81 protein-coding genes, 3 tRNA genes, 1 other RNA gene and 1 pseudogene (1 of these 86 cut by a window edge) are annotated in these 90963 nt (G+C 69.8%); 32 read left to right on the top strand and 54 right to left on the bottom strand.

Annotated features, from left to right (window positions below; genetic code table 11):
• Positions 1–556, top strand: a 556-nt coding sequence (locus KBO27_RS26765) for a hypothetical protein (RefSeq protein ID WP_210972606.1), incomplete at its 5' end; no start/stop codon positions are given.
• Here the strand turns inward: KBO27_RS26765 and KBO27_RS26760 are convergent.
• Positions 452–1057: a hypothetical protein gene (locus tag KBO27_RS26760; RefSeq protein WP_210972605.1), complete on the bottom strand. Its 606-nt coding sequence runs from the start codon at positions 1055–1057 to the stop codon at positions 452–454. The two genes, KBO27_RS26765 and KBO27_RS26760, sit on opposite strands and share 105 nt — an antisense overlap.
• 896 nt (positions 1058–1953) lie before the next feature.
• Here KBO27_RS26760 and KBO27_RS26755 point away from each other — a divergent pair.
• From KBO27_RS26755 to KBO27_RS26745, 3 genes are all read left to right on the top strand, one after another.
• Entirely contained in the window at positions 1954–3003 is a 1050-nt protein-coding gene (locus KBO27_RS26755; RefSeq protein ID WP_210972604.1) for a hypothetical protein, read from the top strand.
• Positions 3004–3335: 332 nt separating this feature from the next.
• Entirely contained in the window at positions 3336–8438 is a 5103-nt protein-coding gene (gene mobF / locus KBO27_RS26750; RefSeq protein WP_210972603.1) for a MobF family relaxase, read from the top strand.
• 267 nt (positions 8439–8705) lie between these two features.
• Positions 8706–9140, top strand: a complete 435-nt coding sequence (locus KBO27_RS26745; RefSeq protein ID WP_307870633.1) for a TSCPD domain-containing protein — start codon at positions 8706–8708, stop codon at positions 9138–9140.
• A 273-nt stretch (positions 9141–9413) separates the two neighbouring features.
• Here KBO27_RS26745 and KBO27_RS26740 read toward each other — a convergent pair whose 3' ends face one another.
• Complete coding sequence (locus KBO27_RS26740; protein WP_210972602.1) at positions 9414–11375, bottom strand: heavy metal translocating P-type ATPase; 1962 nt, start codon at positions 11373–11375, stop codon at positions 9414–9416.
• Complete coding sequence (locus KBO27_RS26735) at positions 11372–11770, bottom strand: ArsR/SmtB family transcription factor (protein ID WP_210972601.1); 399 nt, start codon at positions 11768–11770, stop codon at positions 11372–11374. The genes KBO27_RS26740 and KBO27_RS26735 overlap by 4 nt, the downstream gene beginning before the upstream one ends.
• Before the next feature lie 55 nt (positions 11771–11825).
• Here KBO27_RS26735 and KBO27_RS26730 point away from each other — a divergent pair, with 55 nt between their 5' ends.
• Both KBO27_RS26730 and KBO27_RS26725 read left to right on the top strand, forming a co-directional pair.
• On the top strand, positions 11826–12440 hold the full coding sequence (locus KBO27_RS26730; RefSeq protein ID WP_210972600.1) for a class I SAM-dependent methyltransferase: 615 nt from the start codon (positions 11826–11828) through the stop codon (positions 12438–12440).
• Between the two features lie 112 nt (positions 12441–12552).
• Positions 12553–13155 carry a cadmium resistance transporter gene (locus tag KBO27_RS26725; protein ID WP_210972599.1) on the top strand — a complete coding sequence of 201 codons (603 nt, stop codon included), beginning with the start codon at positions 12553–12555 and terminating at the stop codon, positions 13153–13155.
• Between the two features lie 53 nt (positions 13156–13208).
• On the opposite strand, the gene KBO27_RS26720 is transcribed toward KBO27_RS26725, so the two are convergent.
• From KBO27_RS26720 to KBO27_RS26705, 4 genes and pseudogenes are all read right to left on the bottom strand, one after another.
• A complete protein-coding gene (locus tag KBO27_RS26720) occupies positions 13209–15416 on the bottom strand; it encodes a hypothetical protein (RefSeq protein WP_210972598.1) in 2208 nt (735 codons plus the stop codon).
• Complete coding sequence (locus KBO27_RS26715) at positions 15416–15733, bottom strand: helix-turn-helix domain-containing protein (RefSeq protein WP_307870632.1); 318 nt, start codon at positions 15731–15733, stop codon at positions 15416–15418. The genes KBO27_RS26720 and KBO27_RS26715 overlap by 1 nt, the downstream gene beginning before the upstream one ends.
• On the bottom strand, positions 15730–16839 hold the full coding sequence (locus KBO27_RS26710; RefSeq protein WP_210972597.1) for a tyrosine-type recombinase/integrase: 1110 nt from the start codon (positions 16837–16839) through the stop codon (positions 15730–15732). Before KBO27_RS26710 ends, KBO27_RS26715 begins: the two co-directional genes overlap by 4 nt.
• A gap of 160 nt (positions 16840–16999) precedes the next feature.
• Positions 17000–17704 (bottom strand): annotated as a pseudogene (locus KBO27_RS26705) (ATP-dependent DNA ligase); the annotation flags it as partial.
• A 55-nt stretch (positions 17705–17759) separates the two neighbouring features.
• Here KBO27_RS26705 and KBO27_RS26700 point away from each other — a divergent pair.
• Genes KBO27_RS26700 through KBO27_RS26685 form a run of 4 tightly spaced genes read left to right on the top strand, consistent with a single transcriptional unit; the run spans position 17760 to position 23246 of the window.
• A complete protein-coding gene (locus tag KBO27_RS26700) occupies positions 17760–19247 on the top strand; it encodes a tyrosine-type recombinase/integrase (protein WP_210972595.1) in 1488 nt (495 codons plus the stop codon).
• Positions 19244–21052 (top strand): hypothetical protein, encoded by a 1809-nt coding sequence (locus tag KBO27_RS26695; RefSeq protein ID WP_210972594.1) that lies wholly within the window; start codon positions 19244–19246, stop codon positions 21050–21052. Before KBO27_RS26700 ends, KBO27_RS26695 begins: the two co-directional genes overlap by 4 nt.
• The gene (locus KBO27_RS26690; protein WP_210972593.1) at positions 21049–22857 is read left to right on the top strand and encodes a site-specific integrase; all 1809 of its coding nucleotides are present in this window, start codon (positions 21049–21051) and stop codon (positions 22855–22857) included. Before KBO27_RS26695 ends, KBO27_RS26690 begins: the two co-directional genes overlap by 4 nt.
• Positions 22854–23246, top strand: a complete 393-nt coding sequence (locus KBO27_RS26685) for a hypothetical protein (protein ID WP_210972592.1) — start codon at positions 22854–22856, stop codon at positions 23244–23246. The genes KBO27_RS26690 and KBO27_RS26685 overlap by 4 nt, the downstream gene beginning before the upstream one ends.
• Here the strand turns inward: KBO27_RS26685 and ku are convergent.
• The gene (gene ku, locus KBO27_RS26680; RefSeq protein WP_210972591.1) at positions 23243–23995 is read right to left on the bottom strand and encodes a non-homologous end joining protein Ku; all 753 of its coding nucleotides are present in this window, start codon (positions 23993–23995) and stop codon (positions 23243–23245) included. The genes KBO27_RS26685 and ku overlap by 4 nt on opposite strands.
• Positions 23996–24517: 522 nt before the next feature.
• On the opposite strand from ku, the gene KBO27_RS26675 reads away from it, so the two are divergent.
• Together KBO27_RS26675 and KBO27_RS26670 are read left to right on the top strand one after the other, a co-directional pair.
• Positions 24518–24829, top strand: coding sequence for a hypothetical protein (locus tag KBO27_RS26675; protein WP_210972590.1), 312 nt, complete (start codon positions 24518–24520; stop codon positions 24827–24829).
• 136 nt (positions 24830–24965) lie between these two features.
• Positions 24966–25250, top strand: coding sequence for a hypothetical protein (locus KBO27_RS26670; protein ID WP_210972589.1), 285 nt, complete (start codon positions 24966–24968; stop codon positions 25248–25250).
• On the opposite strand, the gene KBO27_RS26665 is transcribed toward KBO27_RS26670, so the two are convergent.
• The 14 genes from KBO27_RS26665 to KBO27_RS26600 all read right to left on the bottom strand — a co-directional run bounded on the left by KBO27_RS26665 (position 25251) and on the right by KBO27_RS26600 (position 39114).
• On the bottom strand, positions 25251–25556 hold the full coding sequence (locus tag KBO27_RS26665; protein ID WP_210972588.1) for a hypothetical protein: 306 nt from the start codon (positions 25554–25556) through the stop codon (positions 25251–25253). It lies immediately after the preceding gene.
• Between the two features lie 879 nt (positions 25557–26435).
• Positions 26436–26684: a hypothetical protein gene (locus tag KBO27_RS26660; RefSeq protein WP_210972587.1), complete on the bottom strand. Its 249-nt coding sequence runs from the start codon at positions 26682–26684 to the stop codon at positions 26436–26438.
• A 66-nt stretch (positions 26685–26750) separates the two neighbouring features.
• A complete protein-coding gene (locus KBO27_RS26655; protein ID WP_210972586.1) occupies positions 26751–27122 on the bottom strand; it encodes a WhiB family transcriptional regulator in 372 nt (123 codons plus the stop codon).
• Positions 27119–27820: a GGDEF domain-containing protein gene (locus KBO27_RS26650; protein WP_210972585.1), complete on the bottom strand. Its 702-nt coding sequence runs from the start codon at positions 27818–27820 to the stop codon at positions 27119–27121. The genes KBO27_RS26655 and KBO27_RS26650 overlap by 4 nt, the downstream gene beginning before the upstream one ends.
• Before the next feature lie 47 nt (positions 27821–27867).
• Entirely contained in the window at positions 27868–28329 is a 462-nt protein-coding gene (locus KBO27_RS26645) for a thioesterase, FlK family (protein WP_210972584.1), read from the bottom strand.
• Positions 28330–28543: 214 nt separating this feature from the next.
• Entirely contained in the window at positions 28544–29197 is a 654-nt protein-coding gene (locus tag KBO27_RS26640; RefSeq protein WP_210972583.1) for a hypothetical protein, read from the bottom strand.
• Positions 29194–31077: a type IV secretory system conjugative DNA transfer family protein gene (locus KBO27_RS26635; protein ID WP_210972582.1), complete on the bottom strand. Its 1884-nt coding sequence runs from the start codon at positions 31075–31077 to the stop codon at positions 29194–29196. The genes KBO27_RS26640 and KBO27_RS26635 overlap by 4 nt, the downstream gene beginning before the upstream one ends.
• On the bottom strand, positions 31074–32204 hold the full coding sequence (locus tag KBO27_RS26630; protein ID WP_246538067.1) for a C40 family peptidase: 1131 nt from the start codon (positions 32202–32204) through the stop codon (positions 31074–31076). The genes KBO27_RS26635 and KBO27_RS26630 overlap by 4 nt, the downstream gene beginning before the upstream one ends.
• A gap of 6 nt (positions 32205–32210) precedes the next feature.
• Entirely contained in the window at positions 32211–33704 is a 1494-nt protein-coding gene (locus KBO27_RS26625) for a putative type IV secretion/conjugal transfer ATPase (RefSeq protein ID WP_246538066.1), read from the bottom strand.
• Between the two features lie 8 nt (positions 33705–33712).
• Positions 33713–35224 carry an SCO6880 family protein gene (locus KBO27_RS26620; RefSeq protein WP_210972581.1) on the bottom strand — a complete coding sequence of 504 codons (1512 nt, stop codon included), beginning with the start codon at positions 35222–35224 and terminating at the stop codon, positions 33713–33715.
• Positions 35221–36699, bottom strand: coding sequence for a hypothetical protein (locus tag KBO27_RS34425; RefSeq protein ID WP_281420875.1), 1479 nt, complete (start codon positions 36697–36699; stop codon positions 35221–35223). Before KBO27_RS34425 ends, KBO27_RS26620 begins: the two co-directional genes overlap by 4 nt.
• Position 36700: 1 nt before the next feature.
• Positions 36701–37522 (bottom strand): hypothetical protein, encoded by an 822-nt coding sequence (locus tag KBO27_RS26610; RefSeq protein WP_210972580.1) that lies wholly within the window; start codon positions 37520–37522, stop codon positions 36701–36703.
• 3 nt (positions 37523–37525) lie between these two features.
• Positions 37526–37828 (bottom strand): hypothetical protein, encoded by a 303-nt coding sequence (locus KBO27_RS26605; protein ID WP_210972632.1) that lies wholly within the window; start codon positions 37826–37828, stop codon positions 37526–37528.
• On the bottom strand, positions 37822–39114 hold the full coding sequence (locus tag KBO27_RS26600) for a CpaE/TadZ family protein (protein WP_210972579.1): 1293 nt from the start codon (positions 39112–39114) through the stop codon (positions 37822–37824). The genes KBO27_RS26605 and KBO27_RS26600 overlap by 7 nt, the downstream gene beginning before the upstream one ends.
• 684 nt (positions 39115–39798) lie before the next feature.
• Here KBO27_RS26600 and KBO27_RS33975 point away from each other — a divergent pair.
• From KBO27_RS33975 to KBO27_RS26580, 4 genes are all read left to right on the top strand, one after another.
• Positions 39799–40197, top strand: a complete 399-nt coding sequence (locus tag KBO27_RS33975; protein WP_307870631.1) for a helix-turn-helix domain-containing protein — start codon at positions 39799–39801, stop codon at positions 40195–40197.
• Between the two features lie 200 nt (positions 40198–40397).
• A complete protein-coding gene (locus KBO27_RS26590) occupies positions 40398–41138 on the top strand; it encodes an alpha/beta fold hydrolase (RefSeq protein ID WP_246538065.1) in 741 nt (246 codons plus the stop codon).
• A complete protein-coding gene (locus KBO27_RS26585; protein ID WP_210972577.1) occupies positions 41135–41677 on the top strand; it encodes a hypothetical protein in 543 nt (180 codons plus the stop codon). Before KBO27_RS26590 ends, KBO27_RS26585 begins: the two co-directional genes overlap by 4 nt.
• Positions 41677–42849 carry an MAB_1171c family putative transporter gene (locus KBO27_RS26580; protein WP_210972576.1) on the top strand — a complete coding sequence of 391 codons (1173 nt, stop codon included), beginning with the start codon at positions 41677–41679 and terminating at the stop codon, positions 42847–42849. The genes KBO27_RS26585 and KBO27_RS26580 overlap by 1 nt, the downstream gene beginning before the upstream one ends.
• A 50-nt stretch (positions 42850–42899) precedes the next feature.
• On the opposite strand, the gene KBO27_RS26575 is transcribed toward KBO27_RS26580, so the two are convergent.
• The gene (locus KBO27_RS26575; RefSeq protein ID WP_210972575.1) at positions 42900–44099 is read right to left on the bottom strand and encodes a DUF1173 family protein; all 1200 of its coding nucleotides are present in this window, start codon (positions 44097–44099) and stop codon (positions 42900–42902) included.
• Positions 44100–44404: 305 nt separating this feature from the next.
• On the opposite strand from KBO27_RS26575, the gene mihF reads away from it, so the two are divergent.
• Positions 44405–44716: an integration host factor, actinobacterial type gene (mihF, locus tag KBO27_RS26570; RefSeq protein WP_210972574.1), complete on the top strand. Its 312-nt coding sequence runs from the start codon at positions 44405–44407 to the stop codon at positions 44714–44716.
• A 119-nt stretch (positions 44717–44835) separates the two neighbouring features.
• Complete coding sequence (locus KBO27_RS26565) at positions 44836–45213, top strand: hypothetical protein (RefSeq protein ID WP_210972573.1); 378 nt, start codon at positions 44836–44838, stop codon at positions 45211–45213.
• Positions 45214–45223: 10 nt separating this feature from the next.
• On the opposite strand, the gene KBO27_RS26560 is transcribed toward KBO27_RS26565, so the two are convergent.
• Both KBO27_RS26560 and KBO27_RS26555 read right to left on the bottom strand, forming a co-directional pair.
• Positions 45224–45442 carry a P-loop NTPase family protein gene (locus tag KBO27_RS26560; RefSeq protein ID WP_210972572.1) on the bottom strand — a complete coding sequence of 73 codons (219 nt, stop codon included), beginning with the start codon at positions 45440–45442 and terminating at the stop codon, positions 45224–45226.
• Positions 45443–45738: 296 nt separating this feature from the next.
• On the bottom strand, positions 45739–45978 hold the full coding sequence (locus KBO27_RS26555; RefSeq protein WP_210972571.1) for a hypothetical protein: 240 nt from the start codon (positions 45976–45978) through the stop codon (positions 45739–45741).
• 455 nt (positions 45979–46433) lie between these two features.
• Here KBO27_RS26555 and KBO27_RS26550 point away from each other — a divergent pair, with 455 nt between their 5' ends.
• Positions 46434–47372: a tyrosine-type recombinase/integrase gene (locus tag KBO27_RS26550; RefSeq protein WP_210972570.1), complete on the top strand. Its 939-nt coding sequence runs from the start codon at positions 46434–46436 to the stop codon at positions 47370–47372.
• A 348-nt stretch (positions 47373–47720) separates the two neighbouring features.
• On the opposite strand, the gene KBO27_RS26545 is transcribed toward KBO27_RS26550, so the two are convergent.
• The 6 genes from KBO27_RS26545 to KBO27_RS26520 all read right to left on the bottom strand — a co-directional run bounded on the left by KBO27_RS26545 (position 47721) and on the right by KBO27_RS26520 (position 53138).
• Entirely contained in the window at positions 47721–48677 is a 957-nt protein-coding gene (locus tag KBO27_RS26545; protein ID WP_210972569.1) for a tyrosine-type recombinase/integrase, read from the bottom strand.
• A 115-nt stretch (positions 48678–48792) separates the two neighbouring features.
• Positions 48793–48865 (bottom strand) — tRNA-Ala (locus tag KBO27_RS26540).
• Positions 48866–49072: 207 nt separating this feature from the next.
• Positions 49073–50416: an NAD(P)/FAD-dependent oxidoreductase gene (locus KBO27_RS26535; RefSeq protein ID WP_210972568.1), complete on the bottom strand. Its 1344-nt coding sequence runs from the start codon at positions 50414–50416 to the stop codon at positions 49073–49075.
• Entirely contained in the window at positions 50409–50645 is a 237-nt protein-coding gene (locus KBO27_RS26530; protein WP_210972567.1) for a DUF6158 family protein, read from the bottom strand. Before KBO27_RS26530 ends, KBO27_RS26535 begins: the two co-directional genes overlap by 8 nt.
• Before the next feature lie 82 nt (positions 50646–50727).
• Positions 50728–51978: an MFS transporter gene (locus KBO27_RS26525; RefSeq protein ID WP_307870630.1), complete on the bottom strand. Its 1251-nt coding sequence runs from the start codon at positions 51976–51978 to the stop codon at positions 50728–50730.
• Between the two features lie 338 nt (positions 51979–52316).
• Positions 52317–53138, bottom strand: a complete 822-nt coding sequence (locus KBO27_RS26520) for a GNAT family N-acetyltransferase (protein WP_210972566.1) — start codon at positions 53136–53138, stop codon at positions 52317–52319.
• Between the two features lie 77 nt (positions 53139–53215).
• On the opposite strand from KBO27_RS26520, the gene KBO27_RS26515 reads away from it, so the two are divergent.
• From KBO27_RS26515 to KBO27_RS26510, 3 genes are all read left to right on the top strand, one after another.
• Positions 53216–54874: a DUF885 domain-containing protein gene (locus KBO27_RS26515; RefSeq protein ID WP_307870629.1), complete on the top strand. Its 1659-nt coding sequence runs from the start codon at positions 53216–53218 to the stop codon at positions 54872–54874.
• A 106-nt stretch (positions 54875–54980) separates the two neighbouring features.
• Complete coding sequence (locus KBO27_RS34420; RefSeq protein ID WP_281420874.1) at positions 54981–55112, top strand: hypothetical protein; 132 nt, start codon at positions 54981–54983, stop codon at positions 55110–55112.
• A 6-nt stretch (positions 55113–55118) separates the two neighbouring features.
• Positions 55119–56885 (top strand): UvrD-helicase domain-containing protein, encoded by a 1767-nt coding sequence (locus KBO27_RS26510; RefSeq protein WP_246538064.1) that lies wholly within the window; start codon positions 55119–55121, stop codon positions 56883–56885.
• A 7-nt stretch (positions 56886–56892) separates the two neighbouring features.
• On the opposite strand, the gene KBO27_RS26505 is transcribed toward KBO27_RS26510, so the two are convergent.
• Positions 56893–57249 carry a YybH family protein gene (locus KBO27_RS26505; protein ID WP_210972564.1) on the bottom strand — a complete coding sequence of 119 codons (357 nt, stop codon included), beginning with the start codon at positions 57247–57249 and terminating at the stop codon, positions 56893–56895.
• 91 nt (positions 57250–57340) lie between these two features.
• Between KBO27_RS26505 and KBO27_RS26500 the strand changes: the two genes are divergently transcribed.
• On the top strand, positions 57341–58228 hold the full coding sequence (locus KBO27_RS26500) for a LysR family transcriptional regulator (protein ID WP_210972563.1): 888 nt from the start codon (positions 57341–57343) through the stop codon (positions 58226–58228).
• A 117-nt stretch (positions 58229–58345) separates the two neighbouring features.
• Here KBO27_RS26500 and KBO27_RS34705 read toward each other — a convergent pair whose 3' ends face one another.
• From KBO27_RS34705 to KBO27_RS26480, 4 genes are all read right to left on the bottom strand, one after another.
• A complete protein-coding gene (locus KBO27_RS34705; protein WP_210972562.1) occupies positions 58346–59905 on the bottom strand; it encodes a substrate-binding domain-containing protein in 1560 nt (519 codons plus the stop codon).
• Between the two features lie 98 nt (positions 59906–60003).
• Positions 60004–62103, bottom strand: a complete 2100-nt coding sequence (locus KBO27_RS26490; protein WP_210972561.1) for an AfsR/SARP family transcriptional regulator — start codon at positions 62101–62103, stop codon at positions 60004–60006.
• A gap of 144 nt (positions 62104–62247) precedes the next feature.
• Positions 62248–62664: a YkvA family protein gene (locus KBO27_RS26485; RefSeq protein WP_210972560.1), complete on the bottom strand. Its 417-nt coding sequence runs from the start codon at positions 62662–62664 to the stop codon at positions 62248–62250.
• A 60-nt stretch (positions 62665–62724) separates the two neighbouring features.
• On the bottom strand, positions 62725–63276 hold the full coding sequence (locus KBO27_RS26480) for a Chromate resistance protein ChrB (protein WP_132672961.1): 552 nt from the start codon (positions 63274–63276) through the stop codon (positions 62725–62727).
• A 149-nt stretch (positions 63277–63425) separates the two neighbouring features.
• Here KBO27_RS26480 and KBO27_RS26475 point away from each other — a divergent pair, with 149 nt between their 5' ends.
• The 3 genes from KBO27_RS26475 (at position 63426) to KBO27_RS26465 (ending at position 65820) form a co-directional block, all read left to right on the top strand.
• Positions 63426–64481 carry a sodium:calcium antiporter gene (locus KBO27_RS26475; protein WP_210972559.1) on the top strand — a complete coding sequence of 352 codons (1056 nt, stop codon included), beginning with the start codon at positions 63426–63428 and terminating at the stop codon, positions 64479–64481.
• 132 nt (positions 64482–64613) lie between these two features.
• Entirely contained in the window at positions 64614–65126 is a 513-nt protein-coding gene (locus KBO27_RS26470) for a hypothetical protein (protein WP_210972558.1), read from the top strand.
• Positions 65127–65250: 124 nt separating this feature from the next.
• Positions 65251–65820 carry a hypothetical protein gene (locus KBO27_RS26465; RefSeq protein ID WP_210972557.1) on the top strand — a complete coding sequence of 190 codons (570 nt, stop codon included), beginning with the start codon at positions 65251–65253 and terminating at the stop codon, positions 65818–65820.
• Positions 65821–65877: 57 nt separating this feature from the next.
• Here the strand turns inward: KBO27_RS26465 and KBO27_RS26460 are convergent, their stop codons facing one another.
• Positions 65878–68868 carry a glycine--tRNA ligase gene (locus KBO27_RS26460; RefSeq protein ID WP_372448882.1) on the bottom strand — a complete coding sequence of 997 codons (2991 nt, stop codon included), beginning with the start codon at positions 68866–68868 and terminating at the stop codon, positions 65878–65880.
• A gap of 307 nt (positions 68869–69175) precedes the next feature.
• Positions 69176–69688, bottom strand: coding sequence for a GNAT family N-acetyltransferase (locus KBO27_RS26455; RefSeq protein ID WP_210972556.1), 513 nt, complete (start codon positions 69686–69688; stop codon positions 69176–69178).
• A 176-nt stretch (positions 69689–69864) separates the two neighbouring features.
• On the opposite strand from KBO27_RS26455, the gene KBO27_RS26450 reads away from it, so the two are divergent.
• The 3 genes from KBO27_RS26450 to KBO27_RS26440 are packed head-to-tail and all read left to right on the top strand — an operon-like array spanning position 69865 to position 73668.
• The gene (locus KBO27_RS26450; protein ID WP_210972555.1) at positions 69865–70683 is read left to right on the top strand and encodes an ABC transporter ATP-binding protein; all 819 of its coding nucleotides are present in this window, start codon (positions 69865–69867) and stop codon (positions 70681–70683) included.
• Between the two features lie 16 nt (positions 70684–70699).
• Positions 70700–71668: an ABC transporter substrate-binding protein gene (locus tag KBO27_RS26445; protein ID WP_210972554.1), complete on the top strand. Its 969-nt coding sequence runs from the start codon at positions 70700–70702 to the stop codon at positions 71666–71668.
• Entirely contained in the window at positions 71665–73668 is a 2004-nt protein-coding gene (locus tag KBO27_RS26440; RefSeq protein WP_210972553.1) for an iron ABC transporter permease, read from the top strand. Before KBO27_RS26445 ends, KBO27_RS26440 begins: the two co-directional genes overlap by 4 nt.
• Positions 73669–73671: 3 nt before the next feature.
• Here KBO27_RS26440 and KBO27_RS33965 read toward each other — a convergent pair whose 3' ends face one another.
• The 5 genes from KBO27_RS33965 to KBO27_RS26415 form a co-directional block, all read right to left on the bottom strand.
• The gene (locus KBO27_RS33965) at positions 73672–74439 is read right to left on the bottom strand and encodes a hypothetical protein (protein ID WP_246538063.1); all 768 of its coding nucleotides are present in this window, start codon (positions 74437–74439) and stop codon (positions 73672–73674) included.
• Positions 74436–74876: a DUF6114 domain-containing protein gene (locus tag KBO27_RS26430; protein WP_210972552.1), complete on the bottom strand. Its 441-nt coding sequence runs from the start codon at positions 74874–74876 to the stop codon at positions 74436–74438. Before KBO27_RS26430 ends, KBO27_RS33965 begins: the two co-directional genes overlap by 4 nt.
• A gap of 14 nt (positions 74877–74890) precedes the next feature.
• Complete coding sequence (locus tag KBO27_RS26425; protein WP_307870628.1) at positions 74891–75490, bottom strand: DUF6230 family protein; 600 nt, start codon at positions 75488–75490, stop codon at positions 74891–74893.
• A 292-nt stretch (positions 75491–75782) separates the two neighbouring features.
• Entirely contained in the window at positions 75783–76352 is a 570-nt protein-coding gene (locus KBO27_RS26420; RefSeq protein ID WP_246538062.1) for a DUF7144 family membrane protein, read from the bottom strand.
• 121 nt (positions 76353–76473) lie between these two features.
• Positions 76474–77535: an AI-2E family transporter gene (locus KBO27_RS26415; protein ID WP_210972550.1), complete on the bottom strand. Its 1062-nt coding sequence runs from the start codon at positions 77533–77535 to the stop codon at positions 76474–76476.
• Positions 77536–77752: 217 nt separating this feature from the next.
• Here KBO27_RS26415 and KBO27_RS26410 point away from each other — a divergent pair, with 217 nt between their 5' ends.
• Entirely contained in the window at positions 77753–79654 is a 1902-nt protein-coding gene (locus tag KBO27_RS26410) for an alkyl/aryl-sulfatase (protein WP_210972549.1), read from the top strand.
• A gap of 317 nt (positions 79655–79971) precedes the next feature.
• Here the strand turns inward: KBO27_RS26410 and ssrA are convergent.
• The 7 genes from ssrA to KBO27_RS26375 all read right to left on the bottom strand — a co-directional run bounded on the left by ssrA (position 79972) and on the right by KBO27_RS26375 (position 85392).
• Positions 79972–80341: a transfer-messenger RNA gene (ssrA, locus tag KBO27_RS26405) on the bottom strand.
• A gap of 85 nt (positions 80342–80426) precedes the next feature.
• Positions 80427–81329 carry an amidohydrolase family protein gene (locus KBO27_RS26400; protein ID WP_210972548.1) on the bottom strand — a complete coding sequence of 301 codons (903 nt, stop codon included), beginning with the start codon at positions 81327–81329 and terminating at the stop codon, positions 80427–80429.
• Position 81330: 1 nt separating this feature from the next.
• Positions 81331–81807, bottom strand: coding sequence for an SsrA-binding protein SmpB (smpB, locus tag KBO27_RS26395; protein WP_132672953.1), 477 nt, complete (start codon positions 81805–81807; stop codon positions 81331–81333).
• A 78-nt stretch (positions 81808–81885) separates the two neighbouring features.
• On the bottom strand, positions 81886–82788 hold the full coding sequence (gene ftsX / locus KBO27_RS26390; RefSeq protein ID WP_132681663.1) for a permease-like cell division protein FtsX: 903 nt from the start codon (positions 82786–82788) through the stop codon (positions 81886–81888).
• Positions 82789–82862: 74 nt separating this feature from the next.
• Positions 82863–83552, bottom strand: coding sequence for a cell division ATP-binding protein FtsE (ftsE, locus tag KBO27_RS26385; RefSeq protein WP_132625127.1), 690 nt, complete (start codon positions 83550–83552; stop codon positions 82863–82865).
• A 102-nt stretch (positions 83553–83654) separates the two neighbouring features.
• Positions 83655–84761 (bottom strand): peptide chain release factor 2, encoded by a 1107-nt coding sequence (prfB, locus tag KBO27_RS26380; RefSeq protein ID WP_210972547.1) that lies wholly within the window; start codon positions 84759–84761, stop codon positions 83655–83657.
• Between the two features lie 133 nt (positions 84762–84894).
• Positions 84895–85392, bottom strand: a complete 498-nt coding sequence (locus KBO27_RS26375; protein WP_132672950.1) for a PadR family transcriptional regulator — start codon at positions 85390–85392, stop codon at positions 84895–84897.
• 357 nt (positions 85393–85749) lie between these two features.
• On the opposite strand from KBO27_RS26375, the gene KBO27_RS26370 reads away from it, so the two are divergent.
• Positions 85750–85974: a hypothetical protein gene (locus KBO27_RS26370; RefSeq protein ID WP_210972546.1), complete on the top strand. Its 225-nt coding sequence runs from the start codon at positions 85750–85752 to the stop codon at positions 85972–85974.
• A 48-nt stretch (positions 85975–86022) separates the two neighbouring features.
• Here KBO27_RS26370 and KBO27_RS26365 read toward each other — a convergent pair.
• From KBO27_RS26365 to KBO27_RS26355, 3 genes are all read right to left on the bottom strand, one after another.
• Positions 86023–86096 (bottom strand) — tRNA-Met (locus KBO27_RS26365).
• A gap of 250 nt (positions 86097–86346) precedes the next feature.
• A tRNA-Met gene (locus KBO27_RS26360) sits at positions 86347–86420 on the bottom strand.
• 182 nt (positions 86421–86602) lie between these two features.
• Positions 86603–89485, bottom strand: coding sequence for a UPF0182 family protein (locus KBO27_RS26355; protein WP_210972623.1), 2883 nt, complete (start codon positions 89483–89485; stop codon positions 86603–86605).
• Positions 89486–89695: 210 nt separating this feature from the next.
• On the opposite strand from KBO27_RS26355, the gene KBO27_RS26350 reads away from it, so the two are divergent.
• Positions 89696–90211 (top strand): PPA1309 family protein, encoded by a 516-nt coding sequence (locus KBO27_RS26350; RefSeq protein ID WP_132625137.1) that lies wholly within the window; start codon positions 89696–89698, stop codon positions 90209–90211.
• 75 nt (positions 90212–90286) lie between these two features.
• Here the strand turns inward: KBO27_RS26350 and KBO27_RS26345 are convergent, their stop codons facing one another.
• Positions 90287–90963 carry the 3' portion of a YlbL family protein gene (locus tag KBO27_RS26345; RefSeq protein ID WP_307870627.1) on the bottom strand. It continues 358 nt past the right edge of the window, so 677 of the gene's 1035 nt are visible here — the last part of the coding sequence; its start codon lies beyond the right edge, outside the window; it ends in the stop codon at positions 90287–90289.

Here is a 90963-nt window from a genome sequence, read left to right as displayed (position 1 = left end):
CGCCCACCCGGACCGGAAACCGGCGGCGCCGCTGACCGACGCGCTGGTCGTCGACCCGATTGCCCACGCCGCCGAGATCGAGCGGTTCTACCGCCGGGTGGTGTTCGGACCCGACGAGCACTGCGCGATCTGGACCGGCGCGATCTCCGACGACGGGTACGGAACCTTCTCGGCCACGCGCGGCGGTCGGGAGCGGACGGTCAAGGTCCACCGGTTCGCCGTCGCCTACCAGCTGGGCATTCCCGTCCAGTTCGGGCAGGTGATCGAGCACGCCGTCTGCGACAACCCGATCTGCGTGCGCGCCCATCCCGACCCGGTGATCGGGCACCTCTGGCCGTCGACCCAGGCCGACAACCTGCGCCGCATGGCCGCCAAGGGCCGAGGCGGCGGGCGGCCACGCTGGTGGATCCGCCGGTGGTCCGGCCTGCTGCGCCACGAGCGCGCCGAGCACTCACGCGTTCTGGCGGCCGCCGTCCGCGACCGCGGCTGGGACGAAACCCGAGTCCGGGCGGTGCTGCTGACCATCGACCCCGCGCAGCTGTCGCTGTTCCCCTGACACCGCTCCGGTGGTCTCCTCGCCCGCCGCTGCCCCCGTCGGCCTGTGCCCGGACGATTTCGCCGGGACCGTATCCCGTTCCTGCGCCGGGCCACTGCCCGCCTCGGCGGCCGTGCGGCCCGCCGTGATCAGCCGTCTTGCTTCCTTTTCACTGCGCAGCTCAAGCAGCTCGCCCACCTGCTCGACCGTGCGGCCCGCCTCGTGGATCGCCAACGCCGCCTGCGCCTGCCGGGTGTGCTCACCGGTGACCCGCTCCCGCGATTCGGCACACAGCGCGTCGATCTTGCGCTGGAGGGCGGCCACCTTCGCCTCGCAGGCGGCATCTTCAGCGGCGATGGCCTCTCCGGCCTCGATGAACTCGCGCAACGCATCCTCAACGCGCTGCTCCCGCCATCTCTGCTCGGCGAGCTGATCGGCGTTGCGCTGCCGGGCCCGCTCCAGACGCTGGCTGATCCTGGTCGACCGGCGCGGCCGCCGGCCCCGGGTAGATGACTCGGCCATGTCCGCTCCCTCCCCTGACGGTTGTGCCGTACGAGCTCGACGCTAAGACGGCCCGAACCCGCAGCGTCCCGACGCGCCGGGAACCCGCGGCTTCGGAGGGGAAGGAAGAAGGCAGATGAAGAGGGCGCGCCCGGCCGAAGCCGGGCGCGCCCGCCGTGCCGTGCGCGGAAGCCCCGAAGGGCTTACCACCGCGAGGTGGCTCGGCCAAGACCGCGCCGACACACTCGCCTGGCGTGCGCAGGGCCCGCTGAGGCCCGTGTCGCCAAGCACCGATCAGTGTAGCCGCCACCCGTGACGCATGGTGCCAACAAGCGGCAGGCCGACCCTGCCCGGCGCCTTGCCCGGCCGGTCGCCTGCCCATATCCGGTGTCCCGCTCGCCACGGTCACACGAGCCTGCCGCAGTGCCGGGCGAGCGAGGCAGGGATTGTTCTCCGCTGCGCTCCGAACAATGAAGACATTCCCCTTCTTTCCCCCGGCCCTTCGCGGCCGGATTGTCTCGACGTGTGGGACTGCCGCGTCAAGGCCACCCCAAAATTCCCGAAATTCTTCTCCGCAAGCTCCGAACAATTTCGGGAATTTGCGGGGCCCCGACCTTGACCCGACAGCCCCACACGGGAGGGATTGGCCTATGTCGAAGGGGCGGGGAAAGAAAGGGAATGCGCGACTAATGAACGGGCCCATTTAGCGAGGACAACCCGCCTTTTTCGTTCAAACGCGCAGGCCAGAGGGTGGTTCACTTGATCCGGCGAATTGCAGAAAATAGAAATAAAAGCCCTGATTGAACTTGCCGCGAGTCGGCAATTCGGGATAGAATAAGAGTCGTAAGCCGCCGGGAAGGCCAAGCCTGGCGATTGCGCAAAAACCGCTGACTTTGGGGTTCTCTATGTCGCATTCTGTGACGATTTCTGACTCGGTTCTGTCTGTCGCCGCACTGCTGCGCACCGGCGACCTCCGCGCCGCCCGCGCTCAGTGGCGCGAGACGCTGACCAGCGCGGACGCCCGCGAAATCTCCGCGCTGGCCGAGTGCGGCCGGATCCTTGCCGAGCACCCGCGTACCGGGGTGAAGCGGCTCCGCGAGTACTGGAAGCGCGCCGACGAGCGCGACCGCGCCGTTATCGCGGCGTGCGCACCGCGCCCCGGAGAACAGCGCGAGCGGCCCGAGCCGCAGGCCGACCGCGCCTCGCGCTGGGACCGGCAAGCGATCGAGAACGCCCGCCGCCGCGCCGGGGGCGCGGTCCGCACCGAGGTGCGGCCGGAACTCCGCCGCGCCCAGCGCAAGGCCCGCGCCGAGGCCCGCGCGGTCACCGAGTACGCCGCCACCCGTGCGGGAGTCGACGACGCCCCGCAGCGCGGCGAACGGCCCGATGGCTACGCCGTCGATTACGAGCGCATGGCCATCAACCCGGTGGCGCGCGACCGCGAGCGGCCCGACCCCCGCACCACCGCCGTTCGCGACGGCGGCCGCCCGTGCGTGGCCCTGGGCTGCAACATCGAACCCAGCCGCGCCGACCGCGCCCACCGCGACGGGTTGTGCCAGGAGTGCCGCGAGCTGGGCCGCCCCGGCATCCAGGTGCCGGACAACGCCACCCGCGCCCAGGCGATCGAGGCCCTGTGCGCCTACATCCACCAGCACTACCCCCGCGCGCTGAAACACCTCCGCACCGAGTGGAGCCGCTACAGCCACCAGACCGATCGCGACACCGTCGCCGCCTGGGCGGCCGCGAACGCCAGCGAGCCCGCCGAGCAGCCCGCCGCGCCGGAGCTGGCCGCCTGCCAGACCTGCGGCGAGGACCGCAGCCCGCGCGACGTCCGCCACCTGCCAGCCGACGACGGGCAGTGCGCCGGGTGCCGCGCGCTGGAGTCCGCGCCCGCGCTGTCAGTCGTGCCCAGCGCCGCCGACGACGCGCCCGCCGCCGCAGCCGAACCCGCCGCGCTGGCCGCCTAGCGGCCACCCGCCCCCGAAGACCCCCGGTCATGCGACCGGGGGTCTTTTTCGTGCGCGCTTCCCACGGTTCCCGCCTGGTCGCCGCCCACATCCCGCCGCGCGCCCGGCCCGCTTCCGCGCCGTAACCCCCCGGTCGCCTTTCGGCCGGCATCTCACCCGCCGACCGTGCCGCCGGTCCCCCCTGGTCTGCCCCCTCACCGACACACAGGACGTCTTGCATTCTGCATGCTCCCCGGTTCTGTATCGATTGAGTCTGCGACGGGCAGCCGCCCTGGCCTGCTTAGCGTGAGTACGTCGGCCTGACTGAAATCGCTGATGACAGAGGTGCTGGGGTGATCGGTGTTCGCAAGCTTTCACCCGGCGGGTACGAGTACCTGACCGGGTCGGTGGCGTGCGGCGACCGGGAGCTCGAACCCGGCGAATCCCTGTCCGACTACTACACCGCGCACGGCTACCCACCCGGGCAGTGGTTCGGGCGCGGCGCGGCCGCGCTCGGCGTGGACGGTGAGGTCACCGCGGCGCAGATGAATGCGCTGTTCGGCGAGGGCCGGCACCCGGAGGCCGACCGCATCGAAGCCGAGATGATCGCTGATGGCGCGTCGCAAGCCGAGGCCCTGGCCGCGACCAAGCTCGGCTACCGGTTCCGGCAGCACAGCGGCGCCGACGAACTCCGCAGCAAGGTCATCGACGCCTACAAGACCTACAACCTCGAAAACGATCGGCCGATCGGCGCGCCGATCGATGAGGCCACTCGCGCGAGCATCCGGCGGGACGTGCAGGTGCAGGCGTACGCCGACGAGCACGAGGGCCAGCACCCCAGCGACGCCGAGCTCAAGCGGTGGCTGGCCGAACAGAAGCGGGAACTGAAATCCGCCACGTCGGGCTACGAGCTCGTCTTCGCGCCGCCGAAGTCGGTTTCGGTGGCGTGGGCGCTGTCCGATGACGCCACCCGCGAGCGGATCGTCGAGCTGCACCGCCAGGCCGTGCGCGACACCTTGCAGTACTTCGAGAACAACGCCGCCTACACCCGCAAGGGAGACGGCGGCTACGCCCAGGTCGACGTCAAAGGCATCACCGCCGCGCTGTTCGAGCACTGGGACTCGCGTGCGGGTGATCCTCACTTGCACACCCATGTGCCCATCAGTGCCAAGGTTCAGGGGGCCGACGGGCGTTGGACGAGCCTGGACGGGCGCACTGTGCTGGCTGCGGCGGTGACCACCAGCGAGTACTACGACAGCCGCCTGCGGGACCTGTTCCGCGAGGCCGGTGCGAGCTGGAGTGAACGTGCCAAAGGCGGGTTCGATCTCAAGCGGGTGGGCTGGGAACTCGACGGGGTCTCCGACGCGCTGCTGGAAGGGTTTTCACAACGCTCGTCGCAGGTGGAGGCCGACCGCGCCCGCCGCATCGTCGACTTCCGGCGCGAGCACGACCGCGAACCGAGCCCGAGCGAACTGCGTGAGATCAGCCGCTGCGCCAAGTACGACACCCGCGACCCCAAACAGGAACCACGTTCGCTGGCGCAGCATCTGCGCCGGTGGCGTGATCAGGCGATCGAGACGGTCGGGCCGAACGAGCTCGCCACGCTCGGCACCCGGCTGTTTTCCGGCCATGGTGAGGCGGTCGCCGACGTCGACGTCGACGAGCTCGCCGCGGGCACTCTGGCGACGGTCTCGGATCACTTCAGCCACTTCAACAAGTGGAACCTCGCAGCCGAAGCACACCGCCAGACTGCTCATCTGAGGGTGCCGGAGGGCACCCGTGACCAGGTGATCGACCAGGTCGTCGATGCGGTTCTCCGCGATGCCGACACCGTTTCGCTCCACGCCCCGCCTGCGGTCGAAGAGCCCTCCGCGTTGCGGCGCTCCGACGGCGAATCGGTGTTCGTTGAGCACAACGCCCAGCGGTTCACCACCCACCGCACACTGCGCGAAGAGGCAGCTCTGGCCGCGTGGGGACGGCGCCACGACGGGGTGCGCATCAGCGAGGCCACGGTCCGGCGAGCCGTCGGCGGCGCGAAACTCAACGCGGGTCAGACGCGTGCGGTGGCCGGGTTCGCGACGTCCGGGCGGCGGGTGCAGCTGCTCTATGCACCAGCCGGGGCAGGCAAGACCACCGCGATGCGAGTCTTCGCCGATGCCTGGCGTGCTGAAGCCGGCGAGGTCTATGCGTTCGGACCGAGCGCTCGTGCCGCCCAGGAACTCGGAGCCTCGATCGACGCGCGGCCGCACACGTTGCACCAGGTCACCACGGCAATGCAGATGGGCAGCGCCGAGCGCGCGTTCCCGTTCACGCGCGGGGATGTGCTCATCATCGACGAAGCCGCGATGGCCGGAACGCACACGCTGCACGATGTCGTGCGCTACGCCCTGAATCGGGGTGCGGACGTGCGGCTGGTCGGTGACGACAAGCAGCTCGCTTCAGTGGAGGCCGGCGGGGCGGTGCGCTGGTTCGAGCACAACAACGGTGCGCTGCGGTTGCGGGAGGTCGTGCGGTTCGCCGACCAGGACCAGGCCGCGGCCTCGCTCAAGCTGCACAGGGGCGATGCGAGCGGCCTGGACTACTACTTCGAGCAGGGCTGGGTCCACGAAGGTTCCCGGGAGACGATGCGCGAGGCCGCGCACCACGCCTGGCGTTCTGACCTCGACGCCGGACGGCCGTCCCTGCTGATCGTGCCCGCCAACGACGACGTCGTCGCCCTCAACCACCAGGCCCGCCAGCTGCGGCTGGACCGCGGGGACGTCGACGACGGACGCGCCGTGCGGCTGCACGACGGCACCGCAGCCAGCAAGGGCGATCTCGTCGTCACCCGCCGCAACGACCGGCTGAAAACGCTGTTCGGAGGCCGGGACTTCGTGAAGAACGGCGACACCTGGGAGGTCCAGAACGTCCGCGCCAGCGGCGCAATCAAGCTGCGCCACCAGGTCAGCGGCGGCAGCATCATCCTGCCGCCCAACTACGTCGCCGAGCACGTCGAGCTGGCCTACGCCGCGACCGTGAACCGCTCGCAGGGCATGTCGGTCAAGGGCGGCTCGTCGCACAGCCTCGTGCCCCAAGGGCTGTCCCGTGAACAGCTCTACACCCAGATGACCCGAGCCGAGTACGACAACCAGGTCTACGTCGAGACCGTCCAGCACACGATCGACAGCCACCAGGAAACCCCGCTGGAGCGCACCGGGCGGGGCGTCCTGGAAGCCGCACTTGAGCGGTCCTCGGCCGAGACCTCGGCGACCGAGGAACTGCGCGCGTCCCTGGACAAGGCCGAGTCGCTGCACACCCTGGTCGGCCACCACGACTTCGTCGCGCACCTCGGCTCGCAGGAGCGCATCGAGGCGGTGCTGACCGAGCACGTGCCCCACCTGCTGGAGCAGCCCGCCACCGGGGCGCTGCGCCAGACCGTGCGCAACGCCGAAGACCTCGGCTGGCAGGCCGAGCACCTGGTACCCGCCGCCCTGGCCCAGGGAGCGCTGGCCGACGCCGACGATCCCGCTGCGGTGCTGCAATGGCGCATCGAGCAGCAGTTGCTTCACGAACAACCACCACCGCGCACCGCCGCGCCCACGATGAACCAGATCAACCACTGGCGCGGGATCGTCGAACGCCACGACGCCACCGCCGACGTCGAAGAACCGGCCTGGACGCAGGTCTGGAAGTTGGCGGCCGCCGCCAGCGCTGAGGGCCTGGACGCCGATGCCGCGGTCACCACCGCCGCCACCCGGCTCGCCGACCGGCCCGCAGCCGATCCGATGGACGCCCACCGCTACACCGCCGACGCGGTCTCGGACGCGCTGTCCGAGCAGCGCGAAGCCGGTGCTGGCTGGTCGCCCGCACTGCCGTGGATGGCCCGCCCCGACCACACCAGCCTCAGCGACGAGCTGCGCGACTACCTCCAGCGCCTCAACAGCGCCATCCACGATCGCCACACCGAACTACGCGCCCAGATCACCGCCGAACAGCCACATTGGACTGCCGGATTGGGGCCACGCCCCGAGGATCCCGCACTGGCCGAACGCTGGGACACCGTGGCCGGTCTGGCCGCCGCCTACCGCGACACCTACGGCGTCACCAGCGACGACCCGGCTCACCCGCTGGGTGAACAGCCCGACAGCCAGGGCCTGCGTGCCCGCGCCTGGCACGACCTCATCGACCAGTGGGGACCTCCCACCGAGACCGCCAGCACCGACCAGACCACGGGCACGAGCCATGACGAGGTGGAGCGGCTACGCGACGGCATCGACGTCGACGACCTGCTGGACACCTTCACCGACACCATCAGCGAGCGGACCGAGGAACCGCTGTCGGTGCTGGCCGAGCGCCACCACAACACCAGCCGCGAACTGCTCAACCACGTCGCGCACCAGGCCCTGGCCGAGCACGCCCCCCACGCGCTCGGCCAACCCGCCGAGCCCAAGCTGCTGGACACGCTGCGCCGCGCTGAAACGCTGGGCTGGCAGTCCGACCGGCTCGTCGCGCGCGCCGCCGCCAGCAGCGGCCGCGAGCACAGCGCCGACCCGGCCGCGGTGCTGCGGTGGCGCATCGAGTCCCACATCGCCGACCGCGAGCCACCCGCCCGCTTCGCCGACCCCAGTGCAGAGCAGATCGACCGGTGGCACACGATCACCACCGCAGTCGTGCCGGACGAAGACGTCACCGACGACTGGCGACTGGTGTGGCGGCACGCCGCCGCCGGCGCCGCCGAGGGCCTGGACGCCGACGCGGCGGTCGCCGACGCCGCACGGCAGCTCGCCGAGTGGCCCGCCGACCCGACAGAAGCCCACCGCTACGCCGCCCAGATCGTCGTCGACCACCTCACCGACCAACGCGACCAGGGCGCCGGCGAGCAGCCCGTGCTGCCCTGGCTGACCGCCCCGCACCGCACGGTGCGAGACGCCGCTCCCGAGCTCGCCGACCACCTCGACCAGATCACCACCGCCGTGGCGACCCGGGTCGACGAGCTACGCGACCACGTCGCCTACGACCGCCCGGACTGGGCCGCGCGGCTCGGCACGCGGCCGCAGGAGGAGACCGCCGCCGAGCGCTGGGACGACGTCGCCGGGCTCGCGGCCGCCTACCGCGAGACCTTCAACATCCGCACGAACGACCCGGACGTGCCGCTGGGGCCCGAACCCGGCGGCCAGACCGCCAAGGCCGATGCCTGGCGGACGATCACCGACAAGTGGAGGCACACGATGACCAGCCCAAACGAGAACTTCCAGCGCGACGACACCACCGAACGAATCGAAGCACTGCGCGACGAGGTCCTGGAAACCCGCGAGGACTCCCGCGACGACTACGTCGAGCGCTGGCTCGACTCCCGCGACGAGGACGAGGCCCGCCGCGAGAACGAGGGCTCCTACGAGCGCTACGGCTATGACGACGACGAAGAGCTCGACCAGGGCTCCGGGTTCCACTCCGGCATGGGCGGCATGGGCTTCTGACCCCGTATCAGCCTGAAAACCAGAGAACCCCTGAAACCCAGGTGTTTCCGGGGTTCCTCTCTTGACTGGGGCGTGGATTGATACGGCTGGACGGCTATTCGGCGGCCAGTGCGGGCCGACTGCCGTCGGATCGGTTGGTGACTCCGGCTTCTGACCGAACGGGTGACGCGCCGCTGTCCGAAATTGTCGGTACCCGTCGATACGATCACCACATCTAGTGGTCCATCACCGGTTTTGCATCTATCGATTGTGCTTGAGGAGCTTGTTGTGGTCGTCGCCGAGCCCGCCCGCCCGATGAGCGTCACCCCCGCTGTCGTCCGGCAGCATCTCCCCCGGACGCGGCCGGGCATGACCACGGACGTCTCGATCGGCGGTACGGACTTCACGGTGTTCGTCTCCGCCGATACCGATGGCCGGCCTGTAGATGTCCACATCGCGCACTCCAAGCACGGGAGCTTCGGACGAGGGATGTTGGAGGCGTTTGGTGAGTTGCTCACCGAGGCGCTGCATTACGGGATGCCGCTCGAGGAAATCGTGGCCCGGTTTGTGAACACCCGGTTCGAGCCCCAGGGATGGACCGACGACAGCGACATCCCGTTCGTGACCAGACCGATCGACTATCTGGCGAGGTTCCTGGCCCTGGAGTTCCTGCCCCGTCACCGGTGTGCGGCGCTCGGCGTGATCGCCACCGACGCGGCATGAGCACTACATCGAGTCCTCGATGGGTGCCCAGGTTCACCGAGCACACCACCGGCTCCCCCGCTACGCAGTCGACCGAGAACGGATTACGGCCAGGTATCACGGGGATCTGGGAGGTCTCCGGGGGTGAGATCGTCACGGATAGCTGGCGTAGTGCACGTATTCCGAACCTGCCGTATTCGCCACAGCTTTTAGGACCGGTCGGTCGTGGCAGTATCGCTACCCGGTGAGGGCCAGCCGAGGCGGCTGGCCCTCACCGGGTAGTGGCTGGGGCTGTCACGCTTGTGCCTCGACGGCGTGGCGTTCAGTGCCCAGCGTTTGCTGGAGGGCTGCGAGCGGGCGGGTGCGGCCCGCGCGGACGCCATTAGCGATGACGACGACCTCGGCGAGCTCGTGCACGGCCACCACCGCGGCCAGGCCGAGGATGCCGAACAGGGCCAGCGGCATTAGCACGATGATCAGCCCGAGGGACAGGGCGACGTTTTGCAGCATGACCCGCCGCGCTTGTCGAGCGTGGTCCAGTGCTTGGGGCAGGTGCCGGAGGTCTTCGCCCATGAGCGCGACGTCGGCGGTTTCGATGGCCACGTCGGTGCCCATCGCGCCCATCGCGATGCCGAGGTCGGCGGTGGCCAGGGCTGGGGCGTCGTTGACGCCGTCGCCGACCATCGCCGTGGGGCGCTGCCCGCGCAGTGCCTCGATGCGGCGGGCCTTGTCCTCGGGCCGCAGTTCGGCGTGCACGTCGTTGATGCCGGCCTCGGCTGCAAGGGCGGCGGCTGTGGCGTGGTTGTCACCGGTGAGCATCGCGACCTCATAGCCACCGTTGCGGAGGCGGTCGACGACTTCACGGGCCTCCGGCCGCAGCTCGTCGCGCACGGCGATGGCACCGATGAGGGTGCCGTCGTGCTCGACCAGGACCGCGGTGGCGCCGGCCTGCTGCATCCGAGCCACCTCGTCGACCAAGGGCCCGGCGTCCAGCCAGCCGGGGCGGCCTAGCCGGGCGGTGGCTCCGTTGAAAGTGCCGGCCAGCCCGGCGCCGGTGACCGCCTCGACCTCCGTGGCGGGGGTGACGCCATCGACGGCGGCCAGGATCGCCCTGGCGAGGGGGTGTTCGCTACGTGCTTCCAACGCGGCAGCCGTAGCGAGGACCTGCTCGCGGGTGGCAGCGCCTGTGGTGGCGACGTCGATCACGGCCGGCTGGTTGCGGGTGAGGGTGCCGGTCTTGTCCAGTGCGATACCGCGGATCCTGCCGAGACCTTCCAGCGCGGCACCGCCCTTGACCAGCACTCCGAGCTTGCTTGCGGCACCTACTGCCGCGACAACCGTGACCGGTACCGAGATCGCAAGTGCACATGGCGACGCAGCCACCAGCACCACCAAGGCTCGCTCTATCCAGGTAACCGGGTCGCCGAACAGACTGCCGACCACGGCGATCAGCGCGGCGGCGGCCATGATGCCGGGGACAAGAGGTTTGGCGATGCGGTCGGCAAGGCGCTGGCTTGCGCCCTTGCGGGACTGCTCGGCCTCCACGATGGCCACGATCCGGGCCAGCGAGTTGTCCTCGGCGGCGTTGGTGACCTCGACTTCCAGGACCCCGGTGCCGTTGATCGACCCGGCGAACACCTCATCACCAGGGCCCGCCTCCACCGGCACCGATTCGCCGGTGATCGCCGAGGTGTCCAGGGCCGTGCGGCCGGCGCGGATGATGCCGTCGGTGGCGATCCGCTCACCGGGCTTGACGAGCATCGTGTCGCCGACGCGCAGCTCGGCAGGAGCGACGACAGCTTCGACACCGTCGCGCAGCACTGTGGCCTGTTCGGGCACCAAGTCCAGCAGCGCACGCAGCCCGCGGCGGGTGCGGGCCAACGAGTACTCCTCCAGCCCTTCGCTGATGGAGAACAGGAACGCCAACATGGCGGCTTCGCCGACCTCGCCGAGGATCACCGCACCCACTGCGGCGATCGTCATCAGCGTGCCGACCCCGATCTTGCCCTTGACCAGCCGCTTCAGAGTGGAGGGCACGAAGGTGTAAGCGCCGGCGGCCAGCGCCAGCCACTCCAGCACCGTCACCGCGATCTCCGGCGCGCCCACCCATGCGGAGATCCACGCCGCCGCCAGTAGCACTCCCGATACGGCGGCGGCCTGCAGTTCGAAGATCTGCCACAGGCGTTCCGGTTCGCCTTCGGCGGCTTCCTCGCCAGTGCGGGGCTCGTCGCCGCCGCAACCGCAGGCGTCACTCATCGCCCGACCTCCTCGGTCTCCTCGACGGCGGCCTGTGTACCGGCGCCGTAGGTGGGGCACAACGCCACCGCGCTACCGGTAGCCGCCAACAGGGTCTCCGCCGACGCCAGCAGGTCCATCAGCTCCGGACGTGCCAGGGCGTAGAACATCTGCCGGCCCTGCGGACGGCCCACCACCAGGCCGCAGTCACGCAGACAGGCCACGTGCGCCGACACCGTCGACTGCGCCAACCCCAACTCGCGGACCAGGTCCGCCACTCGGACCTCTCCACCGGCCAACCGCTGCACGATCGCCAACCTGGTCGGATCCGAGAGGCTGTGGAACAACGCCACCGCCGGAGCAACATCCGCCCCGGTGCTCGACGCGGGACATGCCCCTGTGCTATTCATCGCCATAGAACGATAATAACCAGATTCCGACGATGAATCGAGAGTGACGGCAACCATGTTGATGAACCGGATCGAATCCATGCTGGTCAACTCCCCGCCCCGGCGGTGGCTGCAGCGCTACGAGGCCCGGGAGCTCATCAACCTCGGCGGACGTGTCCCCGGCGGCCTGGTGGCCGAACTCGGCTGCGGCCCCGGCTACGGCACCCGGCTCATCCTCGACCGTTTCGGCGCCGCCCACGTCGACGCCGTCGACCTCGACCCAGCGATGATTGCCCGAGCGCGCAAGCGCCTGGCCCGTCACACCGGCCGCGTACACCTCGCCCAAGGCAGCGCTACCGACCTCCGCACCGGCTTCGCGCCCTTCGGCAGCGGCCAAGATGCCAGCTACGACGCGGTGTTCGACTTCGCGATCATCCACCACATCCCCAACTGGCGAGACGCCCTCGCCGAAGTCGCCCGCGTGCTCAAACCCGGCGGACGGTTCTACTTCGACGAGGTCACCGCCACCGCACTCGCCCGCCCCACCTACCAGCGACTGTTCGACCACCCCACCGACAACCGCTTCACCGCCGGAGAATTCCTCGCCGAACTTCCCCGCCACGGCCTCACAGCCTCCGAGAGCTGGCGCACCCACATCGGCGGCGACTACCTCCTCGGCGTGGCCACCCGCACCTGAACCCGCTCGGCGGCGGGCATCTGGCGTTGCTCGCGAGTTCCGGCAGCAGCTGGAACAAGCGCTGAGTCTCGTAGTCTCGCCGGGACACCCGCATCGGAGGAGAGCGCCACTCGTGAACCTGGGAACCATCGGGCAGGCAGCTGGGTTGTTCGCCGTCACCAATATCGACGACATCGTCATCCTGGCGCTGTTCTTCGCCCAGGGCGCCGGGCACCGAGGCTCTGGGCGTCGCATCGTGCTGGGCCAGTACCTGGGCTTTGCTGCGATCCTCGTTGTGGCCGTGGCTGCCGCGTTCGGCGCTACCTTCCTGCCGAAGTCCGCCATTCCCTATCTCGGTTTGCTGCCGCTGGCGCTGGGGCTCAAGGCCGCGTGGCAGGCGTGGAAGAACCACCGCAACGGCGGCGACGATGACGAGACACCGGTGAGGGAGGGCGGGCCGGGCCCGCTGGCGGTTGCTGCGGTCACCCTCGCTAACGGCGGTGACAACATCGGCGTCTATGTGCCGGTCTTCGCTACCGCTGGCATCGGCGGGATGAGCGTGTACGTCGTGGTGTTTCTCGGGCTGGTGGCAGTGTGGTGCGTCGCGGGCCGGTTCTTCGCCACGCGTCCGGTCGTTGCCAAAACGCTTGCCCGCTGGGGCCACATCGTGCTGCCCGTGGTCCTGATCGCCATCGGTCTGCTCATCCTCATCGAGGGCGGAGCCTTCGGCCTGTGACCCGACGGCACCGGCCCCAGAACCTCGCGACCCAAAGCCAGTGGCGGTGCGCCTCAACTTCGCCGCTGGTGGGCTTGATCGTGCGCTCGGGCTTGCAGGAAGGCGTGCCAGTCCCGTTTGGTTCGGCGCACCCACTGGACCGCCGCGGTTTCGCTGAGCCCGAGCAGGGTGGACAGCACTGCTGCTGGGAGGTCGCTGGCCAGGCTGAGCAGGGCTGAGTTGCGGCTGATCCTGGTGGGGATGTCGTGGGCGGTGAGCTTGGAGACCAAGCTGGCCGCTGCCAGTGGCCGACCTGCTTGTTGCCCCGGGAACAGCCAGTTCGCGGGTGTGCCCGACCGCCCGACCAGGGACGTGGTGGTGGCCGTCCCGACGTGCTGGGCAAGCAGAGAGCCGAGCACTGGTGGCAGGACGAGGCAGTGGCCGTTGAGCCGCAGTTGTGGCTCGCTGCCGAGATCGAGGTCGTCGGTGGTCAGTTCGACGATCCGGGCCACATGGAGCCCGAAGACGACCACGAGCGCGCCGGCGACCCGGACGTCGAGCGGAACGTCCTGGTCGTGCAGGCAACGCTGCAGGAGTCGCCCGTAGTCATCTTCGGTGAGGAAGTCCTGCGGATCACTGCTGCGGTGGCGGGGCAGATCGAGCTCGCCGACGAGTCGTCGTCTCCGGGCCCAACGCAGGAAGTGGCGGGACTGTAGGCGGTTCCCGCCTGCGGACAGCCATTCGTCGACGTCGGCCTGGGTGAGTTGGGCCAGGCTGGTGTTTCGCTCTTCTGCCCAGGTCAGCAGGCTGATGGCCACGTTGATCAGCATGCGGGCACGGGCACCGCTGTGTTCGGTGAATCGCTTGTGTTCCGCGCGGTGGCGGGCGCTGCGCAGGGCTGACCAGTGAGCGTAGGGAGCGATGATGCGGCGGTGATGCTCGGGAAGTGCTCGTACGGTGCGCTCGGCCCAGGCGTCGGCTGCGGCCAGGGCCTCGTTGCGTTTCGCCAAGATGCCCAGATGGACGAGCATGGCGCGCAGCGCGATGACTGCTGGCCCTGGTGGCAGGGCATCGAGGGCGGCATGGCTGATGTCGTCGCGGCCGATCATGCCGCGCAGGATCTCGGCGCCGCTGTTGTCGCGGCGCAGCCATTCCAGGACCGATCGGGCGCGTTCGGCCCGCGCCAGCGAGTCAAGCAGCGGCTGCAGTGCCGCGGGGACGTCGCCGTTCTCGTCGACGAACTTGCACCGAAGCCGCTCGGCGGCCACGCAACGCACGCATCGCCCCTGGTGAAACAGTTCCTCGGCGCCGGATCCGCAGGTGCGGCAGGCGTAGTCGACGTCCGCGCCTGAGCACGGCCCGCACGCGTCGCGCCCGGCGGGATCGTGCCCGATGAGGGGCCGGATGTGCCCGCAGCTCGGGCACAGCTTCGGGTTGGCTCGGCTGGTGCGGTAGCAGTCCCGGCAGACACCACCGATGGGCCAGTAAGCCGCGACAGGGCGCGGTCGATCACAGCGAGCGCACGGCGAGGTGGGAACGTCCACGCACGAACGGCACACCGGCGCATCCGTGGCGGCCCTGCGGCACGGCCGCCGTCGGCCGCAGCGCGAGCACTGCGCGATGGTGTGGTTGCAGCGCTTACACAGTTCCCGGTCACCGTCGGGGTCGCGCTTGTTGATGATCCGGACCTCGCCGCACTGGCCGCAGCGACGCCGAGGACGCGTGGTCGACTCGTAGCAGCGAGGGCACAGCGGTCCGTCCGGACCGCGTGCGGCGGCGATGTCGACCTGGCCGCAACCGCTACAGCGGTACTGAGGGTTCGCGTGGCAGCTGGAGCACAGTGCGGAGCCGTCGGGCTGCCGCTTTTGCGGCCGCCGACGTTTCCCGCACCGTGCACACGGCTCATGTCGCGAGGGATCGCGGACCCAGCAGGTATCGCAGATCCGTCCGCCGGTTCCCTGCAGCGGCAACGGCTTGTCCGTGCGACCGCACCCTGCGCAGGGCACCAGCACGACGGCAAACCCGCGTGCGGCCAGGTGCTGCACCAGCCTCACCAGCACGGTCGGGCACTCCGGCGAGCCAGCGACCAGCGCGTCGGGGTTGGTCTGCAAGTGCGCGTCGAGGTTGCGCAGCCCGGTGTAGCCGTCGGCGTTGACCGCGATGAGGATCTCGCGCGCCTGGTCCCGGTCAACGCCGGGGAGGTGGGCTACCAGGTGGTCAAGCACCCGGGCACGCGCGGCGAGGGTGGCCGCGACCCGTTCGCGGGTCGTGGTTTTCGCCATCAGTCCGGCCGCCGGATCGTGCTGCGCCGCACCGGCGGCGCGGCCGTACGCCCTTGCTCGGCGGTCTTGCGGCGTTCCTCGTTGACGACCTGGACCTCGATGAGGTCGTTGGGCTGGCAGCCGAGGATGTCGCACAAGGCGGCCAGCACGTCCATCGACAGTCGCTGCGGCGGTTGGGCCACCAGGCGGTAGACCTGCTCGCGGGACAGGTGGATTCCCCGCTCGGCCAGCAACGGCACGAGGTCGGAGGTCTGAAACATCCCCTGCTCGGCCATCCGTAGCCGCAGGTGCCAGTCGATGCCCATCTTCTTGATCACGGGGTGCTCTCCCACAGGTCGCTGGTGCGTGACCGCAGCGCGCTGGTCAGCAGCCGGTTGCGGTATTCGTCGGAAACCCCGGAGTACAGGGCGGTTGTCGAGGCGTAGGAATGGCCTACCTGGTCCTGGACGAATTTCTCCGGGTAACCGAACTCGATCAGGTGCGTGACGTAGGAATGGCGCAGGCAGTGCAGATCCAGCTCCGGGTCCAGACCGGCTTCGTCGCGCACGACCGCGAAGAGCTGGTCGATCTTGCGGTAGCTCAACCGGCCCCGCCGCTCGGTGATCCACACCGCGGGGTGCTTGCCGGGGCTGAACATCGGGCGCAGTTCGGCCACCCACTGCTCCAGCACCGGCACGACCCAGTCCATCTCCGGCACCAGCAGCACCGTGCGCCGCTTCGGCGGGCCGCCCCGTGAGGACTTGCCCCAGCGGACGAACACGCCGCCGAACTGGCCGAACTCCCGCACTTTCGGGTTGCGGCGGAAGTCGACCACATCCAGGCCCCAGGCTTCGCGGCGACGTAGTCCGAAGGCGTAGATGGTCTTGAGCATCGCCGCCCCGCGCTGGGCGGCCAGTGCGCCCTTACGGCCTCGGGCCCGGATCTGCTCCACCCTGCCGTCGGCGGCGTCGAACAGTTCCTGGACCTCGTCGTAGCTCAACGGCCGGCGTCCCGGCCGCCCCTCGAACTCCGCGGCGTGCACGACGCTGTTCTCCGGATGCAGCAGCTGTCGCGGCACCTCCGCGAACTTCTCGCTGCACAGCTCGGTCCAGCCATAACGGGCATCGACCAGGTAGTCCAGGAACATCCGCAGGTCCGTCTGATAGCCCCGCGCGGTCGAGGCCGCGATCGGCCGCGAACCGGACCGCAGGTGATCGAAGAAGGCCTCGACCTCGCCCACGTTCCACTGCCACGGGTACAGCTCGGAGAACCGGTGCAGGCGCCGCAGCAGATCAAGCCGCCGCTTGATCGTCTCGTCGCGTAAGAACCGGACACGCTGCTGGCGCGCCCAGCCCTCCAACATCGCCGCGAACACCGCCGGTGCCGGGTCGAGATGCACCACCCCGTCGGCCAGCACCGAGCGCGCGGTACCCGGCAAATCCACCTGATCCACGGTGTTGCATTAAACACAACATTGTGGCTCTTGATCTAGCCGGTCTCCTGTTTTTCCAGCTCACCTCAACGACGGCGGGAGTCGACTGGGCGCTACTGTTCCCGCTGACCTGCTGCTCAGCGCGGTATCCGCCGATGCATCAATGTTGCATCTATCCCAATTGGTCCTGGTCGCCCGGCAGGCCGCCGAGGGTGCCCGGTAGCCGCACGGGGTCGAGCCGGGCCGGATCGGCTTTCAGGTGGGCGGCCAGCTCAGCGCGAAGTGCCGCTGGTACGGGCAGCGAGATTCCGGTGATCCGCCATCCCCCGGCGTGGCCTGGCGCTCCGAGCACGAGCGAGTCGGCACCGGAGACGCCGAGGACCGCGGCCTCGGTGGTGAGGGTTCGGCGGATTTTGAGCCAGCCGCACCGACGCCCGTAGCGCGAGGTGCGGGGCTTGGCCACGACACCCTCGACGCCGGTCGCGCCCCAGCTCGGGTCCAGCCATTCGCGAGCGGCGTTGGGGTCGAGGGTGTGGGTGACGAGTTGCAGGTGCGGTCGAGGGTGTGCGAGCAGGTCGGCGAGTGCGGCACGCCGGTCGAGGTAGGACCTGGTGCGAAGGTCCTCATCACCCGTGGCCAGGAGATCGAAGGCCATGTAGATGACGGTGACGTGCTCGCGGGCGCGGCGTGCGGGTCCTGTCTGGAGTGAGGCGAACTCGAGGTGCCCGCCGCGAAGCGCGACCAGTTCCCCATCGAGGACGACGTCGCGGCCGAGGGTGGCGAGGTCCGCAGTGACTTCTGGAAACCGGGTGGTCAGGGCGGTCCGGCCTTGCCGGGATTGCAGCAGTCCGAGTCCAGCGAACGCGATCACCCGGTAGCCGTCGAGTTTCGGTTATGCGCTTTTGAACTGTCCGGTAGTAGCCTCCGCCGTCATGTCGATCATGGGCTGGCGGGTGCACTTCACCCGGAGCGAGCCGGTGCGGCCACGCGAGGACACCGCACTGATGCGGGCGCTTCCCGGGCTGTTCTCGCGCGTACCGGAGGACTCGACCGCGCGTGCACCGGAGGACCAGCCGTTCCTGCTGGGGCCGCGCGGTGAGTACGACGTGGCGCTGAACCGGTATTTCTCGGTGTGGCTGGCGCATTCGCCGTGGAACACGCAGGTCGCGCACGCGAGGGATCTGCGGACGTTCTTCTCGTTCCTGTGGTCAGCGCGCGACGGCCGAGGATGGCGGGACGCCACGGAGGACGACCGGGCGGCCTACGAGTGGTGGCGCCGCCGGGATGAGCGCGGGCCACGAGTGCAGGACTCCACGTGGGATCGAGAGGTCGCCACGGTCAACCAGTTCTACCTGTGGGCCTTCGAGCAGGATCTGGTGCGGGCGAACCCGATCCGGCAGCGCGAAGCAGCGCCGTGGTCGCCGTGGCCGGGCCGGGGAGAAGGACGACAGGTGCCGGCGGAGTCCTCGCACGCTGGGCCGCGGCGGGAGGTGAAGTGGTTGCCTCCGGCCTCGTATCGGCGGTGGCGCAACGTTGGGGTGTGCGGGTTCGACGCCGACGAGCTTCCCCGCAGGGAGTTCCGCGGTCGGTGGGCGGCGCGGAACTGCGCGTTCGCGGACTTGATGGTGCGCACGGGACTGAGGCTGACCGAACAGGCGTCGCTGACGCTGTTCGAGGTGCCGGAGCTGCCCGGCACGGGGTCCGGGATCGTCAACGCCCGCACGGTGCTTCCCGATGCGATCGCCAAGGGCGGGTCCGGGCGGGCGATCTACGTGCCGATCTCGGTGCTGCGGGACGTGCGGGATTACCTGGAGTGGGACCGCCGGGAGATCGTCGAGGAGGCTCGGCAGCGCGGCGCCTACACCCCGACCAGCCGGTCGTTGCTGGTGGAGGATCCGGCGAAGCCGCGGGTGCGGCTCGGTGGCCGCTGGGTTGGGGTGGACCGGCTGAGCCCGGGTGAGCGGCGGCGTCTTCTGATGGCCACCGAGCAGGGGTGGGAACCGGCGATGCTGTGGCTCAACCAGCATGGGATGCCGATGTCGGTGTCGGGCTGGCGGCAGGTGTTCGCCGAGGCCAACGCCCGGTGCGCAGGTCAGGGTGTGGACCTGTCAGCGACCCCGCACATGCTGCGCCACTCGTTCGCGGTGATCACGCTGGAATTGCTGTGGCGCGGCCACATTCAGGCCCTGGGCGAGCTCAACGAAGGCCAGCGGCTGACCTACCAGCGCGTGTTCGGTGATCCGTTGAACTGGGTGCGGATCCGGCTGGGCCACACCTCGGTGACGACCACGGCGCTGTACCTGCACACCTTGCAGGAGCTGGAGATGCGTACCCGCCTGGCGCTGGTGCCCGACGGGGCGTGGGAACCACCCGGGTACAGCCCCGAAGGCTGGCAGGAAGGCCCGGAGGTGAGCGCGTGAGTGCGCGTACCGGACGCGGCCAGGTGGCCGCGGTGCCCCGCGGCTTCTACTCCAGTCCGTCGGTGGAGCCCGGCGAGGAGGGCAGCCCGGTGGTGCGGTTCGCCGGTGAAGACGGCCGCGAGCGGGTGTTTCGGTTCGCCGAGCTGCCGCTGGCGGCCCTGCATGCCGACCTCGCGGCGGCCTTCGCGGCGCGCGTGGGCCCGGGTGGCGGGCGACGAACCCAGCGCGCCGCGACCGCGCAGTGGCAGACGCTGCGCCTGTTCCTGGTGGTGCTGGCCGGGCTCGCCGATCCGCCCCTCCGGGTGGAGGAGCTGCGGATCCGGCACCTGGAGCGGCATCGCCTGACGCGGCTGCAGACCTGCAGCGAGAAGACGGCTCGGAAGAACCTGCAGGACCTGATGCTGGTGCTGCGCGAGCTGCCCGCCGCGCGCCTTGATCCCGCCCTGCTCGACTACCTGTGGCAACGCGGTCACGGCCTGGACGTGCAGTCCGACTCGCGGCCGGGGTACTCCGACCGCGAGTTGAGCGCGATCGTGGCCGCGGCACGCTCGGATGTGGCAGCGATCCGGGACCGGATTGCCGCCGGCGAGCGACTCCTGACCCGGTTTACCCAGGAACCGGGCCTACTCACCGACGCCGAGCGAAAGCAGGCCGAGCAGCTGGCGGACATGGCCCGCACCGGCCATGTCCGGGTGGACTACCGGGACATTCCGTTCGGTGAGCAGGCTGCCGCTCGCTCGGCTGCGGCCCGCCAGCTGTTCGTCGTTGACGCCGACCTGGCGCCGTTGATGGTCTACGCCGCCGCGTTGACCGGCCGGAATCCGGAAACGCTGAAGGAGCTGCCCGCCCAGCACCGGGTTCTGGAGGGCCAGGCGGTGGCGTTGACAGTGACCAAGCGGCGACGCGGCAAGGCCAACGCGTTGTCCACCGTGCACTGGAGCACGGCGGCCGACCCACAACGGCAGTTGAGCACCCCGGGCAGCTTCTACCTGCTGCTACACCAGTTGATGGCCCGCAGCCGGGCCTTTTCCGGAACGAGCTCGGTGTGGTCGATCTGGGCGGGCACCGGACGGGGCCGGTACCTGCACGTCGACACGGCCGGGCATATCGGCCCGTTCGACGCTGAACTCGCCCGCAAGCTCAAGCTCGGCGACTGGGCACGCCGTCACGGTCTGGTCGACGACGCGGGCGCGCCGCTGGAACTGCTGCTCACCCGCATCAGGAAGACGGTCGAGGTCCGCACCGCCAAGGCGGTGGGTGGGCACTTGCCGTCAGCTCGGCTGACCAACACCGCGGAAACGTCCTACGCCCACTACCTGCGCCACGACCCCTTCATCACCGAGTGGGCCGCCGAGGTACTCACCGACGCGATCACCGATGCCGAACAGCACGCCCGCACTGTGGCGGTCCACCCGGCCAACCCGCAGCCCGAGCGCGTGCCGGAGCACACCTGGCGGCAGGCCCACGCCGGAGAACTGGACACGCTGGTCACGTCCTGCCTGGACATCACCACCGGGCCCGATGGCGGCGGTCAGTGCCGCGAATCGTTCCTGACCTGCCTGCACTGCCCGAACGCGCTGGTCCTGGAACGGCACCTGCCCGCGTTGCTGGCGCTGCAAGACCGCCTGCAAGCCGACCTGGATCGCTACGACGCCGAGCACTGGGCCCGTCGGCATGGCCAGACCTGGCAGATCATCACCACCGGGATCCTGCCCCGCTTCAGTGCCGCCCAGCGCGCTGCCGCAGCGCAGCACAAGCCCACGTTGCCGCTGGATCTTCTCGACGGCCCCAGGGAGGCGCAATGACCACCGCTTCCACTGCGACAGCGTCGTGGCGGGGGCAGATCCAGGTGCTGGCCACCCGTCGGCTGCACGCTCGCGCCACGTTGGCCGACAGCTCTCTGTTCATCGACGACGTGTGGGATCTGACGCCGGCGTTGCTGCGCGTCGACATCGGGTCGCGCAAGCTCGACTTCACCACCGTGCCTGCGGAGTTCGTGGAACCGGTCAAACGCCTGTGCCTGGCGCTGCTGACCTGCGATCGGCCGCCCGGGGAGCCGAAGCTGTCGATCGCGAGCATCTACAGCTACTTCACCCTCCTCCGCACGTTCCTGCACTGGCTCCACGACCACGGCCACACCCTGACTGATCTCGATGAGCAGCAGCTCGGCGACTACCACGACGAACTGGTGGCCCAGCGGCTGTCCGCGAACCACATCCGAGGGCACCGCCGGGCGATCCGGATGCTGTGGCTCTACCGCGCCCGGCTCGGAGAGCAGCACCTGCGCAGCGATCCCGCACGCATCGCCCTCTGGCGGGCGTGGTCGCGATCCCAGCGTCGCGTGCGGGAGAACACCACCGACCGGATCCCCGAGACCGTGATCGGGCCGCTGATGACCTGGGCGATGCGGTGGGTCGACGACTTCGCCGACGACATCCTCACCGCCCGCCAGGCCGACCGGATCGAGCAGGACATGCTGGCCACCATCACCGACCTGCTCGGAAGCCCACCACGACACGCGAGGCTGTCGCGCCAGCGCGCCGGACGGCTGGCTCGGCTGCTGCAGATCGCATGCTGGATCGTGATCGCCTACCTGTCCGGGATGCGGGACTCCGAGATCAAGCACCTCCAGCGCGGCTGCGTCACCGTGCAGCGTGACCCCACCGGCCGCATCTACCGGCACCGCCTGCACAGCCTCGCCTTCAAGGGCGAACGGCCCGAAGGCGTTCCCGCCACCTGGATCGTCACCGCACCCGTGGCGCGGGCCGTAGCTGTCCTCGAACGACTCCACCCCGCCGAGCAGCCCTACCTGTTCGCCCTCCCACCCGAGGCACCAAACCGCGGGCAGCACGGCCGCCTGGTCACCAACTCGACGACCGGCCGTCACCTCGACGAGTTCATCGCCTGGATCAACGGCTACGTCGCCGCCCACGACCGCACGGACGGCATCGCTGATCACGGGCGGCCAGTGCACCTGGCTCCCCGTCAGTTCCGGCGCACGCTGGCCTGGTTCATCGCGCGCCGCCCGGGCGGCACCATCGCCGGGGCCCTGCAGTACCGCCACCAGCGGATCCAGATGTTCGAGGGCTACGCCGGCACCAGCGCCTCGGGGTTTCGCGACGAAGTCGCCGCCGAGGACGCACTGGCCCGCGGCCAGTTCCTCGCCGACACCAGCACCGAAACGGCCCAGCTCACCGGACCTGCCGCGGCCGAGGCCCAGCAACGCCTGGCCGAGTTCGCCCGGCACGCCGTGTTCGAAGGCCGGGTCGTCACCGACGAAGCACGGCTGGCACGGATCATGGCCCGCCACGACCCGCACCTGTATCCCGGAACCTTCATCACCTGCGTCTACAACCCCGACCGGGCCCTGTGCCGACGCAAGAACAACGACACCGAACAGGGCCCGGTGATGGGCGATTGCCAGCCGCTGGCCTGCCGCAACACCACGCTCACGCCCGACAACCGCGACACGCTCGCGCACCGCCTGGCCGAGCTCGACCAGGCCCTGGCCGACGGTGACCGCCTGGCGCCCTACGTGCGCCACCGCCTACAGCAGCAACACGACGAGCTCGCCGAGTTCCTCGCCCGCCACACCCCGGAGACCTCGTGAAACGCCCCCTGCCCACCGCCGAGACCGTCCGCGCCGCGATGGACACCGTCCTCGCCGAAGCCGCCGCCAACGGGCGCTGCCCCACCATCACCGCCGTGCAGCGCCACCTCGGGATCGCTCACGCGACGTTCTACCGCCACTACCAAGACCTGATCACCGACTACTTCCAACCGCGCGCTCGCGCCGCGATCGAGCCCAGCGCACCGGCCACCGGCGCACCCGAGAACGCCGAGGCCACGGTGCAGCGGCTCCGCCGCGAGAACACCGACCTGCGCCGCACCATCGACCTCTACGCCGACACCATCCGGCGGCTCACCCTGGACAACGAGGCCCTTCGCCGCGGCGGCACCGTCACGCCACTGCCTGCTCACGCTCGCCACCGGAACTAGGCGCCACGACGGCGGGACGTGGCCGACTCCAGGCTGGCCCGCAGTGCACGTTCGAGATCGCTCACGGACGTGGGTTCGGGCGGGGCGGGAGCCGCCGCGGGCAGCGCGCCTTGAGCCTTGGCCTGGAGGAGCTGCTCAACCTGGACGGCGTAGGTGTCCTCGTAGTCCTGGGGTTTCCAGGGGCCGCTCATCGCGTTGATCACCGTGGTGGCGGCCTGCAGCTCGTCTTCGCTCGGCTCTTCGCCGGAGGTGGACCGGCCGAGCACGGCGGTGGGATCGCGGAGCTCATCGGGCCAGCGCAGTGTGGTCAACGCCAGTGCATGCTCGTCAGCACGGACCAGCGCGAGATGTTGCCGGCCGCGGAGCACGCACGTGGCGATGCCTGCTCGGTTGGTTTGGGACATGGCCTGGTGCAGCAGGGTGTAGGGACGCCGGTGATCGGACGTGTCGGGCGCGAGCCAGTAGGTCCGGCCGAAGAAGGCCGGGTTGATCTCGTCGACGTCGACGAACGCCGTGATGGAAATCGATCGCGAGCGGCCGGGCGCGATCTCGTCGAGCTCGGAGTCCTCGACGGTCACGACCCGTCCCTGCACCGTTCGGCCTTTGACGATCTCGTAGTAGTCGACCTCGCGGCCGGTGCGTTCGTTGATCCGCTGATAGCGGATCCGGTCGGTGGTACCGCGTTCGTACTGGTGGAACCGGACCGTGTGGTCCTCAGTCGCGGTGAACAACTGGACGGGCAAGGTCACCAGGCCGAGCAAACGACAGCACGCCGCCCCAGACGGGCGTTGCCATCGCCGATCACCTCCCCTCCGAGGAGAACCTGCACGACATCGAACGACCCCGCCTGAAGGGAGGTACAGGCAGGGCCGATAACTGGGCCCGCCTGGGGGCGGGTCATCGTCGATGTCAGTGGACTGGCGGACAACCGACGGCGCCAGCGGCCGTGGCTGTCCTTCCGCCCGCCCAGGCAGGCAACGTCAGTCTTCGACAATGAACGTGAGGCGTGAAGAGCCGAAAGACCTTGGTCGGGGCACAGCCTGCGCACAACCGCGCACGCGCACACCGTGGTGCACTCAGATTCGCCCACTAGTGCGTGTGTAAACCGTTCGGGTCTGGCACCCTGGTGCCAAGGCGCCGGGCTCAAGAGGGGGAGTTACGTACCCGCCGCTCGGCCACGTAACCGTGTGACTGCGGCCCCGCCCGCAGGAAGCCACACCGGTGCGTGGGAGGACCTGACCAAGGGCAATGCGCGCCGAAGAGGCGACTCGATGACGACCCTGGACTCCCCGCAACACATCAACCTGGACGACACCACCTTCTGCCCGCCCGCGGCCAGCTGCGAAGTCTGTGGCGCCCGGAGCTTCCTCACCTGCGTGATCGTCGAATCCCCACCCGGGGTGTTGTGCGTGACGGAGTGCCCGCAGTGCCGGGCCTGCCACCGCATGCCCGCCTGGAGCGGGCCCGACTGCGCCACACGAGCCGGTGAGCACTGCGCCCACCTCGGCATCACCCGCAGCGAGATGACCCTGGCCCGCGCCCGCGAGGGCCTCACCGACCGGCCCTTCCGGCTCCCGGCCTAAGCCAGCCTTTCCCGCCCGGGTCCCGGCCTCATGTCGTTGAGCCCGTCACCCAGAGCACGGCGACGGGTTCGACAGCGATGAGGCCAGGCTGGTTACCTGTCGCCCCGATCACTCGAACCGATGGAGGCAGGAACCCATGACGTTGGAAACGGCTCCCGGGGGCCCGGGACGGGCCGAGTTGATGTGTGTCGGCTCGACCGGCGGACTGTCGATCCACCTGCTGGATCCCGTGGCGCAGGAGGTGCTGTGTCGTGGCCTGCGAACCGACACGGTCAGGATGGGCCCGGGGTTGGCTCCGTTCGAGCTCAACGGGTGCGCACGCTGCGCGTCCTCGGCCAGCGATCGTGGCTACGACGTCGTGGTCGGCTACGACGGTGCCCATGTGCCGCTGCCGGGATTCCAGCCGGTCTCCGCTGGCTGATCACCGGCCGCGCCTGCGCCGCGCGGTGACCCGATGACCAGGCATCTGGTCCCAGTACGAGGTGTCGGTCGAGCACTCACCCGCCAGCCACGCCGCGGTGTGGCCCACCTCCTCGGCCAACTCGGCTGGGGCGCACACCGCGCGAAGGATCCGGCTGAACTCCTCACGCCTGGCGCGATCGGCGTCGGTGAACCCGCCATTTTCCTGGCGAGCCCAATACTCCTGCTCGGCCTCGAGACGGTCCAGCAGCTCGCCTCGGGTGAGGTGGTTGAGGTCTGCCCAGGTGAGGTGGTTGCACTCGGCCATCAGCGACCCCTTCCCACTGCTTGGAATCAAGCATACGGCCCTGACGTGGGTCTTTGTCCTATGTTCAGGGTCTGGGTGATCCGGGGGTCCTCCGCCGCGACTTCACACCCTGGGGCCCGTGGCTCGGGTGGGTGATGTACGCGAGGCGAGTTTGCTGGCTGGGGCTGCTGGGGTCGACAGTGGCGTTGTGCGGATCGTGCGGGTCTCGTCTGTCCCAACCTCACGGGTGAGCGTTCCATGTAGTCGCGCGCGATCCGCATGCGCGTGAGCTCGGAGCCAGGGGGTCCAGGCTCCGTGTTCCTCCCATACCGGTGGGCGTGATCGCTTCGGAGATCGCGCCCACCGGCATGACTGGCCCCGGCTGATCCACAAAGCGCGCGGGATCCGGTAGTTCGAAGTCGCGCTGGGCGCGTCACCAGCAGCCGGTGCGCAGCGCGTAATCCGGGTCGATGAGGGTGCGGGCGGCCACAAGGAGGTCGTCGAGGTCCGGGAAATCGCCGCTCAACTGCACAGGTCTGGGCATTCCTACAGGTGGATCGGGCAACAGATCGGCGTCACCGCCCAGGCAGTCGAGGGCTTCGTGAAGTACCACCACCGACGTGCGACGAATCCGTAGCAGGCACGGGCTCGGCGACAGTACACGGCACGTTGACAAGAGCGGATAGCGGACAGCTTCTGAACCCTGTCGATAATTTGGGCTCGAACGCCCACCGGTCGCGGTCGCTGGGAACCTCTTGGGCGCGAGCGGCCACGGCCACCGGAATCGGCGGATGCAGAGCAACCACCCTGGTCAGCCTGCCCCTGCCGTGCGCTGCTCGCCGGATGACCCGGAAGGCGATCTCGGTACCTCACGCCGGGCCGGCAACCCGGTGGGCGGGGCTACTTGTTCGGCGCCGAGCGGGACTGCCGTAGCCGGTAGACGGTGCGGCCGGTGGCGAACGCGGCGACCAGGCCCGCGGTGAGCAGGAACGCCCGCGGGTCAATGGTGGCCCCCAGCAGAATCGTCAGCAGGAACATCACCACCAGCGACGGGGTGATTCGCCACGGGTCGTGCGGCAGCTTGAAGGCCAGGAACACGGCGAAACCGACGGCCGCGACGTCGATGATGATGAGCAGCCAGATCGGCATCGTGCTCCCCTTGACGATCCTGTACGGGCGATCGCGTGCGCGACCCCGCCGGGCGCCACTATCTCACTAGTTGCTGGAGCAGTAGCGCCTGGCGGGCAGCAGGTCTGACTCGCCTGACTCGGTGAGCAGCGTGCGCACGAGGTCGACGTCGTCCGGCGGGCGGTGCTCGGGCACGAGCCCGGCCTCGCGCCACCGCGCCAGCAGCCGCTCCCGCGCGCGAGGGGTGAGCCCGCCGCGGATTCCGTGCTGCTCGGACAACGGCCGCACCAGCTCGGCGGACAGGCATTCAGTCCACACCGGACATCTCGCGCAGAACTCGGTCGCACGGCGCTGCCGCCAGCGGGTCTGGTCCACTGGTTCGTCGTAGTCGTCGGGGCCGAACCACAGCTCGAGCATCGTGCCGTGGCACGCCGCGCGGTCCTCCCAGTGTGCGCTCATCGCTGGTTCACCTCCTGTGTCGCGGGCCCGAATGCACGGGCTTCTTGGCGGGGCGCGGGGCACAGTGCGGGTAAGGCGGCTGCGTGGGAGCGCGGCGAGCACACGCGCCATCCGCCGCCCTGCCGGGTGGATTTGGCCTCGTACATGGCCAGGTCGGCCGCGACCAGTGCGTCCGAGAGCCCGGCCTGGCGGCCGAGGGTGCTGATGCCGAGCGAGACCCCGACCTGGAGCAGGCCCGCGTTGGTGGTCGGGATTGGCGTGGTCAGCGCGGAGACCAGCGCGTCGAGGTCACCGGGACGGAGTCCGGGGGTGACGAAGGCCAGCTCGTCACCGCCGATCCGGCCGACGACGGCCAGGTGGCCGAGCTGGGTTTTCAACCGGGTGGCCACGGTGCGCAGCACCTCGTCGCCGACCTGGTGGCCGTGGGTGTCGTTGACGGCCTTGAATCCGTCCAGGTCGACCAGGCCGACCGTGCAGTCTCGGTGGCGCAGCGCCGCTTGGGCGGCCGGCTCGAAGGCCGCTCGGGTGAGCAGTCCGGTGACGGGGTCACGGTGGGCGCGGTGCAGCTGGCGCGTGCGGGCGTGCAGCCGGGTGGCGGTGAGCATCCACCCGGCTGCGGCGGTGGCCGCGGCCGCGCCGAGGGCCGTCGTCGAGCGGGACGAGGACGGTGCAGCGGGGCGCCATTCGAGGAAGATCATGGTCGGGCTCCCTGTGCGTCGTTGTGCTGGTCACGTGCTGGTTTTCCTCACATCCGCGCGCGAAGCCGTCGGTAGAACCGCGCGCGATTCGGGGTGGCCACCTCGTGGTGCAAGACGCCGGCCTGCTGACCGGTAGCGACGTTGACCGCACGCACGGTCCACAGCTGCTTTCCGCCGCCCTCGGGCACATAGGTGCGGTAGACCTCGATGCGCACCTGCTGGCCCGGCAGGGTCGGTGCAGTGTGCTCGTAGACGCCGCCGCAGCCGACCAGCGCGCGTTCGTCGGGCACGTGCGGAGCGACGACTTCCCAGGTCGCGTCCTCCAACATCGCGATCAGCGATCCGGTGGCCCACACCTGTTCTCCGCGGCTGGCGAGCAGGCTGCCGGGCAGGATCTCCGGGACGGTGTGCTCGACGCCGATGACGCGGTGCGCGGTGTGCAGGGGCGTCGGCTCGGCGGCGCGGATGGCACGGCGAGCGGTGTAGGAGCGCGTGTCGTAGTCGGTCATGACGGGATCTCCACGAGTGCTGGTGCGAACGGATTGACGGTGGCGCTGGGGTTTTCACGCAGTCCTGGTTGGCAGGGATCGCGCCAGGACACCTCGCAGTCGGGGCAGAACCACCGCAGCAACGGGTGCGGCAGCCAGCGGGTGGGTACCTGGCATTCCGGGCAGCGCGGTCCTGGTGCTGGACGAGGACTGGATTGGCGTGGAGCGGTGGCGGTCATGACGCTTCCTTTCTGACGTGCGCTTCTTCGGATGTGGCTTGGGTAAAGCGGTCAGGGCGGACGCTGGCCCCGGCGGGGCGGTGTCGTCCGTCGATGCAGTGCGCGTGGGTCCACTCGTTGAGCCGGGCGGCGAAACCGGGCCGCCAGGTGTGATGCCAGTACTGGGCGTCGCGCACGTTGGCGGTGGCGCCGACGTTGGCCCGCCGCCAGCTGTAGGCGAGCGTGGCGACCTCCATCGCCAGGCCGGGATGCTGGCGCCAGCACTCGGGAATCGGCGTGGCGGGACCACCGGCCAGTCCTACGTAGGTGGCGTTGTACCAGGCCACGAAGTTATCCAGTGTCCAGTTCGGACTGTGTCCGTCCTTGCGGTGCTGGCGGTCCTCGGCCGCGGCCGGCGGGGTGAACACCACCCACGCGGCGGGCCGGTCGTGCTTGTCGTCCTGCTCGTCCTCGTCGCCGGTGTCGCCGTTTTCGAGGGCGTCGATGCGCTCGCGGAGCGAGTTGACCTTCTTGGCCAGCCCGCCGACGACCTCGGTGATCGCGCTGAGCTGCTTGTCCAGCTCCTCGGTGTTGGCCGGATCGTGCTCGCTGGGCTCGTCCGTTGCGGGTTCACGACGGCGGCGGTTCGGGGTGATGTCGTCCTCGCTCACAGCGGCTTCACCTCCTGGTAGGCGGGCGCTGCGGGCTGCGCGGAGCTGGTCAGGGCGTATCCATCCGGGGACACGGGGACCTCGCCGTTGCGCACCGCGTCAACGTCGGCCTTGAGCGACTTCCAGTCGCTGCGGCGCTTGACATCGACCGTGCGGGCCAAGATCGGCTTGAGGTGCCGGTGGAAGACCAGGACGCGGCCGCGGTCGACCGTGCGCACCGCGCCGGGCCGGTAGGTCGGCACGGACTCGGTGCCGACCGAGGTGCGGCCGATGCCGAACAAGCCATCGGATTGCTGCTGGTAGCGCCGCCGCTCGTGGTGGTCGGCGATCGTGGAGATCCACTCCAAGGTCTTGGGGTCCTTGATGCCGCCCCAGAGCGTCAGTGTCGTGGTGTTGTCCAGCAGCTGGCGGCGCCCGTTCTCGCCGTAGAGGGTGTCCAGGTGCGCCAGCGACTGCGCGGCCCAGTGGATGATCACGCCCCGACCTGCCGAATCGGCCAGGATCTCTGGCAGTCGCGGCACCGGCGTGGCGTCGAAGAGCTCGTCGAGGTCGTTGGTGGCCGGAGGATCAAGCCGCCGCGACGGGTACGACAGCGCCATCTCCTGCTCGTTGGTCAGGATGTCCTCGACCAGCGCAGTCAGCACCGGCCGGACCTGGGCGGCCTGGTGCTCCCCGGCGACCAGGAACAGCGACCCCTGATTGCCGATGAACGAGCGAGGATCGAACTCCTCCCCCGGCTTCGGGGAGCACAGCTCGCGCAGGTGCGGGTCCAGCCAGGGCTCGATGACCCGGCGGACGCTGAGCCACACCGCGTCGGAGGTCTCAGCGACCATGCCGATCTCGGAGCGCAGGTTGTCGGCCAGCTCCGGAAAGCCGTGCTGGCGCAGCAGCTCGACCGGCTCCTGGTCCGGCGGTTTGGTGATCGCCCACCGGACGAGGTCGGCGACTCCGCGCCCGGCGTGGGCGGCGGCGAGCAGGTAGGACTGCACGACCATCTTCGCGCGCTCGCGGAACACCTTGTCGTTGCCGCCCACGTTTTCCAGGCCCACCGCTGCGGCATCGACGAGCGTTTCGGCGCGGCGGCGCGCGGTGGTGAACGATTGGCACCCGGTCACCGGCGAGTAGCGGACCTGCGCGGGCCAGTGCACCTGCCCGGTGGTGTCGAAGACCAGCACGGGACCGGCTTCTCGGCGGCGGGTGCGGGCCAGCGCGGCGAACTCGACCAAGTCGGGTTTCGTGGTGCTGCACAGCAGCGCGCCCGGTGCGGCGAGCGCTTTGTGCACAAGATCCGTGCGGGACTTGCCGGATTGGGTGGGTGCGAAGGCGCCGGTGGGGTTTTCCAGCGGTGTGCACATGACCTGGTGGTTCGGGCCGCGGTGCAGTGGTGCGGCGACCTGTTCCAGCGGTGCGCGGCGCCGCTCGCGCGGGCTCAGGCTCGGCCGGGTCCACTCGGCGGTGCGCCGAGCCGCCTCCAGGGAGAGCTCGCGGCGGATGTCCTCCCGGCTGGCGTGACCGGGCTGCGATGGGCCGAACCGGCGCCAGGCCAGCCCGGCCACCGTGGCCAGGACAGCCACCGCGGTCGCGATGATCGCCAGCGTGACCGTCCAGTACAGGCCCGGCCGCCCGGCCAGCGCCGGGGCCCACGGTGCTCCGAGGCCCGCAGCCGGATCGGCGGGGTTGCCGAGCACGGCGAACACCCCGGACACCCAGGTGTCGAAGCCGGGCATCTGCCAGGGGCCACCGGCGACCACGGTGGCGGCTGCGGCGCCGGCCATGAGCCCGGCGGCCAGGGCCAGCAGTGCGCCGAGCACGGAAACCAGCACGCCCATCAGCGCGAGGTCGCGATCGGCGGTGGGTGCAATGCGGTGGTTGCTGCTCATGCCTGCGGACTCCCTTGCGGTGGTGGCGGTGTGGTGGGTTCGGCGATTCGCCGGATGGACACGACCTGGGGCGCCCACGCATCGAGGCGTTCGAGGATCACGCCGGTGGAGGAGTCGTAGGCGTTGACGATCACGCCGTGGCCGGCGTACATGCCCACGTGCCGCGGATCGGACGGGGAGCCGAGCGAGCCGGGGATGAACACCAGGTCACCGGGCTGGATTTCGGCGAGTGATCCGACGGCGCGGCCGTCGTCCTTCTGGCCGTAGGTGCCCGCCGAGATCGGTACCCCGGCGCGAGCCCACGCGGCCTGCATCAACCCGGAGCAGTCGAAGGCATCCGGGCCCTTCGCGCCCCACACGTACGGGGCGCCGAGCTTGCTCAGCGCGAACTCCACGGCCGCGCGCTGCTTCGGGTCACTCGGCAGCTGGAAGCCCGGCGGGAGCTTGGCCGGATCGAGCGGGATGTTCGATGCGCCCTGGTCCGGGCAGCCCAGCGCGGACTGGCTGGCCGACGCCTGCTGGGCCGTATCCCCGCCGCTCGGCGGCGGGACCGGGTTGTCCGGGCCGGTCCAGAACTTGTCCATCAGCTGGCTGGCGGGCTGTTCCTGCGGGGCGTAGCGGTCGGGGAACGCCGATGCCTGCACCTTCTGCTGGGTCACGCCCGGCGGCATGGTGTGCCAGCCGTCGAGTTGCACCAGGTGGTCGAGGAACTTCCCGGTGGCGTAGGCGGGGTTGGTGACTTCCTCCGGCGAACCCCAGCCCATCGACGGGCGCTGCTGAAACAGCCCCAGCGAGTCGCGGTCTCCGTAGTGGACGTTGATCAGCCGGGACTCGACGATCGCGGTGGAAATCGCCAGGACCGCGGCCCGTTTGGGAAGGTGGCGCTGCTGGACCACCGAGGTGATGGTCTGGGCGTTGGTCATCTGCTCGCCGGACCACTGCTGGTCGCCGACCTGCTGCCCGCCCCCGCCGGGGCCGCCGTCGCCGTGGCAGCCGCCGAACGCGATGCCCAGGCTCCCGGAGACCGCCAGGACCGCGACCCCGACCATCGCCGCAGGCATGACGATGAAGGCCGTCAGCGCGACGGCGACCATCGACCACACGGTGCCCTTGCTCGACCCCGACATGGCCGCCTACCGGTCCCCACCGGCCCGCAGCTGGGCGTTGGTGTCGAAGGTGTGCTTCTCGGTGCGCGACAGCACCGACTGGACCTTGTAGCCGGGGTTGTTCTCGATCTTCCACAGCGCCCGGCCGGTGCGCTCCATGCACCAGCCCGTGGTGACGTCGGATTCCTTGCCGGACAGGACGAAATCTTCGGCCAGCTCGTCGGCGACCCGTGTGGACTGGCCGAACAGGATCCGCGTGGAGCACAGCGCCAGGAGGTCCTTGGCGATCGCGACTTCCTGGGAGCCGGCGTTGCCCACGGACAGGAAGTCGCTGGGCTTGTGGCCGACGAGGATCTGGATCTTCTTCTCCGCACGGGACAGCCGCAGGTCGGAGTCGACGGCCTGCACGGCCTTTGGACCGAGGCGCATCTGCCGCCAGACCTCGTCGCGCACGACGATGCGGATCTCCCCGTCGTCCTGGAGGTCGGTGATCATCGACGACCAGGAGCCCAAGCAGGTCAGCGCCACGGCCACTGCCTGGTCCCCGCGGCTGCGCAGCAGGGAGAGGTCCATCGACTGGATCGGCGCGGCCCAGTCGAGCTCGAAGTTCGTCGGCTCGTCGAACAGCCCGGCCAGCGGACCGCTGACCAGGTTGGCCAGCGCGTCGGTGATCGGACGCAGCGTGTCGAGGAACTGACGCCGGTCAGCGAAGCGGGTGTCCTCCCACAACGCCGTGTCCGGGTCGGCGAGTTCGCGCTGGACGTCGGGGATGGTGACCGGCCGCAGGTGGGTGTAGCCGTCGGCGGCGCCGACCAGGCGCCGCAGCACCTGCGAGAGCACCGCCTCGTCGGTGACCGTCGGCGAGTAGCCCTGCGCTTCGGCGAGCGCGGTCAGCAGCTTGACCCACCGGCCGAGCACCCCGTCCAGCTCCTCGCGCTGCCGGTCGACCGACCAGGAATCCCACCGGCTGGCCAGCGGCCCCAGGTCCAGGGCGTTGAGTCGCGCCGAGGAGCCCCGGCCCAGCGCAATCGGGTTGATGTCCAGCGCCCGCAGCAGCGGCGAGTACTCCCCTTTCACGTCGCCGCTGATCAGGGTGCGGACGCCGAAGAGCATCATGCGCAGCAAGAACGCGACGACGGTGCTGCTCTTGCCGCGTCCGGGCTCACCGAAGATCACCATGTTCGGGTTGGTCCCGAGCCCGCGCAGCACCCACTCGATGGGGTGGGCGTAGAACGCGCCTCCGCTGACGGTGTCGTAGCCGATGCGGGCTCCCACAGCGGGCACGCCGTTGGCCGCCAGCAGCGGAAACAGCCCGCCGATCTCGTGTGTGGCCGCCTCATACACCGCCAGCGGGGCCTCGACCGGAGCCCAGCCCTGACCGGGCCGGGCCAGGCCGCGACGCGGGGCGATGGGCCGGTTGACTCGCTCCTTCTGCGCCGTAGGCCGGTTCGGTGTGCGCGGTTTGCTCGGTGGCGGGGCACCGAAGTCGGCCAGCAGCTGTGCGGCGCTGCGCTCGTTCATGCGGGTTTTCACAGCAAACCTCCCCGTGCGCGCGGCAGCCCGACGCCGACCGGCAAGCAGGCGGCGACGAACGCGGAATCCTGAGCGAGATCGAGCCGCAGCAGCCGGAACCGGCCGGCGGCGTCGTTTTCCAGGCGGGCGGCGTGGTCCTCGACGTTCCAGTGCGCGGGCACCGTCACCGCCGAGGCGGCGGCGTAGCGCACGATGGAATGGCCTGCGGCCACCGCCTTTTCCTGCGCACGGGCGCCGCTGGCTTCCCGCTCGTCCGATGCGGAGGCCGAGAACCCCTTCGAGCTCTTGTAATCGCGCAGTACACCGGCCCGGAACCGGTAGTTCTGCACCGCCCGCGAGGCTCGGCGGGCGTCCATGACCTCGTAATGGATTGCCAGGCACCGGCGTTCACCTGCGGTTTTGACCGCCAGCAGTGGCGAGAGGCTGCCGAACACCGTGCCCGCCTCGGGCATGAGCACGCTGTAGCTCACGGTGGAGTACGCGTCGTGGTCATAGCGGCGCCGAGGCGGCGAGGGTGCCTCGGTCGGCCCGGCGGCGGCCTTGGGCAGGCCCTGCTGGCCATCGCCGGTGAGGTGCCCGGCCCGCAACACCGCCGAGCTGTCCGGGTTGAAGCCGGTGCGGATGGCCTCGGCCAGTCCGCTGCCGGAGAGCCATTCGACGCTGTCGGCGCCGAGGGCCTTGAGCGGGTCCTCGAGACCCTCGAGCACCCGGTAGAGCACCCGCGCTCGTCCCTCGGTCCCGCCGCCAGCGGCGGCTGCCGGCTTGCGCAGCGCGTCTTCGGTGCCGGAGATGGTCACGAAGATTTCGTGGCGCACCGAGACGGCGCCGATGGTGCGGTCCAGCTCGTCGGCGGCCTGACGGGCCAGTGGCGGCGCCTGGTCGACCTCGTGCTTCGAGCGCCACACGGTGTACTCGGTGCCGTCGTCGGGCACGGTGCGCACCAGCAGCGACATCCGGTCGATCACGTCGCGATGCCCGATGCTCAGCAGCAGGTTGCCCAGCCGGGAGGCCAGCCGTTCGCACTGCTCGTTGCTGAGCATCCCAACACCGGTGTGGGTCAGGCGCGCGGTCGCGCCCCAGCGGCCGTCGCCGGTGTCGTGGATCAGCGCGATCCGGCCGCGGTCCTTGAACACCGGACCGTCAGGGAACGAGACCCGTTGCAGGACACCGGGCAGATCCGGCTCGTCGGGATCGACCGGCAGGCCCGATGCGGCCTTGGACTGCCAGCGCGACCAGCCGAACAGCACGCCGAGCTGGTGCAGCACCAGGTGCGCCAGCCAGCGGAACGCCGGCCGCCCGCGTACGGGCACGACCACCAGGCAGGCGACGAACCCGCAGATCGTGGCCAGGATCAGGGCGGTGAGGAACTGGCCTGCGCTGACGGTCCAGAGCACCGGAACGGCCAGCACGATGCAGGTCAGTGCCTGCAACGGGGTCAGTCCCATGATCCAGCCTGCGTGCTCGCGCCGGGCCAGACCGCGATAGATCCGAACGTTGTTGGTACTCATACGACCACCGCCGCTTCCACGTCGTCAGAGGCAGCAGCGCCACCGCCGCCACCGTTGTTCTTGGGTCCACCGCCACCACCGCCGCCGCGGGGACCGCCGCCCCCGCCACCGCCGTCGTCGTCGGGGCCGTGTCCGTAGTCGGGAGGCTCAGGAGGAGGCGGCTCGGGATATCCACCGCCTGCGCTGCCACCCCCACCGCCACCGCCGTCGCCGCCGAAGCCGTCGGTGCCGTCGGCGCCGCCGCCGACGCCTTGCGGGCCGATGCCGTCGGAGGAGGTCACGCGGCCGCTGTTGGCCGCAGCGGGCGGGGCCGCAGCGCCGTCGCCGCCAAGGACGTCGTCATCGCCGTCGCCGCCGGGGTCTGCTGCGGACGGCGATGCGGAGCCCCCGCCGCCACCACCGCCCCCGCCACCGCTGGAACCGCCGGAGCTGTGGCCGACGCCGTGGTTGTCCATCTCGCCGTCGGCGTAGTCGGCCATCGCCGAATCGAAGCGGTCGGCGTTGGCCGACTCCTGCGCATCGCTGCCGCCGCCCCCGCCACCGAAGCCGCCGCCGGCAAGGGCGTTCGCGGCCTGAATCGCCGGGTTGCCAGAGCCGTAGGAGGACACCCCGACACCGGCGAGGGCGTCGCGGAACGTCGAACCGGCATCGGAGTTCGGATCGACGAACGCGAACAGCCGGAACAGCACAAACGGGATCAGCAGGGAAATGATCAGGACCCCGACTCCGGCCAGAAGCCCGGACAGGCCCTTCGACCCGCCGGAGATGGCCACGCCCAGCACCAGCGTCATCGCCAGCACCGGCTTCATGGCGATGCAGGCCAAGATCCAGCGGATGGCCTTCCAGAACCACGCCTTGGTGACGTTGGCCAGCAGCCCCGCGGCGGTGATCGGGATCGTGGCCACGAGCACGTAGATCGCGGCCTCGCGGAACAGCATCTCCAGCACGTAGCCGATGCCCGCCGGGATGACCCCGATGAACGCGCAGATCCCGAGCACGACCGCCTTGACACCGTCCTGGGCTGCGTCGGCGAACGTCGTGTGCTGGAGCGCGTCCTGGAAGTTGGTCGACTGAAGGCCGTATTGGAGGATGCCGTGGGTGAGTCCGTCGGCCGCGGTGAGGAACCCCGCCACCATGCCGACGGTGATCGCCAGGGCGATCCCGTACTGAACCGGGCCGCCGATCAGCCGCATGAACCCGCGCCCGCCTCGGAGCGAGGTCATGGTCATCTGCCAGAAGAACAGCCCGAGCGCCAGCACGCCGGAGATCCACAGCATCATGGGCCAGAGCACGGAGATCGGACCCTCGCGTGTGTCCACTGTGAACACCGAGAACTGGTCGGCGAGCCGGAACGCCTCCCGCAGGATCCACAGGCTGGCGTCCCACAACGCCTGCATCGCCGTCTCAAACGCCGAGCTGACCAGCTCTTTGAGCTTGCCGCCGATCGCGCTACCGATGTCGTCGAAGGGCCACATCTCAGCCACCCCTCTTCAGATCCCGGTACCCGGCATGGACCGCGTCCGCGCTGCCCGGCCACGCGCTTGGGGCGGGTGCGGGGAGCGGGCCGGGCGAGATCCGCCAGTCCCCGCCGACGTGGCGCAGGGCCTGGCAATCCCCGACACCGGCGGTGAGGGTTTGGCCCTGGTAGTCGACCGAGAACTGGCCGAGCACGCAGGCCACGACGTAGCGGCCGCCATCGGTGACGCCTTTGATCTGGCCGTGCGTGACCTGGTAGTTCGCGGTCAGGTCCAGCACCGCGCCGGTGGGCGGGAGCCCGGCGCTGCTGCGCATCGAGCGCAGCAGCGAGTACAGCCCGGTGGTGTCCGGCTGCGGGGCACCCGGCAACGCCAGCTCGCGGAACCCGCGTGCGTAGGTGGCCGGATCCCCGCCGCGCATCGCGGCCTCATCCAGGGCGGTGAGCTGCCCTAGCGCACCCTCTGGGGTGGCGGGGAACCCGCCGGTGATCCAGCGCCCGGCGGTCTGCATGGGCGCGGGAACGGTGATGGGCTCACCGGCCCGCTCGGTGGTCATCGGCTGCGGCTGCGCCGATTGCGCTGGCAGTGCCGCCATCGGGGCACTCGCCAGGGCGTGCTCAGCCGCCAGGTCCCAGCCGCCCGAATCCGGATCCGGCCTCGACGGGGGCGGGGCGGGAGCCGGTGCGGGCCGGTCAGTGACGTAGTGCGAGACCACCAGCGCGCCCGCCATCGCAACGACGGCCAGGACCATCACGACGATGGCCGCCAGGCCCAGACCGGCTCGGCGCCTGCGCTGCTGCTGGTTCGTGACAGGAGGGGCCATGACTCAGGCCCCCGCCGCGAAGTGGCTGATCAGCTGATAGCCGACCCCGTACAAAATGCCGCCGCCGAGGGCGCACAGCATCATGATCACGCCGATCTTGCCCGCGCGGTGGTGGTCGACCCACCGGCCACCGGCCCACACCAGCAGGCCGATGAAGAAGCCGACCATCAACGCCACGCCGGCGCCCCACTTGACGTTGCCGACGGCCTCGATGACCTTTTCGGAGCCGGGCGGGGCCACTGGTCCTGGGTTGGGGATCTGGGCCAGGACGGGCAGGGCCGTGTCTGCGAGCTGCTGGATCACCATGATGTGGCTCCCTTCGAGCGGCGGGACAGGCCGGGCAGCCGCCCGGCCGACGACGCCGTCTGGGGCAGCAGGTCCCAGCGGCGCAGCAATGGGGTGATGGCGGCGCGCAGCCGCGTCGGGGTGACCTCGGCGCGGATCCCGGTGGTGGCGATGTCCGGGTCGTGCGGTAGGAAGACCGCGTCGTCGAGCAGGCCGGACACGCGGAGTCCGGCACTGCCGCGCACGCCGGTGGGCCAGCGCTTCGCGCCGACGACCACCAGCTGGGTCGGCGAGGTCGTGGCACCGGAGCGGTTCCAGGCATCCAGGCGAGCCAGGACCTGTTCGGCGTGCAGCAGTGAGGGGCGGGTGGCCCGGCAGACCAGCACCGGTTTCGGCGTCGGAGTCCCGGCGCGCAGCCAGGCCCCGGCCCCGGCCAGTGGATGCGCGGCCACGCGCCAGGCGTCGTGACCGAGGTCGACCACGGTGGCCTGCACCGACTGGTGCTTCGGTTTGAAGAAGCGCGGGGGCGGCACCATGCCCGGGGTGATCACCGGGAGCTCGGTCTCCACCCGTGCCAGCAGCGCTTGGGCGCGCCAGGAGAACCGGATGCGCACCGAGGGATGCGGGCCGTCCAGGGCCGGGCCTTCCGAGCGGGCCGCGGCGGCCAGGCCGGAGCGCGCGGGATCGGCGGTATCGACCAGGAGCACGCGCTGCTCGGCGAGCTGCAACGCGTCGGCGAGCACGGTGGCGACCAGGGACGCTCCGGCGCCGGGTGAGGCGGCCAGCACCGGGATGACCTCGCCGAATCCGGCCCAGTCCGCGTGGGTGTCGCTGATCGGCGGCAGTCCCTGCCGCTGCACAGCGGCCGCCGCCTGACCGGTCTGTGCGGCCGTGCGCAGGCCCGTCTGGTCGCCAGCGTCGTTGCTGGAGGACGTCGTCTCGGCGGCCGCAGCCCACTGCCCGGCCTCGACCGCGCCGACGATGTCTGCCGTGGGCAGCTCCGGCCACGCCTGGCTCGCGGCTCGGGCGAGGCGGCGGTCGCGGTCCTCGAGACTGCCGGGTTCGGCGGGTGCCGGACTGGGCTGGTCAGCGAGGCCGTGGGGCTGCGTTTGCTCGGTATCGGCCGGGGAGGGAGCGCACGGCCACTGGGTGGCGGTGGCCGTGCGCTCCGGCTCCGGCAGCGACGGCGGTGTGGTGCCCGCCGCCGGTGGTTCCGAAGGCTCGCCCTGCTCGGTGCGGGCGAGTGAGGCGGTCGTCGCGTTGCGGAAACCGTTGTGCCCCAGCGAGTTCTGCCCTGAAGCAACCATGATTTCGTCTCCTTTCCCGGCCGTTGTGCGCAGGGCCGGGCGGTGATGAAGGCGCGTTGGTCCACGGCCTCGGGGTGCGTGCACCGGTCCGAGGCGCGATGTGGCGCGCGATCAGCGGCAGGGCAGGCCGGGCGATTCGAGGACGCGTTGTCCCTCACTCAGCACCCAAAGGGCTTCTGAGCTGCAAAAATCACGACAGTGATCACTCCGGCGGGTGCGCCGGAAAAGGGATGCGTCACGGTGTGGCGGAATCACCAAAACCGCTTCCACCGCGGTCTGCCCGTATGGGACTTGTGTGGGTAGCGCTCGTTGAAGAGGGCGGTTCCAGCGCCGCCAGGAGCGCTACGTCAGGCGCAGATGCCCGAGTGGTTATTCATGCGGTACCTCCCGCGAAAGAGCTGGATCGGCTCCCACGCTGTTCGGCCGGCCCGCGGCCGGCGCACTCCCCTATTGGCGAAGGGCGGCCCCCACAGCCGTCCTTCACGCGACGGGCTCGTGTCCCGTCACTCTCCGTCCGGGGCGATCAACTCTCCCCTGAGTGGCCGATGCTCCGGCGGATCCTGTCAGGTATTCTGGACAAGGTACTTCGAACGTAAGGTGACCCGGATTAGCTGTCAACTTTTCCGGACAGTTGACTTTGAAGTCCGCGATACAAGACACCATGTGGGTGAGAAGGTGGACACAGTGGCCGAGGCAGAGCGAGGCGAGGACTTCGCGGTCAAGCTCAGCCGGCTGTTTGAGAGTGTGAAACGCGAAGACGGCTCGAATTACAAGAAGCCGGAGGTCGCTGAGGCCGTCGGGGTGTCCCGCGCGTACCTCTATGACCTGATCAACGGCAAGAACAGGCCGAGCCACGACGTGGTCGTGGCGCTCGCAGAGTTTTTCCAGGTGCCGATCGAATACTTCTCCAACACCGAGCGAGGGCGCGAACTCAACCGCCAGTACGAGCTCCTGGCTCGCCTCGGTGAGCAGAACGTCCGGCAGCTGGCCACCCGCGCCAGCGAGCTCTCACCGGACAAGCTGCGCAGCGTGATGGAGTTCATCGACTTCCAGGCGGGACGGGACGACAACCCGTCCGAGTGAAGTGCACATCACCACCAGCTGGTTCTGCTCTGCATAAAGGCTTTCGCGCCCGCGAGGCGAGGTGCGCAAAAGAGCGACAGAACGTAAACGTGAAGGTGGACCAGACCTGCCGGGGGTGGGATGTGCACGTAGATCAGGGGACGGTGACGACCGAGGGGGCCGAGCTCTACTACGAAACGTGTGGAGAAGGCCCCCCGGTCTTGCTCATCCAAGGTGGACTCAGTGAGACCGGTGCGACCCAGCAGCTGGCGACGGAGCTGGCGCAGCAACACCAGGTCATCAGCTACGACCGGCGCGGCTTGTCCCGCAGCACGGTCACCCGCGACCCGCAGCCGCTGACGATGGCCACCCATGCCGACGACGCGGCAGCGTTGCTGGCCGCGCTGACCTCCGAACCTGCTCGCGTGGTTGGCCCCAGCATCGGCGCCGTGATCGGGCTGCACCTCACCGCCCGCCATCCCGATCAGGTGGCGCTCCTGGTCGCCCACGAACCGCCGATGGCCTCGCTGGTGCGCGATCCCGACCAGGAAGCCGGGCTCGATGAAGTCGCCGAGCTCGCGCGCGACGACGTCGGCGCCGCGATCCGCCGCTTCGTCGCGCTCGGCGGCAGCCGCGAAGGAACACAGGAACCGGGAGCCGGCCCGGCCCCGCCGGTCGGGAACGTCGAGGCGAACTTGCGGCGCTTTTTCACCTACGACTTTCCCGCCGTGCGCACCGCCGCGCTCGATCTCGACCAGCTCACGGGACCAGCGCGGCCGCCGGTGATCGTGACCGGCGGCGAGGAATCCCGCGGCCAGTGGGAATACCGCTGCGCCCAGCAGCTCGCCGCCGAGCTCGACTGCAAGCTCGTCGAGACGCCGGGAGGCCACAACGGACTGGTCAGCCACCCGTGGGCGACAGCGGACGTGCTTCGCCGCCTGTTCACGGAGTCGATCGGATGAAGAACGACTCCCGAGGCTGGCGCAACGACCTGCAACTACGCCGAGGCGTGAAGAGCCTCCTGCGGGAACTTGAGCTCGACGCACCGCTGGATGTGCGCGAGCTGTGCGACCGCTTGGGACAACGCCGCGGCCGCCCGATCAAGCTCCGCGCCTACCCGCTGCCCGCGCCGGGCGTGTTCGGGCTCTGGATCGGCACAGCGGACGCCGACTACATCTTGTACCAGCGCGACACCACCGTCGCGCACCAAGAACACATCATCCTGCACGAAATCGGCCACATCATCAGCGGCCACGGCAGCGATGAGAACGACGACGACATCTGGCAGCAGATTTTTCCGGACATTCCCCCGGAAATCGTGCTGCGCGCGCTGCGCCGAGACGGCTATGGGCCGGCGTTCGAGCGCGAGGCCGAGATGGTGGCCACGGTCATCAAGGAGTGGGCGACCCTGCTGGATCGCTTGCAGTTCTCTCCCGATCGGAAAACCGATGCCGCCCGCCGACTGCGGGGGGCCTTCGACGACCACCAGGGATGGCTGTGATGGCGCTACCCAACCTGTTGATGTGGGCCGCGGCGACGGTCGCGGCGATCTGGAAACTCTCCCAGCTGATCCGGGCACCACACGACAAGGGGCTCCGGGTCGTGACCATGTGCACCGTCCTGGTATTCATCGCGCTCTCCGCCCAGCTGGCCGTCAGCATTCCGGCGGTGGCCGAGTTCTTCCCGAGCCAGTCACCGAAGCTGATCCAGAACGTCATCCTCACCTTCTTCTTCGCGCTGCTGCTGGTGCTGTTGCAGGCCAGCGTCGCCCCCTCAGCGGTCGGCTCGCGCGGCTGGCTTGAAGTCGTGTTCGCCCTGGTCGCCAGCGGTGGCCTGGTGGCGGCTTTCGCGGCGGCAGACGAGGCCCACCAGGGCGCGAGCTACGAGCATGCCGGCGAGGCACCGGCGGTGCTGGCCTTCTACCTGATCGGCAACCTCTACATGAGCTACGCGACCGCACGTGGCGCGTACCTCGCCTGGACCACGGCCGACCACACCCGGTCGCGCGCCCGCCTGAGCCTGCGTGTGGCGGCCGCCGGCCTGGCCGTGAACTGCCTCGGAACCCACACGCCCCGAGTCCTGTCCACCGCAGGACGGCTGGTCTCCGGCAAAGACCCGATCCCCGGCACCGCAACGTGGACAACACCGATCTTGGCCATCGGGATCGTGGCGTTCTTCCTGGGAATCGGCTATCCCGGAGTCCGTACGGGCCTGGTCAAAGCCCGGATGTGGATCGAGGTGCGCCGCCACTACCGCCAGCTGCGTCCGCTGTGGGCAGCGCTGTGCGCGCAGTTCGACAACATCGCACTGTTCCCGCAGGTCTCTCCGCTGCGCGAAGCGCTCCAGCTCCGCCAGATGCGGCTGCGGTACTACCGGCGCGTCATCGAATGCCGGGACGGGCTGGTGTGTCTGAGCCCGTTCGTCGCCGAACCTGTTGACTCGAGCAAGACTCCCGAGCAACAGGCCGAGCTCGTGCGCGACGCGCTCGCGCGCGCCGCCGCCGCCGCCGCCGCCGCCGGTGAGGAAGTGTCGGTGGCCTCAGTGCTCGCGGCGCCGGAGGCCGCAGGCATGGACGCCGATACCCAGCAGCTGCTGGCCCTGTCCCGCGCGTTCGGCCGCCTGGACAGCACCGATGCGCGACCGGTGTCCGGGACGACCAGCTCCACTAGCTAACCAGGGCATAGGGCGATGCCGGAACCGGCCCAGCGGCAAGCTCGCCGGGGTCAGCGCCCGAGGTCAGGCAGCGGGTCACGCACGTCCCACTCCAACAGCCTCTTGCCGGACTCCCGGTAAAACTCCTGTTTGGCACGCTTCCGGGCCTCATAGTCCTCCCGGCCGCGCACGCCCCAGACCTCCACATAGGTCTCCGGGCTCTCGTCGACGAGCACGAAATCCGGGTGCACCCCTCCCCCGTCGTAATGCATGGGCTTGACGAACGCGCGCCCGGCGGCGGTCAGCGCGTCGGCCATCTCCGCTTCGTGGCTGGAGTCGGCCGGCACGTACGAGGTGGTGGTCAGCATCGCTGCCAGGTCCTTGATCACCGGGTAGCCCCGGGGGCTGCGCTCGATCAAGAGAAGTACTACCTGATGTCCGGTTTCCCTCGCGTGCGCGGCGAGCGCGACCGGATAGGAGCGGGTGCACCGGTCCATGAGTTCCTGGGAGGCGTACAGCGGGGCCCGCTGGTGCGCCAATCCGATCCGCAAGCCGTATTTCGTGGGGGCGATCTGGCGGATCTGCCCGAGCACCAACCCGCGGCGCCGGGAACGGCCGGGGGTCAAGCTCTCGAGGAAACGGTCCCAGTCGGCGTTGATGCGCTCGGCGTCCTCACTCTGGAACGGCGGCACGATCCACAGTGCCTCCGCCAGCTCTCTGCGGTTGACGCGGCAGTCACGAGCCTGCTCGACCAGTCGCGCCCGGCACGCACGCCAATCCCGACGTCCGGTGCGGGGGTGCCACACGTTGAGCTGCGACGATTCCCAGAGGTAGTGCAAGAAGGCCAACAACCCCATCGCGCGCCGCTGGGTCGTAGTGGATGGCTCCGAGGAACCAGGTTTCGCCGCGACCGGGACATGCGTGGTGGATGGATCGGTGGAGACACCGTGGAGGGTCAGCTGGGCGGACAACCGGATCGAGGTGCCGTCCTCGGTGACGTTGATCGCCGGTTCGTAGGTGCTTCGACCTGACGTCGAGGCCGGGCTGCGGTACCAGGAACAGCCGGGTGCGTGCTGGTGGCCACCGGCGGGCCAGTTGGCCAGGTGATACCGCCCAGACCGGCAGCGGATCACCAACCGCACCACCTCGTCGCTCCTGCACAGGCACACCGCGTGGCCGACTTCGCTGCGGGCACGCCCGAACAACCCGGTGTAGCGGTCGGGGCGCTGTTTCAGGTCGGCGACCTCGACGTCCCGGTCGGCCAGCCGCACCTGTCCCGACCCTGGCATCCCGGTCGCGCTCGTCGCGCCACTGCTCCTGCGGCGGGCTCGTGGGTGCATGGGCATGGGCGGTTCCTCTCGCCGGACGGTCACAGGGACCACGGTGATTCCAGTACCCGAACCCGATTCTCACCCGAATCCCTGACAGCGCGTCGCACTCCACGGCCAAAGCCGCTCACCACACCCCCGCGCCAGTAGCGAGACCGCTCTTCGACACGCCGAGGCCTACGTGCGGGCTGAGTTGTCGTCGTCCCAGGTCATGATGTCCGCCGAATCGTCGAACGGAAGGAATGTCGATGGCACTGCCCACTTTGTCCGAGGAACAGCGCAAGCAAGCCCTGGAGAAGGCCGCCGCGGCGCGACGTGCACGGTCAGAGCTGCTGGAGGGGGTCAAGACGGGAGCCACCACCGTGGAGAGCGTTCTCAAGCGCGCCGACACCGACGAGATCGTGAAGAAGACGAAGGTGACGCAGCTGTTGAAGGCGTTGCCCGGGTACGGCCCCGCGAAGGTGACCCAGCTGCTCGAGCAGGCTCAGATCGCCGAGAACCGGAAGCTCGGCGGGCTCGGCGAACGTCAGCGTAAGGCGCTGCTGGACGCCGTTGGCTGATTCGCCGGAAGGCGTGTGCGCAGGCCCGCCCCGGATTTCGGGTGCATCACCGGGGTGGCCTGCGCTCGACCGGGTGCCGTGCTTCCCCCACGACGCCCGGTCAGTCATTATAAGAACATATGTTCGATCCATCGTCCAATCAGGCTTCGCCCGACTATCGCGTCCGGGCGCACCGGACGCTGCCCGAGCCGATGCCGGTGTGGGTGCGTTGCGATCGCCTGTTTCTGCCCCGCCCCGGGACGATGCGCGATGTCCCGTTGTGGCTGCGCGCCTACGGCATCAACGCAGGGGCGTGCGTGCCGGGGCTGTTGCGCAGCTGGCATCTGCTCAACACCGGCGGTGATTTCTGGGGGTTGGTCGAGTTCGCCGTCGCTGCTCGAAACGGCTCGCAGGCCTTGGAGCTGACCGAACTGGTCCCGGCGAGCATCCTCAGCCCGCGCGACCCTGACGAACACGACCCCTGGGCATCTCGACCGCCGTCTCCTCGCGACGGGTGAGAACGCCTGGTCACGAGCGGCTTGGTATCGAGTCGACGAAGCGGCGGGCCTCGCCGCGGTCGCGCAGCCGGATCACGGTGCCGACAGCGTGCTCGGCGATCAAACGCTCGACTCGGGGGCGCATCTTGCGCCGGTAGCTGAGGACGTATTTGACGAACCCCCAGTTGATGCGGCCGCGCCGGTGACGGGAATGGTCGTCGTCGCCACGGTGCTGGAAGCGGCGTTGCACGATCCCCCACAGGCAGACCAGTGGGTGGGATGTCGAGGACGATCACTGTCTGGGCTTTGCCAAGCCGGATCGGCATCGTGGTGGCGTAGTTGCCGTCGATGATCCACTCGTCGGCGGCGACGAGCTCGCGCTGGCGCTGGGCGAACAGCTCAGGATCGAGAGCGTTCCAGTGCTCGTCGTAGTACTCCATGTCCAGGAGGATGACCGGCAGGTTCAGCCGTTGGCCGAGCTGGCTGGCCAGCTCGGATTTCCCGCTGCCCCCGCACCCGCAGATCATGATCGTGCGCATGGTGGTCCTAGCCCTGCTCCGCTGGTGGTTCCGAGTTCTCGCCTTCGGCCGGCGTCTCCAGGTACCAGACCGACGATCTGGAAGCCGCAGACTCCAGGGATTCCGGGCTCATGATCGTCTTATCGACCTCGCCCGATGGCCGCTGGAGCACCACGTCGCCGTCGGGCATCACATACCACCCGGCGCCCGGGTAACCGGTCGACCGGTAGACCGCTGTTGCTCCGGACAGGTCCCGATCCTGCTCCATCGTTGGCTCCTAGCTCATAGTTCTGACCTGCGAAATCGTGCCACGTCACCCGTGGTGGGGGTGGGTGAGGCTCGCGCGAGTTCAGAGGTCAAACAGGATTCGGCCGCAGCCACCGCCTGCCTGAGTTCGGTGAGGACACCCTCGCCGAGGGGCCTGGCCGCCGACACCCTCGTCCTCGACGGCAAGCCCCGTGACGACCTCGGCGCCGGGCGCCCGGGTCCAAGCAGTCATGCAGAAGAGCGACTGGCACTAAAAGGGCGCTGCCCAGCTCGTGCGCCACCCCGATCCGCAGACTACCTATCGATCTTTGGTTCTCGGTTAACTCCTTCCTATGGGGACAAACGCGGGCAACCGTGGCCAGCCGAGCAGTGTGCGACGGATTTTTCGAATCCGGAGCTAGCGTTGTACGCGAGCAGCGCGCCGCGCGACTGAGCTTCTGGTTTGGGGAGGGTGAAGTGGATATCGAGAGCTTGTCGGCTGGCTTGTCCGAGTCGTGGCGTTGCCTGGTTCGGGACTGGGACAGGTGTTTGCGTTCGACTGGGCGTCCGGAGACGACGCGGTACAACTACTTGCTCGCGGTTATTCAACTCGGACGATACGTCGCCGCCAACACAGTCGGCGATGCCGCCGAGGATCCAGCAGCTGTGTCGCGTGCGGACGTGGAGTCATTCCAGGCATGGATGATTGAGACTCGTTCTGCCTCAACCGCGCTCAACAAGCACAAGTGCCTGCAGCAGTTCTTCCAGTGGCTGGCCGAGGACGAACAGGCCGTGACCCGCTCTCCAGTGGAAGGGGTGCGGGCTCCGCAGCCGCCGACGAAGTTGGTCCCGGTCATCAGCACCGACGACACGACGCGCCTATTGGACTCCTGCAAAGGCTCTGGATTCATGAACCTTCGAGACCAAGCGATGATCCGGTTGTACTGCAACACCGGCGCACGGCTTTCCGAAGTGGCCAATCTGCGCATGGAGGACATCGACTGGAGCACGGACTCCCTCGTCTATCACGGCAAAGGCGGGAAAACTCGACGTGTCCGGATGGGCCCAAAGACCGCAAGGGCGTTGAGCAGATACCTCCGAGCACGCGCACGGCACACGGGTTCGGAACTTCCCGAGCTGTGGCTTGCCGAACGCGGTGGCGTGCCGTTGCGAGCCAACGGCATCAAGTTGCGCCTACGCCGGTTGGGAGAACGTGCCGGGATCGCGCGGGTTCATGCCCACCGGTGGCGCCACACCTACGCCCACGAATGGAAACTCTCCGGCGGAGACACCGGCGATCTGATGCTGGTGCTGGGCTGGAGCAGTGACGCTATGGCGCGGCATTACGGCGCCAGTGCTGCCGCCGAACGTGCCCAGGAATCGCAGTCGAGGATGAGGATCGGTGATGATGTCTAAACGCTCGGAACTCACTCCCGAACAGCGCCGTCGGCGCGCGCGGATCGCGGCGCATGCTTCGTGGGCGAACACGGCGGATCGCTCCGCACGTACCCGCTCGGGGACCTCAGCGTTCCTCGCCCAGTTCGAGAAGCAGGTTGATCCCGACGGCGTGCTCACCCCTGACGAACGAGCGCATCGGGCGTACCACGCGCGAGTGGCCTACATGCTCGCTCTCGCCGAACGATCCGCCGCGACACGACGCCGAAACAAGGACCGCTCCGATCAGCCAGATCGCTAAGAGGACGCACAGGCCGAACTGCCAATCGAGGGTGGTGTGGGGAATGGCCCCACACCACCCTCGTGAGCTTAGAGATCGCCGATCGCAAACCGATCCTGGGCCACCTGCGCGCGCTGCGCCGCAGCGCTCGCACCGTAGTGTCGGGCCATCGCCTCGGTACTCCAGCCCAGCACCAGCATCAGATCGCCGGTGTCTCCGCCGGCGGCCTTCCACTCGTGGGCGTAGGTGTGGCGCCAACGGTGAGCGTGCAGATTCTTGATCCCCGCCTGCTTCCCGAGGCGCTTGAGACGAATCTTGATGCCGTTGGCATGCAACGGCTTGCCACCCCGGCTTGAGAGCCACAATTCGGGAAGATCCGCGCCCGAGCGTTTGGACCGGGCCCTCAGGTACCGGCTCACCGCTCGCGCGGTGCGTGCCCCAATACGCACCCGGCGGTCCTTAGCGCCCTTGCCGTGAAAGACCACCGTCTCAGTCTTGAGATCCACATCATCGACGGTGAGCTGAGCCACCTCGGACAACCGCGCGCCGGTATTGGCGAACAGCCGAATGATCGCCTGATCCCGCAGGCTCAAGAAGTCCTTTCCCGCGCAGGTCTCCAGTAGCTGCGAAGTCACGTCTTCCTCGATGACCGGGATGAGCTTTGCGGGTGTTGCGGGTTTGCGGACGCGCTCCATCGGCGAGCGGTCGATATCGCGCTCCTCGTTCATCAGCCAACCGAAGAACACCTGCAATGCCTTGTGCTTATTCAATGCGGTGGAGGCCGAGCGGGTCTCGATCATCCACGCCTGAAACGCCTCGATGTGATCGCGTGAGACCTCCGTCGGGTCCTCACCGGCGTCGTCAGCGTCCGGGTCCGGGGAGTGCTCGGCGAGGTATCGAGCCAACTGCGCGGCGGCGAGCACATAGTTGTAGCGGGTGGTCTCGGGATGGTTCACCGAACGCAGGCTGCGGTCCCAGTCACGCAGGTAACCGGACCACACCTTCGACAGGCCCTCAGTGAGCTTGCCAAGATCGAATACAGCCATTTCAAATCTCCGTAGTCAAGGTTTCCATGAGCGGCGTGCTTGACTCCGGGAGGTGGACCAAGAACAGAAAAAGAGGGTTCCCGCAGGCTTTGACCTGCGGGAACCCTCTTACCGGTGGAGCTGAGGGGATTCGAACCCCTGACCCCTTGACTGCCAGTCAAGTGCGCTACCAGCTGCGCCACAGCCCCTTGTTTTGTTCTCCCGAGGTGTTCGGTTTGTTTCCGCCCCGCTCATCTCGTGTGCCAATACAGTACAACAGCCGTTCGGGGCCGTTTTCAGGGGGTCCCCATACAGTGGCGAACCAGCCCTGAACTGGGCAAACGCCTGCTGCCGTCTTCATCGACGGTACCTGTCCTCACGGAGTCGTGGGGACTCCGTGAGGACGGTCACTCCGATCATCCTGCGGCGGTCGTCCCGCGGGGTTTCGGGAGGCCTCTGGTGTTGGCGGCTTTGACGAACTCCGCTCTCGGGTCGTGGAGTTCTCCCAGGGCTACCACCTGGCGGCGGAACGGGAGTTCCAGGAGCCAGTCGCCGAGGATGCGGGCCTTGCGGGACGTCGTCGGCATCTTCATCAGGTGGTACGCGCGGTGCAGCAGCCACGCCGGGAGTCCCTTGAGCTTGATGCCGTAGACCTCCGCCGCGCCCCGGAACAGGCCCAGGCCCGCGACCGAGCCCGCGTGCTTGTGCCGGTACTCCTGCAGCTCCTCGCCGCGCAGCTGAGCGATGATGTTGTCCGCCAGCAGCTTCGCCTGGCGGACCGCGTGCTGGGCCGAGGGGCTCGTCAGGGCTTCCGGGTCGCTGCTGGTGAGGTCCTGGACCGCGGCGCAGTCCCCCGCCGAGAACACGTTGTCGGTGCCCTTGACCTGCAGCCTCGTCGTGCATTCCAGGCGCCCCTTGGAGTCTCGGGGCAGATCGCTGTCCTCCAGCATCGGGTGCGGTTTGACGCCGGCGGTCCAGACGATGGTGTCCGCGTGGAAGTCGTCGCCATCGGACAGGACCGCGTGGCCGTCCACCAGGGAGCTCGCGGTCGTGTTGAGCTTGACCTCGATGCCGATGTTCTCCAGCTGCTGCTTGGTGTACTCGCCCATGTGCGGGCTGACCTCGGGCATGATGCGGCCCATCGCCTCCACCAGCACCCAGCGCATGTCGTGCTCGGACAGCTGCGGGTAGCTGCGGATCGCGTAGCGTGCCATGCTCTGCAGCTCCGCCAGTGCCTCGATGCCCGCGTAGCCGCCGCCGATGAACAGGAACGTCAGCAGCCGCCGGCGCAACTGCTCGTCCTCCGTGCTCGCCGCGATGTCCAATCTGGACAGAACGTGGTTGCGGAGGTAGATGGCTTCGCCGATGGTCTTGAACCCGACGCCCTCCTCCGCCAGGCCCGGGATCGGCAGCGCGCGGGAGATCGAGCCCGGGACCGGGACCAGGATGTCGTAGTCCAGCGTCTCGGCCTTGCCATCGCCCAGCGTCGCCGTCAGGCACCGGTTGGCGTGGTCGATGTGGTTGACCTGCGCGGTCAGCACCTCGCAGCGGCGCAGCGCCTCGCGCAGCGGAACCACCACGTGACGCGGTTCCAGCGAACCGGCGGCGGCCTCCGGCAGGAACGGCTGGTAGGTCATGTGCGGCTGGGTGTCGATGACCGTCACCCTCGCCTCACCCGCGTCCAGCTTCTTCTGCAGGCGGAGGGCCAGGGTGAGGCCCACGTGTCCGCCACCGATGATCACCACGCGTGGACTAGGCATGCTGCGGCTCCCCCCGTGCACCATCGCGCGTTCGACGCGGGTCGACGTCGCGCTCCGGATGGCGGCGCAGGTACTCCTGCTCCAGCTCGAACGTGCGGGCGGTGTGCTCGCGCAGCGCGTCCGGCGAGCCGTGCAGGAACGTCTCGTTGCGCGTCTGGTGCAGGTGCCGGAGTTCCCGCAGCAGCAGGTCCTCGGTCAGCTCGTGCCCCGGAATACCGGTGGTGTTCATCTCGTCCTCCCGCATCGGGCAGGGGCAACCGCAACGCCGGCGGCGTCACACCCGAGTACCCGCAACGAGGGCGATCAACACCTCAGGCCGCGGCGCGCACCTGTTCGGTGCCCGATTCCGGCCGCGGACGGGTCTCGGGAGCACCCACCCAGGCCAGCAGGCCGAGGGCCGCCGTGGCGCCCGTGACCAGGAACGCGGCCTGGTAGGAGACCGTGTCGGCCAGGACCCCGGCGATCAGCGGTCCGAGGATGGCGCCGAGGTCAGCGGCCTGCTGGAACGTCGCCAGCACCGTTCCGCCGCGCCTGTTGCCGCCGATGATGTCGGCGACCGCCGCGTTCTGCGCCGGGTTCAGCACGCCCGCGCCCATGCCCGCGATCAGCGACGCCGCCAGGAACACCGGGACCGACGTGGTGAAGCCCAGCGACGCCGTCGCCACGCCCGAGACGACCAGGCCGATGAGCACCATCGGCTTGCGGCCGTGCCGGTCGGTCATGCGTCCCGAGAGCAGCAGCACGCCGGCGTTGCCGACGGCGAACACCGACAGGGCGATGCCGGACATCGACTGCGGCGCCTTGAGGGCCTCGACCACGAACAGCGGGACCAGGGCGATGCGGACGCCGAAGACCGCCCAGCCGTTGCCGAAGTTCGACAGCAGCGAGGCGACGTAGGAGCGCATGCGCATGGCCTCGCCCAGCGGCATCGACGGGGTCGCGTCATCACCCAGCGGGGCGGCCAAAGTCGACTTGCGCAGCAGGAACCAGCCGAGGAAGGCGGCCGCGAACAGCGCGATGCCGTAGGTGACGAACGGCAGCCGCAGCGAGTAGCCGACCATCACGCCGCCGACGATCGGGCCGGAGACGTTGCCCAGCAGGAAGCTCGTCGCCCACACGCCCGAAGCGCGTCCGCGCAGGTGCGGCGGCGACATCCGGATCAGCAGGCCCACGCCCGCGACGGTGAACATGGTCGAACCGATGCCGCCGAGCGCGCGGAAGATCAGCAGCTGCCAGTAGGAATCGGCGAACGCGCACGCCGTGCTGCTGATGCCGACGATCGTGATGCCGATGACGTAGATCGTGCGCTCGCCCGCCGCCGAGACCAGACGTCCGCTCAGCGGGGCGAACAGCAAGCGCATCATGGCGAAAGCGCTGACGATGAACCCGGCGGCGGTGACGCCCACGTCGAAACTCGTGGCGAACGCGGGTAACGCGGGGGCGACGATGCCCATGCCGACGGCGACGATGAAGCTGCCCGCACCGAGGATCCAGATCTCCCGGGGCAGGGAGGAGAGGCCCTGGCTCGTGGTGGTCTTCTCTGACGCTGAGCCGCTGGACACAGGCTTCCTCCCGGGTTCTGGACAGTTCGAGCCACAGCAACCAACGCCGTATGCGGCCGAGGAAATTCCGCCGGAGCGCTTTCGTGGCGCGCACCTCACCCACGCGGCCGAAGCCCAGATCGTGGAACAGAGGAAAGATGTTCACAAATGCGGCAAAGCCACTGCCGTCGCTTCAAGTGCGGGACTCAACCCGCACCGCCGCGGGTTCTCAGCGGTTCTCTGGGGAGGACGCCGCGACGCCGTGTATTGGCATACATCAGGAGTGGCGCCCGGACCCAGAGGACCGCTGAGGTTCCGCCACCCGCACCGCCGACCAAAGCGACCACGGAACCACGGTCTTAGAGCAAGTCGTCGATTCTGCGGGCGTAGGCGGTTACTCCGTAGGCGACGTCGAAGCCGATTGCTTCGGCGAAGCGCTGAGCCGTGCCGCCTTCCTCGGTGTGGGCGGCGACCAGCAGCGCGCCCATGCGGCGGAGCTCTTCGGAGGCTTCGGTGACCAGGTCGTGGCCGATGCCGCGCCGACGGCGGCCCGGGCGGACCACGACCTGCTCGACGAGGCCGACGCCGCGCTCGACGAAGCCCTGGACGAAGCCGGCGATCCGGTCGACGCCCGGGTCGTCGACGACGAGCAGCACGCTGCGGTTCTCGTCGAAGCGATGCGCCAGGTGGCGGGCGAGGCGCTGCTCGCCCTCCTCGGACAGGCCGGTCTCGTCGGCGTAGAGCTCGACGATGCCCTCCAGGTCCCGGTCCTCGGCGGGGCGCGTGACGCCGCGGCTGAAGCCGCGGGTGCGGTGCAGCAGCACCACCTGCTCCTCCACCGCGCGCCAGGCGGCGTCGTCGGCGATGCCCTCGATCTCCCCGACCGTGGTGGGCGAGGCGTAGACGACTGCTTCGGACCGCCCCGCCTCGGCGAACACCTGCTCCAGTTCCATCAGCGTGCCCGCCACCTGCGCGCCGGTGCCCCACAGGGCGCACGCGTGGTTGGCGACCGGCAGCGGGTTGTCCTGGTTGAGCACGACCGTCGCCACGCCCACCCGGGTGCGCATGCCGTAGCGGACCACGGCCGAGGCCAGGCGGGCGGTCTCGACCAGCCCGGCCAGCTCGCGGGCTTGCCTGGGGTCGAGCAGGGTCTCGTCGTCCGGATCGTGCAGCGGGTCCACGGGTTCATTGTCCCCTCAACCAATCCCGTTCCGCGTCGCCCTGCCGGATGTCGGTCCGGAGGGGCAGGATTGTTCGCGTGACGACGCCGGATCAGCTCGCCGAAGAACTGCTCGATCTCGAACTCGACTCCGACCCGATCGGTGCCTCGCTCTACGGGCTGCCGGGCCGAGATCACCTGCTGCCGGACATCTCGGCCGCGGCGGAGCTCGCCCAGCGCGACCACGCCGAGGACATCCGGGTGCGGGCGATGGCCGTCGACACCACCCACTCCAGCTTGGAGGAGCGGCTGACCGTCGCCGTCGTCGTGCAGCACGCCCAGTCCACGGTCGACCGGCTCGACGCCCGCGCCCCCGAGTACACGGTGATCGGCAACCTGTTCGCGCCGGTCGCGGGCCTGCTGTTCCACCTCGGGCAGGTGCCGGTGAGCGGCAGGCAGCAGGCCGAGGACTACCTGCGGCGGATCGCCCGCATCCCCGACTTCACCGCCGCTGCCGCGCAACGTCACCGCGAAGGCGTGCGGGCCGGGCGGGTTCCGGTGCGCCTGCTGCTGGACGGCGCGATCGCGGACCTGGATTCCCGCCTGGCCAACCCCGACCAGGACCCGCTGCTCACCCAGCAGCTCCCCGACGACCTCGCCGAGCAGCGCGAACGCCTGATCCGCGACGTGGTCAACCCGGCGCTGGCCGAGTACCGCGAGGTCCTGGCGCGGGAGATCGCCCCGCACGCGCGGGACGCCGAGCACCCCGGGTTGTGCTGGCTGCCCGAGGGGCACGAGATCTACCAGCGGCTCATCCACGCCCACACCACCACCGAGCACACCCCCGGTGAGCTGCACGAGATCGGGCGCGCGCAGCTGGCGTCGCTGCGCTCCGAGATCTCCGGGCTGGGCGAACGGCTCTGGGGAGAACCCGATCCGGAGGCGGTGCTGCGGCGGATGCAGACCGACCGGTCGCTGTGCTGGGACGAACCGGACGAGATGCTGACGGCCGCACGGGTGGCGATCGACAGGGCGACCGCGGAGGCGCCGCGCTGGTTCGGGCGGCTGCCGCAGCAGCCGTGCGAGGTGCGGCCGGTGCCGGGCACCCCGTCGGAGAGCACGCCGATCGGCTTCTACATGTCGCCCGCGCTGGACGGCTCGCGGCCGGGCGTGTACTTCGCGAACACGCTGCGCGCCGAGCAGCGCCCGCGGTTCGCCGCCGAGGTCATCGCCTTCCACGAGGTCGTTCCCGGCCACCACCTGCAGATCAGCTTGGCCCAGGAGCTGACCGAGCTGCCGCTGCTGCGCAGGCTCACCGGGTTCAACGCCTACACCGAGGGCTGGGGGCTCTACACCGAGCGGCTGGCCGACGAGATGGGGCTGTACTCAGGGGATCTGATGCGGCTGGGCATGGTCGTGCAGGACCTGCTGCGCGCGGCGCGGCTGGTCGTCGACACCGGGCTGCACGAGTTCGGCTGGAGCAGGCAGCGCGCGCTGGAGACGATGATCTCCAGCACCACCCTGTCGGACCTGGAGGCCGCCTCCGAGGTCGACCGCTACATCGTCTACCCCGGCCAGGCGCTGTCGTACCTGGTGGGGCGGTTGGAGATCGAGCGGATCCGGGACGCCTCGCGGCAGCGGCTGGGCGTGGACTTCGACATCAGCCGGTTCCACGACACCGTCCTCGGGCACGGCGCGCTGCCGATCTCCACTTTGGAGTTCCTGGTCAACGATCAGCCCCCTGCTACATCCAGGTGACACCGTCCCAACTCGCTCGAAATCGCAACGGAACGCATTAATGTCGATACCGAGCGTGTTCAAGGCTGCGCGCGATCAAGCTTGGTGGAGCTGGACAGGAGGCGCCGTGACCGGGACTTTCCACCACCGCCAGGAATTACTCCGGCGCGAAGCGGAGGCCCAGCTGCGGGACCGGCCGCTGCCGACGTGGCAGAAGCGAGTCCTGCACCGCTTCGCGGCCGAGCGCGACAACGGCTGATACCCGTTGCTCAACCAGTTCGCACCGCACACTCCCCGGCAGCGGCCGGACCTGGTGCTCGTCGGCCGGATGGGCGTGCTGGTGGTGCTGCTCCGGGAAGCCGAGCCGGACTGGGAGGACTCGCGGGCGGCGTTCGTGTGGACCGCCGAGCTGCTGGCCGGGGCCGCGATCGGGTCCGGGATGCTCAGCGAGTCGGTGCTGCGCACCGTGGTGGTGCACCCGATAGAGCACACCGGGCGCAAGGGCCGCAGCGTCGATCACCTGGCGATCACCGAGGACGAGCTGGACCGGTTGCTCAAGCGCGGCGAGCGGATCCTGACCGCCGACGAGGCGCTGGCGCTGGCCAAGCACCTCGACAGCCGCACCTTCGACCTGACGCCGATCATGTGGAACTCGCAGCGCATCCCGCACCAGCGCGGCAGCGTTCCCGAGGTGCTGCAGGAGCCGGTCGCCCCGTCGTCGCGGCGACCGTTCCGGGACTGGCGCTACTTCCTCGACGACGCGCAGCTGGGCGCGGTGCGCCGCAGCTTCTCCGGTCCGGCGCAGATCAGCGGCCCGGCCGGGACCGGCAAGACCACCCTCGCGCTGCACCGGCTGGCCTACCTGGCCCGCCGCGGTGACGGCAAGCTGCTCTACACCGCACCGCTGGACCGGGTTCCGGAGCGGGCCGCCGGCCGGTTCGGGCAGATGGCCCCGGAGCTGTCCGGGCAGATCGAGTTCACCTCGCTGCACGGGTGGGCGCGGGACTTCCTCGCCGGGCGCGGGCGTTCGGCGGACGTCGACGAGCAGGAGGTTCTGCGGGCCTTCGACGCGGTGTGGTCGCGGGACGAGGTGCTGCGCGGTGTCCGGAACTCCCGGGAGTACTGGAAGGACGAGATCGACCGGGTGATCAAGGGCCGTGGGATCTCGTCGCTCGACGCCTACCGGACGGTGTCCCGGAAGGGCCGGGGCGGTCAGCTGCCGGCTGATTTCCGGTCCCACGCCTGGCGTTTCTACTGCGACTACGAGCGGGAGCTGTCCGAGCACGGCGTCTTCGACCACAACGACGTGCTCAAGCGCGCGCTCGCCGAGCTGGAGCGGCGGCCGCTGCCCCGGCAGTACACCGCGGTCGTGGTCGACGAGGCGCAGGAGCTGACGTTGATCGGCCTGCGGCTGGCGCACGCGATCAGCGGCGACGAACCGGACCAGCTGCTGCTGGTCGGGGACGGTCAGCAGCAGGCCCTGGCCGGTGGCTGGCGGTTGTCCGATGCCGGGATCTCGTTGCACGGGCGCGGTGAGGTGCTGCGCAACGACTACCGCAACCGGGGCATGGTGCTGGAACGCGCCGGGCAGGTGGAGGCGATCAACCGCTACGACGACGGGCCGTCGCTGCCGTTGAGCGCCGCGCTGCCGGTGCGCAGCGGCGGGCGCGTCGTCGAGTGGCACGGCAAGGACCAGGAGCGCGCGCTGCTGGGTGCGCTGCTCGCGCTCGACGACGGCTCGTCGGCGGCGATCATCACCGAGTCCGAGTCGGCGACCGAGCACTGGCTGCGCGTGCTGCGGGACGCCGGCATCACGACTCTGCCGCTGGCGACCTGGGACGGCCGCGACACCTCCGACACCCTCGTCGGCACGGTCCTGGAGGCGAAGGGAGCGGAGTTCCGCACGGTCTTCCTCCCCGCCGAACCCGCTCCCCCGGCTGATTCCCGGGAGGACCGCGAGACCCACGAGCGCCGACGCCTGGTGGCGATGACCAGGGCCCAGGACCACCTCTGGCTCTCCCGCCTCCACTGACCGCTCGTCACCGGGGCGGGCGGAACTCCGGTTGGTCGAGGAGGCGGAGCCAGGTGCCGTCGGGTTGGCGGCGGGCGACCTGCGCTCGGGCGCCCGTGCCGTCCTGGGGCGGGGTCGCGGTGAGGGCGATGTCGCCGCTGATCAGGGTGGGCAGCGGGGGTTCCGGTTCGAAGTGGGGGCGGTTGGCCAGGACCTCCTCCCAGAGGGCCTGGATCGCGTCGCGGCCCACCGTCGTCTCGCCGGGCGGGTAGGCCATGACCGCGTCGGGTTCGTAGAGCTCGGCCACCCCCTCGGCGTCACCTGCGTTGCTGCGTTCGACGAAGAGCCTGGTCAGGTCTTCGGGTTCGCCGGCCTTCTCGCGCATGTCAGTTCTCCTCCCGGTCATGGCTCCAGCCTGCGTCCGCCCTCACCAGAAGTCCAACAGATGGTTCTGATGGGATCTAGAATCAGCGGTTATGGATCTGCGGCAGCTGGAGTACTTCGTCGCGGTGGCCGAGGAGCGGAACTTCACCCGGGCCGCGCAGCGCGTGCACATCAGCCAGTCCGGGGTGAGCGCGCAGATCAGGCGGCTGGAGAAGGAGCTCGGGGCGGAGCTGTTCGACCGGTCCGCGCGTGCGGCGGAGCTGACCGCGGCGGGCAAGGCGGCGCTGGAGCACGCGCGCAGCGCGCTGGCCGCGGCAGGTGCCGTGGGGCAGGCGGTGGGTGAGATCACCGGGCTGCTGCGCGGGAACCTCGACGTCGGGATGGTCATCGGCTGCACGGTCACGCCGCTGTTCGAGGCGCTCGCCGGGTTCCACCGCGCGCACCCGGGCGTGGAGCTGTCGTTGCGGGAGGGCAACTCCGATCGGCTCGTCGACGACGTGCGCAGCGGGTCGCTGGACCTCGCCCTGATCGGTGCCGAATCCGCGCCCGACGGGCTGGAAACCCTCACGATCCTCAGCGAACCGCTGGTCGCGGCCGTCCCCGAAGGTCACGAGCTCGCCGGGCGCGCGGTCGCGCTCCGCGAACTCGCGGCGCACCCGGTGGTCTGCATGCCGCCCGGAACGGGGCTGCGGTCGGTGTTCGACCGGGCCTGCGCGGCGCGCGGCGTGGAGCCGGTGATCGCGTTGCAGGCCAGTGCGGCGGGCGCGATCGCCGACCTGGCGCTGCGCGGGCTCGGCGTGGCGATCCTCAGCGAGTCGATGGCCACCGAGCACCCCGGTCTCACCGCGCTGCCGATCACCGACGCCACCGATCCCGCCCTGCTCGCGATCACCTGGCGACCGGAGGCGAACGTCGCCGCGCGCGAGATGATCCGCCACTGCCGCAAAACTTTTCGGACCGACCCCAACACCACCCCCTGACCCCTCACCCCCAACGGGTTACCGCGGCACCAGGGGTTTTCGAATTTCGCGAGAAATTCGAACGCCCAAGTTCGGGCTCGAATTTCGCGCGAAATTCGAATTCGTCGCCCGGGTGGGTTACTCCGGGACGGAGGGTTCGCAGCTGACGGCGTCGCGGAGTTCGGCGCAGGGGCGGTGGCCGGAGTGCCGGAGGATGTCGACGCCCTCCTGGTAGGTGAGGAAGCGCAGGAACTTCGCGGGCAGGGACTCCGGCGCCGGTTCGCCGTAGGTGTAGGCGTACTCGGTCTGCCAGTACGGGTAGGCGCCGGCCTCCGCGGCGTCGAAGTCGGCGGCCTGCCCGTCGATGCGGACCTCGATGACGCCGGGGTTGCTGTTCGCCGCGAAGGACTCGCTGTAGCCGATGGCACCGGGGGTGTTCGCGACGGTCTCCAGCATCGCGGGGGTGCTGGTGCGGCGGCACCGCAGCACCTGCCCGGTGGCGTCGCCGCGCACCTGCTCGCAGTCGGTCGAGTTCTCGCCGGGTTGCGGGGAGGACCCGAAGAACCGCTCCTCCAACGTCATCCGGGTGCCCGACTCGGATTCGCGGTCGACCACGACCACCGGAATGTTCTTGCCGCCGAGCTCCGCCCAGTTGCGCACCTCGCCGCGCAGCACCCGGCGGAGTTGGTCCTGCGTCAGGTTGTGCACCTCGGTTCCGGGGTTGGCGATGATGCTGAACAGCATGAACGCCTTCGGCCGGGGAACCAGGGCCGGTGAGCCGGCCGCCGCACTCCCGTCGGAGAAGACCACCGTGTTCGCCCGGAGCTTCGGATCGGCCTCGCCTTCCAGCCCTTGCAAGCCGGCGACGCTGCCGCGCATTCCGCTGGTGTCGATGTCCGCGCCGGAGCAGTAGTCCTCGTAGCTCTTGGCCGCCTGCTCCACCACGGGTTTGAACGCGGTGGAACCGGTGACCTTCAGGGTTCCCTCGGCGCATTCCAGCGGGGCACCCGTTCCCATCGTCTGGCCGAAGATGAACGGCTCGGTCAGGCCGACCATGAGCAGGAAGCAGATCAGCGCGACGACCCAGCGCGGAGTTCCGGTCTGGCCGCGGGTTTTGGAGATCCGGCCGTCCCCGGCCTTGGTGATGGTGCCGACCACCTCGGGCTCGGGCAGCGTGCCCTCCTGCTTGCCCGGTCGTTCGAGCACCACGAGGACCTTGTAGTGGTCGTCGGGGTTGAGCTTGACCTTCGGCAGCTTGACGATGCCGACCTTGTGGCCGTCCTCCTCCTCTTCGTCGCTGGCGTCCGGCCACTTGTCCTTGTGGAAGAAGCTCTCCAGGTTGTCATCGCTGAGCTCGGTGACCAGCACTCCGGCGACCGTGCGCCCCGGGAACCTGGCGGACAGGCCGAGGTTGTCGGTGTCGGGCGTGGCGTAGTCGCCGGTGTTGATGGGCGCGCTGCCGATGTTCTCGATGCGGATCAGCACGAAGGACGGGTGCTTCAGCCGCTCACCGGACCTGCGCTCCAACCGCTGCCAGGCCCGGGCGTGCTCGGTGTTGAGCCCGGAGGGCGTGGTGTCCATCTGTATCCGGTAGCCGAGCCGCTTGCGCCCGACGATCGCGAACTCCCACACGAACGCGATCACCGGGATCAGCACACCGAGAACTGCGAGGATCTCCTGCCACGGGAACCCAGTCACGACCGCCTCCGCGAAACGAATTGGGTCGTAACGGTATTAACCCCCACACCTCGGCAGACCGGGTTCTTCCACCAATTCCCGCGCTGTTCACCACCCGTTCAGCAGTCTTCGGCCGGGGCTCCTGCTGCCAGGGCTCGGAGGCGTTCCGCGTCGTCGAAGGAGCGGGCTTCGCCCGACAGGTAGTCGTGGAGCATCCGGAACAGGAGGTCGACCAGGTCGTTCATGCCCGCCTTGGCGGCGCTCTCCGCCGCGCACATGAGGTTGGGGCGTTCGGTGTCCAGCCAGTTCACCGCCGACTCCTGGTTCGACAGGGTCGGCATCGCCACCGGTCGCGGCAGACCGCCCGCGTCCGGGTCGCGGGTCGGCTGCAGGATGCGCAGCGCCTGGTCGGCGGTGTGCAGGTAGAAACCGAACAGCCGGGCCACGATCGCCGGTCGGTCCTGCTCCAGCTCGGCGAGCTCGGCCGCGTAGTCGCCGAGCAGCGCGTGCATCTCGTAGCGGCCGTAGCTGACCTCGGTGAGCAGGTGCGCGCGGACCAGCACGTCCAGCAGGCGCCGCGTGGTCTGCACGTCGTCGGCGCCCAGCAGGGCGGTGAGCGCGAAGACGCCGATGCGGTGGCCGGCGTGCCTGCAGGTGAAGCCGTAGAGCCGGAACAGGCGGGCCGCGTCGTCGGGGAGGTTCCGGTAGGACCAGGAGAACACCGCGCGCACCGAGGTGTGCTCGTCGCCGGTGTCCAGCGCGTCCAGTCCGCGCTGCTCGTCGGTGAGGTCTTCCAGCAGCTCACCCACGTCGCGGCTGGTGCTCTGGTGGATGCGTTCGGCGGCGACCCGCAACGCGAGCGGCAGCCGGGCGCACCGCTCGATCAGCGGCTGGGCGGTTTCAGCGCTCATCACCTGCTCACCGAGCCGGTCGGTGAGCAGCGCGTGCGCCTCGTCGGCCTCCATGCGGTCGAGCACCAGCCGGTACGCGCCGTCGCGGGCGCTGAGCCCGGACAGCGAATCGCGGCTGGTGACGACCACGAAGCTCGTGGGGGTTCCGGGCAGCAGCGGGCGGATCTGGCCCGGTGCGGCGGCGTTGTCCAGCACGATGAGCATCCGCCGCTGGTCGACCACGGTGCGGAAGCGGGCGGCGCGCTCGGTGGCGTCGGCGGGGATCGCGTCGCCGGGAATGCCCAGGGCGCGCAGGAATCCGGCGAGCACCTCGGTGGTGGTCAGCGGCTGGTCCGGGCCGTAGCCGCGCAGGTCGACGTAGAGCTGCCCGTCCGGGAAGCGGTCCCGCGCGGCGTGCGCCCAGTGCGTCACCAGCGCGGACTTGCCGACCCCGGCCGTGCCGGCGACGACGGCGATGGGCACCTCGGGCTTCTCGCTGAGCCGGTCGAGTTCGGCCAGCGCGGAATCGCGGCCGACGAAACCCGGTACGTCGTGCGGAAGTTGCGCCGGGCGCGTCACCGGGCGCGCGGTGGGCGGCTCGAACTCGATGTGCTCGCCGGCGAGGATGCGCTGTTCGAGCTCGCGCAGCGCGTGGCCGGGTTCCAGCCCCAGCTCGTCGACGACGGTGCGGCGCGCGCGGCGGTAGACCGCGAGCGCGTCGGCCTGCCGGCCCGAGCGGTACAGCGCCGTCATCAGCAGCGCGTGCAGGCGTTCCCGCAGCGGGTTCTCGCGCACCAGCTCGGTGAGCTCGGCGATGATGAAAGCGTGCCTGCCGCAGTCGAGTTCGGCCGCGTGCAGCTGTTCCAGCGCGACCAGGCGGCGTTCGTCGATGCGCTGCGCCTCGCCGGCCAGCTCGGTCAGGTCGAGGTCCTGGTACGGGGTTCCGCGCCACAGGCGCAGGGCTTGGCGCAGCATGTCGGCCCGGCGCTGCGGGTCGAAGTTGCGCTCGGCGAGGTCCAGCAGCGTTTCGAAGCGCTCCACGTCGAGCTCGTCGGGTTCGACGTGCATCCAGTAGCCGCCCGCGTCGGAGACCAGGCGTTCGGGTTCGCCGAGGGTCTTGCGCAGCCGGTGGACCAGCAGGTGCAGCTTGCTGCCGCCGCGCCGCTCCGGCTCACCGCCCCACAGCGCGGCCGAGAGCCACTCGGCCGAGACGGGCGTGTTGGCGTGAGCCAGGAGCAGGGCGAGCAGGCGTTGCCGCAACAGCCCTGGAACCGGTACCTCCGCGGTGCCGTGCCGCACTCGAACCGGCCCCAGCACGTCGAACCGCACCGGATTTCACCCCCGAAGAACAAGGCCGAATGGATAGACCGAGTTTCCTCGGGTTCGGGGTTTCCGCGCAAGAAATTCGGGCGGCATTTCAGCAGAATCGACCCGATAATCCCGCTGGATTATTCCAAAAGCGTGAAATCCGCGCTAGTCGAGCGTGCGCTGCGGCAGACCCGCCAGCCGCGACAACGCCGCGAACCCGTCGTCCGAACCCGGCCAGTGCCGGTGCACGGCGTCGGGACCCGCCCGGCGGACCACGGACCGCAGCACCGCCACCACGACGATCGCGTCGTCGGCGTAGCCCAGCACCGGGACGAAGTCGGGCACCAGGTCGAACGGCAGCGCGAGGTAGGCCAGCAGGGCGCCGAGGCGCACCCGCACCCCGCGCGGCATCTCGGGGTCGACCGCCAGCCTGCGCAGCAGGCGCAGGGTGTCCGGCAGCAGCTGCAGCGCCTCGGACAGCACGCCCTTGCGCGGGCACATCACCAGCAGGACCACCACGAGCGCCAGCCAGGCCAGCAGCAGACCCGCGGCGAGGCTCAGCAGGGCAGTCACCAGTGTCATGCCACGAGTGTAACGATGGTTAGACATCGCAGGTAGGGCTTGGTGAGTGACGCCATCCGGTCAGGTGCTCGCCTCAGCGGCGTACACGCGTTCGGCGAAGGCGTCCAGGGCCCGGGCGCAGGCGTCCACGGCCGCCACGGTCTCCGCCCCTCGCGGGGCGCCGAGGGTGTCGCGGGCGCGGATCTTGTCCAGCCAGCGGCGGAGCTTGGCGAGGTCCTCCTCGTTCTCCTCCAGCTCCGCGTAGGTGAACTTGCCCGCCTCGGTCTCCTTGTCGATCTCGGCCTGGAAGTCCTCGCAGCGCGACAGGACCTCCTCGTACTCGGCGTCGCGGGCACCGTGGAACGCGGCGACGACCTCGTCCTGCCCCGCCAGGGCCTCGGCCCGCAGCAGCTGCCCGGTGCCGCCCATGCCCTCGATCTCGGCCCGCAGCTTGCGCAGCGCCCGCTCGGCCTCGGCGGATTCGGGCAGCACGGCCACCGAGTTCGCCAGGTACACCGCCCCGGCGGCCTTCAACCGGCGCCACACCGTCGCCCGCAGCCTCGTCGGCTCCCCCGGAACCCGGTACACCAGCATCAACCACGCCCCAGCCGTCACACCCACAGTCTCCCGCATCGCCGCAACACCCGACCGCCGGTTGCACTCGACCACCCGTTCATTGCGAATGCGATTCCGCCCGTCGAGCAACGGGTTGCCACCCGCCCTCGGCGACGCGATGGTGTTTTGACCAGCGAGCACCGTCGGCACGATGTTTCGAGGCGCCCATGGAATCGATACTGATCTTCGCCGCCGGCGCGGCCCTGCTGATCTACAGCGCCGAGAAGCTCGTCGGATACCTCGTCGGAATGGCCGCAGGCCTCCGGATCTCGGTGTTCCTCCTCGCCATCATCTTCACCGGTATCGAATTCGACGACATCTTCCTCGGCGTCGCCCTCAACATGGAGGAGCTCGACGGCGTCGCGCTGGGCATCGTGTTCGGCACGGCCCTCTCCCTGCCCGGGGTCGTGCTCGCCCTGGCCGCGATCCTCACGCCGACGAAGGTGAACATCCCGCGCGACTACCTGGTGCTGTTCGCCGTCGCTCCGCTGGTCCTGATCGGGTTCGTGGCGTTCGCGCCGATGAACGTGTTCGTCGGCCTGGTGCTGCTGGCGCTGTTCGTGGCGTTCCTCGGCTACGTCGTGGTGCGCGAATCCCGGGGCGCACGACCGGTGTTCCGCGACGCCGAGCTGTACGAGGCGTTCGCGACGACCCGCGAGGGCGGCGGGACCGCGGTCGTCGAGCTGCCTCCGGACGTGCCGAAGGAGCCCGGCTTCGCCGATCGGATGCCCTTCGCCGAAGCGCGCAGGCTGCCCGGCTGGGCCGGTGCCGCGCTCGCGGTCCTCGCACTGGCCGGGCTCATCGCGGGCGCGTGGGCCACCGGCATGGGCACCGAGGGGATCCTGGAGGATTTCGGCCTCGAAGGGACCCTGTTCGGCGCCACCATCGCCACGCTCGTGCTGACCATCGAGGACATCTTCCTCACCGTCGAGCCCACCCGGCGCGGAGCTCCGGAGATCGGCGTCGGCAACGTCATCGGCAGCGTCGTGTTCTCGGTGACCGGCAAGCTCGGGATCATCCTGCTCGCAGGGGGTCTCGTGGTGGATTCGAGCGTTCTCGGCTGGCACCTGCCCGCGCTCGTGGTGCTCACGGCGCTGGCCGCGTACTTCCTGTCCACCGGGCGCCTGCGCCGCTGGCACGGCTTCGTGCTGCTCGCCGGTTACGTCGTGTACTGGGCCGTCAGCTACGGGGTCCTCGGCACCGTCCCCATCGAACTCGACTGACGCGGAAACCGGCCTCCACCAAGCGAAAACGATCGCTGCTCGAACTGAATCGCGGGAACCCCCCGCGGCAACCTCCGGGGTGCCCGGGACGTCTGCTGGGTGTTGGACGTACCGACTCACTGGGGAGTGACCATGCGACGTGCACTGGGGATCGTGGGGGCGTTGGCCGCGGCGCTGACCGTCGGGGGCACCGGGCTCGCGAACGCCGCGGAGGAACCCGTCCCGATCGGGCCGGACTGCTACAAGACGCTGTGCCTGGGCCAGTCCGAGCAGGACGCGCTGGCCACCGGCCTGGTCGTCGACGAGACGCCCGGCGAGCCGCCGCAGGGCTGCAACGTCCTCGACTTCCGGCCCGAGGAAGGCCAGGGCCATCCCGGCAACGGCGTGTTCGTCCACCCCACCCGCGGCGTGGTGGAGATCCAGGGCACCGACAGGATGCGGACGCCCGAGGGCGCCGGGTTCGGCCAGACCCTCGACCAGGTCCGGGCGATCTACCCGGACCTGTACAACGTGCCGCCGACCGACTTCACCTACGGCGCGGACGTTCCGGGACGGCCGGGAGTGCGCTACCTCTTCGCGTTCAAGGACGACGGGTACCTCGCCGACTTCGGCCTGGAGGACGTGGCGGGCATGGACGCCTGCTGACACCCTGAAGTTCGCGAGGTCGTAGCAGGTCAGGCGGGTCGGGGTCGAATCTCGGGGTTGGGTATCGCCTGGGGCGCCGCTAGCGTTCGATCAACGTCCCAACACCCCTGGGGAGACCCGCTCGATGACCCGGAAGTCAGATGAGGAAAAGGCCCGCGACCTCACCGCCAAGACCGGCCGCAGCTACGACGACGCGCTGCGGCTGGTCCACATCTCGCGCAAGACCAGGCCCACCGTCGCCGAGGCGGCGTTCGCGCTCGGTCACCCGCTCGCGGTGCTCGCCGAGGGACCAGGAGAGCCCGTGGTCGTCGGCACCTCCGGGTTCGGCCTGCAGCTGCGGGACGTGCGCCTGGCCTACGGCACCGGCCACTTCTCGGACGTCGTGGTGATCACCAGCATCCCGATGGACGGTGAGGAGGTCGAGGACCACCTGCTGCCCGAGGTGCTGAGCACCTTCCTGCGGTTCCGGGACTCCTCGTACGAGGAGCGCAAGCGCACCAGCCCCAGGGAGAGCTGGGACCGCGCCCAGGCCGCCGTCCCCGAGCCCGTGGAGATCTCCTTCGCCGGAGCCACCACCCCGGGCACCCGGATCAGCGCCGACGGCCTCGCCGCCCTGCGCGTCCCCTACCTCCACGGACAGGTCGTCGTCGGCACCACCAGCCCCGACCTCCCCACCCTGACCCTGGCGGGCTGAGGCGCACGTCAACGGGGCCCGGTCCACTGCGGATCCGGGCCCCGTTGGTGGTGGGTGTCAGAGGGCTCGCCAGTCGAGGACCGCGTCCGCGAGGCTGGTGATGGTGGACAGCAGGCCGAGGCGGGCCTTGCGGAGCTCGGCGTCCTCGGCCATGACCATGACCTCGTCGAAGAACGTGTTGATCGGGGCCACCAGCGGCCCGGCGATCGTGGTGAACTCGGCGAGGGTCGTGGTGTCCGACAACCGGTCGGCGACCTCGGCGACCGCAGTGTGCAGGTCGCGCTCGGCCTGATCGGTGAGGCGGTCCGCGTCGTAGGCGGGCTCGGTGCCCTCCGGGACGATGCGGCGGGCCCGCTGGATCACCGCGACCAGCGCGGCGAAGTCCTCGTCGTTGATCCGCTTCTCCAGCTCGGCCAGCGTCGTGTCGGCCACCGCCGGGGCGTCGGCGAGCGGGAGGACCGCCTGCACGAGCCGGTGCTCGTGGTCGGCGTCGAGCAGCTGCTGCTCGTAGCGGCGGACGATGAACTCGTGCGCCTCGGCCAGGGCCTCGTCGCTGAGCGCGGAGCCCTGCGAGGCGACCTCGGCGCTCGCGGCCTCCAGACCCGCCCGCAGCGTGATGGCGCTGGCGGCCGGGGTGGCGCGCAGGATCGTCACCACACCACCGGCGGCGCGGCGGAGCCCGAACGGGTCGGAGCTGCCGGTCGGGTTGGCACCGATCGCGAACAGGCTCGCGAGCAGGTCGAACCGGTCGGCCAGCGCCAGCACAGCGCCCGGGTTGCTCTCCGGGAGCTTGTCACCGGCTCCGCGCGGCTGCTCCATCTCGGCGAGAGCCGTTGCCACGGCTGGGGTTTCGCCCGCGCGCAGCGCGTACTCGCGGGCCATGGTGCCCGCCAGGCCCGAGAGCTCGACGACCATCTGCGAGGCGAGGTCGAACTTCGCCAGCGCACCGGCGCGCGCGACGGTCTCCTGATCCGCCCCGGACAGCCCGGTCGCGGCGCCGAGGGCGACACCGACCCGGGCGATGCGGTCGGCGCGGTCGGCCATCGAGCCCAGGCGCTCCTCGAAGGTCAGCTTGTGCAGGCCCTCGCGCAGCTCCTCGGGCTTGCGCTTGAGGTCGGCGCGCCAGAAGAACGCGGCGTCCTCGTAGCGGGCGCGGAGCACCGACTCGTTGCCCTCGCGGACGAGGTCGACGTCGCAGTCGCCGTTGGCGACGGCCACGAAGTGCGGCAGCAGGCCGTTCTCGCCGCGCACCGGCAGGTAGCGCTGGTGCTTGCGCATCACGGTGGTGAGGATCTGCTCGGGCAGTTCCAGGTAGCGCTCGGCGAAACCGCCCAGGATCGGGTTGGGCCGCTCGACGAGGTTGGTGACCTCGTCGACCAATCCGGCCTCACCGGCGAAGTCGACGGTGCCGCCGACGCTCGCCGCGAGCTCGGTGGCGGCACCGACGATCGTGCGGCGACGCTCGGCGGCGTCGGCGACGATGCCGTGCCCGGCCAGGAACTCCAGGTAGCCGTCGGCTGAGGCCACCGGGACCTCGGGCTCGGCGGCGGTGCGGTGCACCCGGGTCGTGGTGCCGCTGACCAGCGAGGACACCGCCACCGGCAACGGGGTGTCGCCGAGCAGCGCGAGCAGCCAGCGGACCGGGCGGCTGAACGACAGCTTCGGGTCGCGCCAGCGCATGTTCTTGTCCGCGCGCAGCTCCCCCACCAGCTGGGCGAGCAGGTCGGCCAGCACGACCGGGGCGGTGCGGCCCTGCTCGGTGCGCACCACCGCGACGTGCTCGACGCCGTCGGCCTCGACCCGGCTGAGCTCCTCGGGGGAGACGCCGTGCTTGCCCGCGAAGCCCTGGGCGGCCTTGGTGGGCGTGCCGTCCTCGCCGAAGGCGGCGGAGGTCTTCGGGCCGCGCACGGTGCGCTCGGCGTCCGGCTCGGCCGGAGCGACGTCGGCGACCTGCACGATGATGCGCCGCGGCGTCGCGAAGGCGCTGATCTCGCCGTGCGCCAGGCGGGTCGAGGCGAGCTTGGACTCCAGCGAGTCGCGCACCGAACCGGCCATCGTGGACACGTCGGCGTGCGGGAGCTCCTCCAGGCCGATCTCGAACAGCAGCGTCGACGGCTCGCTCACCGTCGGCAGCTCACCGGCCGTCGCGGCAGGTGCCGCCTCGACCACGCCGAGCGGGTGTCCGAGCTCGTCGCGGCGCTCCGCCCACAGCTGGGCGACGCGGCGGGTGAGGCTGCGCATCTGCCCGAACGCCTTGGCGCGCTCGGTGGTGCTGATGGCACCCCGCGCGTCGAGGACGTTGAACATGTGGCTGCACTTGAGCACGTGCACGTACGCCGGCGAGGGCAACCGCAGGTCCAGCAGCCGGTCCGCTTCGGCGGCGCTGGTGTCGAACATGCGGTGGGTGGCCTCGATGTCGGCGTCGTCGAGGTAGTAGCGGCTCATCTCGTACTCGGACTGGCCGAAGATCTCGCCGTAGGAGACGCCGTCGGAGTAGCGGATGTCCTTGAAGTGGTCGACGCCCTGCAGCGCCATGATGATGCGCTCGATGCCGTAGGTGATCTCCACCGACACCGGGTCGAGCACCAGGCCACCGGCCTGCTGGAAGTAGGTGAACTGCGAGATCTCCAGCCCGTCGAGCCAGACCTCCCAGCCCAGGCCCCAGGCGCCCAGCGCCGGGGAGGCCCAGTTGTCCTCCACGAAGCGGATGTCGTGCGCCTTGGTGTCCACGCCCAGCGCTTCGAGGCTGCCCAGGTAGAGCTCCTGCGGGTTGCCCGGGTCGGGCTTGAGGATCACCTGGAACTGGGTGTGGGTCTGCAGGCGGTTCGGGTTCTCGCCGTAGCGGGCGTCGTCAGGGCGGACGCTGGGCTCGACGTATCCGACGTGCCAGGGCTCCGGGCCGAGCACCCGCAGCATCGTGGCGGGGTTGGCGGTCCCGGCTCCGACCTCGGTGTTGAACGGCTGCATGATCATGCAACCTCGTTCGGTCCAGTAGCGTTGCAGCGCCAGCAGCGCGTCCTGCATCGTCGGTGTGCTGCTCTCGGTCACCGGTTCCGAACCCTTCATCGCCCGTGGTCGTGTGGATACTCTGGGTTTTTCGAACAGGCGCATTCTGCCACGCTCGGTTTCAGCGCCTGTTCACCGTCATCATCGCCCCAGGGTGCCGAGGACCGGCCGGGCGGCCTCCTCCGGGGTGGCGAACTCGACACCGGCGGGCGGGCTGACCTGCGCGCCGGTGAACCGGGTGCTCGCGTCGCACGGCGACACCAGCGCCCGCCGATTCCTCTCGTCGTGGCCGAAATCGGCGGAGCGGTGCCGGAATCCGCGATGAGCGCGGTCGAGTCGACGGCGAACGTCAGCGGGTCTCGCGCATCACCGCGAGCACGGCGTCCGAGAAGGTGCCGTCGCGGTTCTCCAGGTGGCCGGGCAACATCCGGGCGGGCGTGAAGCCGATGCGCTCGGCCAGCCGCAGCGAGGCCCCGTTGGCGACGTCCGCGATCCACTCCAGCCCGGTCAGCCCGGCGTCGTCGAGCGCCCAGCCCGCCAGAGCGCGGCCAGCGGCCTCCCCCACCCCGAGCCTGCGAGCCCAGGGGGCGACCCAGCAGCCGACCTCGGCGCGGTCGTCCTCCACGGCGATCAGGCCGAACGAGCCCAGCACGTCGTCGCCGTGCGCGGTCACCGCGAACAGCGGGGAGCCGTCGGCGCCTGCGACGAAGCCCTCGGCGTGCGCCTCGGTGTAGGGCACGGGGACCGTCGTCCAGCGCTGGATCTCGGGGTCCTGGCACGCCTGGTGGACCTGCTCGGCGTCGGACGGCCGCCAGCGGCGGAGCCGGTAGCGACCTGCGGGGATCTCGGCGGGGATGTGCATCGCAGCGCTCCTGTACAGGGGTCGTGGTGGTGGGCACGAGCGCGGCAACCCCGCACCGCTCGTCGGCGCGGGCCTCCGGGCCCACCGAACATCGACCACGGGCGATTCGGACTAGAACTGTCCGGATCGGCACACCTGCCTTGAGAGTTAGGCAAGGCTCACTTTAGTGTGATCGCGTGTCTCGCTACTCATCGCAGGCCTCGGTCGGACTGTCCGCGCAGGAGATCGACGTCGCCTACGGGCGCGACGTCGTCGTCCACGCCGCCTCGGTGACGCTGCGCGCCGGGACCGTGACCGCGCTGATCGGCCCGAACGGCAGCGGGAAGTCGACGTTCCTGCGCGCGCTCGCGCGACTGCACCCGCCCGCATCGGGCGAGGTCCGGTTCGCCGACGGCACCGAACTCCGCGCGCTGTCCGCCAAGGACCTCGCTCAGCGGATCACCCTGCTCTCGCAGCAGCGCACCGCGCCCGGCGGGTTGTCCGTGCGGGAACTCGTGGAGTTCGGCCGCCACCCGCACCGCTCCCGCTGGACCGGGCACGACCCGGACGGCCCGGCCGCGGTCGAGCGGGCGATGGAGCTCACCGGGCTCAGGGCGATCGCCGACCGCCCGGTCCAGGCGCTGTCCGGTGGTCAGGCCCAACGCGCCTGGCTCGCGGGCTGCCTCGCGCAGGACACCGGGCTGCTGCTGCTCGACGAGCCGACGACGTTCCTGGACCTGCGCTACCAGGTCGAAATCCTCGACGTGGTGCGCGATCTCGCCGATCAGCACGGCGTCGGAGTCGGCGTCGTCCTGCACGACCTCGACCAGGCCGCCGCCGTCGCCGACCGGCTGCTGCTGCTCGAAAACGGCCGCATCAGCGCGGAAGGCACCCCGGAAGACGTGCTGACCAGCGCCAACCTCACCCGCGCCTACGGCATCGAGGTCGAGGTCCACCGCGCCGACGGACGCATCCACACCCGCGCGGTCGGACGCTTCAACGCCGCCTCGCTCTAGCCCCAAGGGAGTCACCATGCGCACCAGACGTGCGTTCATCGCCACCGCTCTCGCCCTCGCGGCGACGTCGACGGCCTGCGGCACGACCGAGGCACCGACAGGACCGGCGCCGGAGGCCGGCGGCCCGCCGGTGAGCGTCGTGGACTCGCGCGGCAAGGAGGTCCGGCTCGACCACCCGGCCACGCGGGTCGCGGCCACCGAGTGGAACGCCGCCGAATACCTGGTCTCCCTCGGCGTCATGCCCGCCGCCATCTCCGACGTGCGCGGATACGGCCAGTACTCGACCGCCGCCCCGCTGGACGCCTCCGTCGCCGACATCGGAACCCGCGGCGAGCCGAGCATTGACGCGCTCGGTGCGCTCGACCTGGATCTCGTGGTCGTCACCGGCGACCTCCCGGAGGGCGCGCTCGCGCAGATCGAGGCGAAGGTCCCGGTCATCGTCATCCCTGGCGGCAACGCGCAGGACCCGATCGGCGCCATGTTCGGCAACGTCGACCTGCTCGCGAAGGCCACCGGGACCGAGGACGCCGCCGCGCGGCTGAAATCCGAGTTCGACGCCAAGATCGAGCAGGGCAGGACCGCGGTCCAGCGGGCGGGCATGTCGGGCAAGCCGGTGGCCTTCGCCGACGCCTACGTCAACGCCGGCTCGGTCACCATCCGCCCCTACACCGGAGGGTCCCTGGTCGGATCGGTCTTCGACCGGATCGGACTGCCCAGCGCCTGGCAGCTGGAGGGCGACCCCGCCTACGGGCTCGTGCAGACCGACGTCGAGGGCCTGACGACGCTCGGCGACGTCCCGTTCTGGTACAACGCCACCTCCGGCGACCCGTTCGCCGAGAACCTCGCGGGCAACCCGATCTGGACGAACCTGCCGTTCGTGCAGCGCGGCGAGGTCCACCACCTGCCCGGTTCGCTGTGGACGTTCGGCGGCCCGAAGTCGATGGAGCGGTTCGTCGACGCGGCCATCGCCGCGGTCCGGGCGTGAAACCCCGGCTGCCGCTGGTCGTCGTCGGGCTCGTCGCGCTCATCGCGGCCGGTTCGCTGCTGCACCTGACGCAGGGGACGGCCGACGTCGACGTGCTGAGCCCGGACGCGCACGCGGCGGTGATCCTCCAGTCCCGCCTCCCCCGCCTGCTGGCGGCGGTGCTGGTGGGAGCCGCCCTGGGAGCGGCCGGTGCGGTGCTGCAGTCGGTGTCGCGCAACATCATGGCCGCGCCCGACACGCTGGCGGTGTCCGCGGGCGCCCACCTGGCGATCGTCGCCGTCGCGGCGTTCGGCGCGTCCGTCCCGCTGCTGGGCATGGCGGGCATCGCGTTCGCCGGAGGTCTGTGCGCCGCGCTGGTGGTCCTGGGCCTCTCGGGCACCGGCGGCACCGGGATCGTGCGGCTGGTGCTGGCGGGAACGGCGCTCGCGCTGGCGATGAGCTCGGTGACGCAGATGTTGCTGCTGCTGTTCTCCGAGGAGACCCAGGGCCTGTTCGCCTGGGGCGCGGGATCGCTGAGCCAGAACGGCCTGGACGGCGTCCGCGCTCTCTCGCCGGTGGTGCTCGTGGCGCTGCTCTGGCTGCTGGTGCTGGCCCGCAAGCTCGACCTGATCCACCTCGGCGACGACCACGCGCGGACCCTGGGTGTCCACGTGGGACGGACCCGGTTGGGCGCGGTGGCGCTGGCGGTGCTGATGGCCGCCTCGGCGGTCACCCTCGCCGGGCCGATCGGCTTCGTCGGCCTGGCAGCACCGGCCCTGGTGCGGCTCGCCGCGAACGTCGTGCCCGGCCTGCACCGGCACGTCGCGCTGATCCCGGTCTCGGCCGCGACGGGCGTGGTGCTGCTGCTCGGTGCGGACGTCCTGCTGCGCGCGGTGATCGGTGCCCAGGGCGCGCTGGAGGTTCCGGCGGGCGTGGTGACGACGGTGCTCGGCGTGGTGCTCCTGGTGGTGCTGGCGCGCGGAATCCGCGTGTCGGGCGCGGTGTCCGAACCCCCGGCGGCGGGCGCGCGAGGTGCGGTGAGCGTGCTGCGGTCCCGGCTCGTGCTGGCCTGCCTGGTGGTCCTCGCCGCGTTGGTCGTGGTCGCGTCCGTGCTGCTGGGCGACCGGATCCTGCTGCTCGGCGATGTCGGCAACTGGGTCGGCGGGCAGGCGGGGCCGATCGTGTCGAACGTGATGGGCAACCGCGTGCCGCGCGTCCTCGCCGCCCTGCTCGCGGGCGCCGCCCTGGCCCTGGCGGGTGCGGCGATCCAGGCCGTCACCCGAAACCCGCTGGCGGAGCCGGGCATTCTCGGAACCTCCGGCGGCGCTGGCGTCGGTGCGGTCGCGGTGATCACGTTCGCTCCCGCGCTCGGCTTCTGGGCTCAGGCGACGGCGGCCGGTGTCGGCGCGGCCCTGGCCGCAGCCGTGGTGTTCGCGGTGGCGGCGCGCGGCGGGTTCTCCAGCGAGCGCCTGGTGCTCATCGGTTTCGGGATGCAGGCCGGAACGCAAGCGCTGATCACGCTGCTGATCACCCTGACCGACCCGTGGAACGAGACCAAGGCGCTGACCTGGCTGGGTGGTTCCACCTACGGGCGGCTTCCCGAGCACCTGGTGCCGATCGCGCTGGCGATCGTCGTCGCGGTCCCGCTGCTCATCGGCGCCCGAGGTGAACTCGACCTGCTCTCGCTCGACGACGAAACTCCCCGCGTGCTGGGCGTTCCGGTGCCCCGGGCGCGGCTCGCGCTGCTGCTGTGCGCGGTGGTGCTGACCGGCGCGGCGGTCGCGGCCATCGGCGTCATCGCCTTCGTCGGACTGGTCGCACCCCACGCGGCACGGGCGGTCGTCGGCCGCAAGCACAGCCGGTCGTTGCCGGTCGCGGCCTTGCTGGGCGCGATCCTGGTGTGCGCGGCCGACACCGCGGGCCGCACCGCGATCGCACCCGACCAGCTGCCCGCCGGGCTGATCACGGCGCTCATCGGCACCCCGTACTTCCTGCACCTCCTGCACCGTGCCCGCGCGTGAGGATCACTCCATGCTGACCCGGCCACCGGGGATGGTCAGCGTGCCACCGGCGAGGTCGGTGTTGCGGACGACTGCGTCGGTGAAGGTCAGCTCGGGCAGCTGCAGGAAACCGAGGTCCAGGTCAGGCACGGCCAGCGACTCCGCGGTGAGCGTGGTGCGGGCGATGGCCAGGGTTCCGGTGAGCTCCTGGGTGTAGAGCTCGACCGGGCCGTTGACCACCCGCGACACGCTGCCCGGACGGGCTGCGGTGCGGAGGATCTTGCCGTTGCCCAGGTCGCCGCGCTGCACGAGATCGGTGATCTCCAGGCGGTCGACGGTGAAGTGCAGCGTGCGCACCCCGTCGCGCTCGACGACGCCGCGGTACCGCGAGCCGACGAGCTTCAGGGCGCTGGCGGTCATCGTCCACGACCGACCGGGGCCGGGCGCGGTGTCGGAGTCCCCGGCGGGCGGCAGCGCAGGCGGTTTCGGAGCCGGCGCGGGTGCGGGTGCCGGTGCGGGCGCCGGTGCGGGGATCGGTGCCGGAGCTGGTGCAGGGGTCGGGGCCGGACTCGACCCCGGCACCGGAGCGGGAGCAGGCGCAGGCGCCGGTGCCTGCGCGGGCGCGGAGGTGGGCGCGGGAGCCGTCGACGTCGAGGGCGGAGCCAGCAGCTCCCCCACAACCGACAGCGGACCGCCGCCGGATTCCTGCGCGGATGCCGCCGGGGCGAGCACGCCCAGCGCCAGCACCGGGCCGAGCACGCCCGCGAGCAGGCGAAGTCTCGGCGAACTCACGCATGGCCTCCGGCGACCCCGGCCGGGCCGGCGGAAACGTCGGACTCCTCGGCCGCGGCTCGCCGGCGCCCCTGGGGCGTCCAGGCGATGCCGAGCGCGGCGCCCACCACGCCGAGCAGGGTGCCGAGCAGGAACGACCCGAGGTTGGCCGTGACGATCGCGGCCACCGACAGCAGCAGCGCCACGACCCCGGCGGGAATCCGGAACTCCTGCCGGGTCCAGAACGACAGTCCGCAGCACACCAGCAGAACCCCGATGACCATCGCGGAGATCCCGGTCAGCGTGTTCAGCGAGACGACGATGTCGCCGAACTTCAGCGAGGCGTACGGCGGGAACAGGATCAGCAGCCCCGACGCCAGCGTGCAGAAACCGGCCCAGAACGGGCGAGAACGCCGCCACTGGCGGAACTTCGCGCGGTTGGTGTTGTTCGCAGCCATGAGTTCACCCCCGGTCAGAAGCACTCGTCGCGGCCGACGCTGGCCTTGATCTGCACCTGGTTGAGCTTGAGCGTGGACGCCGTGGTGGACCAGGCGACCTGGCGCAGACCCGTGATCTGCGTGCTGTCGGCCTGGATGCCGAACGTCCCGGCGTCACCGATCGCGCCGTTGGGGCCCTTGTCCATGGTTCCGGCGTCGCGGCCGATCTCGACGTTGTTCAGGGTGATGTCGCCGGTGACCTCCTCGATGCCGAGCACCAGGTTGTCCGCGCTCATCCCGCCCGGTGCGGCGATCTTCACGGTGATGTCGCCGACCGCGGGCAGCCCCGGGACCACGATGGATTGGCAGAAGTTGTCGAGCTTGGCCTTCCGGAAGCCGTTGACCAGCACCGGATGAGCCTGATCGGCGCTGCGGTCGACGGAGCCGTACTGCACGACGCCCTGCGCGTCGAGTCTGTCGGCCGAGGCCTTGTAGCTGGTCCCGGCCACGGCGAAGGAGGCCGCGATCGCGCCCTGCGACAGGCCCGTGAACATCAGCCCGACTCCGAAGACCCCGACCAGCAGCACCAGCCCGAACACGCGCCAGCGGGTCCGGCCGCCCGTTGTCTCACCCACATCGGCTCCCATCACTCGGAGTGGTCGTAGCGTGATGAGCGCTACTCCGAATGGGGGTAAACGTAGGCCAGATGTCACGCAGATCGCCGTGTCCGGCATCACATTATCGGGAGGATCTGAAATTCGTTCGTTCCAAATCGAGCTCAGCCGTCCCACCCGCCACAAAGCGGACCGGGTGCGAGCGACCCGGTCCGCTTGGCGAGCACCCGAGCGGCATCGGCCGCGGGCGGTTCTGGTCCGAACTGACCGGACGAACCCGATCCTGGACTCCGGATCACAACCGCCGCTGCGCTCAGGCGACGGCGTTCTTGTCCGGAACCACCAGGGCGTACATGACCAGCACCGCGAGCGCGATCGAGGCGAGTTCCCAGAGCGGGAAGGCCGCCAGGAAGGTCAGGTGCCCGATCGCCGACAACCCGGCCAGGCCGATCCCGGTCATCCGCGCCCACCGCTGCCCGGCGAGGCACCCCGCACCGGCCAGCAGCTGCAGGAGTCCGAAGGCCAGCCAGATGTAACCCCACGCGTCGAAGTTGAACACCAGCAGCTCTCCACCGCCGACCACGAAGTAGTCGGGGCGGAACAGCGAGGTCAACCCGGCGATGATGTTGAAGGCGCCGGCCAGGACCAGCACCCAGCCGCCGAAGGCCAGCCATCCCGCTCCACCGGCGTCCGACCGGGCCCTGGACATCGCCCATTCCTGCCGCTGCCCGGCCGCCTGCTGCTGTTCATCCGCCTGCTGCGGCTCGGCCGCATGCCGCTGCTCGGACCCCTGCCGCTGCTCGGGCGCCTGGCGCTGCTCGGATACCTGCTGCTCGGTCGGCCGTTCGCCGCCGGCCTGTCGTCCCGTGTTCGGACTGGACATGTCGAACGCCTCCTCCTCGCCGAGGTGTTGTTGGGCCAGCATCACTCCGTTTCCCCGAATCCGCAGCCTGACCAGGACTTTCGGCCCGGTGCACAACATCGTCGCCGAGCGTCTCCGGGGATCACGTCGCGCTCTCCCGCATCTCGACCCGCGCGTGGTGGACGAGAACCTTCAACGCGGCGGCCACCGGCAGCGCCAGCATCGCGCCGAGCACACCGGCCAGCGCACCTCCGACGAGGATCGCGACGAACGCCCCCAGCGGGCTCAGCTCGACGGTCCGGGCGAACACCCGCGGTGCGATCAGGTAATTCTCCACCGCCTGGTAGACGACGAAGAACAGCAACGTGATGACGGCCGGCGAGAGCCCCTGGCTCAACGCCACCAACGTCGCTACCAGCGAGGCCAGCGTCGCGCCGATCTGCGGGATCGTGTCCAGCAGCGCGACCGCCACCGCGAGCAGCGCGGGATAGGGCACGCCCACGATCAGGAAGAACACGTACGACGCGGCACCGGCGCACAACGACACGACGATCTGACCGGTGACGTAGCCGCCGACCCGTCCCATCGCGGCTCGCAAGGCGTCCGCCCGGCCCGGGTGCCCTTCGCCGGAGCGGTCCACGGCGCTGTGGAGCCGCGGCATGGCGAGCGAGAAGTAGACCATCAGCGCGCCCGCGGTGCAGGCGGCGAAGACACCGCCGAAAACCACTCCCAGCGCGGCGAACCCAGCCGTGAGCGCCTGCACGGCGACGCTCGCCGCGCTGCTCGCCGCCGCCTTGACCTGCTCGTGCAAGGCCGGATCGCGCAGATGGGCGCGCAGCTCACCGGATTCGAGGTTCGCCCCGACTCCGGACACCAGGTTCGGGACGCGCTCGACGAAGTGGCCGATCTGGCTGAACGCGGGGACGAGCACCAGCAGGATCGCCGCTCCGAGGAAGATCAGCAGCCCCAGCACGACCGCACCGACCGCCAGACCGCGTCGCCACCGATGCCGCTGCAACCAGCCGACCACCGGCTCCACGCCGAGGGCGAGGAAGAAGCCCAGGAACACCAGCACGAGCATGCCGCGAACGGTGTAGGCGAGGACCGCGAGCACGCCCACGGCCAAGTACACGCAGGCGATCTGCGCGTGGCGCAGCAGCGGAACCGGTCCGTCCCGCCGTTCCCCCGACGCGTTCGCCGCCATCCGCACCGCCCTCCCGAGCGCCCGAACCGAGCGTAGGTTCCCGCGCTGCGCGCGCATTCCGAACGCGAGCCCGCACCTCCCACCTGCGCCTTGCTCGTGTCACCCGGACGGGTCGGCACGCGGCCTGCCGGGCCCGGTTGGCGCCCGCGGACGTCCCCGGTGACGATGGCCGGAGGTCGCCGAGGCGGTGTCAGAGCCCGCCGAACGGGAGGTCGTGATGTCCCTGGAAACCGGTTCTCAGCCCGCCCGACCGGCGATCGCGGCGGGCAACGCGGCGGTGCGGGAGATGTTCCCGTTCGACGACACGCGCGACCTCGACGACGCCCGCCGCGGCTTCCTCGGCACCGCCGAGGACCCGCTCATCCGCGACTCGTCGGGGACCGTCGTGTGGGACCTGGACGCCTACGGATTCCTCGCCGAGGACTGCCCCGACACGGCCAACCCCAGTCTGTGGCGGCAGAGCCGGTTGTGCGTCGAGCACGGGCTCTTCGAGGTCGTGGAGGGCATCTACCAGGTCCGCGGATTCGACCTGTCCAACATGACGGTCGTGGAAGGGTCCCGCGGAATCCTGGTCATCGACCCGCTGCTGTCCGCGGAGACGGCCGCCGCGGCTCTCTCGCTCTACCGGCGTCACCGAGGCGACCGCCCGGTGACCGGTGTGCTCTACACGCACAGCCACGCCGACCACTTCGGCGGAGTGCGCGGTGTCGTCACCGAGGCGGAGCTCGCGGCCGGGATCCCGGTGCTCGCACCGCGAGGATTCCTGGCGCACGCGGTCAGCGAGAACGTCTACGCCGGCACCGCCATGGCCCGCCGCGCGGCCTACATGTACGGAGCCGCGCTGGCCAAGGGGCCGCAGGGGCAGATCGGCGCGGGTCTGGGCCCGACCACCTCGACCGGTGCTCTCGGCATGGTGCCGCCGACCCACGACATCGCCGAGACCGGCCAGTCGGAGACGGTCGACGGGATCCGGATGGTCTTCCAGCTCACCCCGGGCACCGAGGCCCCGGCCGAGCTCAACATCCACTTCCCGGACCACGCCGCGCTGTGCATGGCCGAGAACGCCACCCACAACCTGCACAACCTGCTGACGCTGCGCGGAGCGGAGGTGCGCGACCCGCACGCCTGGGCGTACTACCTCACCGAGGCCATCGACCTGTTCGCCGAGGGTTCCGACATCGCCTTCGCCTCCCACCACTGGCCCGTGGTCGGCCGCGACCGGGTCGTCGAGTTCCTCTCCGAGCAGCGCGACCTCTACGCCTACCTGCACGACCAGACGCTGCGGATGATCAACGAGGGCATGACGCCGCTGGAGATCGCCGAGCGGATGGAGATGCCTCCCGGGCTGGAACGCGCCTGGCACACCCACGGGTACTACGGCTCGGTCAGCCACAACACCAAGGCGATCTACCAGAAGTACCTGGGCTGGTTCGACGGCAACCCCGCACACCTGTGGGAGCACCCTCCTGCCGAGGCCGCCGAGCGGTACGTGGAGTTCATGGGCGGCGCCGACGAGGTGGTCCGACGAGCCCGCGAGTCCTTCGAGAAGGGTGACTTCCGCTGGGTCGTGCAGGTCGTCAACCACGTGGTGTTCGCCCGGCCCGACCACGAGGAGGCCCGGGCGCTGCAGGCGGACGCCCTGGAGCAGCTCGGCTACGGCTGCGAGAACGGCCCCTGGCGCAACTTCTACCTCATGGGAGCGCACGAACTGCGCCACGGACCGGTCGGCACGCCCACGGTGACCTCGTCACCGGACGTGCTCCGCGCGCTGGACCTGGACCAGCTCTTCGCGGCGCTGGCCATCAGGGTGGACGGTCCGAAGTGCTGGGACGCGGACATCACGATCCGCTGGAACGTCGACGGCGGCCGGACGCACACCCAGCGCCTCCGCAACGGGGTCATGGTCCACATCAGGGGAACCGGTCCGGCGGCAGGCCAACCCGACGCCGAGGTCACCCTCGAAGAGCAGGACCTCCGAAAAGTCCTCCTCGGCACCACGACCACCGACGACCTGGCTGCCCAAGGCCGCGCCACAACAACCGGAAACCCGAAAAGAATCACCGAACTCTTCAACTACCTGGCAAACCCGAACCCGAACTTCACCATCGTCACCCCGTGAACGCGGGGAAGAAGCGGCAGACGAGACCAGAGCGCGAAGCCGGGTCCGTGCGAAGACCAGGCCGGGAACGCCCCGACGGCGAGCCAACACGACCGAGCGAGACGGTTCACGCATTCCGCGAACACACCCGAGGGCCGCCGAGCCAACCCCAAAGCACGGCGAGCTCGTTCGTGAGCAGGCCGGGAACGCATCTCCACCCAAGGAGCCGACGAAACGCAGCCACCGCACCGTGGGGGCCTGCGGGGGCTCGGCCCCCGCAACCAACACGACGGGGCGAGATGGTTCGCGCATTCCGCGAACACACCCCGCCCCGAGGTCCGTGGAGGTGCCGGGAATCGAACCCGGGTCCTCCGTCGCTTCACCAAGGCTTCTCCGTGCGCAGTCCGCTATGCCTCTACTCGGCTCCACCGGTCACGCGAACCAGCCGGTGTGACGAGCCCAGTCGCTGTTTGATGTCCCACGAGGTTCCGCGACCGAACCTCGCAGTGGAGCCTCCTAGCTGATGCCGGATTCCGGGACGGAGGCGTTCCCGGTCCGACAGAGTCGCTCCTCGCTCAGGCGGCGAGGGCGAACTCGCGCTGACTCTTGTCGGCGCTTATTAGTTTGCGGCGACGCTCACGGTGGTCTCCCGCCTGCACCGGCACGCTTCCCAAGGATCAACGTACGGAGTCGAAACCGTTCACCCCCATGTCCATGCTCCACTTGCTACCGGTTTTCGAACCGGTGTCCAACAGGATAACGCGTCGGGCCCCGGCGATCATTCCCATATCCCTCATACCTTCAAGCCCAGCAGCTTCGCCGGTGTGTCGTGCAGCACCGCGCGCAGGAACGGCTTGCCGAGTCGAGGGTCGCCGCCGGCCCAGTCGGCGATGGCGGCGAGCTGGTCGGCGTACTGGTACGGGATGTTCGGGTAGTCGGTGCCCAGCACGATCCGGTCGGGGTGCGCGGCGATCCGGGCGGCCCAGTCCTTGGGCAGCGGCGCGAACTTCTCGCTGAACGCGACACCGACCATGGTCGTGTCCAGGTGAACCCGCGGATAGCGCTCCACCAGGTTCAACGCCGCCAGGTAGTCGGGCATTCCGGCGTGCGCCAGCACCGCGGTCAGCCTCGGGTGCCTGCGCAGCACGCCCTCGAAGACGTCCAGCCCGGTGTAGGCGCCGGCGATCGGACCGTTCCCGCAGTGCACGACGACCGGCACGCCGGTCTCGCCGAGCAGGCCCCACGCCTGGTCCAGCAGCGGGTCGCGCGGGTCGAACGACCCCACCTGGACGTGCATCTTCACGCAGCGGGCACCCGCGTCCAGCGCGCGAGCGAGGTAGTCGCCCACGCCGGGTTCGGGGTAGATGGTGGCGGTGGGAACCGCATCCGGCGTGCGCTGGGCGAAGTCGCGAACCCAGTCGTTGAGCCACGCGGCCATCGCGGGCTTGTGCGCGTAGACCAGCGGGGCGAACGCCCGCAGCCCGAACTCGCGCAGCAGCCGCACCCGGGTGGACTCGTCGTGCCGGTAGAAGATGTCCCACCGCATCCCGTAGTGCTCGGAGGCGTTGTCGAAGTACGCCCACACCTTGTCCAGCACGTTCGGCGGCAGGAAGTGGGTGTGGATGTCGACCAGACCCGGCAAGCCGAGTTCGTCCAGCCAAGCGGGGATTCGGTTGTCGTCTTGCGGTGCCGTCAAGTCAGCGCCGGCCCTTTCGCGCGCGCCCGATGGCGCGCTGGATCTCGCGTTCCATATCGCGCTTGGCGATGTCCTGACGCTTGTCGTGCGCCTTCTTGCCTCGCGCCAGCGCGAGCTCGACCTTGGCCTTGCCGTCGCTGAAGTACAGCGACATCGGCACCAGGCTCAGCCCGCTCTCCTTGATCTTGCCGACAAGCCGCTCGATCTCGTGCCGGTGCAGCAGGAGCTTGCGGGAGCGCCGCGGTTCGTGGTTGGTCCATGTCCCCTCGGTGTACTCGGGGATGTGGACGTTGCGCAGCCACACCTCGCCGTCGTCCACAGTGGCGAAGCCGTCGACGAGCTGCGCCTTGCCCTGGCGCAGGCTCTTGACCTCGGTCCCGGTCAGCGCGATGCCGGCCTCGTAGACGTCGAGCACCGACCAGTCATGCCGCGCCTTGCGGTTCTGCGAGATGACCTTGCGGCCGCGTTCCTTCACCATGCGAACAACTCTAGTCCTCGTGTCACCCGGTTAAGCCGAACTCGGCGACCCCTTCCGCAGGGGCCGCCGAGCACCAGGCTACAGCCGCACGTACAGGCGGAGCGTGACGTAACCGGTGACCGCGGAGATCGCCCCCGCGACCAGCAGCAGGATCGGCGAGATCAGCGCGATGTCGCCCCATTCGACGGCCGGGATGATGCCGGTGCCCAGCACCGGCCCCATGACCCTGTCGATGAACGCCGCCTTCGCGATCAGCAGGCCGGCGATCGCCAGCACCGCACCGATCAGACCCGACACCATCGCTTCCAGGAGGAACGGCAGCTGCGTGTACCAGCGGGTCGCGCCCACCAGGCGCATGATGCCGGTCTCCGTGCGTCGGGTGAACGCCGAGAGCTGAATGGTGTTGGAGATCAGCAGCAGCGCGGCCAACGCCTGCACCAGCGCGATCGAGAACGTCGCGTTGCGGACGCCGTTGAGGATGTCGAACAGCCTGTCCAGGTACTCCGCCTGGTCGACGACGCTGTCCACGCCCGGTTTGCTGGCGAATTCGGCCTGGATCTGCGGGAAGCGCTCCTGGTCGGTGAGCTTCACGCGCAGCGAGGCCGGCATCGCCTCGGCGCGGGCCACGTCCTTGAGCTCCGGCTGCGACTCGAAGACCTTGTTGAAGCTGGCGAACGCCTGCTCCCGGTTCTCGTACTTGACCGACTCGACGCCCTCGGCCTTCTTGAGCGACGACATGACCGAGGCGCAGGGCTGCTGGCTGCAGTCGGTGTCATTGGCGCTGACGTCGTCGGTCATGAACACCACGACCTCGACGCGGTCCTGGTAGGTGTCCTGCATCTTGTCGATGAGCCGGACCACCAGCAGACCGCCACCGAGCAGACCCACCGAGATGGCGGTCGTCAGGATCATCGCGATGGTCATCGTCACGTTGCGCCGAAGGCCGTTGACGACCTCGCTGAATACGAAGCTCGCACGCATCTTGGGTCAGCTTTCCTGCCGTTCGGGGGTGTGTGTCCTCGGGTGCACGGGCCGGGCGATCGGGTCGCGCCGGATCAGCGGCCGACGCCGTACACGCCACGGGCGTCGTCGCGGATGACCCGGCCGAGGCTGAGCTCCACGACGCGACGGCGCATCGAGTCGACGATGCCGTGGTCGTGCGTGGCCATCACGACGGTGGTGCCGGTGCGGTTGATCCGCTCCAGCAGCAGCATGATGTCCTGGCTCGTGTCGGGGTCCAGGTTTCCCGTCGGCTCATCGCACAGCAGCACCAGCGGCCGGTTGACGAAGGCGCGCGCGATGGCGACGCGCTGCTGCTCACCACCGGAGAGCTCGTTGGGCATCCGGTCGGCCTTGCCGTCGAGGCCCACCAGCTGCAGCACCTGCGGCACCACGCGCTGGATGTCGGCGCGCGGCTTGCCGATGACCTCCAGCGCGAACGCGACGTTCTCGGCCACGGTCTTGTTGTTCAGCAGCCGGAAGTCCTGGAAGACGCAGCCGATGCGCTGACGCAGCCGGGGAACCCGGCGGCGGGGCAGCTTCGCGACGTTCCAGTCCGCGACGAAGACCCGGCCACGGCTGGGCACATCCTCGCGCAGCAGGAGGCGCATGAACGTCGACTTCCCGGAGCCCGATGGCCCGATGAGGAACACGAACTCGCCCTTGTCGATGCCCACAGAGACATCGTCGAGAGCGGGCCGGGTCGACGTCTTGTACGTCTTGGACACGTGCTCAAGGCGGATCACGGCCGGGAGTTTACCCCCGCCCGATAGGGCGACCCACACTCACCCACAGAGGTGGTCGCACCACTTGTGACCAGGGATTTTGACGGACGCGCTGGGCGTCGATCAGGCCACGCTCTGCTGCTGGCGGCGCCAGCGGATCCCGGCTTCCAGGAAACCGTCGATGTCGCCGTCGAGAACCGCGTCGGGATTGCCCACCTCGTGCTCGGTCCGCAGGTCCTTGACCATCTGGTACGGGTGCAGCACGTAGGAGCGCATCTGGTTGCCCCAGCTGGAGCCGCCGTCCTTGAGGGCGTCGAGCTCGGCGCGCTCCTCCTCCTTCTTGCGGGCCAGCAGCTTGGACTGGAGCACGCGCATCGCGGCGGCCTTGTTCTGCAGCTGCGACTTCTCGTTCTGGCAGGACACCACCACGCCGGTCGGGATGTGCGTGATGCGCACGGCCGAGTCGGTGGTGTTCACGCTCTGCCCGCCGGGACCGGAGGAGCGGAAGACGTCGACGCGGATGTCCTTCTCCGGGATCTCGACGTGGTCGGTCTCCTCGACGACCGGCAGCACCTCGACACCGGCGAAGGAGGTCTGGCGGCGGCCCTGGTTGTCGAACGGCGAGATCCGCACCAGGCGGTGCGTGCCCTGCTCGATGGACAGGGTGCCGTAGGCGTAGGGCGCGTTGACCCGGAACGTCGCCGACTTCAGGCCGGCCTCTTCGGCGTAGGAGGTGTCGTAGACCTCGGCCGGGTAGGAGTGCCGCTCGGCCCAGCGCAGGTACATGCGCATCAGCATCTCGGCGAAGTCCGCGGCGTCGACGCCACCGGCCTCGGCGCGGATGGTGACCATCGCTTCGCGCTGGTCGTACTCGCCGGAGAGCAGGGTCCGGACTTCCAGGGTTTCGAGGTCCTTGGCGAGGCGGTCGCGCTCCTCGTCGGCCTCGGCCAGACCGGAGCTGTCGTCCTCGTCCTCGCTGAGCTCGTAGAGGACTTCGAGGTCCTCGACGCGCTGGCGGAGTTCGGAGATGCGGCGCAGGTCGGCCTGCCGGTGCACGAGCCGGCTGCTGACGCGCTGCGCGTTCTCGACGTCGTCCCAGAGATCGGGCCTGGCCGCCTCCTGCTCCAGCTCGGAGATCTCCGCGCGGAGTGCGTCGAGATCCATCACGCTCTCGATGCCTTCGAGCGTGTTGGACAGTTCCTTGAGGGAGGCCGCGACGTCGGGATTCACAGTGCTCAGGGTACTTCACCGGTGAGCGGCCGCCCACGAGGACGGCACTGATCGGCTTTCTCCTGCGGGCGAACGCGAACAACGGCTGCGCCGATCGAGCGGCGCAGCCGTTGTTCGCGAGCGGACCCGGGGCTCAGTCGGGGATGGAATCCAGGAGCTTGTTGATGGCGCGGTTGTAAGCGACGGTGAAGTCGGCGGCGGCCTTCTCGTAGGGGTCGCCCGCCGTCTTGGCGGCGTTGCGGGCCTCGTCCATCTTCACCGCGGTCTGCGCGCGGGCGGACTCGACGAGCGCGGCGCGCTGGCGCGGGGTGAGGGTGCCGGAGTAGACCAGCTTGAGGATCAGCGGGCTGCGGACGTTGTCAGGCCCGGGCGCGGTGTTCAGCCACGACTTGAAGGCCTTCTTCCCCGCGGCCGTGATCGCGTACTGCTGACTGGAGCGCGGTCCCTGCTTGCCGAGGCGCAGCAGACCGTCCTCGGTCAGCGCGGGCAGCTCGCGGTACACCTGGCTGCGGGTGACGCTGAAGAACCCGGCGAAGCGCTCGGTGGCCGCGGCGACCAGCTGGCCACCGGTCTTCGGCCCTTCGTGCAGTAGTCCCAACAGGGCAGCGGATGTCGCATTCAGCTCGCTCACGACACCAACGGTGCCACGTCCCGACGGAGCTGTCCACAGTGGTCGGCGCTTCTGTCCACAGTGGTTGCACTTGACTGGTCCGAGTGGACGAACCATTCCGCCATTGGTTCCAGGACGGGATTACCGGTTTTTCGGCGCGCGGGGGCTCGATGATCACAGATCCCACCCGAATGCAGCCCTGGTAGATGCACGCATTGCAACCGCCCGGCCGTTCGTTCGCCTGTATGGGGGTTCTTGGCCGCGCAATGAGGTGCTATCACGTTCTGAAACTGCACAACTACAGGTGGTAACCCTCACGCTGCTGTTGGCCGCCGGGTCGCCGGCGGGCGCACGGCATGGAAAGCAGGAGGTTCGGGCGTGCATCGCAGTTGGTTGCGTACCAAGGTCAACGAGAGCAAGGAGAAGGTGACCCAGAAGGTCACCGAACGAGCCAAGTCCATGGTCCCGGTGCAGCGCGGCGCCGAGACGGACTCCTGCATGGTCTGCGGCCGCACCATGCGCCAAACGGCCGTGGTCCGAGGCGACGGCAGGGTCTGCTCCCCCGGCTGCGCCCGCAAGTGGGCCGAAGGCCTGAAGGACTGAAGGCAGAAGAAAAGTGCCTCCGGATGACCGGAGGCACTTTTTCTCTCGTAGCGGGGACAGGATTTGAACCTGCGACCTCTGGGTTATGAGCCCAGCGAGCTACCGAACTGCTCCACCCCGCGCCGTCGGCTGAAGTTTCCAGCCGCTTCGTTCTGTTGTAAATGGAACTCTACACCCCCGAAAACCGCTCTTCACACGGGGGTCCCGAAACCGATTTCCCCAGCTCAAGAAGCCGGAAACCCAGCGGTCACGATCAGCCCGAAGGCAACCACCGCACCGTGGGGGCTTACGGGGACTCGGCCCCCGTAAAGACATCGAAGAAAAGGGAAAGTCCCCCTCGGCGAAGCCAAGGGGGACTGAACACCAAACCAGTAGCGGGGACAGGATTTGAACCTGCGACCTCTGGGTTATGAGCCCAGCGAGCTACCGAACTGCTCCACCCCGCGCCGTCGGCTGAAGTTTCCAGCCGCTTCGTTCTGTTGTAGGTACTAGCTTACGGACCGGGTCACGGCCGTTCAAACCGGGGGTGGCTAAGCGCTCCGCACCCGCCCTGACCTGGCCTTCAGATGCGTCGGCGGGGGGGGGACCGCCCCGGGGGCCCCCCCCCGCCGACTTCCACACGGACGGCTCAGCCGCCGGTGCCCTGCCCCTGCTCGAAGCTCTTGATGGCATCGTCGAGCTGCTGGTACGCCTGGCCCATCTCGGCGAAGTTGCCGGACTGCTGGGCCTTGCGGACCCGTTCCAGCGCCTCGCGGATCGCGCCGATCTCCTGGCTGGCCTCCGGCGTCCCCGGTGCGGGCGGCTGCCCCGGCTGCTGGGGCTGCCCCTCGGGCGTGCCCGGCTGGGTCCCCTGGCCCGCTCCGGAACCGAAGACCTGGTCGAGCGCCCCCTGCAAGGTCTCGGAGAAGCCGACCTTGCCGCCGAAGGACACCAGCACCCGCGCGAGCTGCGGGTACGACTCCTGCTCGTTGCGCTGGATGTAGATGGGCTCGATGTAGAGCAGCCCACCGGCCACCGGCAGCGTGAGCAGGTTGCCGAAGATCGCCGTGACGTTCGGGTTGTTGAACAGCGTCCGGTTCTCGGTGACCTCGGGGGTCGACTCCATCTGGTTCTGGACCTGGTTCGGACCCGGGGTAAGCGTGTTCGTCGGCAGCCGCAGCACGGTCATCTGCCCGTAGTTCTGCGGGTCCGAGGACACCGACACCCACGCCGAGAGGTTCTGCCTCCGCAGCGCGGTCAGAGCGCTGGTCAGCTGGAAGTTCGGCTGCTCCTGGCCTTCGACCTGGGCGAGCACGTAGTAGGGCGGCTGCTGGCCCTCGCTGCTGCCGACGGTGCCGCGAGCCGTCGGGTCGTTGGGCACCTCCCAGAAGGTCTGGGTGGAGAAGAAGTCGCCCGGGTTGTCCACGTGGTACTCGGTCAGCAACTTGCGCTGCACCTTGAACATGTCCTCCGGGTACCGGAAGTGCTCGCGCAGCTCCGGCGAGATGGCGCTGGCCGGCTTGACCACGCCGGGGAACACGCCCTCCCAGGTCTTGAGGACCGGGTCGTTCTCGTCGGTGGCGTAGAGGTCGACGGTGCCGTCGTAGGCGTCGACCGTGGCCTTGACCGAGTTGCGGATGTAGTTGATCTGCTGGTTGGGCTGGCGCTCGACGCCCGTGAGGGTGTCGTTGGTGGCCTCGCCCAGCTCGGTCAGCTTCGAGTACGGGTAGTTGTTCAGCGTGGTGTAGCCGTCGACGATCCACTTGACGCGGCCGTCCACCACCGCCGGGTACGGGTCGCCGTCGAGCTTGAGCCACGGCGCGACCTTCTGGACGCGGTCGCGCGGGTTGCGCTCGTAGATCAGCTTCGAGTTCTCGCCGATCACACCGCTGAACAGGAAGTTCCGCTCGCCGTAGTAGGCGGCGAAGGCCAGCCGCTGGAACGGGTTGGAGATCGGCACGCCGCCGCGGCCGTCGTAGGTGAACTGCTGGGTGTCGGTGTCGTACTCGCGCGGGGCCTCACCCGGGTTGCCGCCGACGATGGCGTAGTCGTCGGGACCGAGGAGCTCGCCGTAGTACACGCGCGGCTGCTCGACCGGGATGCCGCCCTGGCCCTTGTTGGCGACGTCGCTGATCTGGAAGACCGGGTAGCCGCCCTGCGTGGCGCCCTCGTTGAAGGTCGAGTCGACCCGGTCGGCCGGTGCGGCGATGAAGCCGTTGCCGTGGGTGTAGACGGTGTGCCGGTTGATCCAGTTCTGCTGGTTGACCGCCAGGCCGTCGGTGTTGATCTCGCGCAGCGCGACCAAGTAGTCCTGCAGCTGCCCGTTGGCGTCCCGGTAGCGGTCGACGTCGAGCTTGTCGGGGAAGCCGTAGAAGTTGTACTGCTGCGTGAGCTGCGTGAACGTCGCCGACAGCACGTTGGGGTCGAGCAGCCGGATGTTGGGGATGGTGCCCTTGTCGTCGGCGACCTCGCTGGGCTGCAGCTGCGTCTTGCCCGGGTAGTCGACGAAGTTGACCTTGTCGTCGCCGATGCCGAACGCGGACTTGGTGGCCGCCAGGTTGCGCTCGATGGAGACGGCCTCGCGCTGGTTGGCGTTCGGGCGGACCGAGAACTGCTCCAGCAGCGCCGGCCACACCGCGCCGACCACGACGCTGGACAGCAGCAGCAGGACCGTCGCCAGCGCCGGGATCTGCAGGTTCTTCAGGAAGATCACCGAGAAGAACGCCAGCGCGCAGAACACCGCGATGCACATCAGGATCAGCTTCGCCGGCATCACCGCGTTGAGGTCGGTGTAGCTGGCGCCGGTGAACAGGTTGTTGCGCTGGGACAGCAGCAGGTCGTACCGGTCGAAGAAGTAGTCGACCGCCTTGAGCAGCACGAACAGCCCGGCCAGCACGCCGAGCTGGACCCGCGCGGGCATCGACAGCTGGCCGCTGCGGCCGGTGAGCCGGATGCCGCCGAAGATGTAGTGGGTGACCAGCGCACCGAGGAACGACACGGTGACCGCGATGAACGCCCAGGACAGCACCATGCGCCAGAACGGCAGCTGGAAGACGTAGAAGCTGATGTCCTTGCCGAACTCCGGGTCGGTCTGCCCGAACGGGACGCTGTGCAGGAACAGCTGCAGCGTCTGCCAGTCGGCCTGCGCGGCCAGCCCGCCGATCACGGCGATCAGGATCGGCACGCCCAGGCCGAACAGCCGGGAGTGCTCGGTGATGACCGTGCGGTAGCGGGTCAGCGGGTCGTCCGGGCCGCTGACCGGGACGAACACCGGGCGGTTGCGGTAGGCGATCCAGAGGTTGAGCAGCAGCACCCCGCCGAGGAAGACGGCGGCCACGATGCCCAGACCGAGTCGCGAGGCGACCTGCGTGGTGAAGACCTGTCGGTATCCGACCTCGCCGAACCACAACCAGTCGACGTAGGCGCCCAGCAGCCGCGATCCGAGGATCAGGGCGAGCAGGACGACCCCGCCCAGAATCAGCAGGATTCTGCTTCGCCGGGATAGTTTCGGCATTCCTACCGGGGGCCGCATGGCCACAGCGCACGCTCCTGGGGACGGTCAGCTGAACTTGGCAATCGCGTCGGAGAACACGATTCCCTCGTGATGTTCAACTCTACGACCCAGGTGTGAAGTTCCTGGAAGGCCCCGCGCGAACGGTATTTTTCGGACACAGATCGGTATCGATCGGCTCGACTCGGCGCGCCTGCCCCCGTCGGAGGCGGTTCTGCGACGATTGCCGCCATGCCTTCCGCAGAGGAATTGGGGTTCGCCCTTCCCGTCGCGACCCGCGAGGTCGAGGAGTTCGTCGCCTCCGCCGGCTGGGACCAGCCGACGCAGATCTTCGCCCTGGTGGCGACCGAGACGATGATCGCCGCAGCTCCCGAGATGGCCGACCAGCTCGACCCGGTGGCCTCTCCCCTGACGCCGCTGGCGCAGGAGTCGCTGCCCGCCGAGGACCTCGGCGAGGCGCTGGCCCGCATCGAGTGGCCTGAGCAGGTCGTCGGCTGCGCGCTGGTGCAGGAGATCGTCGTGCTGCCGCCGGAGGCGGAGGCCGCGCTGCCGGAGGACGAGGATGGCGCCCGCAAGCTCGCCGCCGAGCACCCCGACCGCCGCGAAGCCCGGCTGGTGGCCGCGGTCCTGCGCGACGGCGGCGGCCAGTCCTGCGTCATGCGGCTGCGCGGCGAGGAGGACGAGGTCTTCAGCGACCCCTCGCTGGCCCCCAACCTGATCAAGGCCCTGAGCGCCACCTTCGCCTGAGCTCGGACTCGTTCTCCGTGGTCGTTCTGCGTGGCGGTGCGACCACGGAGGACGACCACTGGAATCGGTCGTGCCTCAGCAGGCCGCCGGGGCTTGGTTGACGCGGAGCGCTTCCATCGCCTTGGTGGCGTCGACGAGGTTGGCGACCCTGGCGAGCTGGAGGCCGTCGGGGGCCTGGGACTTGGCCTCGGCGCAGTTCTCGGCCGGGACCAGGAAGGTCGTGGCGCCGGCTTCCTTGGCCTTGATCATCTTGAACGGGATGCCGCCGATCGGCCCGACGTTGCCCGCCGGGTCGATCTCGCCGGTGCCCGCGACGAACTTGCCGCCGTTGAGCTCGCCGGGCGTCAGCTTGTCGATGATCGCCAGCGTGAACATCAGGCCGGCCGAGGGGCCGCCCACGTCGGCGAGGCTGATCTTGATCTCGAACGGCACGTCCGGGCGCTCGGTCGCACCCACGCCGAGGAAGCCCTGCGACTGGTCGCCGCCCGGCTGGTCGTTGCGCCCCAGCTGCACGCTGGCGACCTGTTCGGGCTGGTCGGCGCGCTGGTAGCGGATCTCCACCCGGTCGCCGGGCTTGGTCCCGGCCAGCGCGGCCTTCAGCGACGCGGCGTCGGTGACCGGCTTTCCGTTGGCGTTGAGCAGCCGGTCGCCGGGCTCCAGCGTCCCGTCGGCGGGGCTGCCCTTGACGATCTGACCGACGAGCACCTTGTGCGGGTAGCCGAGGAAGCGCAGCGCCGCGGTCTCGGCGGTCG

The organism is Saccharopolyspora endophytica, assembly GCF_018070075.1.
Classification (GTDB): domain Bacteria; phylum Actinomycetota; class Actinomycetes; order Mycobacteriales; family Pseudonocardiaceae; genus Saccharopolyspora; species Saccharopolyspora endophytica.
The sequence above is the reverse complement of the archived record's forward strand: the minus strand, read 5'-3'. Positions and strand labels throughout refer to the sequence as shown.

Coding starts and splice junctions, on each gene's coding strand:
- KBO27_RS26625 (WP_246538066.1), bottom strand. CDS start 33,704: ATGAACGAGCGCAGCGCCGCACAGCTGCTGGCCGACTTCGGTGCCCCG.
- KBO27_RS26580 (WP_210972576.1), top strand. CDS start 41,677: ATGGCGCTACCCAACCTGTTGATGTGGGCCGCGGCGACGGTCGCGGCG.
- KBO27_RS26605 (WP_210972632.1), bottom strand. CDS start 37,828: ATGGTGATCCAGCAGCTCGCAGACACGGCCCTGCCCGTCCTGGCCCAG.
- KBO27_RS26720 (WP_210972598.1), bottom strand. CDS start 15,416: ATGGCGAAAACCACGACCCGCGAACGGGTCGCGGCCACCCTCGCCGCG.
- KBO27_RS26645 (WP_210972584.1), bottom strand. CDS start 28,329: ATGACCGACTACGACACGCGCTCCTACACCGCTCGCCGTGCCATCCGC.
- ftsX (WP_132681663.1), bottom strand. CDS start 82,788: ATGCGTGCGAGCTTCGTATTCAGCGAGGTCGTCAACGGCCTTCGGCGC.
- KBO27_RS26700 (WP_210972595.1), top strand. CDS start 17,760: ATGTCGATCATGGGCTGGCGGGTGCACTTCACCCGGAGCGAGCCGGTG.
- KBO27_RS26600 (WP_210972579.1), bottom strand. CDS start 39,114: ATGGTTGCTTCAGGGCAGAACTCGCTGGGGCACAACGGTTTCCGCAAC.
- KBO27_RS26610 (WP_210972580.1), bottom strand. CDS start 37,522: ATGGCCCCTCCTGTCACGAACCAGCAGCAGCGCAGGCGCCGAGCCGGT.
- KBO27_RS26465 (WP_210972557.1), top strand. CDS start 65,251: ATGACCCGGAAGTCAGATGAGGAAAAGGCCCGCGACCTCACCGCCAAG.
- KBO27_RS26585 (WP_210972577.1), top strand. CDS start 41,135: ATGAAGAACGACTCCCGAGGCTGGCGCAACGACCTGCAACTACGCCGA.
- KBO27_RS26675 (WP_210972590.1), top strand. CDS start 24,518: ATGACGACCCTGGACTCCCCGCAACACATCAACCTGGACGACACCACC.
- KBO27_RS26635 (WP_210972582.1), bottom strand. CDS start 31,077: ATGAGCAGCAACCACCGCATTGCACCCACCGCCGATCGCGACCTCGCG.
- KBO27_RS34425 (WP_281420875.1), bottom strand. CDS start 36,699: ATGTGGCCCTTCGACGACATCGGTAGCGCGATCGGCGGCAAGCTCAAA.
- KBO27_RS26565 (WP_210972573.1), top strand. CDS start 44,836: ATGTTCGATCCATCGTCCAATCAGGCTTCGCCCGACTATCGCGTCCGG.
- KBO27_RS26740 (WP_210972602.1), bottom strand. CDS start 11,375: ATGAGTGACGCCTGCGGTTGCGGCGGCGACGAGCCCCGCACTGGCGAG.
- smpB (WP_132672953.1), bottom strand. CDS start 81,807: ATGGTGAAGGAACGCGGCCGCAAGGTCATCTCGCAGAACCGCAAGGCG.
- KBO27_RS26760 (WP_210972605.1), bottom strand. CDS start 1,057: ATGGCCGAGTCATCTACCCGGGGCCGGCGGCCGCGCCGGTCGACCAGG.
- KBO27_RS26730 (WP_210972600.1), top strand. CDS start 11,826: ATGAACCGGATCGAATCCATGCTGGTCAACTCCCCGCCCCGGCGGTGG.
- KBO27_RS26445 (WP_210972554.1), top strand. CDS start 70,700: ATGCGCACCAGACGTGCGTTCATCGCCACCGCTCTCGCCCTCGCGGCG.
- KBO27_RS26735 (WP_210972601.1), bottom strand. CDS start 11,770: ATGGCGATGAATAGCACAGGGGCATGTCCCGCGTCGAGCACCGGGGCG.
- KBO27_RS26505 (WP_210972564.1), bottom strand. CDS start 57,249: ATGCGCGAGAAGGCCGGCGAACCCGAAGACCTGACCAGGCTCTTCGTC.
- KBO27_RS26630 (WP_246538067.1), bottom strand. CDS start 32,204: ATGTCGGGGTCGAGCAAGGGCACCGTGTGGTCGATGGTCGCCGTCGCG.
- KBO27_RS26430 (WP_210972552.1), bottom strand. CDS start 74,876: ATGGCTGCGAACAACACCAACCGCGCGAAGTTCCGCCAGTGGCGGCGT.
- KBO27_RS26545 (WP_210972569.1), bottom strand. CDS start 48,677: ATGGCTGTATTCGATCTTGGCAAGCTCACTGAGGGCCTGTCGAAGGTG.
- KBO27_RS26650 (WP_210972585.1), bottom strand. CDS start 27,820: ATGATCTTCCTCGAATGGCGCCCCGCTGCACCGTCCTCGTCCCGCTCG.
- KBO27_RS26530 (WP_210972567.1), bottom strand. CDS start 50,645: ATGAACACCACCGGTATTCCGGGGCACGAGCTGACCGAGGACCTGCTG.
- KBO27_RS26500 (WP_210972563.1), top strand. CDS start 57,341: ATGGATCTGCGGCAGCTGGAGTACTTCGTCGCGGTGGCCGAGGAGCGG.
- KBO27_RS26555 (WP_210972571.1), bottom strand. CDS start 45,978: ATGGAGCAGGATCGGGACCTGTCCGGAGCAACAGCGGTCTACCGGTCG.
- KBO27_RS26470 (WP_210972558.1), top strand. CDS start 64,614: ATGCGACGTGCACTGGGGATCGTGGGGGCGTTGGCCGCGGCGCTGACC.
- KBO27_RS26455 (WP_210972556.1), bottom strand. CDS start 69,688: ATGCACATCCCCGCCGAGATCCCCGCAGGTCGCTACCGGCTCCGCCGC.
- KBO27_RS26420 (WP_246538062.1), bottom strand. CDS start 76,352: ATGTCCAGTCCGAACACGGGACGACAGGCCGGCGGCGAACGGCCGACC.
- KBO27_RS26660 (WP_210972587.1), bottom strand. CDS start 26,684: ATGCCGATCTGGCTGCTCATCATCATCGACGTCGCGGCCGTCGGTTTC.
- KBO27_RS26355 (WP_210972623.1), bottom strand. CDS start 89,485: ATGCGGCCCCCGGTAGGAATGCCGAAACTATCCCGGCGAAGCAGAATC.
- KBO27_RS26410 (WP_210972549.1), top strand. CDS start 77,753: ATGTCCCTGGAAACCGGTTCTCAGCCCGCCCGACCGGCGATCGCGGCG.
- mihF (WP_210972574.1), top strand. CDS start 44,405: ATGGCACTGCCCACTTTGTCCGAGGAACAGCGCAAGCAAGCCCTGGAG.
- KBO27_RS26350 (WP_132625137.1), top strand. CDS start 89,696: ATGCCTTCCGCAGAGGAATTGGGGTTCGCCCTTCCCGTCGCGACCCGC.
- KBO27_RS26620 (WP_210972581.1), bottom strand. CDS start 35,224: ATGAGTACCAACAACGTTCGGATCTATCGCGGTCTGGCCCGGCGCGAG.
- KBO27_RS26475 (WP_210972559.1), top strand. CDS start 63,426: ATGGAATCGATACTGATCTTCGCCGCCGGCGCGGCCCTGCTGATCTAC.
- KBO27_RS26655 (WP_210972586.1), bottom strand. CDS start 27,122: ATGAGCGCACACTGGGAGGACCGCGCGGCGTGCCACGGCACGATGCTC.
- KBO27_RS26415 (WP_210972550.1), bottom strand. CDS start 77,535: ATGGCGGCGAACGCGTCGGGGGAACGGCGGGACGGACCGGTTCCGCTG.
- KBO27_RS26535 (WP_210972568.1), bottom strand. CDS start 50,416: ATGCCTAGTCCACGCGTGGTGATCATCGGTGGCGGACACGTGGGCCTC.
- KBO27_RS26690 (WP_210972593.1), top strand. CDS start 21,049: ATGACCACCGCTTCCACTGCGACAGCGTCGTGGCGGGGGCAGATCCAG.
- KBO27_RS26665 (WP_210972588.1), bottom strand. CDS start 25,556: ATGGCCGAGTGCAACCACCTCACCTGGGCAGACCTCAACCACCTCACC.
- KBO27_RS26670 (WP_210972589.1), top strand. CDS start 24,966: ATGACGTTGGAAACGGCTCCCGGGGGCCCGGGACGGGCCGAGTTGATG.
- KBO27_RS26480 (WP_132672961.1), bottom strand. CDS start 63,276: ATGCGGGAGACTGTGGGTGTGACGGCTGGGGCGTGGTTGATGCTGGTG.
- KBO27_RS26485 (WP_210972560.1), bottom strand. CDS start 62,664: ATGACACTGGTGACTGCCCTGCTGAGCCTCGCCGCGGGTCTGCTGCTG.